Here is a 115,343-nt window from a genome sequence, read left to right as displayed (position 1 = left end):
GCCGCGGTCGGGTCCCGGTACTGGTAGCGCTCGGCCAGGGCGTCCAGGGTGGGCTCGCCGACGAGCGGTCCGGCGAGTGCGTCTCCCCAGTCGTGGTCGTCGGCGACGATCAGGTAACCGGCGTCTTCGATCGCGCGGTAGACCTCGGGACCGTCATGGGCACTGCCGGTGAGGTAGAGGCGGGGACGGTCGTGGCGGGGCAGGCCGGCGTCGGCGAGCATGAGCCGGTCGAGGAGTCCCGCGTGTTGCTCGGCGGTCAGCACCGCGCCGGCGCCGATCGCCATCAGAGCGTCCTCGCCGCGCAGCGCGGGACGGTCGGCGGTGCGCAGCCGCCGCAGGGCGAGCATCCTCCGTCGCGCCTCGTCGTGCTGCTGGACGGCCTTCGCGAGCTCCTTCTCGCCGATGCGCCGGCCGGACCAGCGTTCGAGCAGCTCCTTCGTCTCGGCGAGCCGGACGCGGTTGTAGCGGGCCGTGGTGCGGTGCGGCAGATGAAGGATGTCGACGAGGTGGGTGCGCGGCAGGGAGGGTTCGACACCGAGCCGGCGCAGTTCGCGGACGGTGTAGAAGAGGCGCAGCGACGCGGCGGAGTCGTTGGAGATCAGCAGCAGGTCCACCTCCGGCTCTCCGGAGAGGAGACCGGCCAGGATCGAACGGGCCGCGGGATCGAGGCCGGTGCCGAGATAGCGGTCGGCGACGGCGCGGTCGCGGGCGGGATCCCCGGACAGCCGCACCGGTAGCGCCCCGGCCGCGGTGACGAGTTCGACGGGGACGTCGGCGCCCACGCATCCCACGACCGGGGCGCCCGTCGCGCGCCGGCGCCGGATGGCGGCGGGCCGGTCGTCGTAGGCGTCGCGCAGTTCCTTGAGCGCCGCGGGCGTGGTGCTCACAGGACGCCTTCGTCGGCGAGCGCGGCCAGGCGTTCGGGGGAGTAGCCCAGCAGCCCGCCGAGCACCACCTGGTTGTGCTGGCCGAGGTGGGGTGCCGGGCGGTCGAGACCGGCGTCCGAGGCGGAGAACGTGATCGGGATTCCCGGGCCCAGCAGTCCGGTCGGGCCGTGTTCGGGGTGGACCAGCTCGACGACCTCCCGGCGGGCGAGGACCGTCGCGTCCCGTACGGCCTCCGACGGGTCCCGTACCTCGGCGGCCGGGACGCCGTGGTCCGCGAGCCGCTTGATCGCCTCCGCGCGGGTCAGCCCGGACGACCAGGACCGGATCAGCTCGTGGAGTTCCGCCGCGTTGCGAACGCGCCGGTCGCGAGTGGCGAAACGTTCGTCTCCGGCCAGTTCGGAGCGGTCCATCGCGGTGAACACACCGCGCGCGAACGCGTCCGTCGGGCCGCACAGGGCGATCCAGCCGTCGGCGGCCGGGAAAACGCCGAACGGCGCGAGCCGCGGCACCAGCGCGCCGGTGCGGCTGGGCAGGCCCATCATCTCGTAGGCGTCGAACGGCTCGCAGGACAGGAGTGAGGTGAGCGCGCCGAGCATGGACACGTCGACGTGCTGACCCTCGCCGGTGTGTTCGGCGTGCAGCACGGCGGCGAGGGTGCCGATGACGGCGTACAGCGGGGCGAGCAGGTCACCGGCCGGAAGACCGAACCGGACGGGAGGGTCGCCCGGTTCGCCGGCCGTCATCATCACCCCGCTGAGCGCCTGGATGATGGTGTCCATCGCCTTGCCCGTGCCGGAGCCGCCACCTTGGGCGCCGAAACCGCTGATGGAGGTGTAGACGATGCGCGGGTTGACCGCACGCGTCGCCTCGTAGCCGACGCCGAGCCGGTCGGCGGTGCCGGCCGCGTAATTCTCGACCACGATGTCGGCCTGGCGGACGAGGTCGGCGAAGACCTCCCGGCCGCGGCCCTGCTTCAGGTCGAGCGTGACGCTGAGTTTGTTGCGACCACGGGTCAGCATGGACACCGACATGTCGGTGCCGTCGCGGCGCTCGGCGGCCGGGCCGTCCGACCGCGCGTAAGGCGAGTTGCCGCGGGAGCTGTCCCCGCCGGTCGCCGGATTCTCGATCTTGATCACGGTGGCGCCCAGCCCGGCCAGCAGCAGCGTGGCGTACGGTCCGGCGAGCGCGGTCGTCAGGTCCAGGACGGTCTTGCCCTCCAGCGGCCGTGCCGTCATCGGGATCCCCCATCCGCTTCCGTCAGTTCGATCTCGGCGTCACCGCGCCAGCGCGTCGCGGTGTTCAGTCCCGCGCGGCGGCCGATGCCGTCGATGTAGGCGGCGACGTCCTGGCCGCCTTCGCCGCGGCCACGCGGCACCGGGCGTCCGCGCTCGTCGATCCAGCAGGGCACGTAGCCGGCGCCGGTGAGGCCGGACGGGCCGAAACGCATGGTGGCGATGGCGGTGTTCCGGCTCTCCGGATGGAAGGGGTAGAACGGCATGTCCGGGTCGGGCGCGAATCCGTACAGTTCGACGCGGCGTCGTGCCCAAGCCTCGATCTCCGCGCTGTCGCCGCCGGTCGGCGTCAGGGCGCGGGTGACGGTGACGAAGTTGCCGAGGCCGTGGTAGATCGGGCGGCCGCGATAGACCTCGATGCCCCGCATGATGTGGGCGTGGTGGCCGACGACCGCGTCGGCGCCCGCGTCGATCGCGGCGTGCGCGACGGGCCGCTCGTACATGGCGATCGCGGCCGGGGTGTGGCCGACGCCCTTGTGGAAGGCGACGAGGACGGCGTCGGCCTCGGCGCGGGCGGCGCGCACGTCGTCGGCGAGCCGGTCGAGGTCGTCGGGTTCGGCGAACGTGTAGATACGTGGCGGGCCGCCGGGGCTGGCGTGGTCGAGTTCGTAGTGGGTCAGGACGTGCACGTACGCGCAACCGGCCTTGGCGGAGGTGGCCCACGACTCGCGGGGGCCGACGCAGTTGTAGCTGAGCACGGCCAGCCGCAGTCCGCCGCGTTCGACGACGGCGGGGCGCCGCGCCGCGGGCAGGTTCGGGCCCGCGCCGGTCGTGGCCACGCCGTTGGCCCGCAGATGCCGGATCGTGTCCGCGATGCCGCTCGCGCCGGCGTCGTAGATGTGGTTTCCCGCGAGAGTCGCGACGCCGAACCCCGCGCCGGGCAGCGCCGCCAGGGCGGCGGGGTCGGCGGGCGGGGCGGGCACGTCGGTGCTGGTCCGCTCGGTGCTGTCGGAGTGCGGCACCTCGATGTGCGCGACCGCGACGTCCGCTCCCAGCAGCGTGTCGCGTGCCGGTTCGAAGAACGACGCGGGTTCGGGCTCGTCGAGGATGACGTCACCGACGGCCATCACGGTGATCTCCGCGCTCATGAGTCCTCCTCCGTCGGAGGAGCGATCCGGCGCACGTGCTTTTTGATTCGCTCGCTCCGCTCGCTCATGCTCGGGCTCCCGTCCTGGCGATGGCCAGGGGATCGGCCACGTCGTTCAGCTCGTCGACGAACACACGCACCTCCCGGACGAGCCGCTCCGGGCTCTCCGTGCCGATGAAATGGCCTTCGTCCTCGAAGAGCACGGCCTTGGCGCCCGGCACCGAACGGGCCGCGCGCAACGCCGACTCCGGGGAGATGACGCCGTCCCGCATCGCCGCCAGGATCAGGACGGGAACACGGATGCCCCGCAGCACCTCCGCCAGCTCCTCGTCGGTACGCGCCTGCGGGAACGGCTTGCCCTGGTTGATGAGCGTCTCCCGTTCGGGCTGGGCGAGGTAGTGCTCCACCCGGCGGGCGATCGCCTCCTCGCGCGCCGCTCGCCGGACCGGGTCGTCGGTCCGCCCGTACATGATCCGGAGCTGCTCGGCGATGATCTCGGGGGAGCGGCGGTTCTCGATCATCCGGCGGCGACCCGCCGACGAGTCCGTGCCGCCCGCGCGGTCGTGCGGGGTGCCCACCACCGAGATCAGCGCCTTCAGCCGTTCGGGCCGCCGGGCGGCCAGATGCCAGCCGATGCCGCCGCCGTGCGAGATTCCGGTGTAGATGAACCGGTCGATGCCGAGCCGGTCGGCGAAGGCGCACACATCGTCCGCCCACTGGTCCAGCCAGCCCTGTTCCGGTGGCGAATCCGGGTGACTGGACGCTCCGTAGCCACGCGCCTGGATCGTGTACACGTGATGGCCGGTGGGCGGCGCCGCCAGGCAGCCTGGGTAGGCCTGAGGGTCGAATGCCATGGCGGACGACAGGACGACTTCGTCACCGGTGCCGTACTCGTCGTAGTGCAGCGTGGCGTCTGCGATCTCCATCAGAGGCATGGGGAGCTCTCCTCGTGGTCGGGCCGGTCGTTCGCGGCGGTGGGGGAGAGGAAGAGCCGGATCTGGTCGATCAGCGGTTCGGGTTCCTCGTCCAGGAGCGTGCTGTGGCCGTGATCCTGGAAAAGGACCAGGCGAGCGCCGGGGACGGCGGCCGCCGCGCGCAGGTTGTCCTCGGGCCGGCAGAGCCGGTCCTGCATACCTCCGGCGACGAGGACGGGGACGTCGACGCGGCGCAGTTCGGCGGCGACCTCCGCGTCGGTGCGCAGATGGGGCAGCGCGACGCCGGCCCGCGGCAGCGTCTCCGGATCGAGCGTCTCCAGGCTCTTCAGGTAGCGTTCGCGGGCCTTTGCGCGCCGGCGTAGCCGCAGCGGATCGGACGTGGGCGGGCGCATCGAGGCGAAGATCTCCTCGGCCGGCCGCCGGTCATGGGCGGCGGCCCTGCGCTGTTCCCAGCCGGACGAGCGGCCCGGCCCGGCGTCGCGGCCGTGCGGCGCGCCGACCACCGACACCAGTGCCCGCAGTCCGGGCGGGCGGGCGAGTGCCAGGTGCCAGCCGACGACGGCGCCGTGCGACGCCCCGGCGTAGACGTAGCTCGTCTCACCGAGGACGTCGGCGACACGCGCGACGTCCGCCGCCCACCGTTCGTACCAGCGGTCGCCCAGATCCTCGTGGGAACGTGGCGAGCCGTCGGTGCCGCGCAGCTCCAGCGACAGCACGTTGAGGCCGGGAACCTCGGCCAGCATCCGCAGCCAGAGCGGGCGAGGCGGGCCGCCGGGCCCCTGGTGCGCCGCGACGACCGTTCGTTCACCGCGCCCGAGTCTCCTCCAGCGCAGCTCGGCGCCCTCCACCGCCACCACCCCGCTCGTCTCGTGGCCGCTCATGGGGCCTCCTTCGTCGGAGGGAGTGACCACAGGCGCGCGTTTTTTGATTCCCTCGCTTCGCTCGCTCATGGGGCCTCCTTCGTCGGAGGGAGTGACCACAGGCGCGTGTTTTTTGATTCCCTCGCTTCGCTCGCTCATGGGGCCTCCTTCGTCGGAGGGAGTGACCACGGGCGCGCGTTTTTTGATTCCCTCGCTTCGCTTGCTCATGGGGCCAGCTCCTTCATCAGCCGGTCGCGGACGCCGTCGGTCGCGCTGTCGGCCGTCGAGACGATCCGGCCGAGCTTGAGGACGGCCACCCGGTCGGCGACCCGCAGGCTGAGGTCGACGTTCTGCTCCGCCATGAGCAGGGAGATGCCTCGCCGCTCCCGCTCGGCCCGGAGGACGTCGCCGACCGTGTCGACGACGCTCGGCTGGAGACCGTCGCTGATCTCGTCGATGATGAGCAGCCGGGGTTCGCGCAGCAGCGCCAGCGCGAGCACGAGCATCTTCTGTTCGCCGCCGGACAGCGTCCCGGCGGTCTGCCAGAGACGGTTCGTCAGCACGGGGAAGTAGGCGAGCACCTCTTCGCGGCGTTTCGCCGTGTGACCGCGAGGCATGTGCATGGTGGCCGCCTGGAGGTTCTCCGCGACGGTCAGGTCGGTGAAGAGGTTCCCCTCCTGAGCGGCGTAGCCGACGCCGAGACGCACGATCCGGTGGGCGGGCCGGCCGGTGACGTCGGTGTCGCCCACGCGGACCGTCCCGGTCGTCCGTCCGGCATGGCCCATGATCGCCTTGAGCAGGGTGGACTTGCCCATGCCGTTCCGGCCGACGACGGCCAGCGCCTCGCCGGCCGCGACGTCGAACGACACCTCGCGGATGACGGTCGCCGCGCCGTACCCGGCGTCGAGATCTCGTACGTGCAGGCCGAGGGTCCCGGTCGTGGTGTTCGCGTTCATCGGACCGCCGTCCCGAGATAGGCGCTGCGTACGGCGTCCGATTCGCGGACGGTCTCGGGCGGGCCGTCCTCGATGACGCGGCCACCGTGCAGCACGGCCACACGGTCGGAGACGCGGATGACGAAGTCCAGGTCGTGCTCGATGAGCACGACCGCGATCCCGATGTCGCGCAGGTGCTCCAGGACCTGGCCGATGTCGTGGCGTTCGTGGGCGGTGAGCCCGGCGGTCGGCTCGTCCAGGATGATCACGCGGGGCCGTGCCGCGACGGCCATCGCCACCTCGAGGCCCTGCCGCAGCCCGTGCGAGAGGTCGGACGACGGCGTGTCGGCCCGTCCGTCCAACCCGGCGATCCGGACGATGTCGATCACGGACGGGGCCACCTCGACCGCCGCGCTGCGCCGCCACGGCGACGGCAGCGCCCCGCGCCGGTCGGCCAGCAGCAGCGCCTCGGCGACGCTGAGGCTGGCGAAGACGGACGGGATCTGGAACTTTCGGCCCACGCCGGCGCGGGCGATCTCGTGCGGTGCCGGCCGGTCGCCGAGCCGCCGGTCCGGCAGCAGGAACTCGATCGTCCCGCGCGACCGCAGCCGTCCATCGGTGATGACGCTGGTCAGCGTCGACTTTCCGGCGCCGTTCGGCCCCACCACGCACAGCAGTTCGCCCGCGACGACGTCGAGGGTGACGCCGTCCAGGACGCGCAGGGAACCGTACCCGAACACCAGGTCGCGAATGCGGATCACGGGCCCGCCGTCGCCGGGGTCCGGCGCCGGACCGCCCGTTCCGGCGGACGCGGCGGCGAGGAGGCGTCCGCGCGGCGGGTGCCGGCGGGCGAGCAGCCGTCCGGTGAGCCGGACGAGCGGCCCGAGCAGCCCGCCGGGAACGAAGACCACGACGGCGATCAGCAGCGCGCCCTCGATGATCGTCCACTGGGCGGGGAACTGCTCGTTCAGCTTCGCGCCGGCCAGGCTCATCACGATCGCGCCGATCATCGGGCCCACGATGGTGGCGCGGCCGCCGACGGCGACCCAGACCAGCATCGCGGTGGCCAGCGTGAAGCTGAACTGGCCGTCGTTGGCGACACCGGTCATCATCGCGAAGACCGCCCCGGCGAGTGCCGTCACGGCCGCACCCGCGGTGAACACCCAGATCTTGACGTTGACGTCGTTGTAGCCGAGGTAGCGGGCGCGCGGTGCGTTGTCGCGGACGGCGCGCATCAGCAGTCCGAAGTCGCTGCGGACGACCACCAGCGCGACGGCGACGGTCACGGCCAGCATCGCCGCGGTGATGTAGTACCACCCCAGCGAGGAGACTCCGGGCAGGTTGAAGCCGAACAGCCCGTTCTCGCCCCCGCCGAGACCGGGCGTCTGGTCGTAGACCGTGACGGCGGCGGTCGCCAGCGCGAGCGTCACCACGACGATGTAGAAGTCGTTCGACCGGCGTGACGACAGGCACAGCCGCGCGACGATCGCGGCGAGGACCGTCGCGGTGACCACGCCGATGACGACGCCTGCCAGATACCGGCCGGCCGAGCCGTGGACCTCGGTGACCAGCCCGACGTCGGACAGAACCGTGGTGGTGTGGCCGACCGACAGGGCGCCGATGCCGAACCAGAGCGCGTGTCCGAGGTCGGGCACGCCGGCGTAGCCCCAGACGAAGTCCAGGCTCACCGCCACGATCGCGTACAGGAACGCCTGGGCGAGCAGTTGCTGGTAATAGGTGCCGCTGAGGAAGGGCGTCACCACCACGACCACGGCCATCGCGGCCACGGCGGCCGCCACCGGCCTAGACATGAGCTCTCCTGAACCTTCGCACGTCGATGCCGTCCGGCAGGACGCCGAGGACGACGACGGCCACCGCGATGACGGCGACCGTCGCGTACGCCGGTTTGGACCAGTAGGCGAAGCCGACCTGCACGATCGACAGGACGACACCGGAGATGACCAGGCCGTGCAGGGTACGGCCGGACATCATCACCGCGAGGAAGGCGGGGATGAGCAGGTTCCCGGCGTAGTTCGGGCTGATCCCGGAGATCGGGCCGAGCAGGACGCCGACGAACCCGGCGAGGGCACAGCCGAGGACGAAGGTCGTCTGCCGGACGAGCGATGTGTTGATGCCGCTGTCCTCGGCGAGGTCCGGGTCGGCCATGCACATCCGCACCCGCAACCCGACCCTGGTGAAGCGGGTCAGCGCCCACATCGCCACGACCAGCAGGACGGCGGCGACCACCAGCAGTACCCGGTACTTCTGCCAGGTGGTGCCGAACAGGGCGAACGAGCCGTGCAGCGGTGTGGCCATGACGCGGCTGTCCGGCCCGTACCGCAGCTGGATGAGCTGGGTCAGGACCAGCGACAGGCCCCAGGTCGCCAGCATCGTCTCCAGCATCCGCTCGCGGACCCGCCGCAGCAGCAGGGTCTCGGCGGCGGCGCCCAGCAGCCCGGTGACGACCGCGGCGATCAGCGCGCCCGTCCAGAAGCCGAGGCGCGGCCCGATCTCCAGCCCGGTGTAGACACCGACGGCCATGAAGCCGGTCTGGGCGAGGTTGACGATGTGCATCAGGCCCAGCACGATCGCGAGTCCCATGAGGACGAGCAGGGTGGTCGCACTGGTGTTGATCATGCTGATGAGAACGGTCATGTCGTCTCCCGCCCGGTCACCGCTTGCAGCCGACGGCGGGGTCGGCGGACGGGACGGTGTTCAGGACGGTGGAGGCGGAGCCGTTCGCGTCGACCTTCCAGATCCGCATCGGCATCGTGACGTACCGGTTCGCCGCGGCGGTCACCTTGCCGCTGGGCGTGTCCACCGCGGCCGCGGAAAGGGCCGTCGCCAGCGCCGCCGATGAGGGCTTCTTATCCTTGGCAAGAGTGTCGATCGCCTTGGTGACGAGCGTCATGCCCTGATAGCTGAGGATGGCGTCACCGGGGTTCACGTTCGGCGCCGTCGCCTTCAGCGCCGCGAGGTAGGCGGTGTTGGCGGCGTTCTGGTCCGCGGGGTCGTAGGGGGCTGCGTAGATCACGCCCTTCGCGGCGGAGCCGAGCGCTTTCGCCGTCTTGGTGGCCATCTGCATGTCACCTTGCGCGAGCCGGTCCGCACCCGCGTTCGCCGCGAACTGCTTGTGGTAAGTGATGTTGTCGCCCGCGACCACGGCGCTGAACACGGTGTCGGCCCCGGACGAGACGATCTTGGAGATGTCCGGGGAGAAGTCGGAGGTGCCCAGCGGCTCGTAGCCGGTCCCGACGACGGTTCCGCCCTTGGCCTCGATCTGGGCTCTGACGATGGCGAAGGTCGCCTTCGGGGAGGCCGAGTCGGTGCCCATCAGATAGAACCTCTTCGAGCCGTGGGCGAGCAGGTACTCGATGAGCGGCAGCGCCGCCTGCTTGGGCGATGGCCCGTAGTTCCACATGTTGGGGAAGCAGAACTCCGTCGCCCCGGTGGAGAAGGAGATGTACGGGATCTTCCGGACGGCGGCGACCGCACGGCACGCCTGCGCGTTGGCGGCGGGCTGACCGGCCACGATGAGGTCGACGTGGTCCTGGTTGACGAATCGCTGGCAGACCTGCGTGGAGGTGGCCGGGTCGCTGGCGTCGTCACCCTTCGTCAACTTGATCTTCCACCCGCCCGACCGGTCGTGGACCTTCACCGCGCTCTCGACGCCGCTGGTGAAACCGCCCGCGTAGAGCGCGGCCGTGCCGGACAGGGGCGCGATGTAACCGACCTTGAGAGTCGAACCGTCGCCGCTCGCCTCGCCCGTCCCGCAGGCGGAGAGGGGAAGGAGCAGTGCGGCGGCGGCCGCGCACAGAGCGCGTCGTCGCATGCGCGCAGGGGTGGGGGATGGGTGACGTGCCCCGGTGTTGGCGAACATCCGGGTACCTCCTCGATGACACCACGCCGCATCCGGCGTGAAGGAGTGTGTGGAGTGGAATGAGCCGTCAGTGCCACGGGCGGTCATCGACGTCACGGCACGCGTGGTCGCGTCAGTGCGCGCCGACGGTGCGCCGTGTCGTGATGTGAATCGAGATGGTGTGGGGGATGGGGCCCGTCCGGGGACGGGCGTGTGATGCCTCAGCGGCGGCCGGCTACCACCAGACGTCCCGGTGGGCCTCATCGACCACCTCGATCAGGCGGGTGACCGACGGAGCTTGGAGATCGTCGAAACGCAGCGGGCGGCCGTCGCGGTGGGCGCGGACGGTTCCGAGGGCCAGGTCGGCGAACTGGGCGGCCACCGTTTCCAGGCCGAGAGCGCCGTCGGCCTGGTACCACTGGGTGACCAGTGTGGTCGAGCGCATCAGCGCGATCCGCGCCAATGACGCCGACCCGAAGGTGAAGACGCCCTCCGCCTGCCCGCGGGTGAGGACGTCGGTCCACAGACGGTTCGTCCGTGCGCGCTGGCGGCTGATCGATGGATGGTCGGACCAGTCGTGCGCGTGCAGTTCCTGCTGCAGCAACTGGCCCATCTGCGGATGTTTGATGGGGACGATGACCTGGACGCCGATGAGGGCGGCGAGCCGTTCCTCCGGCCGGTCGACGATGGCACAGGCGTTCTGCAGCGCTTGGCCGTGCCGGCTGAGCCCTTCCAGCACGAGATCGGTCAGGGCCTCGTCCTTGGAGCTCAGATAGTGGTAGAGCATCGAGGTGCTCACGCCGGCGTGCGCGCCGATCTCGCGGATCCCGGTCGCGTAGAACCCTTTTCGCGAGAACAGCTCCAGCGCCGCCCGTGACAGCCGGACGTTGACGGGCGTGCCGTCCGCGGCCCGGCGGCCGCGCCGCCCCTGCCCCGGCTTGTCGGCGTCTCCGCTCATCCGGCCCTCCGCGGTGGGTCATCTCGTTATCGATCGATCGGTCGATCGAACGGTTGCCGCAGAACGTACCTATTGATCGATCGATCGGTCAATACTTGGGGCGAGTCTGTGAGTGTCGAATTTCAGGCCGGTCATCGGCTCGTCAATCGACGCGGACCGGCGATCGGCTATGCGTAATGGCGGAGGATGGCCTGCGCGGCGCAGGCGGGTTTGTCGGAGCCTTCGATCTCCACGGTGAAGGCGAGCCGCATCTCGACACCGTCGCCGCGAACGTCATCGACGGACTCCACCGTGCCGTGCAGGCGGATCTTGGCGCCCACCCTCACCGGCTGCGGAAAACGGACCTTGTCCAGGCCGTAGTTGATGCTCATCGAGACGCCGTCGATGGTCAGCAGCTCGGTGAAGAGAGGAATGATCAGGGACAGCGTCAGGTAGCCGTGGGCGATCGTGGCCCCGAACGGGCCGGTGGCGGCACGCTCGGCATCGGTGTGGATCCACTGATGGTCGTCGGTGGCGTCGGCGAAGGTGTTCACCCGTTCCTGGGTGATCTCCAGCCAGTCGGTACGGCCCAGGTCGGTCCCGGCGAGAGCCTTGATCTCGTCGAGGCCGGTGACGGTGCGTGAGGCGGTCATGGCGGGTCTCCTTCACGAAGGGGTACCGAACTTCTCTCGAATTCGGGACTTTATGAGCTTTCCGGCGCCGGTGCGGGGCAGAGCGTCGGTGAGGACGAGTGATTTAGGGATCTTGTAGCGCGCCAGACGTCCTTCGAGGGAGGCGAGAATGTCCTCGGCGCTCGCCGTGGCGTCGGACGCGAGAACGACGACGGCGCGGGGTACCTCGCCCCAGCTTTCGTCCCGGACACCGATGACGGCGCAGTCACCGACGGCCGGATGTTCGTAGAGCAGGTTCTCGATCTCGGCCGGGTAGATGTTCTCGCCGCCTGAAATGATCATGTCTTTGGCGCGGTCGACGATGGTGACGTACCCGTCGTCATCGGTGCGGGCGATGTCTCCGGAACGGAACCAGCCGTCGTGGAGGGCCGCGGCCGTCTCGTCGGGGAGGTTCCAGTAACCGCTCATGACGTTCGGGCCCTCCACGAGCAGTTCGCCGCGCGAGGAGTCGTGGCCGGCGGGGTCGACGATGCGGACGTCGTCGAAGAAGTGCGGAAGGCCGGCACTGCCGGACTTGTCGAGGGCGTGCTCGGCGTCGAGCAGGCACACGCCGGGGGACGCCTCGGTCATGCCGTAGCCCTGGATGAAATCCAGTCCGCGCCGCCGGTAGGTCCGGATCAGTGTTTCCGGCACCGGAGCGCCACCGCACAGCATCATCCGTACCGACGACAGGTCGGCCTCGGCGAACCGTGGCTCCGCGGCGATCTGCTGGAACATGGCCGGCACGCCGAACATCACCGTGACGCGGAGCCGCTCGACCAGGTCGAGGGTGCGGGCCGGGGAGAACGACTCCTCGAGCACGAGGGTGCCGCCTTTGAGCACGGTGGGCAGGCACGTCATGTTCAGCGCGGCCGTGTGGAACAGCGGCGCGGACAGCAGTGCCACGTCACCGGCGGCGAACTCCCCGTCGACCAGGGTGTTGACGCTGTTCCAGACGAGGTTGCCGTGGGTGAGCACGGCGCCTTTGGCGCGCCCCGTCGTGCCGGAGGTGTACATGATCATGGCGGTGTCGGCGTGCGTCACGCGGATGTCGATGGGCGTCGAGGGACAGGCGGCGAGCGCCTGGTCGAGGCCGGTGTCCACGGTGACGCGGCGCGGAACGTCGCTGGTGACCGCGAACGCTTCGAAGGCCGGGGTGTGCACCAGCACGCTCGCCCCGGAGTCCGTCAGGCAGTGCCGCAGCTCCGGCTCGGCGAGCCGGGTGTTGAGCGGCACGAAGATGGCTCCGAGCTGGCCGGCGGCGAACAGGGTCTCCAGGAACGAGGGATGGTTCGGGCCGAGGAAGGCGACCCGGTCGCCGGGCCGCACGCCGAGGTGGCGCAGGTGGTGGGCCAGGCGCGTGGTGCGATCGTGCAGTTCGGCGTAGGTGAGCTGGACGCCCTCGTGGATGACGGCGGGGCGGTGGGGGGTTCTGCGGGCGCGTCGCGCGGTCCAGGATCCGATGCCGTGGTTGCGCATACCGGGCCGTGCCTTTCGGATGGGTCGGGGGGTCAGCCGGAAGTGAGGCCGAGGAGGCGGAGCGCGTTGTCCTTGAGGATGAGCGGCCGTACGTCGGGCTTGATGTCGATCTTCTCGAAGTCGCTCAGCCAGCGGTCCGGGGTGATGACCGGGTAGTCCGAGCCGAAGAGCACTTTGTCCTTGAGCAGCGTGTTGGCGTAGCGGACGAGCTGCGGCGGGAAGTACTTCGGCGACCATCCGGACAGGTCGATGAACACGTTCGGCTTGTGCGTCGCCACGGCCAGCGCCTCGTCCTGCCACGGGAAGGACGGGTGCGCCAGGATGATCCGCAGATCGGGGAAGTCGGTCGCCACGTCGTCGACCAGCAGGGGATTGGAGTACTTCAGGCGGATGCCTCCTCCGCCCGGCACGCCCGCGCCGATGCCGGTCTGTCCGGTGTGGAAGAGGGCGGGCACACCGAGTTCCGCGATGGCCTCGTACAGCGGGTAGGCCATGGGATCGTCGGGTGCGAACGCCTGGAGGCTGGGATGGAACTTGAAGCCTCGTACGCCGTACTCCTCCACCAGCCGGTGCGCCTGGCGTACCGCTGCCCGGCCTCGCCACGGGTCGAGTGACGCGAAGGGGATGAGCGCGTCCGCGTGGGCGGCGCAGTCCTCGGCGATCTCCTCGTTCGGGATGGGCGGGTGGCCCAGGGCGTGCTCGGCGTCGACGGTGAAGACGACCGCCGCCATGTGGCGGCGTCGGTAGTAGTCGGCCATCTCGTCGATCGTGGGCTGCCGGTGACCCTGCGCGGCGAAGTACTTCTCCGACGCGGCCATGAGCTCCGGGGGCAGGGAGGGATGGCCGGTACGGGACACCTCCGCGTGCGTGTGCACGTCGATCGCGGTCAGCTGCGCCACGTCCATGGTGGCCATGTCAGTTCCCCGTCGATTGGGGTGCGGGGATGCCGAAGGACTCGGGCTGCGCACCGACGCCTTCGGTCCAGGCGGCGGCGATCTCATCGGCGTTCCAGCCGCCGTCCCGCAGCTCCACCTTCTTCTCCTGCGGGTGGGTCCACAGCGCCAGCCGGTCCCCGCCGACACCGATCGCCTGGCCGGTGATGGCGGCCGATGCGTCGGAGGCGAGGAAGGTGACGAGGCCGGTGACGTCCTCGACGGTGCCGATGCCCTCGTCCTTGCGCATCCAGCCCGGCAGGGGTTCGCCGGTGCGTTCGGCCTCCGCGATGGCCGGCGCGAACGCCGGGATCGTCTTGGTCATCTCGGTGGCGGCCACGGGGACGACGGCGTTCACCGTGATCCCGGCTCGGGCCAGTTCCAGGGCCCAGGTGCGCGCCATGGCCACGATGCCGGCCTTGGCCGCCGCGTAGTTGGTCTGCCCGAAGTTCCCGCGCTGGCCGGCCGGCGATCCGATCACGATGATGCGCCCGCCCTCGCCCTGCTCCCGCATCCGCGTCGCGGCGGCCCGGGCACAGGTGAAGGTGCCGCGCAGATGGACGCGGACGACGTCGTCGAAGTCCTCGTCGGTCATCTTCCACAGGACCCTGTCGCGCAGGATGCCGGCGTTGGTCACCAGGACGTCGAGCCGGCCGAAGTGCTCCACTGCCGTGGAGACCAGGTTCTCGGCCGTGGGGGTGTCGCCGACCGCGGCGGTCACTCCGAACGCCCGGCCGCCCGCCGACCGTACGCTCTCCACCGCGGCGTCGACCGCCTGGCGGTCCACGTCGTTGACCACGACGGACGCCCCGGCCGCGGCGAGTGCGCGGGAGTAGGCGAGCCCGAGGCCGCGGCCGCTGCCCGTGACGACGGCCACCTTTCCGGTCAGGTCCACTGGAGCCACCCTTCATCGACAGGATTCCTGGCTATGGGGGGCCAGTCTGCTGACCGACAGGAATCCTGTCAATGGGGTAGGGTGAATCCGATGTCACGCCAGGGTGTGCGGTGCACGAGCGAAGGGGAGGGTGTCGTGGCGGAAGCGGCCGCGCGGCCGGCCGGGAGAGGCGCGAAGGCGGCCCCTTCGCTGCTGTACCTGGTCAAGCGCACCGAACTCGCCGTACGGGCGCGCCTCGACGAAGTGCTCAAGCCGTCGGGGCTGACCGCCCTGCAGTACACCGCGCTGACCGTGCTGGAGCGGCATGACGGGCTCACCGCCGCTCAACTCGCCCGCGACTCCTTCGTCACCGCACAGTCCATGGCCGACATGGTCCGCGCGCTGGAGAGCCGGGGCCACGTCGTCCGGCGTCCCAACCCGGCCAACCGGCGGGAGCTTCTCATCGCGCTGACCGACCTCGGGCATCGGCTCCTCGCCGACTATGAGGAGTCGGTACGCGGCATCGAGCGACGCATGACCGACGGCCTCACCGACGACGACGCCGCCCGGCTGCGCCTCGCCCTCGATCATGCGTGGCGCCGGCTGTCCTGACGCGGGCCGGTCCTCGCCTCAGTGCGGAGGGGAGCTCGACAGGGCGCCGCGACAGGCGGCCACGTAGCGACGCAGGTCGTCGGCCTCGTCCGCGGTGAGCGGTGACAGCATCCGCGCCTCCACGGCGTCCACGTCCGCGCGTACGTGATCGAGTAGCTCCCGGCCCTCGGCGGTGAGCCGCAGCACCCGCCGCCGCCGGTCACGCGGGTCGGGGTGTCGCAGGACGAGACCGCGGCCCTCGAGAACACCGACCATGTCGGCGGCGCTCTGGTCGGTCACGAACGCGTTGCGGGCGAGCTCGGCCGTGCTGAGGTCCGACCGGCGCTCCAGAACCGTCAACGCCGTGTACTGCAACGGCGTGATGGACACCGGACGCAGCACCTCATCCAGCCGGGAGCGTACGGCCAGCTCCAGCTGCTTGACCAGATAGAGCAGGGACGGCCGCGCCCTGGCGCGGACGTCGCCGGAGGCGGCGGGGTCGGTCACCTGCCCATCTTCCCCGATCGCGGCGGCATCGGGAAAAGCCAGGAAACCTGTACATCAATAGTGATACGTGACACAGTCTCACGTTGGCAGCATCCGGGTTCCCCCCTTCCTGGAGACGCAATGAGCGAACGCAGTGAGCGAATGAAAGAGCACGCGCACCTGGTCTCTCCTCCGACGAAGGAGGGCTCATGAGCGAACGCAGTGAGCGAATAAGAGAACACGCGCACCTGGTCGCTCCCCCGACGAAGGAGGGCTCATGAGCGAACGTAGTGAGCGAATAAAAGAACACGCGCACCTGGTCGCTCCCCCGACGAAGGAGGGCTCATGAGCGATCTCACCGCCGCACCGGCCGGCCGGCACGCGATCACCACCCCCTCCCTCACCCCCGGCACCCGCGCCGCCACCGCCCTCGCGGTGCTGGTGGCGCAGGTCGGGCTCGCCATCCCCGCCGTCCTCAACGGCCTGTTCCAGCAGGACCTGCACACCACCTCGGCGCAGCTCACCTGGATCTCCGACGCCTTCCTCGTACCGGTGACCCTGCTGGAGCTGAGTTTCGGCGCCCTCGGCGACCTCTTCGGCCGCAAGCGCCTGCTGATCGGCGGCAGCCTGCTCATGGCCGTCGGTGAGCTGATCAGCGTGCTCACCCCGTCGGCCGGCACCTCGAACACCGCGGCCATCGCCACACTCTGGACGGGGCAGGCGCTGACCGGCATCGGCGCCGCGGTCCTCTTCCCCACCTCGCTGGCGATGGTGGCCGCGGGAACGCACACGGCGAAGGACCGGGCGCGCGGCATCGCGGTCTGGTCCGCCGCGCTGTCGTCCGGAGGGTTGGTGTCCCCGCTCCTGGGCGGGCTGGTCACCAAGATGTCCTGGGGCGACGACCCGACGGCGACCTGGCGCTGGGCGTTCGTCGCGGTCTTCCTCCTCGCCCTGGTGAGCGCGGCCGTCGCCGTGACCGCCAAGAACTCCTCCGCACCCGAGGGCCGCTCACTCGACTGGCCGGGCCAGATCACCGTCGCCGTCTCGTTGTTCGCGCTCCTGTTCGCCGTCATCCAGGGCGCCACGAGCGGGTGGTCGAGCCCGTGGGTGATCGGCGGGTTCGTCGTCGCCGTCGTCTTCTTCGCCGCGTTCATCGCCGCCGAGCGGCGATCGCCCGCTCCGTTGCTGCGGCTGAGCCTGTTCGAGAACCGGGCCTTCGCGGTGAGCTCCCTCGTGACCGTACTGGGCATGTTCGCCTTCCTGGGCACCGCGTACTCCACCAGCATCCGGCTGGCGGCGATCCAGGAGTTCTCGCCTCTGGAGACGGCCATCGCGTTCGTCCTGTTGCAGGGCTTCGCACTGGTGCTCATGCCGGTCACCGCGAAGACGATTCACTCCTACAATCCGCGCTGGGCGCTGGGCGCCGGCTTCCTGCTGATCGCCGCCGGGGACTTCTGGATCGCCACGCAGTCGGCCACCGACCGGTCCCTGTGGCCGATCGTCGCGCCGCTGGTCCTGGTCGGCGTCGGATTCGCGTTCGCGCTCTCCGGCGTGACCGCCGTCGCGGTCAACACCGTGCCCAACCACCTCGCGGGCATGGCCTCGGGCACGACCAGCCAACTGCGCGACTTCGGCTTCACGCTCGGGCCCGCGGTCATCGGTGCGATCGCCTTGAGCGCGGCCGCCTCCGAGATCCAGCACAAACTGCGTGACAGTTCCGCGCTTCAGGCGGCGATGGAGAAGTTCAGCGCGGGCGCCCCGCCCGAGGCCGTCGGCGCGGTGAACTCCGGCCCGCTCGGCGCCAACGCCGTCGCGGGCAACCCGATCCAGAACGTCGCCTTCCACGCCCTCGACCACGCGTACGCGATCGGCTACGTCGTCTGCGGCGTCTCCGCGCTCGTCGCCGCGGTACTGGCCGCGGCGGGAATGCTCGGCGGCGCGGCGCGCCGGCCCCTGGTCACCGAGGAGTCGCTCAACGACTGACCCCTCCCGCGACCAGTTTTCTTCTCGCCGGCCGTCTTACCTGACGAAGAGTCGATGAAGGTACGACGGAGGAGACGACCATGCTGCTGGTCACTGGGGTGACGGGGTTGAACGGTTCCGCGGTGGTGCGTGAGCTGGCGCGTGAGGGGGTCGCCGTACGGGCGATGGTGCGGGACCTCGCCAAGGCGCGTGGAGCCGAGGTGCCGTCCACGGTCGAAGTGGTCGAAGGTGACATGCTGCGCCCGCGGACGCTCGGGCCCGCGCTGGACGGGGTGGAGCGCGTCCTGCTGATCTCCGCGGCGAACGAACGGCTCGTGGAGGCGCAGACCGGCTTCATCGACGCCGCCAAGGCGGCCGGCGTCGAGCACGTCGTCAAGTTCTCGGGACGCGCCTGCGACCCCGAGTCGGGTTTCCGGTTCGCCCGGATGCACGCTGAGATCGAGCGGTATCTGCGGGCGTCCGGGATGCACTGGACGATGCTGCGCCCCAGCGCGTTCATGCAGGTGTACTTCCGGGAGGTGCCGTCGATGACCGGCGACGGCGTCCTGTCCCTGCCGATGGGCGACGCCTCGATCGCGCCCGTCGACGTCGCGGACATCGCGAAGGTCGCCGCCGCCCTGCTCCAGGGGAAAGGTGAGGCCGACCGCCGTTACGAGATGACGGGGCCGGAGTCGCTTACCCTGGACGAGATCGCCGGCACCGTCTCCTCGGTCATCGGCAGGCCGGTGCGCTACGTCGACGCCGACCCCGTCGCGCAACGGGAGGCGCTGCTGGCGGCCGGGCTGGCCCCGTTCTTCGCCGACGCCCTGGACGAACTGTTCGCCGAGCGCCGCAAGGGCGGTGATGAGGCGCGCGTGGAGCTGTCCACCCATGAGGCGTTCGGCGTGCGTCCGACGACGTTCGCGGAGTTCGTCCGCAAGCATGCGGCGGTCTTCCGGGGCGAAGCGCGGCCGGCCAACCTGTGGGCGGCGGGCTGGCTGCCGTCCGACCGGTGAACGAGGTCGACCGGGGCGCGTTGGAGGAGCAGTTCACGCTGCTGAGGCCCGAGATCACCCGGCACTGCTACCGCATGCTGGGGTCGCCGTTCGACGCCGACGACGCTGTCCAGGAGACGATGTTGCGCGCCTGGCGGGGGATCGGCGATGTCCGGCACCGCGAGTCACTGAGGTCCTGGCTCTACGTGATCGCGACGCATGTGTGCCTGGATCAGTTGCGCCAGGCCCGGCGCCGGGCGTTGCCGATGGACCTGACCGAACCGGCGCCCGGCCCCGGCCCGCTCGGGACGGTCCGCCCGGCCGGCACCTGGGTCGAGCCGCTGCCGGACCTCTGGGCGCTGCCCGCCGATCTCGACCCGGCCGAGATCACCGTGGAGCGCGAGTCGATCCGGCTCGCGTTCGTCGCGGCACTGCAGCGGCTGACCCCGATGCAGCGCGCCGTGCTGCTGCTGCGCGAGGTCATCGGCTGGCGCGCACGCGAAGTCGCCGACCTTCTCGGCGTGACCGAGAACGCGGTGAACGCGCTGCTGCGGCGTGGCCGCGCGGCCATGCCGTCGCCCCGCCCGGCCCCGTCCGAGACGGACCTGGACGGTGAGCGGCGCGCCCTGCTCGGCCGTTACATCAGCGCGTTCGAGCGGTTCGACATCACGGCGCTGGTACGGCTGCTCCACGACGACGCGACCCTGTCGATGCCGCCGTACGCGCTCTGGTTGCGCGGCGCCCCTGCGGTGGTGTCCTGGCTCAGGTCGCGGGAGGAGGTCTGCCGTGGGGGTGCGCTGGTTCCCGTCCAGGTCAACGGCGGCGTGGGCGTGGCGCAGTACCGGCGCGACGACTTCGGCCTGCGCGCGTTCGCCCTTCAGGTCGTCGAGACCTCGGCCGGACGCGTCACCGGCCTGCACGTGTTCCTGCTCCCCGAACTGTTCCCGCTCTTCGGCCTCACCGAAAGGATTCCCGACCAGAAAGCACACGGATAGGCGCGGCGGAAGAGGCGGGCGAGCAGCTGATCGACCGGAGCAGCGGGCGGCGACTGTTGCGGACACGCATGAACATCGTCGGGTTCGACACGTACGCACGGCCATCGACAAAGACGGCTCTCCTGGCCGCGACCGGGTGCGTGACCGAGGGAGTGCAGGGCTCACGCTGCACCAAGCCGCGACTCTTCGCGGTTAACTGGTGATCACGAAGATGAGATGGCTGGAGTCGACCGCTCCGGTTTGCGTTTGAGCGCGGTCGAACTTCTAACGTCATGGATGTGCCGGCGCGGAGCCGGCCGACCACGGCGAAGGATCAAGGAGTCAGGATGACCCGCGAAGAGAAGTACGAGCACGGCCTCAACGTTCTGCGGCAGATCGACGGCGAGGCCGGGCAGAAGGTCGTCGACTCGCTCGCCGACATCTCGCCCGAGCTCGCCCACCAGGTCGTCGCCTGGGGATTCGGCGAGATCTACGCCCGCCCCGGCCTGGCCCCGCGCGACCGGCAACTGGTGACGCTCGGCATCCTCACCGCGCTCGGCGGAGCGGAGCCGCAACTCGAAGTGCATATCAACGCCGCGCTCAACGTCGGCCTGACGGCGCAGGAGATCGTCGAGGCGCTGCTCCACTCGGCCGGCTACTGCGGCTTCCCCCGGGCCCTGAACGCGACGTTCGTCGCCAAGAAGGTGTTCGCCGAACGTGGCCTGCTCCCCGTCGAGATGTGAACTCGCGGCGGCACCGCCGTTCCGCGGCTCGTGTCTCGCCGGTTCGGCCCTTGGCCAGGCATCGGCGAGCCGTACGACGGCCCGGTCACGCAGCCGTTCGAGCTACGCCAGTAACGCCTTGATCTGGGCCTCGTCCAGCAGGTCGCGCGAGCTCGCCTCACCCGCGACGAACTCGGCCGAGGCGTTACCGCCGGGCGGTGGGACGTTGCCGTTGACCAGGAGGTAGGAGAGCAGACCCGCGATCTCCTCGCCGTCCAGGCGGTGATCGATGCCAGGTACGGTCAGCGGTGCCTCGGAGATCAGGGCCGGGCAGGCGGCGATGGCGTCCTGTCCGTGGATCGCGCAACCAGAGGTCGGGGAGGAGCCCGTCGGCGGTGGGTTCGGCACCGGCGGCGTCGCCGCGCACCAGGCCGAGAACCGCTCCAGTTCCCGCCGCGCGGTGGCCGCGCCGAGCGCGTAGGCGCGCTCGCCGGTGGTGGACCGGTTGAGCGGGCCGTCCAGGACCATTGCCCGGATCCGGCGTGGGGAAAGTGCCGCATGGTGCTGCCCGACAGCACCGGCGCCGACGAACGTCAGCACGCTGATCCGCTCTTGTCCCAGCACCGCCCGCACCGCGTCCCGATCACGCGCTTGGGCGTCCACATCGAGGTGGCGGACCAAGGCGCCGCTGTTCGCGCGGCAGCCGGCGTACAGTGCCCGGTTGTCCTTGACCAGATCGGCGTACTCGGCATTACTGCGAGGGAACATGTCTACCGGACCGTGGCCTTACCGCAGTCCAGCGCGGTCGTGTCGGCCCGGCCGCCGGATGTGCGGCCGACGCCATTCGAGACCTCATTGTCGAATCGCGCCTCGGCGTGACGCGTCAGGGTAGGCGCGACCTCAACGTTGCCTGATCATGCCCGTCGCCCTGAGATAATGCCGTTCCCGCTGGAAGACCGGCGTCCGGCCGGCCGTGCGACGTCGATTGTTTTGCGTTCGTACTCCCTGTGGGTATATCGAGGTACTACCGCGCGATGACGCTTTCTCCATCGTCGAATCCGTAGAGTTCTCGACCTGGGCGCGGCGCTTTGGCCGCCGGATCTCGCAAAGGGTGACATGCGACTCGTGAAATCCCCCAGAACAGCGGAGCTGGCGGCGGTCGAGCGGACGCTGCGCGCCGCGGCGTCCGGGCAGGGCGGTGCGCTCCTCATTCGCGGTGAGGCGGGCATCGGCAAGACGGAGTTGATCGGACGGGTACTGGACAGGGCGGAGGGGCTGCGGCGACTCCGCACCGTCGGAAGGGAGTTCGACACCGAGCTCCCGTTCACCGCGCTGCACGAGCTCTGCCAGCCGCTGCTTCCCTACCTGGAGACGCTGCCCGGCCCGCAGCGGGCCGCCGTGGAAGTGGCCTTCGCACTGCGGGACGGCACGACGCCGGACCGCTTCCGGCTCTCTGTCGCCGTGCTCGGCCTGCTGTCGGCCGCCGCCGAGGAGCAGCCGATCGTCTGCGCGGTCGATGACGCGCAGTGGCTCGATCCCGCCTCGGCACAGGTCCTGGCGTTCGTCGCGCGGCGCGTCGAGCACGATCCGGTCGCGTTCCTGTTCGCGGTCCGGGAGCCCGGAGTGCCCGCCCTGCTCGACGGGCTGCCCGAGCTCAGCCTCACCGGGCTCGGCAAGGAGGACGCGCTCGCGCTGCTGACCTCCCGGCTGCGTACGCCGCTGGACGAGCGGGTTCGTGACCAGATCATCGCCGAGGCGCGCGGCAACCCCCTGGCCCTGCTCGAACTGCCGCGGAGCGTGGGCACCGCGGAGCTGGCCGGCGGCTTCGGTCTGCCCAACGCGCTCCCGGTGCCCGCGCGTATCGAAGCCGGGTACCGCGAGCGTCTGGCCACTCTGCCCGAGGACACCCGGCGGCTGCTCCTGCTGGCGGCGGCCGAGCCCCTCGGCGATCCGGTGTTGCTGTGGCGGGCGGCCGAGGAGATGGACATCCCATCGGAGGCCGCCGACCCGGCCGCGGCCGCCGGCCTGCTGGACATCGGCGTCCGCGTGCGGTTCCGGCATCCGCTGGTCCGGTCGGCGATCTACCGGGCGGCAGCACCGGAGGATCGCCGCACCGCGCACCGCGTGCTGGCCGGCATCACCGACCCGCTCGTGGACCCGGACCGCCGGGCGTGGCACCGTGGCCAGTCGGTGCTTCTGCCCGATGAGGGCATCGCGGCCGAACTGGAACGCGCGGCCGAACGGGCGTCCGCCCGCGGTGGCATCGCCGCCGCGGCCGGGTTCCTCGAACGCGCCACGGTCCTGACCCCCGATCCGGCCCGCCGGGCCGAACGCGCCTTCGAAGCGGCTGACCGCAAGCACTGGGCCGGGGACAACGAAGCCGCGGCCGGCCTCCTGGCCACCGCCAAGGCGGGCCCGAACGACGAACGGCAGCAGGTGCTGATCGAACTGCTGGCCGCGAGGATGTCGATCGGCGCCGGACCCGGGACCAAGGATCCGACCGCGGCGCTCGACGGGGCGCAGAGGCTGAAGGCGTACGACCGGGAGAGGGCCCACGGGGTCTTCACCGCCGGGTTCGTCACGGCGATGCGCGCCGGCCGCCTCGGACGTCCGGGGCTGTTGGCCGACACCGCACGTCAGCTGGCGACGACACTGGAGGAGCCGTCCGGCGAGTACCCGAAACTGCGGAACCTCTTGCTGAGGGCACTGATCAGCCGAGAGACCGAGGGGTACGCGAAGGCCGTTCCGTCATTGCGGGAGGCGGTCGGCGCCTATCTGTCCGCGAGCGAGCAGGGGGATCATTACCTCCACTGGGCCACGCTGGCCGCCGCGACGGCGATGGACCTGTGGCAGCACGACGACTGGCGCACGCTGTGCGAACGTCAGGTGCTGCTCATCCACCGCACGGGCACACTCCTCGCACTGCCGAGCGCGTTGCACTATCTCGCCTACGCGCACATCCTCGCCGGTGAGTTCCAGGACGCCGAGGCACTGGTCGCGCAGGCCTTCACGTTCGATCCCAGCGGGAACCCCAGCGGCCCGCCGTTCGGAGATCTGCTGCTCCGGGCCTGGCGCGGTGACGAGGAGGGGACCGCCGCCTTGGCCGAACGGGTGACCGACTCGGCGCGAAAGAGCGGCGAGGGTCACGGCCTGTCGGTGGTCGACGGCGCGAACGCCGTGCTCTTCAACGGCATCGGCCGGTACGACGCCGCCTATGAGGCGGCCGCCGAGGTCTGCCAGTACGACGAGGTCGGATTCCTCTCCTTCATCCCGCACGAACTCGTGGAGGCCGCCGCGCGCAGTGGGCGGCATCGGCTCGCCAAGCCGGTGCTGGAGAGGTTCGCCGAGCGAACCGACACGAGCGGCACCGACCTGGCGATCGGCCTGCAGCTGTACGCGCGTGCCCTACTCGCCGACGACACGTCCGCCGAGGATCTCTACCGGGAGGCGATCGACCGGCTGTCCCGTACGAGCGCCACGGTCTACCTCGCCCGCGCCCATCTGATCTACGGGGAGTGGCTGCGCCGTACGGCCAGACGCGGTGACGCCCGGGCCCAGCTGCGCATCGCCTACGAGAAGCTGTCCGGGATGGGCGCCGCCGGCTTCGCCGGACGTGCCGCCCGTGAACTGTCCGCCTGCGGTGAGCGCCCGCACCGGCCCGCCGCTTCACCGCGCGACCTGCTCACCCCGCAGGAGCTCCAGATCGCCCGCCTCGTCGCCGGCGGCGCGACCTCCAAGGAGGCCGCCGCACAGCTGTTCCTGAGCCCCCGCACGGTCCACGCCCACCTGCGCAACATCTTCAAGAAACTCGGGATCACCTCCCGCCTGCAACTGCGCGACCTGCGGCTGGACTCGCCTGAGGGCTCTCGCCAGGCTCAGGACCCGCATCCCGGGGACGGCCCGGAGGGATCCGACGATCTTCGTGAGCCGGAGCATCCGGACGACGGCGTCGTCGGCGAAGCCGAGCCCGAGAACCGGAGCGATCCCGGTCGCCTCTGAGTGACTGCTCGCACGCGAAGGTCCGGCGGCACCGGCTAGGCAATGCCGACAGCGTGAAATAGGCAACGTTGCCGATATCCCCCGCCGACCTGGCGAAGCCACACTCGATCCATGCCTGCCCCACGGCTCGGCGAGCATGCAGCGCACCGGCGGTTCCGTCCCGCTGCCGAAGACCGACGGGCGGGACGAGAACCGTGCGGGCACGCGACCGGCCGGGAGCCGACCGCCCGCCCCCGTACGGCCTCTGACGACCTCTTCTGTGTGAAAGGCGGCCTGCCATGGCGAATCCACCATCGGTGACCGTGGGCGGAGTGACGTATCACGTCACCCCCGAGTACCTGGCCAACGCGGCGTCGGACACGAGCAACACGGCGGAACAGATCCGCACGCAACTGGCCGAGCTCAAGACCTACGTCAACAGCCTCGAAGAGGTCTGGAGGGGCATCGCGCACAACCGCTTCACGGCGCTGATGGCCGAGTACGACATCCTCGCGAACATGCTGCACGACGCGCTGGCGGGCATTGCCGGCGGACTGCACGGCAACTACGTCAACTACCGCGACTCCGAGCAGCAGAACATCACCAACCTGCAGAACATCGAGGCGGGCATGCCGGGCGGCCACACCGTCGTGGCCAACCTGAGCTGACGACGTCCCCACGGAACCGAGGAGAGCGGAACATGGCCGATATCGACGGCAGTGACATCTACGTCGGCGAGGGGCTGGGGGCCGCCGGCGGCGTGATCAACGCGCGCGCCGGTCAGATCGCCGGTGAGCTGGAGGCCTTGAAGAGCAAGCTCGCGCCCCTGCAGGACGCGTGGAACAAGAGCCAGGCGGCGGACTATTACCAGGGCCTGCAGCAGGAGTGGAACATCGCCGCCGAGGGACTCTTCGGCCCGGAGGGGGTCCTGGGAGAGATAGCCCAGGCCATGAACGTCAACTGGGGCAACTACACCGACGCGGAGTGGGCGAACATCCAGACCTGGAAGCACTGACCACGGCCGCGGATCCGATGAAATCGAGAAGGCGAGGTTCCTCCGGTGGCCGATGAACGGTGCCGGATCACCGTCGTAGGCGAGCGCAGGAGCGTCGACCTGGCGGTGCCGGCCCACACACCGATCGTGGAGTACGTCCCGATGCTGGCCGACATTTGCGGGCAGGCGGACTCGGACGCGATGCCTGCGGCCTGGTCGCTCGCGCCGGCCGGGGGTGCTCCGTTCGAACCGGGCCAGTCGCTCGGCGACGTCGGCGTAATGGACGGCGAGACGCTGTACCTGCAGGACGTGCTCCAGGGCGAGTTCGACGGCCCGGTCGCCGCCGAAATCGCCGAGCAGGTCGCCGAACTCGACGATGACGGCATCGAGTGGAACGCCCGGACGCGGGCGTACACCACGCTCGCTCTCGGGCTTCTGGTCGCGATGGCCGGGGGCGGCACGCTCGGCGCCGGAGCGTACGGCGTGCCCGCGTTCGGAGGGGAGTTGTTCGCGACCGGCCTGGCCTTCGCGGCGCTCGCCCGGCTGGCAGAGGCGAAGGCGTGGCCGGTGCCCAGAGGGCTGCGGCTGGCCTTGGCCATGGCCGCCTGTCCGTTCCTGGCGTTCGCGGCCCTGGCGTTGCCGTTGCCGGGCGCGGCGTCCCTGGCCGCGGCCACGGGAGGCGCGTCCGTCGGAGCGTTCGCGGCCTATCTGGCCGCGCCGGCGATCACCACGCTGGTGCTGCAGCTGATCTGCGGGCTGGTGATGGTGCCGGCGGTCGCGCTCACGGCCTTGGGCGCCGATCGGACCGAGTCCGCAGCGGTGGTCGCGGTGGCGGCGTTCTTCCTTCTCGGCGCGCTGCCGAGGATCGCGGCGCAGGCGGCGGCGGTGCCGCCCGGCCCCGCGCAGATGGATGACGTCGAGGTCACGGTACGGCGGATCCAACGGCTGCTGATCTTTCTGAACGCGGTGTGCTGCCTGGCGGTGGCCGGCTGCCTGGTGGTGCTGAGCGGTTCCGGTGACTGGTTCGCGCTCGGGCTCGTGCTGTGCCTGAGCCTGGCACTGCTGTGCCGCGCGAACTCGTCACGGCTACGCGCGGTCGTCGCCACCGTCCTGGCCGGCGCCACGACCGGTCTGACGGCACTCGCGCTGCGGGCGTCCGGTCACGTTCTCGGGCCGCACGGTCACCTGACCGCTGCGCACGTCCCCGGTTGGTCGGCTCCGCTTGTGACGCTCGCGGCCGGATTCCTGGTGATGTGGTGGGGGCTGTTGCTGTGCTTTCGCAGCTCCCTCCAGAGTGCCGACTTCGCCGAGCGGTGGAGCTGGCCGGGACCGGTCGGCGGCTTCCTGGGCGCGCTGAGCGTGCCGCTGGCCGCCGGCGTGTTCGGCGTCTTCGACGTGCTCATGAAGGCCGGCGGACGGATGTGACGCGGTGCTGACGAAAAGGCTTTCGCGGGAGCGGGTGGCGCCCGGCTGGGGAGCGCACAGCACGATCGGCGCCGCCGTGCGCGCCGCCGCCGAGGGCACCGTCGTCTCGGTGCACCCGGGTGACTACAAAGAGAGCCTCGTCCTGGACCGGAACGTCACCGTCGTCGCGGAGAAGGGGCCGGGCACGGTACGGATCACCGCGTCCCACGGTTCCGCCGTCACCGTGCACGGCGGCCAGGTCGTCCTCCGCGACCTGACCATCGCGTCCGCCGCCCCGTCCGACGCGGCGATCCTCATCCGCGGCGGAACGCCGGCGCTGCACGGATGCGAGATCACCGGCCGGGTCGAGGTCACCGGTGACGCCGTGGCCACGCTCAGGGACTGCGACGTGCATGGCGCCGGCGGGGCGGCGATCAGCCTGACCGGGACGAGCCGGACGGTGCTGGAGAACTGCACCGTGCGGTCCACCGGCGGCGACGGCGTCACGGCCGACGACGAGGCCCGCGTCGAATGCACCGGAACCCTCATCGAGGACGCCGGGCACCGCGGCGCGCACCTGGCCGGGGCCGCCCGCGGCCGGTTCACCCGTTGCGAGGTGCGCGGCACCGGCGCCGCCGCCGTCCACGCCGAGGGCCGGTCCGCGCTGGTGTTGCGCGACTGCCGCCTGTACGACACGGGCGCCCAGGGCCTGCGCCTGAGCGGTACGGCCGGGCGGCGCGCGCCCGCCGCCGACGGCCGTGAGCGCCCGCGCGACGCCGCGTCGGCCGAGGAACCCGACACGTCCCGGTCGCACGCGATCCTGCTCGGCCGGTGCGAGATCTTCCGCACGGCGGGTGCGGGCGTGCTCGCCGAGGACGAGGCGGCGGCGGTCCTCGACGCCTGCCACGTCCACGACACACGGCAGGCGGGGATCCTCGTCAGCGGGACCGGCGACCTGGAGCTGGACGCCGTTCGCGTCGTCGATGTCGCCGACAGCGGACTCGCGGTGACCGGCGGCGCCACCGTCCGCGTACGGCGGGGGGTGATCGCCCGTACCGCGGCCAACGGCCTGTACGCGGCAGGCGAGGCGGACATCGCGCTGTCCGACCATGAGTTCCACGACACCACGTACACGGCCGTCCACCTCGCCGGCGGGGCGCGTGCCGCGCTGACCGAATGCCGGATCCGCGACACTCCCGAGTACGCCGTCCGGGTTTGCGAGCGAGCCGAGGCGACTCTGGAGGAGACGCGGATCCAGGACGTCGGGATGACCGGCGTGTTGGTGGAGGGCGGTGACGCGGTGCTGCGCGGCTGCCGGGTCTCACGCGCGCAGACCGCGCTCGACCTGCGGACGACCCACCGGCCGTTCGTGGCCGACTGCGAGATCGGCGACATCGCCGAGATCGGGATTCAGGTCGGCCCCGGCGGGGGAGCCGTCATCGAGGGCACACGCATCGAGCGCACCGGGTCGACGGGCGTTTTCCTGGACACCGGCAGCGTCGTGCGGATCGACGGCTGCACGATGACGGACGTGAACGGCACCGGCCTGTACGCCGGGGCCGGGTCCCGGCCGCGCGTGCGCGACCTGACCGTCGATCGGCCCGCTCGCAACGGCGTGTTCGTGGCGGAGAAGGCGGCGGGTCTGTTCGAGGACTGCCGGATATCCGGCGCCGGGTATCCGGCGATCTACGTGGAGGCCGAGGCGGTCCCGCTGCTGCGCCGCTGTTTCGTGTCCGGCGGTGACCACGACCTGGTGGTGTGCGACGGGGCGGAGCCCGTCATCGAGGACTGCGGGTCGGACGGCGTCCGTGACGCCGTCCTGCCGCAGGGCGGTGGCGCCACGACGTCCGCGCGTACGGCCACGGCCGTCCGCCGATCGGCGAAGGGCGGCGGCTCCGGAACCGCGATCGAGAATGAGCCGGCCAAGGTGCCCGAGGAGCGGCTCGCGGAGTTGCGCGCGGAGCTGGACCGGCTGGTCGGCCTGGACGGCGTCAAACATGACGTCATCGGCCTGACCAAGCTGATGCGGATGGTGAAGGTGCGCCAGGAGGCGGGGCTTCCGCCGCCGCCGTTGTCGCGGCATCTGGTCTTCGCCGGGAACCCGGGCACGGGCAAGACGACGGTCGCACGGTTGTACGGCGGGTTCCTGCACGCGCTCGGTCTGCTGGAGCGCGGTCATCTGGTGGAGGCCGGCCGGAGTGACCTGGTGGGCGAGTACGTCGGGCACACGGCGCCCAAGACGCAGGCGGTGTTCCGCCGGGCGCTGGGCGGGGTGCTGTTCATCGACGAGGCCTACTCGCTGGTCCCGCATGGGCAGAGCAACGACTTCGGCCAGGAGGTGATCTCCACGCTGGTGAAACTGATGGAGGACCACCGCGACGAGGTCGTGGTGATCGTCGCCGGCTATCCGGGGGAGATGCGGCGCCTCCTGGCATCCAACGCGGGGCTGGGCTCCCGGTTCACCCGCACCCTGACGTTCGAGGACTACGACTCCGCGGAGCTCGTGCGGATCGTGCGGTACCACGCCGACCAGCACGAGTACGAGTGCCCCAAGGAGACCGTCGAGGCGCTGCACCGGTTCTTCGAAGAACTTCCCCGGGGTGAGCAGTTCGGCAACGGCCGCACCGCCCGGCAGGTCTTCCAGCTGATGACCGAACGCCACGCCCTGCGGATCTCCGACGACCTCACCGCCGAAGATCCCGGCGATCTGACGAATCTGCTCCCGGAAGATCTGCCATCGGTCCAGGCGGTCTGAGGACCGACCCCGGAGATCGGCCATCGAACAGGAGGAACCGTGAGCGATCCGATCACCTCGCAATACGACCAACACCCCTTCGACCCGAACGACCACAGCCACGACAACGACCCCCCGCCGAACCTGGGGAACACCGATTCCCCTGAACTCAAGGTCGCCTGGGACAAGCGCCCGTCCTTCAACGCGGCGCCGAAGGACATCAAGGAGGGGAATGGCGGCAATGCGGAGACCAAGGACGCCGGCGGCGACGCGCAGGATTTCTCGGTCAACTTCGGAACACTCGGCACTCAGGTCACGTCGATGCTGAACCAGGCCAAGAGCCTGGTGACCCAGTACGAAAGCCTGCGCACGCATGTCCTGGCTTCGGAGGGGTCCGTTTTCGGGCAGAACTCCATGCTGCCGGGTACGAAAGGCATCTACGACTCGTGGTCCCATACGTGGACCGCCGGTGACGACACCCCGTCACCCACGGTCTTCGCGGAGCCGGCGAAGGAGTTCGCCGCGAAGATGAATCCCGCTCAGGAGAAGGGGCTGCAGGGGATTGGCGCCGCGCTCGAGCTCGTCGGCGAATACATCGCGCTCGTGAACCACTCGGGCCAGGTCTACTCCGCCGCCGACCGGCAATCGCTGTTCCCTGCGCCGCCGTCCAAGGGGGTCACCGGCTGACGCGTCGGTGACACCGCATCGAATCGCCCGGACTCGGGCCCGGATCGTTCAGACCATCGGATGAAGGAGAACATCGTGGCGGATGCCGGCGAAGGGGGACAGGCCCCGAGCGGCACCGAATTCGGGGTCGCTCTACAGGCGTTGTCGAACGCCATTGCCACCGTCCGGCGGGAGCGGGACAACATCTCCGGAACGCTCGATCAGATCGAATTGAAGACGCGGAATCTGAGCGCCTACTGGTCGGGCCCCGCCTACGACTCGATCGATCCGATAACCACGTGGTACACCAACGCGACGACCGATCTGATGGGAATTCTCGAGGAGATCATCACCCGGATGCAGAAGTCCTACGACAATTACCGTAACGCCGAGTCGCAGAACGCGGCGAATGTGACACCGGTCTGACCCGCGCATCTGAACCAGGAGACCTCAACAATGTCCACCGCCGACTACGACCATGTCAAAGGTATCGCGATCGGCCCGTGGGGGATCAACGACACGGCGAAGACACTTCACGATCTGTCGCAGAACGTCGCGGATTCCGTCGGCCGGATCGGCACCACCCTGCAGTCGCTGGTACTCAACGACTGGATGGGCAAGACCCAGCAGGAAGCGGATGATTTCAACACCCGATGGGCCGCGGTCATGGGAGAGGTCTTCGGCGGCCACGACAAGCCGAATGACGGCGTGCTGAACGCCTTGGCCAGCGGAATCGGCATCGCCGGGAACAACTACGACAAGGCCGAGTTCGGCCTCGTCGATGTCTGGAATCGATTCTCCGGCAAGTTCGGCGACGGCAAGAGCGACGATCCGCCGTCGAAGAATGCGCCACCGGACGAGTTGGACACGAACAAGACCGCCATCACGGCCGACTACCCCTCGCACAAGTCCTGATCGCGGCCGGCGGACCGTATCCGCGCCCGCCGTCACGACCATCTCATTCAGAGGCAGCCCGAACCGATGAGCAGGATCGCCTTCCACCGCCCCGCCCGGATGGCTCCGCCGCCCGTGCCGGAGGACAAGGTCGCCATCGCGGCGCCGCCGCAGTTGCCGCCGCCGAGCGGCATGTCGACCATGCTGACGCTGCTGCTGCCATTGCTGACAAGCGTCAGCATGGCGGCGTACCTGATCTCGACCGGCCGACAGTGGATGATCCTGCTCGGCATCCTGTTCATGGTCACATCGGTGGGGTTGAGCGTCGGCATCCGTATGCAGATGCGCGGGAAGACCCGTCAGGCCAGAGAGCGTCAGCGCGAGCGCTACCTGGACTACCTGGCGGGGATCCGGCGTCAGGCACGGCAGGTGGCTCAGGTGCAGCGGTTCGCCGCGGCCTGGGTGCATCCGAGTCCCGAGCGGATATGGGCGATCGCGGTCCGCCGGCGCCGCGTCTGGGAGCGCCGGCCCGACGATCCCGACTTCCTCAGACTGCGCATCGGCGCGGGGGACGGGCCACTCGCCATCACCCACACCACCACCAAGCGATCCGATCCGACGGTGGAGTACGACGCCCGTTCCCTGTACGCCGCCGAGGAACTCGTCGAGACCCACAGCACGGTCGAGCGGCAACCGGCGTGGATCGATGCCGGCCGGGCCGGCGTGGTGAGCCTGCTGGGGCCGGACGCGGAGACCGAGGCGGCGGCCGCCGCACTGCTGTGCCAGCTTGCCACGCTCCACGCGCCGGACGACGTGCAGGTCGCCGTCGTCACCTCCGGGGACGCGCGGTGGGAGTGGGTCAAGTGGCTCCCCCACACCCATGAACCGGACACCCGGGAGCGCGGGGCCGAGGTCGTCCCGCTGGTCGCCGAGAACCTGGGCGGCCTGGCGGACTACCTGGAGGGCGCGCTGGACCGGGCCGTCGCGGCCCGTGCGGAGCGAGGAACGCGGCTGGTGTCCATGGCCGCCCAGGACAGGCCCCGGCGGCGGCTCGTCGTGGTGCTGAACGACTACGACCCACGCGCCTCCTGGACCCGGTCTCCGCTCGTGCACCGCCTGATCGCGGAGGCGGGGCCGCATCTGGGCATCACCGTGGTCTGCCTGGTGACCGAAGAGGCACACGAGCCGGAGCGCGTTGACGTACGGGTGCGTCTCGACCCGTCCGGTCGCCTCACCCTGGAGGGCGCGAACGCCGGGCTGCACAGCACCGTGCAGGACGCGACCGTGGATCGGCCGGCGCCCGCCCTGCGGTCTCGGATCGCCCGTTCGCTCGCGCCGCTGCGGCTGTCGGGCGAACAGGAGCAGGTCCTGTCCCAGTCGGTGTCGCTGCCGGGCATGCTCGGAATCGGCGACGTCACGTCACTGGACCCGGCCGCCGCCTGGCGGGCACCCGACGATGAGGAACTGCTGCGCGTTCCGGTCGGCGTGACCGCCAGTGGCGAGGCGCTCGTCCTGGATTTGAAGGAGTCGGCGCAGGGCGGGATCGGGCCGCATGGGCTGGTGGTGGGTGCGACCGGATCGGGTAAGAGCGAACTGCTGCGGACCCTGGTCACCGGGTTGTCGATGACACATTCGCCGGAGCATCTGGGCTTCGTTCTGGTGGACTTCAAGGGCGGTGCGACGTTCGCGGGTCTGACCGGGCTGCCGCATGTCGCGGGTCTGATCACGAACCTGGCCGACGACCTGTCGCTGGTCGAACGCGTACGGGTCGCCTTGATGGGGGAGCAGCAGCGGCGGCAGCGGCTGTTGCGGCAGGCGGGCAACATCGACTCGATCCGCGACTACCAGCTCAAACAGGCGGACGGTGGTACGGACGTGGACGGCGCGCCGCTGCCGCCCCTGCCGTACCTGATGATCGTCGTCGACGAGTTCGGCGAGCTGCTGTCGCAGCGGTCGGACTTCATCGACCTGTTCGTGCAGATCGGGAGGGTCGGCCGCTCCCTGGGCATGCACCTGCTGCTGGCCACCCAGCGACTGGAGGAGGGCCGCCTGCGCGGTCTCGAGTCGCACCTGTCGTACCGGATCTGCCTGCGCACCTTCAGCGCCGCCGAGAGCCGTACGGTGATCGGCACACCGGACGCCTACAAGCTTCCGCCCATCCCCGGCTCGGCCTACCTGAAGGTCGACGAGTCCATCTACGAGCGGTTCCGGGTGGCGCACGTCTCCCGGCTGTACGAGGACCCCGCCGCGCGAGAAGGCCGGCGGAAACCGATCGTGCCGGTCCCGTTCGGGCTGCGCACCCCGCCCAAGCCGGAGGACACGGCACCCGAGACCGCGGTCACCCCCGCGCCGGGGAACGGGACGACCGAGCTGGAGGTCGTCGTCACCCAACTCGCGGCGAGCAGCGCCCCGACGCACCAGGTGTGGCTGTCGCCGCTGCCGCCGCACTTCCCCCTCGACCCGCTGCTCGCCCCGGTGGGGGTCGTGCCGGGGCGGGGCCTGCGGAGCCAGGCGTGGGCGATGGACGGGGAGTTGAGGTTCCCCGTCGCCGTCGCGGACCTGCCCGCGCGGCAGGAACAGCGCCCCGTCGTCCTCGACCTGGTGGGGACCCACGGGCACCTGGCCCTCGTCGGCGCGCCGCAGAGCGGCAAGAGCACGTTCCTGCGCACGGCGCTGATCAGCGCGATGCTCACCCACACGCCCGACGAACTGCAGTTCTACTGCATCGACCACGGCGGTGGCGCGCTGCACGCCCTGGAGGGCGCCCCGCACGTGTCGGGGGTGGCCGGGCGGCGGGACGCCGAACGGGTCCAGCGTGTGCTGGCCGAGGTCACCCGCCTGATCGCGGTGCGCGAACTGATGTTCCGCGACCTGGGCATCCACTCCGCCGCCGAATTCCGCGAGCTGCGCCGGACCGGCGGCCTGCCGCACGGCGTGCGCGCCGCCGACGTCGTCCTCGTCGTCGACAACTGGGGCGCGCTGCACGCGGAGATGGAGGACGCCACCGTGATGGCCACCGACATCGCCACCCGCGGCCTGGGCGTCGGGGTCCACCTGATGCTGACCGCGAACCGCTGGGCCGAGATCCGGATGGCGCTGCGCGACAGCATCGGCGGACGTCTCGAACTCCGGTTGAACGACCCGGCCGAGTCGGAGATCAACCGGCAGGAGACGCGGCGGCTGGGCCGGGTGCCGGTCGGCCGGGGCCTGATGCCGCCCGGGATCTCGTTCCAGGTCGCCCTACCCCGCATGGACGCTGCCGACGGCCTCGACGGCCTCGCCGAGGCGCAACGCGAGCTCCTCGACGCGATCGCCGGTTCGTGGCAGGGACCGCGGGCGCCGCGGTTGAAGGTGCTCCCGGAGCGGATCAGCGTGAAGGAACTGGACGAGCTCCTCGCCGACACGTCGGCCGTCGGGAATCGGTGGGAGGGCGCCGGACGGGGACTGTCCGCGACCGAGATCCCCATCGGACTGGCCCAGACCGATCTGCGTCCGGTGGGCCTGGACCTCGCCCAGGGACAACCGCACTTCCTCATCTTCGGAGACTCCGGTTCGGGCCGGACCTCGTTCCTGCGGACCTGGATGCGGGGCATGGGCCGCCGGTACTCACCGTGGGACGTGCGCTTCATCGTCATCGACTACCGGCGCGGCCTCCTGGACGTCCTGCCCGAGCCGTACATCGGCGCGCATGCGGGCGATCCCGAGCTGGCGGCCGTGTTCGTCGCCCAGGTCGCGGACAAGTTGAAAGAGCGGATGCCGCCGCCCGGCCTGACCGCCGACCGGCTGCGTGATCGCGACTGGTGGGAGGGGCCGGAACTCTACCTGGTCGTCGACGACTACGACCTGGTGGCGAACGGCCCGGACCGGGGCCCGCTCGCGCCGCTGGCCTCCTTCGTCACTCGGGGCGAGGATCTCGGTTTCCACGTCGTGCTCGCCCGCCGAGTCAGCGGAGCCGCACGGTCGCTGATGTCGGATCCGATGGTAGGGCGGCTGCGCGAGTTCGGCGCCGACGGGCTCATCATGTCGGGCGACCACCGCGAAGGCGTCCTGCTGGGGGACCAACGCGCCGCGCAGCGCATTCCCGGACGCGGCCTGCTGATCCGCAGGAGACAGGAGCCGACTTTGATCCATGCCGTCGTCGACGACGAGACCGAGCCGGTGGCCGAGGCCCGGCCGGCCGGAGCCGGAAGGGAGGTCCGGTCATGAGCGATGACGGTTGGAAGACCAACATGGACGGCTGGACCGAGTGGACGGATTACGTCGGCGACCTGAACCTGAACGCCATCTTCGAGATGGGCAACGAGTGGATCAGGATGGGCGATGCCCTGTACGCCGGGCAGCTCACCCTCGCCGATCTCGTCGCATCCCTCGGCTGGCGTGGCGGCGCCTACAGCGTCGCCCAGGAGGCATGGCACAGCCGCATGTCGGCGGTGCTGAACAACAATGCCGACACGGCCTGGAAGATCGGCGAGGCCATCAACGCCTATGGCAAGAGCATTTATGACCAGGCGCAGCAGATGGCCGAAGAGAACAACAAGGCCTACCTGATCAACATCTTCAGCTTCGTCCTCGGTGTGGTGACGGCTCCGCTGACTCTCGGAATCGGCGCCCTGCTGTCGCTGCTGGGGAGGATCATCGGGAACCTGGTCAACGTCATCGCCCAGGTGGGCGCCAGGCTGGGCGCCCTGGGCGCGGTGGTCAGCGACTTCACCGCCGGCGCCGTCACCGGAGCCGTCGCCTCCTTCGGCATCGATATGGCCGCCAACGGACTCGCTTCGGCTGCCACGCACACCCCGGTCACCGTCGACTGGGGACAGGAGGGCTTCAACATCGGTCTGGGCGCCGCCATCGGCGGCGGCCTCGGCGCCGGCCTGGGCGCCGCCGCACGCGGTGGCAGATTCGGTGGCGTAGGCGCGGGCGAGGGCGCGCGGACCCCGACCGTTCCCGATACTCCGGTGGTCGGCAAGGGGAACCCCACACCGGGGGCGGCGAAGGCCACCGCTGGTTCCGGCGGTGAAGTGCCGCCGGCCGTCAAGCCCGCGCAGACCTCCTTCAACGGGTCGGGCAAGAGCGCTGACAGCGCGTCGGGCGCGAACGGCCTCAACACGCGGGCCGGCGATGGCGTGGTCAGCTCCACGTCGACGAAGACGCCGTCCGGGAACGGCGTGCGTTCGTCGAACGAGCCGCCGCCGGCCACCTCGAGTTCGACTCCCGCGCCGCTTCGCACTCCGCCGGTCAACGAGAGACCGACGGGGCCCGGTGGTGCGGACGGAACCGCTCAGGGCACGCCACCAGCCCGGTCCGCATCGCACGAGTCGAATGCCGGGTCCGCGAACACCCCGGCTTCGGAAGGCGTATCGAAGGGCCAGACCAGCCCGGCGCCGGGTGGGGAGCATCGGACGTCTTCGGATTCGGTGTCCCCTGCGCGGCGTGCCGGGGAGGCGGCCATCAAGCGGGATGCGGACTCCAAGGCGGTGCGGCCCTCGGATCAGGACGCCTCGTCTTCCGGGGATGCGCTGGGGAAGAGCGTGGTCGGCGGAGGTCGGCGCGATGGTTCGGTGTCGGATGATGGGCGACCGGCCGGTGGTGAGGCGGGGCGTCAGGATGGTGTGAGGTCGGATTCGGCTGCGCGGCGTGCGGGGGAGGCGGCCGTCAAGCGGGATGCGGCGTCGAAGGAGGCGCGCGGTCAGGAGACCTCGTCTTCCGGGGATGCGCTGGGGAAGAGCGCGGTCGCTGGAGGTCGGCGCGATGGTTCGGTGTCGGATGATGGGCGGCCGGCCGGTGGTGAGGCGGGGCGTCAGGATGGTGTGAGGTCGGATTCGGCTGCGCGGCGTGCGGGGGAGGCGGCCGTCAAGCGGGATGCGGCGTCGAAGGAGGCGCGCGGTCAGGAGACCTCCTCTTCCGGGGATGCGCAGGGGAAGAGCGCGGCCGGCGGAGGCCGGCGCGACGGTACGGCGTCGAACCCGGCGGCTCGTGGAGAAGCGCCCTCGCCTACGCGGAAGGCGGCGTACGGTGCCTCGTCGAGACCGGGCACCGGTAAGTCGCCCGTGCCCACGACACGACAGCTTCTTCGCCGGGACACGGTGACCGGTGAATCGCAGCTGGTCGACGTCGGCACCGGTCGGCGGCTGGGCGAACCTCCTGCCGGCGATCCGCCGCGCTCGGCGCGGACCTCCGATGACGTGAGCACGGGCGCGGGCACGGCCGATCGTTACCGCTACTACGAGGTCGACCCGAAGAGCGGTGCGGCCAGGGAGACGAGCCTGGGTCCGAACGACCACGTGGTGAACATCAGGCCCGCCAGCGGAAAGGTCACCGAGGACAGCGGCCTCTACGTCCTCAAGGACGGCCGCATGGTCCCCGCCGGAGACGCGAAGGAACGTCTGGCCGTGTTCGACCAGGGCGACGGGAAGTGGGACGTCGCCAACATCCCCGCCGAGCCGGCCGGCGGGGCGGGGCGCGTCGTCGGCGGTGCGAAACCCACGGTCGCACCACCGCGCCAGGGAGCCGGGTCCTACCAGGTTCTTCGCCGGGACGGCACCGGCAACATCGACCTGTTGACCTTCCCGCGTCGCCCCGGCGACGTCCCGCCGCGCGGAGGGACGGAAGGCGACGGAAGTCAGTACCACGAACTGGACGGCGGCCGGGATGGGTGGCATGAGGCGCACCCGTTCGGGGCCGGGGCCGCGAAGGTCGAGCGGATCATCACGGCGCCCAGGGACTGGGTCAGCGGGAAGCCGATGGAAGGTTCGGGCCCGCCGGCCGTGCTGGTCCGCGACCAGAGAACCGGTTTGTACGAGCAGATCACCTCGATCGCCTCCGGCGGCAGGCCCGGGGACCCGGTGGGGCGGGTCTACTACCGCATCGGTTCCGACGGCCGACCACAGCCGGTGAAGTTCAGCGACGGCGTAGACGTCGTCAGCGTGTCCCGCAAGGACGGAGCGGTCACGCGTACGACCTCCTCGGTCTCCGGCGGCAACGGTGCGGCCACGCCGTACCTGGCCAAGGACGGGACGCTCACCTCCGGGTCGGGCAAGATCTTCACCGGCGAACTGCGCTTCGACGCCGACACCGGCCGGATCACCCGTGTCCAGGAGGACCCGGCCGGCTCCAACGGCCGTCCCGGCGATGGTTCCGGTGGGCCGGGCGGTGGCGGGAGAGGCACCGCCACCCGATCGCAGCCCGGTGGCTCCCGGACCCGGACCCAGACCGGTGCCGAGACCTTCACCGATGTCGGTACGACGAGCCGCGGTGCCGCGACGTCCAGGTCGTCCGAAGGCCGGAGTGAGTCCGGGTCCGCGGCCGAGAAGGACTCGTTCGCGGGCGAAGGGCGCAGGGTGGGTCCTTCCTCGGAGCACCCGGACAGCCAGGCGCGCGCCGAGGCGTTCGACCGGATCTTCGGCCGGGGGAACACCGAAGCATCCTCCGGAAGCCGAGCCGGACGATCGAACACCGCACCTTCACAGGCGGGCGAGCATGCGGAGACGGCCGGCGGCCGGGTCGGGGAGTCCGAGGTCCAGGCGCCGACGACCGGGCAGCCGGAGCAGCCGCGGCCGCCGGTGACTTCGGCATCCGCCAAGAGCGAGGGGACGGCCACACCGCAGCGGGCATCGGCCGCGAAGAGCGCGGCCGATGCCCGGCCCGGGAACGGCTCGGGCCGGGAGCCCGAGCCGTCGCAGCCGGGCGCGGACTCGCGTCCTGAGTCCCAGGGGGAGTCCAGCGGGTATCCGCAGCCGGCAGCGGAGAGCGAGCGGGGATCCGGGCCACGATCGGGAGCGGACCGGCCGTCTTCCGCCGGCGACGAGCCGACGCTGCTGCCGCCCGGTCAAGAAGCGCTCGTGGTCGCTGGGCGGGTTCTGCCCACCGACACCGTGATCGTCATCGACGGTGAGTCCCGGCACATGACCCCGGCCGACTTCGTCGACTGGGTGCGGAACCAGCAGGGCCATGAGCCGGATATGCCCGTCGTCCTGCTGGCCGGAGACGCGCGTAGGTTCGCGCCAGAGGTCGCCGCCCTTCTCGGGGCGCCGGTGACCGCGCCGTGGGCCGACTTCGTCCCCTCGCCGGCCGGTGACCTGATCGCCGGGAGAGTCGACCGTACGCCGGACGGCGCGGTCCAGCTGATCAGCGAAGACTACGACGGCTGGCACACCTACGGGCCGGACGGCCAGGACACCGAGCTCGGGCCGGTCCTGCCGGATTCCGCATCTCTGCTGAACAGCGTCGTGGCCGGCATGGTGAAGACCGGGCGACCGGTCGCCACCTGGCGATCGCCGGCCGGCCCGACGATCGTGAGCGACGCCCGGTCCGGCGAATTGCCGTCCGCCGCGCCGTCGATCGGTTCGGCCACCGTGCACGCGGCTCCGCGTGCGGCGGACTCCCCGTACGACACGGTCGACGTCGCGGCCGAGGACGACGCGGCCCCTACGGCATCGCGGGCGAGTGACCGGCCGGGCGTTCACGCCGCTCCTCCGGCTCCTTCGGCCGGTGCGGAGACGACCGGTTCCTCCTCGGGCATCGTCCGGCCCGCGCCCGGTGGTCATGCGTCGACCTCGTCGGCCCCTACGGCAGGTGCGGGCACATCGAGATCCTTCGTCTCGCGGCGCTGGAAGAAGCTGAAGGACAAGTTGCGGAAGCCGGCGCCGGCGGGGGAACCGGCCTCGGTGCGGGAACCGGTCCAGTACGCGGCACCGCCATCGACGTCAACGCAGGCCCCGGAGCGGTCGTCGAAGGGACAGGCGGCCGAGCTGAGGAACATGTCACCGGCCGCACGGTTCGCGAAGCTGGCATCTCTGCCGCTGGAAGAGAAACGAACGAGGGCACGGAGTCCGGAATTCCTGCGGGAGCTGCGCGGCCTGCTTGCCCGGGAGGACTTCGCGGCAGTGGTGGCCCAGTTGATGGTCGAGGTGCCGTCGACCACCGAGCGGCCTGCGACCGCCCATCTGATCGCGCACGTGACCTTGACCAGGGTGCTCCGCTCCAATGCGGAGGTCGCGGAGGCGCTGGCCCGCCGCGTACGGGTGGTCGTCATTCCGCGAGGCCAGGAGATCACGTCTTTGCCGGAGTTCGCCGATCGCGCCGGCACGATGTTCGAAGGCGCGACACCGTACGAGCGGGTGCGGAGCGTCCTTCGTAAGGACACGGGCATCCTCGCCGTGGGCGAGGAACACCTGACGGGTGAAGCCGGCCTGATCTCCGGGGATCGCGATACGGGCTACTCCACCCTGACTCATGAACTGGCGCGTGGGATCTGGGAGTACGCCTTCAACGGTGAAAAGATGCCGACCCCGGCCAATAAGGAAACCATTAGGCGGCGATTCGAGACCAAAAAGACTCGAGTCGCCGAACAGTGGCCGGGCGGGCCGCCGACCAACCCCGAATTGCCTGGCAGCGTGAATGCCTCGGCGGCAGGTGCCGAGGAGTACTTCGCCGAACTTACGAACGTTTGGCTGGGGCTGAATCACGGGCGCGATGTCAGTACGGGTTTGCCGCGCAACAACACCACTAAGTGGGTAGAGAAGCGCGAGCCGTACGATGTTCTGCAAATCCTGGCGCACATCTATGGAATGGAGGGAGAGCTCGAGGAGGACAGTCCTGTCCTGGAGGACATCTACGGGGCGGCGGCACGCTTCACGAAGGAGAACCCGCTTCGCTCCAATTACTCGGAAGACGAGCTCTACCGGGCATTCCGCGAGTTCATGGGAGAGCCTGCGGAGGAGCGCCCCTCCTTCTCCCCGCAGGTGGATGTGCCGGTCGTCGTCGGCCAGTTCCAGAGCGGACCGCGACGCAGGCCCGGTGGCCGGGATTCCGCCACCGGAACGATCTTCTTCGCAGGGTATCCGCGCGATCCGGAACAGACGGCGCGATGGATCAACCGCAACTACCGTTTGGAAGAGACAGATCGCTGGATCGCCCGTGACGGGGCCTCTGCCTCGCCCCGGCCGGTGATGGTGATGACGCCCGGCGTCGAGACACGCCGCCCGGACGGCGGCCCCGCCTACTTCAGGACTCTCGCTGCGCACCTTCGCCGTCCGGTCGTCGTGGTCAACCCGTACACCGGAGCGCAGACGAAGTACCGGCCCGCCGGTTCCCCGCCGGAGGACGAGGCGATCACCACGACGGGTGGCGGGACGACCACCGGGACGCCGTCGGCGGCCGGTGAGGCGGCCACGCGGAAACCGGAGTCGCCGAAGAACCGGGCGGCCGCGCTGGAGAAGATGACACCGGCCGGCCGATTCGCGGAGCTGGCGTCTCTGTCCCTGAGAGAGAGACGGGCACTCGCGCGCGATCCGGAGTTCTCGCTGACGCTCAGCCGCGCGATACCGCCGGAGGAGTTCGCGGCCGTCGCGGCGCAGTTGATGATCGAGGTACCGCCGGCCGTTCACCGGCCGGTGACCGCCCATCGGGCCGCGCACTCGATCCTGACCAGGATGCTCCGCTACAACCCGGTCGTCGCACAGAAGCTGGCCGCCGGTAGACAGGTAGTGATCATTCCGCGCGATCGGACGCTCAGGTCCCTGCCCCAATTCTCCGACCTCCCCGAAAGATCGGCGTATGGCAGACCATTTGATTCCGTGCGGGGCCTACATCGCCCTGACAAGGGCGTTCTCGGGGTGAGCGAGGAGAGCCTCACCGGTGAGCTCGGCCTGGTAAGTGGGAACTACGACACGGGCTATGCGGTTCTGTCCCACGAGGTGGCGCACGCCATCTTGTCGGAAACGTCCTTGTACGTCGACCCGGAGGGGATCACGGCTCGAGCGCGGATAGGCGTCGAGGAGTCCTTCGAGGCCAAGAAGGCGCGCGGCGGACAGTGGCCGAACGGACCGCTGACCAACCCGTACCGTTCCGGACGGCAGAACTATTCATCGCGGGACTATCACGAATACTTCGCTGAGTTGACGAACACATGGCTGGGGGTCAATTACGGGCTCGATTCGGAAACCGGCCTGCCGGCCAACAACGGTGGCGACTGGGTCAAGAAGCACGAGCCGGCGATGGTCTCCTTCCTGGAGGACGTGTACGGGCCGGCGGGAGGATTCCAGAGACCGAGTCCGGTCCTGGAGGACATCTACGGGTCGGCCGGGGGCGATGAGAAGCCCTATCCCGTCCGGCCCCTCTACGCGGAGGACGAGAGTTATCGGGCGTTGCGGGAGTTCATGGGAGAGCCCGCCGAGGAGCCACCGCCGTTTCCTCACCTGACGGATGTCCCGGTCGTCATCGGTGAGTTCCGGCGTGGACCGGAGGCCGGCCGTGGCGGTCGCCGTCGATCGACCGGGCGTATCTTCTTCGCCGGATACGCGCGGAACGCGGAGGAGACGGCCCGCTGGATCACCCGTAACTACCAGCCGGAGGAGACGGATCGCTGGAGCGTCAGTAAGACGCCCCGGCCAGTGATGCTGGTGGCGCCCGGCGCCGAGAAGGCCGGCGACACTGCCCCTCCCTTCGCCTATGATCTCGCGACACACCTTGGCCGTCCGGTCGTAGTGGTCGACCCGTCGACCGGTGCGCAGCGGAACTTCTCGCCTCCCGACGAAACTGACGACCCGTTCGGGCTGGCCGCTCTGGAGCCGGAGAACCAGCCGCGCCGGCGGTCGAATTTCATGCCCTCCCTTGCGGCACCTCCGCCGAGGGACTGGCGGGCCGACTGGTATGCGCGGCCGTCGGCACCGACCTCCGACGAGCCTCACGCCAAGGGGCCGGGGCTCGGCCATGCTGCTGCGGGAGTGGCGGGGGCGGCCGGGGACGTGGCATCGAGCCCGGACCCGGCCGGCGAGTCGAGCATGTCCTTGCGCGGCGGAGGCTCCGATCGCGACCACTCGGCGCTACGCGGGTGGACGCGTGGGACGGTCAGATTCCGGGGGCTCGGCTGGGCGCACAATCCGCGGCCGGCGGCTGTGCGGGGCTGGAGACGCCTGGTGGCGGGATCTCCGCGTCTCGACTCGGGTGCCGCGGAGGGCGGTGCCGCGCGGGGCCACGGGCGCGCTCCGGCCGAGGACGCGGACACCGGATCCTCGGGCTCGGCACAGCACCCGCCCCCCGCGGACGGCGGTGGAGTCCCGCGCCCCGCGGCGTCCCGGCCCGCCGATGAGGGTGACGCTCCGACCTCGTCCCGGAAAGCGTCCGGAGGCAAGCGCGTCCGCTGGGCGGATCTGGAGGATGACGGAACCCGGGAAGCCCCCGCATCTCAGGCCGGCGGTCAGGAGGAGACCGGTCCGGTGCCGGGCGGCGTGTTCGATGAGGCCGTCCCGTCGGCGAAGGTCGAGGACGTGATCGGGGCGGCGACGATGTACGCCACGGCGGAGGGCCGTCCGGTGGTGCTCTCGCTGCCGGGGGCCGCCGAGGACGGCCCGCGCCTCGACGATCAGACCGTCGAACTGCTCGCGAAGGTCGCGCCGCCCCAGACGGTGTTCGTCACCGGGCGGGTACGCGAGGGCGCGTTGACGGTCGGTGACGCGCCGGTCGACCCGGCCGTACTGGCCACCCTGATCGCCGCCCGGGCACCCGGGCACCAACCCTTCCTCCTGATGCCGGGATCGGGGAGAATCGCAGGGTCCCTGGCGATCGAGACCGGCGGTCCGGTGCCGGTCGCCCCGCACGGCGTGCTCATCGACGTCGGCAAGGGCACGGTGACCGCCGCTGTCAGCGGCAAGGCCCCGGCCGGACGGCCTGCTCAAGCGGGCTTCGAGGTCTACGTTCCCGCGGAGGGGGCAGAGGGATCGGACCCGTCATCGGCGTACGTCATGCGGCCGATGAATCGTGCGACGCTGTCCGTCCCCGCCGACGCGCCGCCGGCGACCGGAACGACGAGCTCCGGCAGAACGGACACGAAGCCGGCCGCGTCGAACGCCGGCACCGATGTGCCGGCCACGGACGCGGGCACCTGGGAACCGCAGCCGCCGGCATCGCCGAGCCCGGCCGGGACGACGCCGATGACGGTCGACCGGGCGGCTCTGTCGGCCCTGCTGCCGCGGCTCGGGCTGCCGTACATGGGGCAGCTGATCGCGGCGATCCGGCAGGAGGCCGCCGCGCAGGGCGTCACGCTTCCCGAGGATCCGATGCGCATCCTGGTGAAGCGGCTGGTCAGCAACTACCCGTACGCGCTGGGCGACAGCGGGAACGACGCGAACACCAGCGGCCTGCTCGTTCCACTGGGTGAGGCCGAGGTGCTGGTCACCTTCGATCCGACGGATCCGCACACCCTCGACAACCCAGCGGGTGCGACGGACGGGCGGCCCGCCACCCTGCCGGCTCCGGACGGGGAGTACGTCGGAAACGAGACGATCAACGCCACGTACGCCACCGGTGCGCACGTCCAGACGACCAGCGGCCAGACGGAGCAGACACGCGCCTCGATCAAGCTGGGGTTCGGGATCGGCGCGGGGGTGGGGCCCCTGAACATCGTGCGGGCCGGTGTCTCGATCAGCGGGACGGCGAACCAGTCGAAACGCAGCCTGAGCCACATCGAGGACGCCGAGGGCGGTCATGTTGAGGACTACCGGGGCGCGTCGACACTGCTGGCGTTCCGCCCCAACATCTCGTTCAAGCTGCGCACCGACCGCGAGGACCGGAAGGCGCCGGGCTGGGAGCGGATCAAGCCGGTCCGGATCGCGGATCCGGGCACGGAGAAGCTCATGCTATGGACACCCGAGCCGTACCTGAAGGAGCCGTCGGCCAACCCCGTCACCGCGACCGGGGAGGGCGTCGACACCGAAGCGCTCCCCCCGCATTTCTACGCCTCGGGCCTCACGAACCTGCCGAAGTTGTTCGACGAGATCATCGACACGCTGGCGTCGCAGGGCCTGAACCTGAAGATCGGCGACGTCACACGCGACGAACTGCTGCAGAAGCTGTGGAACCTGAACACCCACCTGGACAAGGCGGTCAACGCCAAGCGGGGCTACCGGTTCACGCTGCACGACGAGTACGGCGATCCGCGCGCCGCGGTGCAGATCCACGCCGGACGGCTGCCGGCGGGTGCCCGACCGGTGGGAGCCCCCAGCGACAAGGCGCACGTGGAGGTCCCCCGAACCGCCATCGACGGGACCAGCGGCGGCCACACCGTCGCGCACTCCAGCACGGTCACGCCGCTGCTCGTCGACGTCGGCTTCGCTCCGCCCAACGTCCCGGGCCTGTCGCTCACGGCGAGCCTCTCCCTCGGATACACCTCCAGCAACGAAGACTCGATCTCGGCGGGCAAGACGGGCCTGTGGGTGATGGTGCCGCGCTATACGGGCCACACCGCCGCGTACAGCGTGGAGTTCGTGCTCCAGGCGAAGGTGATGGTCCGCCGGCCCGCTAAGACGAAGGACCCCCGGCCGGCGACGAACCCGGTGTGGAGCCGTGGGCTGGTGCGGTTGACCGAGCCCGACGCGTTCAAGCACGGGTTCCCGATCGACCGTGACGCCCTGAAGCCGCGACAGCGGCCCACCGGCGGCACTGTTCCGTACGATCCCGACGCGCTCACCCTCGGTCCCCGCGTCAAGGACACGGAGACCAAGAAAGGCACGGAGACCGGGAAGGACGCGGAGGCCCGGGAGGCGGCGCCGCCCGTCAAGCTGCCGGAGTACCTGTTCGAGGGCAAAGGAATCGGGTTCGGCACCGTCAAGCCCGATGAGTCGACCATCGACGAGATCAAAGAGATGATCGCGTCGGCGGTGCGGCCGATGGGCTTCCTGCCGGAGGACGAGGTGGACCCGTTCGCCGGCGAGCACTGGTACACCCACGGCAACAAGATCATCAGTCGGCTGGACAACGAGGAACTGCTGGACAAGATGGTCTCCGTCTGGGGCTTCGCCTCCCATCACGACGGGATGCTCCAGGACGGCATGAGGTTCACGCTCAAGAAGCGCCGGGGCACCGCGGACATCGACCTGGACGTCGACTCCGTCGAGGTGGAGATCAAGGCGACGCAGCGGAAGGACAGGCCACCGAAGTACCTGGGGACCACGGACGAGTACCACCTCGTCAATCTGCCGATGGGCATGGACATCGTCGGGACGTCCACCAGCCACTCCCGCAAGCTCGCCGGCGGCGTCGCGTTCAAAGCGCTGTACCTGTTCCTCCAGAACGCGTTGTCCGGCATCGAGGCACAGCGCAGCATCGGCGCCACCGACTCGGTGACCTTCATCAACAACCAGCCCGACCTGCTCGAGCACCCGGGCGAGGCGCTCGAGGTCGAGCTGATCAACGACTACCAGGTCACGTTGCGCTTCCAGCACTCCGGGCAGACCGGCAAGATCAACAAGGGCGGTCGTGACCAGGTCCTGCCCACGTTGGAGGGGCAGCGGGCGATCGCGCACCTGCTGCCGATCGACCTGGCCGAACAGCCGTCGCCGGACCAGATGTCGGTGCCCGAGCGGCTGAAGGCCGAGAAGTGGACGCCGGCCGACGTCCTGGACCAGGGGGTCGTCTTCCACGCGGATGCCACGGGCCTCACCGCAGCCGCGGGCTCCATGCTGGCGGATCTGGTTGGACCGGCGGGGACGGCGAACCAGAACGTGAACGCGTTCGCCGGGCTGACCAATGTACGAGCGCACCTGAAGGAGATCCTCAACCACGAATACACGACCGACGAGCTGTTCGACACCGGCTTCTTCCGCAACACGCTGGCGGCGCTGGACATCGCCGGCGACCTGGGCCCGTCCCGGTTCGTTGGCGCCACGTCCGACAACTTCGTGCTCGGCATCATCAAGCTGCTGCTGCTGGAGAGCAGGCTCAGCGCCAGCGGCTCGAAGGGGCTTGCCTGGGACCAGCTGAACACCGCCTTCGGCGGCAACCTCACCGACACCGTCGCACTCGTCGGCGGGACCGACGTCAACCGGCGCTGGCAGTGGAACAGGTCGCGGGCCGGCGCGCGGGTCGGCGGCAAGGAGTACATCCAGGTCGACGTCAAGCGGGTGTTCCTGTATCGGGCCCCCGCGAACTTCACGGTCAGCGGCCGGCTGGAGAAGCACGCGAAACTGCTGCCCTCCTCCCACACGGAGCACCGGCCGCGGCAGGTGAACGACCGCACGCTGCTGTACGTGCTGACCGAGCCTGAAGCGCTGAAGTGGTACGCGAACGGGACGCTGCCGGTGTCGGACGCCGAGCTCACCAAGTCGCTGACCCGATGGCACGACGGTGACCTGCGCCTGACCGGCGACGTCGTGGCCGGGGTCCTCACCCGATGGCACACCGACCTGACCGCACGGCCGAAGCCCCGTACGGCGGACCTGGACCTCGTGATCCGGCTGGGCTTCGACCTGGCGCGGATGCACGGCAAGGGCGGCCTGCGGGTGATGGACCCCGCCACCAGGGAAGGTTTCAGCACGGCCTTCGGCCGGCCGCTGGCCGATCCGCCCGGCACCGGCCGTCAGGTCGACATGCCACCGGACCTCGTCGAGTACGCGGCGGGCGGGGGGACGTTGCCGCACGAGCGGTTGACGGAGGCGATGAGCGCGTGGCAGTCCGGTGCCCTCGACCTGACCGGCGACGTCGCGGCCGGCGTCCTGCACCGGTGGGTGACCGAGGTGCCCAAGCCGCCGGACGACCTGCCTCCGGTCGACCGCGCGGCCATGGCCACGACCCTGGCCGGCCGGCACACCCAGGATGTCTCTCCCGTACGGGACGAGGCGGTCCGGGCCGCCTTCGAGGCGGCCTTCGGCAAGCATCTGCCCGAGCCGCCGCTCCCGTTCGAGGAGCTCCGGCTGCCGGAGTACCTGATGGGCAAGAGCCCGCTCACCGGCCACAGCGGCCTGCACACGTGGCGGCACCGAAACGGCAAGTCGACCTATCGAATCGTCAGGGAACAGGTCGACAAGGCCGCGCCGGGACTGCTTTCGGCCGGTGCGGAGGTCTGGGACCGCGAGGGCCGGGTCATCGGCCGCCTGCAGGGCGGCGTGGACGCTCTCCAGGGATTGCTGGCCAAACGCCGTGACCAGGCCATGCTCGACGAACTCTTCGGCGAGGACGGCCTGTCCCTCTACCTGGTCCACCCGCACGGGTGGCTCCTGACGGACGTCGTCGAGGTGAATCTGCGCGTCGCTCTGGGGGAGCCGGAGGTACGCGACTTCGCGCCGGGCAACGGCAACGAGGTCTACCTGCACGGCTACCAGAGCATGGCCACGTCGACCTCGCGTGACGTGGCGCAGGGCGCGACCCTCGTCCAGCTCTCAGCCGGTGGCCGGCAGACCACCACCGGGGGCGGATCAGGTGCGCTGAAGACCTCTGCGAGCAACCACCGAGGGGTCACGCGCGCCGAGACGAGCGTCGCCGAGCAGACGGCGTACGGTTCCGATCACTACATCCTCGGCTTCGACACCGAGCTGACGGCGCAGGTGCGGCGGCTCGGCATGCCCCACCGCCCGCTGAACAACCTGCTGGACAAGTCGTTCGACGGCTGGACCCGCCACAGCGCCACCAGCACGGTCACGGTGGACGGCACGCTGGAGCTCCAGCTGCCGCGCACGCTCGCCGAGTCGGGCGCGGCGGACACCGTGCACCCGCGGCCGGATCTCACCCCGCTGCCCGAGCTGCCGGGCAACGCCTTCGTCACCGGGGTGGTCTTCGACGACACGGTGCGGATCGGCCGTGACCTCCTGGCGCGGGTGTTCCCCCCAAGCGTGATCGGCAGGCTGTTCGGCGCCCGGGCCGGGGATCCGGACACCCGGTCCAGCCTGTCACTGCCGGTGCTGTTGTCCCGGATGCACCTGGCCGGCCATCTGCGGGAAGCGACCGGCGGTAACACCTACAAGATGAGCGACGACATCTTCGACCCCGGCGACGACGGCAAGCGGGCGACGATGTGGCTCAAGGGCGGCCTCAGCGGGCTGGAGGTGCTCGCCCCGCTGAAGAAGGGCACCGGCATCGGCCGGTACGGCAAGCACCAGAGCGGCACCACGGTCAGCGCGAGCACCGATCACACGCGCGGCACGGTGGACGCCGCGGTGAACGTGCACGGCCCGATCGGCGAGCACCAGCCCGGCCACTCGTGGCAGCCCGAGACCGGCAACGGTCGTACCACGTCGTTCAACGACGGCTCCGCCGGCACCGAGAACTCTCGCGAAGAGGGACACGGCAAGGAAAGGGGCCCGCTCTACCTGGTCCGGATGCGCTTCCACGGCCACCTGATCGCCGACCTGTTCCGCCGGCCCCTGTTCGGCACTGCCAAGCCGAAGGGCCGGTTCTACAGCGACCCGATCAACGGTCACGTGTACGCGAAGCTGTACCAGAGCCAGATCGACGGCATCCGAGCCGAGATCGCCGAGACGAACGTCGCGACCCGGCCGAAGCAGGAGTCCTGGCCCGCGATGGACAAGGCGCCGAGCTTCGACCTGGTGCCGCTCCTGGCCCGAGCGGCGCAGGAGCAGCGGGAGGCGCGGCGAGCGTATCAGGGCGTCGCCCGGCACATCCGCCGGCAGCTCGGCGCCGACCGGCCGGTGGTCCTGACCGTCGACGAGAAGGCCCTCGCCGCGCGGGCCTACCAGTCCGTGCTCGACTGGGGGCTGCGGATCATGCGAGCCGACCTGACGGCGGCGCGAGAGATCGACCCGACCGTCAGGACGCCGGCCGCGCTGGTGCGGTACGAGCTGCTTCCGCCGGCTCCCGGCGGCTCGGCCGAGAACATCCGCGCGGCCACGAGCGAGATCATCGAGGCCGTCAACGGGGTGCACGCTCTCCGGCCGGACGACCGGGACGGCGGGCCCGCCGCACTGCCACCACTCGCGGCGATCTCGCAACTCGACCCCGCCGACCTGGGCCGTGACGTCGCACACGCGCTGGGAGCGCACGTACGGGTGGACGTCACCGTCTCTGACGGCACCGTGCGCCGGACCTGGAGCTCACCGAGCGGCAGGACGTATTTCTACGACCCGGCCACGGCGCGCTGGGATCCGGGAACCCGCGGCGGCGCGCTGTGGGTCTTCGACCGGACCGGCTCCCGGAGCCGGGTCTTCACGTCGGCCATGGCCGAACAGCAGGGGCTGGTGTCGCCGGAGCTGCGCGGGGACCTGGACCGCTACGGTCTCGACTACCAGGAGATGGGACGGCTCTACCTGAGTGCGCAGGCCCGGCAGCAGACGCTCGAACAGGCCGTACGCGCCGAGCTCGGCGACCGCGCGCGACGGCTGGCCGAACAGCATCCCGCCCTGCCGGAGCTGCTGCGCCGTGCCGCCGCCGTCCGTACTCACTGGCGGAACGAGGAGAACCGGCTGAACCGGCAGCGGGTGCCCCTGATGAACATCTCCGCCGATGACGCGTCCCTGTCCGAGTGGATCCGGCTCCACGAGGCGGAGGAGAACGCCGAGGCCGTGGGCCGGCTGCTGGCCGACCTGCGGGCCACGGCGCGCGGCGGACCCGGCGCTCCGGCCTGGACCGCACAGGCCGTACGGTCGGCGGCGGTCGGCCTCGACCGGTTCGACGGTCTCGGACTGCCCGAGCGGCTCGACGAGCCGCCCCCGTCCATCCGCACACCGAGCCCGAGTGACGCGCCACCCGCGCGGGTGGCCGATGCCGAGCAGCCGGAGCCCGAGACGTCGTCCTCCGCACCGGCCGGACTGTCGGTGAGCCTTCCGAGCGTGAGCGCCGCACCTCCAGTCGTGGGGGATGCGCGCGGTGGGGGCGCGGCCGCTCCGTCCGCCGCCGGATCGACCGGGCGCGCCGACGACACGGACGATGCGCGGCCGCCGGCCGACCGGGTGCGCGCATCCGATCGTCCCGTCGCGGCTGGTGCCGGGACGACCGGTCGGCCCGCGTCGCCCGATCCGCGCTTGGCGGCCGTTGTGGCGCAACGGATGATCGAGGTACCGCCCGCTGTGGAGCGCCCCGCGTCGACCCGGCACGTCCTCCACGAGGTCATCACGCGGATGCTCACCTACAACCCGGATCTCGCGGGAAAGGTGCTCAACGCGGGCGCGACGGCGGTGATCATCCCACGCGGTGCGGCCCTCACCTCTTTGCCCCGCTTCCGCCGGTACGAGGGACGGAACACCGCGGACGGCAGGCCGTGGCAGCAGGTCCGCGGTCAGCACGAGGGTGTCGTCGTCGCGATCGGCGAGGAGAACCTTCTCGGCGAGTCGGGCCCGGGGGGCACCACCTACAGCAACGGTTACTCGTCTGCGACGCATGAGATCGCGCACTTCTTGTACGAGTTCCTCGATGCCGAAGCCAAGAAGCTCATCCGGAGGCGCTTCGAGAAGAAGTTTCAGGCAGGAACGGCCGCGCAGTGGCCGGACGGACCCCGTACCAATCCGAAGCGGCCCGGCAGCAGGAACTACTCGTCGCTGGACGAGCGGGAGTACTGGGCCCAGCTGACCAACGTATACATGGGCACGAACGCCGGACTGGACCCCGCCACCGGTCTCCCGCGTAACAACACGTTCCAGTGGATTTTGGACCACGAGAAGCCGATGCTCGATCTCCTGGAGCGGACCTACGGCCCGCCGGGACTGGTCCAGGACGCCAACCCCGTCCGCCGGGCCAGGGCGGAGCAGTCGAGCCACCAGGGTTACCGGACGTTCATGACGAATCTGGGTTCCCTCGAGCCGGCTGCCCGCACCGCCCGGACCGGAGGCGACCGGCGGCCCTCCGCGACCGCCCCGCCGGCCGGCGGCGAACCGACGCCGGCTTCCCCGCCCGACGAGGCCCCGGTCGTCGTCGGCGCGTTCGACCCCGCAACGCGAACGATCTCCATAGCCAGGCGGCCCCATGAACGCGACTCGGCCGCGCATGCCTACGACGCAGAGCAGACGGCACGCTGGATCACCCGCCACTACACCCTGACCGATGGACCGGTCATGGTGATGCCGGCGCGGAAGGACCCGGGCCCGGTGACCGCCGGGCCGGGAATGCCCGGCCCGGCGGGCGAGCCCTCCTTCGCCGATGATCTCGCGACGCGCCTCGGCGTTCCCGTCATGGTCGTCGACCCGTTCACGGGGGCGCAGACGGAGCATCGTCCCGGCGCCGAAGCCGCCACGGTGCCGGAACAAGCCACAGCCCAGGCGTCCGCAGTGGAAGCCCCGGCCCCGCCGTCCGGACCAGCCTTTCCGGCTCCTCCGCACGTACCCGCCGCTGGACGGCCCGCACCGCCGTCGGACGGCATCAAGCCGTCTCGCCTGGTTGCCACATCTCGTCCGGGGACGTCTTCGCGCAGCACGTCGTACGGACGCATGTCGCCTGATCAGGTCCTGGACACGGCGCCGGGCGCGGATTCCGGACAGATGCCGGGGCCGGCGGAGGCCATGGCCCGGCCACCGGCCGGGGCGGGGAGCGGCTGGGAGGACGTCGTCGAGGTGGGCGGCGGCCGGCCGACGGTGCCGCAGGCAACGGCGCTCGAGCGGATGGCGCTGCGCCTGGTACCGGTTCTCGCGGCCGGCGACGACGTGGTGCACGCCATGCAGGCGGTGGCCCCGGCCGAGACGTCCGTGGCCGCCCGCGGGCGGCCGGCGTCCCCGGCCGAACTGCGGGCGTACCTGGCGGACGCGCTCGCCGCCGACCTGGACCGCGATCCGGGCCGGCGCCGGTTCTGGCCCACCCTGCGCCTGCCCGGCGATGCCACGGATGGCCGAGGGCGCGCCATCGTCGCCGCGCTTATCTCGCCGGACGGTACGGCCGAGGCGGACGAGCTGTTCCTGGGCGCGGCCGCCGCCGTCTTGGGGCTGCGGGTCACCGCCCTGCGGCCCGATGGTGGCACCGTCGAGTTCGGACCGCCGGCCGGCCGGTCGGTCGTGCTCGTGCGGCTGCCCGAGCCCGGCCCGTACACCGGTCGCTGGGCCGGCACCGAGCCGATCGCGGACGGCGGATCGCCGGCGGGCACGTCCGGACATCCCGCACCGCCCACCGGCGACGACGGGCGCGCCGTACCGCCGTCGGCGCGGAACGCCCCATCCGCGGAGGCCACGGCCCGGACGCCGGTCGCGAACCTCGGCGCCGATCCCTTCCAGGGGAACGCGGGCGACGGCACGGACGGCATGAAGAGACGCGAGCCGACTCACGACGCCGGCCATGCCGGCCATGCCGGAGAGGGCACGAGCGGGGCGGCCGGGAGGGTCGCCCGATCAGGTGGCGAGGCGTCGTCGATCGCCGGAGAGTTCGGTGTCCAGGTGGACTCCGGCGCCGCGGTGACCGCGGTCAGGGAGAAGAACCCGCGAGCCGATGCGGGAGCCCTCTCGAAGGTACGGGAGCGTCGGTGGTCGCCGGAGGAGTTAAGCGCGGTACGTGCCGCCCTCGAGCACTACGCGCCGATTCTCGGCATGCGACGAGAACGGTCGAACCGTGCCGGAATCGACCAGGAAGTCTCTTGGATCGGTGCCGTTTCCTTCGGCATCACCCGACGCGGGATCGATTACGGCATGGCCGGAGAGTACATCGACTCTCACAAGACGGTGACCATGTACGCTCCGATTCTCCTCGCGAAGGATCTCGGCGGCGGCAGACGGGAGATCGAGGGCACCGTCACCCACGAACTGGCGCACGGGCTCCTCAAATACGCCCTGCCCGAGTTCACCGAGGCGTTCGGAAGCTGGGGGGCGGACGGACGGCCGAAACTGCCCGAGGGCGTTGAACCCCCCATTACGGCCGAGACCGCGGCCGCGGACCTCGAGGCGTCGATCAGATCATCGTTCTTGACACCGGAAAGGCTCGCCGCCCGATCGCCGAAACACGCCGCGGCCGTCGCGACGTTGAAGCAGCGGTATCCGGAGCTGTTCGAACTCAAGCCCGATGAATACCGGTGGACGGCCGCCACGCGCATCGCCGCGGAGTTGAACGCACAATTGCCCGAGTTCGCCAGGATGGCGGGCAGCTGGACCGAGGACGGCTGGCCCAAGTTCTCCGGTGAACGACCCATCACCCGCTATGGCGCGACTAACGCCAGGGAGGATATTGCCGAGACGGCGAAATACTATTTCCTGGAGCCCGAAACTCTGCGGGCGAAGGCGCCGGAACGCGCCGCTTTCTTCGACCGGCTGATCGCCGAATGGGGCGTGCCAACGCCCGAACCCTCGCTTACGGCCGACGGGACCGAGTACGCCGCCATGCCCCGCGAAGCCATGGACGGCCCGCCCCCGACGACGGCCGGGGACGACGCCCGACCCGAATGAACAGATCAAGGGAAGACCACGTGGACGACCAGAACATGACCGAAGGGCAACGCCGGCGACGCGCAGACCTCGTCAACGCGTTCAGCCGCCGGGCCTGGCAGCCGAGTGAACGACCCAACGTGGTTCCGCGGCTTCTCGCCGGCGGGGCCGCGCTGGTCGTCGTGGCCGGAGGGGCGGTGGCCGTCGGCGCGCTGACCTCCCAAAGCCACAAGCACCGGACCTCGGCGGCGGCCGACACCGTACCTCCCGGCGCCGGGCGGCAGTCCCCGTCGGGCGTGCCCATCCCCGCCCCGCCGACGCAGACGCCGATACCGACGCCGACGGCCTCCCCGACCAAGAGTGGCGGGCCGAAGGCGTCGAAGAGCGCGAAGCACTCGGCACCCGCGAAGCACTCGGCGTCTTCGGCTCCAGCCCTCCGTCACGCCGAGGTCCGGGCCGCGTCGAACGAAGCGCCGTTGGGAGGTGGGCCGCCGTGGACGACTCTCGTGCTGCACGCCCCGTACACCCTCCAGCCGGGCAAGAGCGTGCGGACGAACCGCATCGCGCTGACCATGGAGACCGGCGGCGACCTCGTGCTGCGCGACAAGAGCAACAACGTCATCTGGTCAACGGGGACGAATCGGCCCGGGGCCCATGCCATTCTCCAGACCGACGGCAATCTGGTCATCTACAGTTCGGGCAACCGGGCGGTCTGGGGCGCGGGATGCTGGGGACACGACAATCCGAGGATGGTCCTGCAGGCCGACGCCAACCTGGTGATCCAGGACAAGAGCGGCAAGCCGATATGGGCGACCGACACCTGGAGATGACCGGGGGCGCGAGCAGCGCCGCGCGCGGTTCTGACCGTGCCAGTCGTGGTCAGGGAAAGCCCGTGCGCGGCGGGCGGGCGCGGGCCCGTACTCGGCGATGAGATCACGCGTCGCGTCCGGCCTGGAGAAGTGCACCAGCGCACTCGGCAGAAGGCAGGCGGCGGCTGCTCTCCGGCTTGGCCGCTCACTTCAGGGCGTTCGCGGCGAGCCGTAGATCGGTGAAGGCCCGGTCGAGATGGGTGTGCAGGTCGTCGGTGCGATCGGCCCGCCAGCGGCGGATGGCGGCCGAGTAGGTGTCCATGCCCACCTGGGCGCACAGGGCCGCGAGCGGCTCGGCGACGCCGCGGGCCCGCAAGGCGTCGGTGAGCGTCGCGACCAGGGCCGCGCTCTTGGCCAGCGCCCGTTCCTGCAGGGCCGGCGTGGCGGCGATGACCGGCGCCCGCCGCTCGGTGACCGGAAGGTTGCGCTCGATCAGCGGCACCACCTGATGGAACGCGGCCCGCAGAGTGGGTAGCGGTCTGGTGCCGACCGGCACCGCCGTGACCGCGCCGGTCATCAGGTCCCGTAGCTCCGTCTCGCCGTCGAAGAAGACCTCGCGTTTGTCGGCGAAGTGACGGAAGAAGGTCCGCTCGGTGACGCCGGCGCGGGCGGCGATGTCCCCGGTCGTGGTCTTGTCGTAGCCGCGTTCCAGATACAGGTCGAGCGCGGCCTCCTGCAGCCGCAGCCGCACCGCATCCCTGTTCCGTGGCATGGCTCTGACTCTACCACGAGCCGTCAGTTACTGACGCTACTTGCGTCAGTCACTGACTCAAAGTACCGTCAGTGACTGACACAGTTTCGTGTCAGTCACTGACGAAAAGAAGACCACCATGGAACAGCGTTTCACCGGCAAGACGGTCGTCGTCACCGGCGCCAGCTCTGGCATCGGCGACGGCATCGCCCGGAGGTTCGCCGCCGAAGGGGCCAACCTCGTCCTCGCCGCGCGGCGCAAGGACCGGCTGGAGGCCCTCGCGGCCGAGATCGGCATCCACCGCGCACTCCCGGTCCCCACCGACGTCACCAGCCAGGACGACGTACAGGCGATGATCGGCGCCGGCGCGGCCCGGTTCGGCGGCATCGACGTCCTGGTCTCCAACGCCGGCGTCGGCCTCGCCAAGGAGTTCGCGGAGACCACGCCGGCGGACTGGCGGCTGGTCATGAGCAGCGACGTCGACAGCTGCTTCTTCGGCGCGCAGGCGGCGCTGCCGTACCTGAAGGAGAGCCGCGGCGGCATCGTCCAGATCGCCTCCGCCTCCGGCCTCGGCGGCGACCGCCGGCTCACCGCCTACAACGCGGCCAAGGGCGCGGTCGTGAACTTCACCCGCGGGCTCGCCTTCGACCTCGGCCAGTTCGGCATCCGGGTGAACACCGTCGCTCCGTCACTGACCGGACCGGAAGAGCTGGCGACGACGCACGCCGACATGATCGAACGCTTCAACCAGCGTCGGGCGCTCGCCGGCTTCAGCACCCCGGCCGACGTCGCCGCCGCGGTCAGCTTCCTGGCCTCGGACGACGCCCGTTTCATCACCGGCACCATCCTGCCCGTCGACGGCGGCATCACCGCCGGCAGCGGCCAGCCCTCCCTCTTCTGAAGGACCCCCCATGCCTGGAACCAACGACGCGCTCGACCCTGAACTCGCCGCCGCGTTCGCCGCGATGCCCAAGGCCGCGAACGGCACCCTGCTCGAACTCTCCGGCATCCCGGGCCTGCGCGCCCGACTCCGTGCGGCACGCGCCCACCTGCCCGCGACCCCGCCCGACCCCCGGGTCACGATCGAGACCCTGCGCATCCCCCGAGACGACCGGACCGAACTCGAGGTGGTCCTGTACCGCCCGGCCGGCGCCACGCAGACCCTCCCGGCCCTGGTCTGGTTCCACGCCGGCGCCCAAGTGCTCGGCGATGACGCCCGCGACGACGACGCGTACCACACCGCCCTGGCCCTGAACCTCGACTGCGTCCTGGCCGCCGTCGTCTACCGGCTCGCCCCGGAGACCCCGGCTCCCGGCGCCGCCGAGGACGGCTACCTCGCCTACAACCACCTCGCCGCACACGCCGCCGAGCACCGGATCGACCCGCACCGGATCGGACTCGCCGGCGCCAGCGGCGGCGGAGCGCCCGCCGCGGCCACCGCACTCATGGTGCGCGACCGGCATGCTCCGCGGCCATGCTCACTGTCCCTGCTCTACCCGATGCTCGACGACCGCCTCGAGACGCCGTCGAGCTCCGAGGCAATCGCCGAGGTCGTCTTCGCCCGCCCGGACATCCGGCTTGCCTGGGCCGCGGTCCTGGGCGACCGGCTCGGCGCGGCCGACGTACACCCGTACTCCGCGCCCGGCCGGGCCACCGACCTCACCGACCTGCCCGACACCTTCGTCGCCGTCGCCCAGTTCGATCTGCTGCGGGACGAGGGCATCGACTTCGCCCGCCGGCTGATCACCGCCTGCGTGCCGGTCGACCTGCACCTCTACGCCCGCGCGTTCCACGCCTGGGACCGCTTCGCGGCCACGTCGACCCTGACCCGCTCGTTCGAGCAGACCTGGCACGCCTTCCTCCGCCGCCACCTGCACGGTTGAGCTGCTACGGGGCTCGGGCGTCGCGTCCCGATCCACGTCGCGCGCACGTTACCGCAGGTCCGCGTCCTTTGAGACGGCTGTTCGCTCCTGCTACGGGAGGCGCCGAACGAATTCCAGGAGCAGGGTGCAGAACGCGGCGGGCTGTTCCCGCGGCGCGAGGTGTCCTGCGGCGGGGATGACCACGGTCTCGCCTGCGTCGAGGTCGCGGGCCAGTCCCTCGCCACCCTCGAAGAAATCAGGCATGTCGTGTTCACCGACGCCGACCAGGACGGGAGTCGTCAGCGTGCGCAGCGCCGCCGCTCCCTCGCCGAGCGGGTCCGCCGCCAGTGACGGCTCCGCTCGACGGCCGCCTTTCCGCCCTGGATCGATCAGTCGTCGGTCGGGCCGGCTCAGGCGAGGCCGTCGAATGGACGGACCTCGACCTTGCCCCGGCACGCTTTAGACCCCTCGGCCGCGAGCTTGAGCGCCACGTCGAGGTCGGGTGCGTCGATGACCCAGAAACCCCCGATGACCTCCCTGGTTTCGAGGTAGGGGCCGTCGGTCATCACCGGCGTCTTACCCTGGCCGTCGACGACGGTCGCCGTCGATGCCGGCGCGAGCCCACCGGCGAAGACCCAGTAGCCATCGGCACGAAGCTTGTCATTGAAGGCGCCGGTCGCCGCGAACGCCTCCTCCATCTCCTCCTTGGAGCCGTAGTTGCCGAACTCGTTTATCTCGGCGGGGCCGTGCACGGTCAACAGGTAGTGCGTCATCCCGCTTCTCCTTAAGTTCCGGGCGGTCCGGATGACCGCCGTCTACCCCCATTACGAACGGCATTCCGTCGATGCGACAACCTGCCACGGAAAACCTTGCGATCGGGATCCTCATAAGCGAACTGCTCGTTCGACGTCCTGCCGCAGAAGCACCGGACGCTCGTGTGCAGGCTCAGCCGCGACCTCGTCCAGTGCCTCGCCGACGAGACTGGCTGCGCTGGCGTCACGGCCGGGACTCGCGCTGGTGCTGCGTCAACCACGCATTCACCCGTAGAACATATCTTCTCGCGACCTGTCGGATCCGGACCCGCCCGTTCGTGGAGGCGGCATGAGCGGTCGCACCGGGCGGGCTGCCGAGGAAACGGAGCCCGACATGTCCACGACGCAGATCCCCACCCGCGTAACCCCCAGCGCGTCGACCCAGCTGCCGAACGACAGACAGTCTGGAAGCACGGCGTCGCCGCAGCCGTCCTCGCCTCGGTCGCCACGGACTGGTCCGCGCCGGGGGCCTTGCTTCGACGGTTTGTCGGCTCAGCAAGCGACCAAGGTTTGTACGGCGTGATCGAAGTCAGCCGATCCTGGACGGGGCCGAGGTTGGCGTGGTCCGAGCCCGTGGTGGTGCGAGACGGCGTCCGGCTGGTTTGTCGAGACTGGGGCGGATCGGGACAGCCGATCGTACTGTTGCACGAGCCGGCCGGCCATGCAGGTGGATGGGACCTGATGTGCCAGAGGTTGAGTCCCCGGTATCGGGTCATCGCGCTCGACCAACGTGACCACGGCGCCAGCGAACGCCATCCGCAAGACCTCTCCCGTGCCGCTCTCCGATGGGGCAGCGAGGAACGCGGTGGTGCGGCCTGCTGGTCTGCGCGATCGACGGCACCACCCTGACCGTGCCGACAACTCCAGGATGCTGACCCACCTCACTAACAACGCGGTAACCACGGCCGTACCGGCTAATCGCAGATCCGGCTGGTGGCCCTGGCCGAGCATTCTGCGTGCGGCACCGCCGCCCGCGCTGCTTCGCGAGCCGGCGGTGCATGCCCGACCCGCCGATGGGCGGGCCGGCGCGTTTCCCCGTCTCCCGAGCGTGCCCGTCCGGATGCCAGATCAGTACGCGTCGAGTCCCCTACGCCCGGTGCCCAGGTCCGTCACCTGCTGGAAAGGCGCGATAAGGACACTGCCTCCCGTGCAGAGCCAAGTGGCATGCAACCGCTGGGTGTACGGCGTGTTGTTCCAGACGGAATGCGCGGTGATCGGCAGGTTTTGGCAGTTTCCTGGATCGGCCGGGGCCTGCGAGTTCTTGAACCCCTGGAAAAAGGGTTGTGACCACACGCAAACGCTCTTGGGTGAAATTGACGCCGTTCATGGTGGGCTGGAGTGTGCCCAGGACGAGGCTGTCGCAGATCGGCGGCTGGTAGCCGTCGTCGAGGCCGTGGCAGGTGAGCGGGATCCAGGTGCTGTGCCAGGCGACGCCGAGGCCGTCGGTGGTGCCGCCGGGGCAGCCCTTCGTGGTGTGCCACTTGGTGCCGGCGAAGGCCGAACGCCCGGGTCGTAGTGTGATGGTCGTGCCGGCGCCGGGGTAGTTCATCTGGGTCGCGGGAATCGCGGTGTAGTTGTTCCGCCCGCCCTTCCCGAGCGATGTCCAGCCGGCCGGCAGGTAGCAGGTTTCGCTGGATCGGTTGGTGAGGATCAGTGTGGCGACCGCCTTTTCCGCTGCCGTTTCCGCACCCAAATCGTTGAAGCCGGGATCTTGCCGACTTGGTTGGTCAGTTCGATGTCCGGTAATGGTGTTGAGGTTCGTAGGGAAAGCCAGATTTTCGGCTACGCCTATGCGGCCTGCACGTATTCGTGTGGAAGGCCACCGAGTCCGTCACGTCGTGTGATCTTGCTGCAGTGACGTGATCTGCGACACTCCCTGGGCTTGCGACGTCACAAACGCCTCCTCCGATCAGTCATATCAGCGAGATACCGGCAGATTGGGGGAGGCTGATGACTCTCAGGTCACGGTCGAAGCGGGAAGGTGGCCGTACTTTCGCCGCAGGCCACTGGTCGTTCATGTTCGGTGAGATGGCCGCCTACGCGTTCGTCGTGCTGGTGCTGACCGGCACTTTCCTCACGTGCTTCTACGAACCGTCGATGGGCAGGACCGTCTACCACGGCACGTACGCTCCGCTCCGTGACGTCGGCATGAGCCAGGCCTACGCGTCGACACTGCATCTCAGCTTCGATGTCCGCGGTGGCCTGCTGGTACGGCAGATCCACCACTGGGCCGCCCTCATCTTCGTCGCCGCGGTGCTGCTGCAGCTGTTGCGCCTGTTCTTCACCGGCGCGTTCCGCCGGCCGCGCGGGGCCAACTGGCTGATCTGGGTCACGCTGCTCGTGCTGGGCATGGCTGCCGGCGTCGCCGGCACCGTACTGCCCGACGACCAGCTCTCCGGCGGCAGCCTCGGTCTCATCCAGGGGATCGTCCTGTCGATCCCGGTGGTCGGCAGCTACCTGTCACTCTGGCTGTTCGGCGGCGACTTCCCCGGCGACAGGATCATCCCCAACCTGTACGGCGCCCATCTCCTCATCACCGTCCTCATGGTCGGGCTGCTGGTCCTGCGGTACCGGCTCGTACGGCGACATGGCCACACGCGCTTCTCCGACCGGCACCCCGTCGGCATCGACCGGCGGGTCCGGCTGGCCTCATCCGGGGCGTTGTTCTGCGCGATCTGCACGATCCTGGCCCTGCTCGGGCAGGCGGTCCAGGTCAATCCGATCTGGCTGTACGGCCCCTTCGAGCCCGGCGCGATCACCTCAGGTGCCGTACCCGGCTGGTACATGGGCTTCCTCGACGGCGCACTGCGGATCATGCCGAACTGGGAACCGACCGTGTTCGGACACCCGCTCAGCCTCGCCGTGCTCGTCCCAGCGCTCGTCGTCCCCGGCTGCTTCTTCACCCTCCTGGCCGCCTACCCGGCGATCGAACGACGCTTCACCGGTGACGGACAACCGCACGGCTTGCTGGACCGCCCGCGCGACCACGCCAACCGCACCGCGATCGGCGTGGCCGGGATCACCTTTTACGGTCTGCTGTGGGCCGCCGCCGCCAACGACCAGATCGCCACCCACTTCGACCTGTCGCTGAACGCCCTCACCCTCTTCTTCCGCGTCGCCGTGATCGCCGGACCGTTCCTGGCCTTCGCCGTCACCCAGAGACTCTGTCTCGGCCTGCAACAACAAGAGCGCCACCAGAGGGAACACGGCATCGAGACCGGACTGATCCGGCAGCTTCCGAACGGCGGCTTCGAGGAGATCACGCGCTCACCGGGGCGCGACGAGAGCGCCGGGTCGGCCATCCGAGCCTGACCTCAGGCATCCGGGGTTCAAGTCCTTGGCGGCGCACTCGTGCTGAGCTGGGCATTCTCGACGCTGCCGGAGTGCCCAGTATGCGTTCTGGGGGTAGTTCGCGACTCGTGGCTACACAGACCCGCCAGTCCCGCCGACAACGACCACGTGAACTTGCGGGTGGTTCTGTCTTGAACACGGTCATTTCTCTGCCGGTGGGCAGTCGCTTCGGTGGCCGGCCAGTGCGGCATCCAGGGCGTCGGTGATGGTGATCGCCTAGATCGTTGATGGGATATGTGTGTTGGTCAATGGTCGTAGGCGATCAGGGCGCGCTTGACGGGTGCGTTGATCAGCCGGTTGTGCCAGATCGCGGCGTTGAGGGCGAGGATGCGCCCTTCGGCGGTGGTGATGAGCATGAGTTCGGCGCCCCAGTAGAAGGCGTGGTGGGAGATGTCGCGGCCGTAGGCGGCGATCTCGCCCGGCAGCGAGCGGTCGACGGTGACACGCGAGGCGCCACACCGCACCCGTGTCTCCGTACGGAGCAGCGCCGGGGGATGCCACCGGCTCACGCGAGAGCCCACAACCGGCCACGACCCGCGGCGAACACCGTGCCCGCGGCGTCGACGGACGGCTGGTACGTGAGCGGCTCGCCGGGCCGCCACGTCCAGCGCTCCGCGCCCGAGTCTCCGGCCAGGCACCGCAGGAGGCATTCCGCCGACAGTGTGTACCAGCGGTGGTACTTCTCCCAGTAGTCGAGGTCGGGACTCGCGCCGAGGATGACGTCACCGGACGGCGTGGCCAGGAGCGCCCGTGGCTCGACCGTCAGCTCGTGCGTCCACGACACCTGGCCGGACGGGTCGAGGAGTACGACCCGCCGCGTCGTCGTGCCGTCGCCGGCGATCGTCGTCGGCCCCATCGCCACGACTCCGCGGCCGGGCAGAGCCGTCGATGGATGGTGGACGGCGATCGGCGGCTCCAGCCGTCGTACCGTCTCCTCCCGCAGGTCGAACAGGTGGATCCCCCCATCGTCGGACCACCGGAGCTCTGCCACGACGACGTCGTCGCCGAACTCGGCGAGCGGTCTGGTCACCTCGTCGTACGGCGTCGGCGGCGGCTGCGTTCCGAAGCCCACGTGGCTCGCGACCCAGCCTTCCCGGCCCTCCGCGTCGTACGCCCGCAGAGTGGCGCCGTCGGCGGCGACGATCAGCTCGTTGACGGCCAGGGGCGCGGCACCGGCCCGCCCGGTCAGGGAGCGCCGCCAGCGTACGGTGCCGTCCGCCGCCGCTTTGGTCAGCTCGTCGCCGTCCTGCTTGCTCCACCGCGCATAGAGGAGGTCGCCGTCCGGTGCGGTGGCGAGTTCGGTGACGATCGTCTCGCGCCACCGCGCACAGGTGGTGCCCGTCTCACGGTCGCGGACGACCACGAACCCATCCTCGGCACGGGCGAACCGGCGCTCCGGCAGGAGTACCGGGGCGCTGCGCACCATCGTCTCCGCCTCGGCCAGGACGCGGAACTCGCCCGGCGGCCTCGCGAGCCCCACGAATCCGCCAGCGGCGACCAGGCAGCCGCCCTCGGGCAGCGCGAGCAGCGTGCCGTCGGGGCCGTCCGGTAGCGGCACGGACCATTGAACCGAAACGTCACCCACCCTGCGCTCCCAACTCCCGGAGAATGTCCACCGCGGCGGCCTGCTGGGCCTCCGCCACCTCGCGCGGCAGGCCCGCCGGAAGAGGCCTGTTCAGGCCCGCGAAGAGCAGGGCACTGCACGTCTCGAAGGCGCGTACGGCACCCGGCGGGATGCCCGGGCCGCCGGCCAGCGCGAACGACTGCTCGAAGTGCTGCCATAAAGCATGGCTCTCCGCCCTGGGAAGGTCGAGGATGCGGGAGAAGACCTCCAGCGACGCCTTGAGCTCGCCGAGGTCGTGGGCCGGAGCGCCGATGCCCTCTCCGGCGGCGTCCACCGACTCGTGTGCCCGGGAGACATCGATGAGCGTGACCCGTTTGGTCGCGGGGTCATAGAACAGGTTGCCGGGATTGGTGTCGTTGTGCAGCGCGGACGCCGCGCCGGGATCGTTTTCCAACTGGGCGATCGACTGTCGCACGGACGCGTGGAGCCCCTCGACGTCGATCCGTCGCGCCTCGAAGACCTCTGGGTGCTGGAGCATGAGGTCGGCCTGCCCGCGCAGCGTGTCGAGGTACCACTGCAGGTACGCAGGTGACGGCGACCGCTCCGGCCGCAAGGTCAGCCGATAGAGCTCGGCGAGGGCTCCGGCGATCTCGCCGACTCCCTCGTGCGCCGTCGCGAACGCCGCGGCGCGGTCGCCCGGTGGCGCGTCCCGTACCGCCTGGATCAGGTTGGTCAGCGAGTCTCCGCGTGCCAGTGAGAACGTCCCGATTCCGACCTCCGATCCATCGGAGAGCCGGGCGATCCCGACGGAGAGCGTCTCCGGCACGTCGAACTTCGTGAACCGTCCATCACGCAGGCCGTGCAGTCCGGACAGCTCCTTGGCGAACTCGTCGAGGTCAGGGAAGATCTTGGTGACCGCGACCCGTTCCCGTACGCCGGGCTCCGGCACATGGTCGATGAAGATCACCGGAGCGCCCGACGCTCCCTGGGGTCCGTCGCCGCCGAGCCGGTGTGGCTGGATCTGGTCCGCGGGCAGGCCCACGGACCGGGCGCCGAAATCGCGCACCGTGTCGTGGACCGCGTCGTACACGCCGCCCGGACCCGCGGCCGTGCTGAGGGCGCCGTCGGGCGTCATGTGGAGGTCCGGAGTGATGTCCGGCAGGCGGGGGAGCGTGTCCACCCAGTCTCGTAGCGCCTGCGGGTCGATCTGCCCAGACTCGCTGCGCAGGGCGGCGGCTCCCTGCTCCGCGGCGGCGCCGGACCCGTCGGCCGGCGCTCCGGCGTCGCTGAGCGGTGCGTGGAGCGGGGAGGCACCGTCCGTGCCGGGATGCGACGGGTCGGACACTCCATCCCGTCTCTGGTGGGCCGGCTCGTGGCGGGTCGCCTCTCCGACGGGCCGAGGCTGATCGAGGATCGCGTCGCCCACGGCCGCCGGGGGAGCCTGGCCGCCGCCCGTCGTGGGTGCCGCACCGGACGCCCGGTCGTCCGGCGCGACCGGCCGTTCCTGCGGCGCCGGTTGCCTCGGCTCGGTGGGCCGGCCGGATCCGACGACGGAAGACTGCCCGCCCGTGCCCGGAACGTCCGCTACGCGGGCTTGCGGCTCGGCGGAGGAGACGTTCGGCCGCGGTGCCCTGGTGTCTCCGGCTGCTGAGGGGTTGAGGATGTTCGCGATGCGGTTCGACGGGCCAGCGCCGGCGTCCGGTCCGCGCGGCGCGGGGCCGACTCCCTCACCGGCCGGGGGTCCCGCCGCGGGGGGCTGCACCTGCGGTTCGCCTGTGACGTGCCGCGGCTGATCCGCGGTGGAGACCGTCGGGTCGCTGTGGGGGGCGGCCGGACCATGGTCCGGGGCCGGGCCGGCGGACAGCGTGGTCTGTGGCTCCGGGGTGGGACCGGCGGACAGCGTGGTCTGTGGCTCCGGGGTGGGACCGGCGGACGGCGTGGTCTGTGGCTCCGGGGTGGGACCGGCGGACGGCGTGGTCTGTGGCTCGGTCGCGCCGGTCGCGGTCCCTGGATCGGTACTCGTCTCGGGCCCGGTCGCGGCCCCGGGTTGTGACCCGTGGTTCACCGGCTGAACGTCAATATCCTTACCGACGCCGGTGTCGGAGAGCGGGAGTCCGCCTCCCGAGTCGGCGGGAGGGGTACGGCCGTGGGTGGGCTCCGGGACGCCGCCGTCGGACAGTTCCACCTTCGGGAGCCTGGGACCGGAGTCGCCTCCGTGCGAGAAGGAGCCCAGCAGGGCCATGCCCAACCCGGCCTCCAGGTCACGGCCGAGATCGACGTGTCCGTCGTTCGCGATGGCCTCGGAACCGGCCATGACGCCGGTGCCGGCCGTCCAGTTGATGCTCAGCCGGGCACCGAAGCCCTTCGGGCCGTCGGCCGACATCCAGCCGGCCAGTTTGGCGGTGAAGGGGTTGTCGCCCCTGGCGATCCACCCCAGGGTGCCGCCGGCGACACCACCCGCCACCGTGCCATTGACGAATTCGCCGACGTTGAAGCCGTCCTGGAGGCCGTACTCCATGCGAGTGCCCTGCGCGATGAGATCCAGGCCGCCGCCGAACCACATCCCCGTACCGACGGACTTGGCCAGGTACAACAGGACGGCCCGGAGCGACTGTGCCTCGGCCTCGACGGCCGCCATGGCCGCTCCCTCGGCCTCGGGACCCAGAATCGAGGACAGGAACAACCCGGCGATGACCGTCGCTGCGACGAACTCCGCGGAGCGGATGAACTGGTCTCTGCCCGCGTTCTTCTGCCTGATCAGGAAATCCACCGCGTTCGCGATGCTCCCGCACACCACGGCCAGCCAGATCAGGCCGCCCTCGTCGCCGGCGCCGGCCAGCGCCGCCGCGAACGAGGCGTAATTCTTCGCCGTGTCGCCGGCGTTGTGCATGGTGACCGTGCGGCTGTGCCCGTTGACGTCGTTGGCCACCTCGATGATCGAGTTGGCTGCGTCCTGCCAGGCGGTGCGCAACCGGGCCAGATCTCCAACGTTGCCGTCGGGATACTCGCATCCCCCGATCGCCATCTCGAACACTCGCTCGAGGAGGGCGATCGCCCACGTGAGGCCGGAGGGCGGAGGGTCGGAGACAGGCAGGGTGTTGGCGAGCGACGGCAGATGGTAGGGGTCTTGCGCGGCGACGCCCTTGTCGGCCGCGTGCGCCGGCAGCGCCGAACCCACGGTGCTCGCCTCTTCGGCCACCCGGTACGTGCGGCCCGCGATGATGAGTTTTTCCCCTGTGGCGCGTACGAGGTTGACCATCGTCTCCAGCTCGGTCAGCACGCGGTCACGTACCTCGTGATATCCCGTGGCCCCGTCCTGCCCGTCGAAGAACGCCCGTCCGAACTGGTCGGTACCCCAGCACGCTCCCACCTGGCCCTGCTCGTCGCACAGGGCGTCTACGGCTTTCGCCAGCTTGTCCGAGGCATCGGACATCCCCCGCCCGGCGATCACCCACGTGTGAGGTCGAGCCGTGTAACCGGCCACTTCCTCACTTCCTCTCTTCTGAGGCAGCCGGTCCCGTCGGGAAGTACTTGGAAAGATCGTCCTCGGCCTGCCTGAGCCGCTCGGCCAGGGAATCCGGCATGTGCTCGGCGACGACCTTCCTCTCTCGCTCGGTGATTTCACGAGCGGCCTTGTCGATCAGCTCCATGACCGTGGCGGCGAGTCTTTGGGGATTGAGCCGCTCGTACGCCTGCGGCTCGAACCGGATGTCGCGCACCCGGCCGCCCGGACCCAAGCGGACCTGCACCAGACCGTCACGCGAACGCGCCGTGACGCTCAGGTCCTTCAACTCGGCCCGTAAGCGGCCGAGTCCGGCCATGCGCCGCCGATGGGTCTCAGCCGCTTCCTCCAGCGACGCTCGCAGTTCCTCGTCCACGCTCCGCCTTTCTCACCGGTGCCGGCGAGTCCGCATGAGGAGTTCGACCTCTGCCGATGTAGGGTCCGACGCCACCTCGATCCGGCCAGTCGGCGTGTCGAACACGATCGGTGGCGGCACGTCGTCCGCCTGGTCCGCGACGATGCGGATATCACCGTCGGCCCAGCCGGCGAGCCGGGCGAAGCCCTCCTCGTCGAGCCGTCCTCCGATCGCATGCTCGACGATCTGCCGAACGTACGGTGAGCTCGCTCTCAGCGCCCCCGCGTCGGGCGACTTGGCGGCACCGACCTGTGCGCCGTCGCCGGCCCGTAGCACTATCAGCCTCAACATGTTCTGCCCCTCGAACCCATGAGAACGTGTGGGTCGTGACCACCGCGCGGCAACTTTCGGCCCGTCAATGGTATCGATGTGCAGAGCGGTCAGAGGTTTGATAGTAGGGGTGGCCGACCCTCCATTCCTAGAGGACCAGTGTCGTGTCAGTCGCGTTGTACGCTTCTAAAAAATTTCAAGGGTCATCGGACTGTCCGAAAATGGGCATTGTCAGTGTCCGATTCCAGCAGGCTGCGGGAGTTGTATTGGACAGGGGAGAGGTGATCGAGCGAACCGCCGCGTTCGTTCGAAGTCGCCTGCATTCTGATTCGTCAGGCCACGACTGGTGGCACGTTGAACGAGTCCGAGGGCTCGCACTCCTGCTCGGGCGGCGAGAAGGCGCTGATGAGTACATCACGGAGCTCGCGGCGTTGCTGCACGACGTGTCCGACTACAAGTTCAACGGCGGCGACCTGGACGAGGGATCGCGGGTCTCATACGACCTGTTGCGTGATCTGGGAGAGAGCGAGGCGTGCGCCCGGTCGGTGGCCGAGGTCGTGCGCAATGTGTCGTTCACGGGCGCCGGCAGCGTTTCCAGGATGCGCACGATCGAGGGGATGGTGGTCCAGGACGCTGATCGGCTGGACGCCATGGGGGCGATCGGAATAGCCCGGGCGTTCGCGTACGGGGCGGTGAAAGGCGAGGCGATGTTCGATCCCGACCAGGCGCCTCACCTGCATGCGAGTGAGGCGGAGTACCTGGCCCGGGACGGCTCCACGATCAACCACTTCTACGAGAAGCTGCTTCTCCTGAAGGACCGGATGAACACCGAGAGCGGTCGATCATTCGCCGAAAGACGGCATCGGGTGATCGAGGCGTTCGTGCACGACTTCGTGGCCGAGTGGCGGCTCGAGGACCTGCCGGAATTGTAGCGGCCACGGGTCCGTGGCTTCTGTTAACATCGGCCGGTGCCCGACGGACCGGACGATCTGTCTTTCGACGATTTCAGTGCGTGGACGCATCGCCAGACGCGCCTGATCGCGGATAGGTCGACTGCCGACATCCACAGCGACCTGTTCATCTACATGCAGGCCGCCAAGCTCGTCGAAGAGGTCGGGGAGCTGCACGCGCAGCTACTCGGCCGGAGCAAGCTGCAGAGGCGCGACAAGGGGCAGGAGTTCAGCCGGACCGCCCTTGAGGGCGAGGTCGCGGACGTCATGATCTGTACAGCGATACTCGCGCAGGCCGCCGGTGTGGATTTTCGTGCGGCACTCCGCGCGAAGATGCACACGGTGGACGGGCGAGACCAGGCAGAGGACGTCCGAGAGTAGCGGGCAGGGCGGTCCGGCGAGGAGTCAGGCCGTCTGCTTTCCCCACCTTGCTTCGATGAAGGTCTCGATCTCCAGGTAGGCCGCCTCCAGTTCGGCGAACTCGCTGTCAGTGCCCCACCAGTGGCGGTTGTTGTGAAGGATCTGGAACTTCTCCCAGTTACCGTCCCAGCCTGGAGCGCGATGAGTGCCGCGGACGCCGAACTCCAGGGGATTGTCGTACACGTAGGTGCCGGGTAGCGGGACGAATCTGAACAGGGAGACGCGGGCTATCTTGTCGCTCAACTTGTCCAGCAGATCGATGGTCTCGCGGGTCGTCTCGAGATTCTCTCCCGGGTAGCCATGGATGATGAAAGTTTTCGGTTCGATTCCGGCGTCGACCGTCCACTGGATGGCGTTGGTGATGTGCTCTTGCGTGGTGTGCTTCTTCATTGCCTTCAGGAGCCGCTCGCTGCCGGACTCGACCCCGTACTTCACCTCGATACAGCCCGAGGCGGCCATCTCTTGCAGGAGGTCGGGGTCGATGGTGTCGACGCGGGACAGCGCGGTCCAGCGCAGACCGAGATCGGCGATCCTGCGGCAGATCTCCCGGACGCGCTGTTTGTTGACGATGAAGTTGTCATCGACGATGGCGAACCCGCCGATGCCGTACTCGGAGACGAGGTGCTCGAGCTCGTAGCGCGCGCTGTCGCCGTTGCGGTACTGGATCCGAGTCCTTCCGGCCGCGCAGAAGGCGCAGGGGAACGGACATCCGCGGCTGAACATCGCATGCGCCATGGGGATGTCGTAGTCTCCCAGCCGGTCGTTGACCACGAAGTCTTCCACGTCAAGGAGGTCACGTGCGGGCAGCGGCAGATGACTGATGTCCTTCGACGGCGGCTTCGGCGGATTCCGTCGCAACGTTCCATCATCGAGCCAAAGCACACCGGGAACCGACTCGAACCGCCGATCGTGGCAGTGCGCGAGGATCTCCACGATGGCCTCGTCGGCGTCACCGTACGAAACGATGTCGGCACGGAAGTCCCGCAGACTTTCCTCCGGATAGAAATTCGCGTGAACCCCTCCGGTCATGATCAGGGCACCGTCGTCGATCAGCGCGGTGTCGCGGGCCGCCAGCATGATTCCGTACGTGGCCGACGATGACAGGCTGAAGCCGACGGCGTCGAAGCCCCGTAGGTCGTGCACGGGGCCGTTCTTGTTCACCTTCCGGATTTCGACATGATGGCCGGCGTCTCGAATCGCCGCTGCGAGATAAAGAACGCCGAAGGGTGGGAACTCCTTGCGATTCTCCTTGAACCGCGCCATATCGTATACCTCGGGATAGAGTAATACGACGTTCACGTAGACTCCCTTCCGTGTGGCGATCCGGAGCATTGACGGCGATGCTAAACAAGCAACCGAGGAACTACAAGACTTTTCTGGCAGATGTGAAGTAACCGTCCAGTTTGATGTCCTTGGTGCGGATGGGTCAGCTGATACCAATGGCTTCAGACGACTCGTCGGCACTGCCGAATCGGTCGCGCTCCACCCCGGTCTCAACAGCCTTCGAGCGTCGCCAGAGCGGAAGGCTCAACATCATGAGAAGAAGACACGAAAGACCGGTGACGGCAAGCGACCAGTGAGTGCCCCAGCCGTCGATCAGGTAACCCGTGATCGGCCCTGCGGCGGCCAAGCCGAGTGTGAGCGCGGTGCTGTGCAGGCCGACGGCCTCGCCGCGAGCGGCGGCGGGCACGCGTTGGCTGAGGGCGTCAATGGTGGCGGTCATGGCAGGGGCGCCGAGGAATCCGGCCGGGATGAGAGCCAGGGTGAGCAGTTGCCAGGAACCGACCAGCCCGACCGGCGCGGTGAGCGCGGCCATGCATCCGGTCAGGAGCAGGGGCGAGAGCGCACGGGGCAGCGCCCCGTAGGCGAATCCGCCCGCCAGGGATGACAGGCCGAACAGTGCGATGACCAGACCGGTCCATCGAGTGGCCGCGTCGGCCTTGATCGCCGCGACGATGTCGAGCTGAATCGCGGTCAGCATGAAGGCGACTGCGAACGCGACCGCGAGCAGGGCGAACAGCGCTGGAGTCATCCACTGCCGACGGGGAGGCGCGGTCCAGTCCGTTCTCGAACCGTGTCCGGCTCGTGTCGGTGGGTCCACCACGAACAGGGCCACTCCGGATCCGGTCATACCCATGCCGACCAGCGCCATCGTCGCGCTGCCACCGATCGCGGTGGTGGCGGCTACGGCGACGGCCGGCCCGACCATGGCGCTCACCTCGACGAGCATCGAGTCGAGCGTGAAGGCGGTGCGGCGCCCTTCCGCCGGTACCACCACCGCCAAGCATTGGCGGATGATGCTGAACACCGGCAGCATCAGCATTCCGTCGACGAAGGCGCCGGCGAGCAGCGCCTCGTACGGGAGAGATCCGGCCGAAAGCCAGAAGACCAGCTGAACGCACGTGGTGACCGCAACGACCGGACGGATGCCGTACCGGTCCACGAACCGTCCGGCGAACGGAGCACCTGCCGCCTGCCCGGCGGTTGCCGCCGCGCCGACCAGGCCCGCCGATAAGAAGCCCAATCGCAGGTCGCCGACCACGTACAGGGTCAGAGTCAGTGAAACAGCGATTATCGGAATTCGACCGATCACACCGACCAGCAGCAACGCCTTGGTCCCTGGGATCGCCAGCACTCGCCGATACGGTTCAAGGAACATGTCCGCCATGATCAGCAGTCAGAGCGACCAGTAGCAAATCGGGCGGCCCAGGACCAAATCATCGGTGACCCCGAGTGTCAACAACGTCCGACAGTGTTAGACGTCGGTGCAGACCGAACCCTGTGATCACTGCGGACGCGGCGAACGTAGCCGCGTTGATGGCCAGTCCCGTCTCCGGGCCGAGCAGCGCGACCGCCGCTCCGCCGAGCCCGAAGCCGGCGATCCGCGTCGACTGGTCGGTCGCCGTGCGCAGCGCCTGGCCGACCGGTTACCTCTCGCCCGGCAGCACATCCGCCCCGCGAGGCCAGGAACGCGGCCGTGTGCGGTCCACTGGACAGCGTCACCGCCGCGAGCAGTGCGGCGACCAACGGCAGCGGCATCCGGGACGGCCATCAGCGCGGTGAGCGTGGCGCGACAGAGATCGACCAGCACCAACAGATCGCGCCTCGGCCGGCGGTCGGCGAGCCGAGCCGCTTTGGAAGTCTGGTCTGCGCATCGACCTGGCGCCAGTTTCGGAGATGGATTTGAGGTACGAATACTTCTGGAGTCGTATCCAATTTACGGACAACAGTGTGGGCGATCTGAAGAAGGCCGGTATCGACTCGGCGCCCCTCGGGTCAGGACCGACCGTGGCGAGTTTGGGATTGTAAGACGTTCGGTGTAGCTCCCGATCATGGAAGATGCACCGATGAGCAGTGACAACGTGACCGAGCCGGAGACCGCGGATGCGGTGTCGGCCGGGCCGGTGGATCAGCAGCTGGTTGATGAGCTGGTCGGCAGGGCCAAGGCCGAGGGGCTGCAGCTGACCGGCGAGGGCGGGTTGTTGCAGCAGGGGACCAAACGGCTGCTGGAGTCCGCGCTGGAGGGTGAGATCACCGACCATCTCGGCTATGACGAACATGACCCGGCCGGCCGGAACACCGGTAACTCCCGGGACGGGACCCGGTCTAAGACCGTGCTGACCGACGTCGGTCCGGTCGAGCTGCAGGTGCCGTGAGACCGCAATGGTTCGTTCGAGCCGAAGATCGTGGCCAAGCGGCAAAAACGCCTGACCGGGGTGGATGAGATGGTGATCTCTTTGGCCGCCAAGGGCCTGACCATCGGGGACATCGCCGCGCACCTGGCCGAGGTCTATGGAGGCGAGGTCTGCCGGCAGACGATCACGGGCGATCACCGACAAGGTGATCGAGGGCATGACCGCATGGCAGAACCGGGCTGTCGACCTCGTCTATCCGGTGATCTTCATCGATGCCGTTCACGTGAAGATCCGTGACGGCCAGGTCGCCAACCGTCCGATCTACCTGGCCCTGGCGGTCACCTGTGAAGGCCACCGCGACATCCTCGGACTGTGGGCCGGTGATGGAGGTGAAGGCGCCAAGTACTGGCTCCACGTCCTGACCGAGATCAAAACCGTGGCGTCGCCGATGTGTGCATGGTCGTCTGCGACGGCCTGACCGGGCTGCCGGATGCGAGCGGGGCGGTGTGGCCGGCCGCGATCACCCAGACCTGCATCGTGCACCTGCTGCGCAACAGCTTCCGCTATGCCGGGCGCCGGCACTGGGACGCGATCGCCAAAGCCCTCAAACCTGTCTACACCGCTGTGACCGAAGCCGCCGCCAAAGAACGGTTCGCCGAGTTCACCGAGGCCTGGGGGACCAAGTATCCGGCGATCATCCGGCTATGGGAGCGCGCCTGGGCCGAGTTCACCCCGTTCTTGGCCTTCGACCCCGAAATCCGCCGGATCATCTGCTCCACCAACGCGATCGAGTCGGTCAACGCCCGCATCCGCCGGGCGGTCAAGGCCCGCGGCCACTTCCCCAACGAACAAGCCGCCCTCAAGTGCGTCTATATGGCCGTGATGAGCCTGGACCCCACCGGCGCCGGACGAAAACGCTGGACCATGCGCTGGAAACCAGCCCTCAACGCATTCGAGATCCCCTTCGACGGCCGCCTGGCCGCCGGACGCAAGTAACCCCACAACCCGAGTTACACCGAACGTTGGACAGACCCCCTGCCGCACCTCGTCACGCCATCCGACGAGGCCGGTAGCGGGCACGATGCGACCTACGCCGGACTGGATCTGGGGGTGTGGACAGTAGGAAGCCAGCGCCGTTCTGCCCCATCGCAGGTTCAGCCTTTCGCCGTGGCCCAGGAAACGGAGCTGGGTTCGGCCGTGGTCGCCTGTCAGGTGACGCGTTGTCGGCCTCGTCGCCTCGGCTGACCGCTGTCTCTACGAAGATGACGGTCAGCGTGGCTACCAATCCGCAGGCGTCCTTAGCATTCGAGATAGCGACTTATGGAGGGCTATGCGCTGGTAACCAGACCGGTTAGTCGTGGGCTTGGAGCCAGTTGAGGATTTTGGTGTGGATGCCGTCGATTTTGAGGATGGCGCTGGCGTGGCCGCTGCCGGTGACGACGGTGAGGGTGCAGGAGACGCTCTTAGCCTTCAGCGCGGTGCACAGGTCGGACGAGTGGGTTGAGGGTACGAAGTCGCCTTGGGAGTGGAGGAGGTACATGGGGGCGTCGCCGGTTGAGGCGTGGGTTTTTACGACGGCGTCGGTCCAGCGGTTCCAGCAGGTGGTGTCGGTTTTGGTGGGGTAGCAGCGGGCGAGCAGGGTGGAGTTGTCGCGGAGTTTCTGCTTCGAGGTGCTGGCTCCGGATTTTTGGCCGTCGGTGTAGGCGCGGTAGGGGGAGGCGACGGGGGAGAGGGCGACGACGCCGCGGACGTATTTGGTGCCGGTGCCGTAGGTGCCGACGGCGGTGGCGATTTGTCCGCCGGCGGAGGAGCCGAGCAGCAGGACCCGGTTCGGGTCGGTGCTGAACTGGGTGGCGTGTGCTTTGACCCAGGCGATGGCGTTGAGCGCGTCGGTGCGTTGGGCGGTCCAGCCGGTTTGGGCGTTGAGGCGGTAGTTGATGGAGAAGACGGCGTAGCCGCGTTGGGCGTACCACTGGCTGGTGGCGACCCAGCTGGATTTGTCGTCTTCGTACCAGTAGCCCCCGTGGATGATGACCAGGGCGGGCTGTTTCTTGCCCGGGATGTAGTAGGCGTCGAGTTGTTGCTTGGGATCGGTGCCGTAGGAGTAGGTGCCCGTGGTCACGGTGACGGCGGCCGAGCGTAGGGGGTTCTCACCGGCGGGTGGTGGAGGGACCGGGTCATCCTTGTACGGGGCCGTGGTGATCGGGCGGGCCGTGGTCCGCGGGGTCGGTGTGTCCTGCGGGGGCGGATTGCCGGTGTCCTGTGGGGGCGGTGCAGTGGTGTGGGTGCGGGCTTTGAGCCAGGTGACGAGGGCGTTTTTGAGGGTGGTGGTCAGGAGGGGGCCGCCGGAGTCGCTGCCGGAGGTGACGTCGACGGTGATGTCGGCGGGGTTGGCGCCTTTGGCGGTTTCGGCGTCGCGTAGGTCGGTGGAGTGCGCGGCCGGGACCGGATCGCCGCTGGAGTGCACCAGGTACATGGGGGCGTCGTCGGCGCCGGAGGCGTGGGTTTTGGCGACCGAATCACTCCAGCGGTTCCAGCAGTCGGTGTCGGCGGAGTCGGGGTAGCAGCGGTTCAGGATGACGGTTTCGTCGCGGATTTTGCGGCGGGTGGCGGTGGCGCTGGTGGTGGGGGCTTGGGTCCAGGCGCGGTAGGGGGAGTTGATGGGGGACAGGCCGACGGCGGCGTCGACTTGGTCGCGGCCGGCGCCGTAGGTGGCCAGGCTGGTGGCCAGGTGCCCGCCGGCTTGGGAGCCGAGGACGGCGACGTGGGCGGGATCGGCGTCGAAGTCGCCCGCGTGGCTTTTGATCCATGCGACGGCGGCGAGGGCGTCGTCGCGGGGACCGGGCCAGGCCGCATCGGTGTTGTAGCGGTAGTCGGCGGAGAAGACCGCGAAGCCGTGGTCGGCGAAGTAGCGGGCCGTGCTCGCCCAGTCGGCTTTGCTGCCGGAGTTGAAGTAGCCGCCGTGCAGGATCAGCAGCGCGGGCAGCGGAGTGCTGGAGTCGTACCAGTAGGCGTCGATGCCCTGGCGGGTGGCGCTGCCATAGGCGTAGGTCGCCTCATGCCGAGTGGCCGCATGCGACCCGGAGGTGACGGCCGCGACCGCGGTCGCGACGGCGAGCAGGACCAGCCCAGGCCGGGTCAACCATCTGCGCATGTGACATCCCCTTTGGACCGTCGTACGCGCGATCACCCGGCGTACCGGAGGTAAGAATCGCAAGATCGTGACAGGCAACATGACCTTCGGCAACGTGACCCAACTCACAAGAGGTGCGGGAACTGATAACAATCTTGCGCGTCAGTGCATGAGGTTGGGGTGCTGCGGTCGGGGTCGGTGGGCATCGCGACGGCGCATTATGCGATCACCGCAGGTCGCGACACATGCCAACTCTGGTATGGAAAGGCGTATTAAGAGGAGACGTCTGGGATGCCTGTCCGGTTTACGCACCCCTGTGACTTCCTTTGGCCACCCAGCCCAGGTTGCGGCAGGTTGAGCTCTGTACGGGATTCGCGCGGCTTGTTACGTTCCGTCCGTTTGTTTACCTCTGGCTTACCTTCTGTGGAGGCGGACGTGACCCGCTGGCGTCGTCCCGATGGCTCGTACCGTCCCGGCGGGAGACCGTTTCGCAGGCTGCGGGCCGGCCTGGTCGCCACGGCACTCGCCGCAGCGCTGACGTCCACGATCGCCTCCACCGCTCCGGCGCAGGCCGCTTCCGGGTCTGGCGATCCGTCCGTACGGGCGGGGGAGTCGGCGGCGCTGAAGCAGGCACGCTCCACTGATGAGCCGGTCGAGGTCGGGTCCCTGCGGGGGGAGACCCGAGAGGTGTACGCCCAGCCGGACGGCACGTTCGAGGCGGTCGAACATTTGCGTCCGGTCCGCACCCGGCAGGGCGGCAAGTGGGTCGACATCGATGCGACCCTGCACAAGCACGACGACGGCACGGTGAGCCCGGCCGCCTCGACCGTGGACCTGACGTTCTCCGGCGGCGGCACCGGCCCGATGGCCACGATGATCAAGGCCGGCCGGAAACTGTCCTTCTCCTGGCCCGGCGCCCTGCCCGCGCCGGAGCTGTCGGGCGCGACCGCGACGTACAAGGACGTCATTGACGGCGTGGACCTGCAACTGAACGCCGACAGCGACGGCTTCTCCGACGTCTTGGTCGTCAAGACCCGCGAAGCCGCCCAGGACCCCAAGCTCGCTCAGCTGAAGTTCACTACCAGCGCGGCCGGGGTGAGCCTGGCCGAGGATGAGGCCGGCGGTCTGAAGGCGACCGATGCCGGCGGCGGCGGTGTGGTGTTCGAGGCGCCCCAGCCGATGATGTGGGACTCGGCCACCGGAGCGGCCGCCGCGAAGGCCACCAAGTCGATGGCCGCGGCAGCCGGTGACCTGGCGGACGGGGACGAAGGGTCCTCCCACCGTGCGCCGATCGACGTGCAGGTCTCGTCGAACGCGGTGACGTTGACGCCGGACCAGACGATGCTGGCCGACCCGGACACCACGTTCCCTGTCTACATCGACCCGGTCTACAAGACGGTGAAGGACTCGGCCTGGCTGATGGTCTCCAGCGGCGGCTGGAAAGACTATGACTTCAAAGACGACGAGGGCATGGGCTACTGCCCGTACGACTACACCACCTCGTGTGGGTCCCACCACATAAAGCGGTTGTTCTACCGGATGCCGACCAGTGGCTTCGGTGGCAAGACGATCCTGTCGGCCGAATTCCAGGTCAAAGAGACCTTCGCGCCGAGTTGTGAGACGCGCACCGTTCAGCTGTGGAAGACCAAGGCCTTCGGCACGTCCTCGACCTGGGATTCCACCAGCGATAACTGGCTGGAGCATCTGGACTCCCAGGACACCGCCAAGGGCTATTCCGGCTGCCCGGCCGGCGATGTGATCTTGGATGCGACCCAGGGGATGAAGGAGGCGGCCGCCGGTGGCTGGTCCACCTTGACCCTCGGGCTGAAGGCGGCGACCGAGGACTCCCAGCTCGCCTGGAAGCGCTTCGCCGACGACGCCTACCTGCGGGTGCACTACAACACCCCGCCCCCGCAGCCGAAGATGAGCAACCTGACGTCCTCACCGGGTGGCGCGTGCAAGGGCCCGAGCAGCCCCGCCAAGGTGAACATGCCGCCCAAGGCCTATGCGGTACTGACCGACCCGGACACTGAGGACGCCAACAAGGTCCGTGGCCAGTTCCAAGCGGCCTGGGACGACGGAACCGGCTGGGCCCAACGATGGACATCGGCCCTGACCAGTGCCAAAGCGAGCGGCTCGACGTTCACGATGACGCTGCCGTCGACCATTCCGGAGAACACGGTCGTCGAGTGGCACGTGCGTGCGTATGACGGCACGAGTTACAGTCCGTGGAGTTATGCGGGGAACGCCACCGGCTGCTACTTCCTCTATGACCACACCGTTCCGGCCGCCCCGACGATCACCTCCAACGCCACCGACGGATACCCCGAATCCAATCCCGACGATGAGAACGATCCGTGGTACGACGGGGTGGGCCGCTACGGCAAATTCACCCTGACACCCGCCGATTCGGACGTGACGAAGTACCAGTGGGGTGTCAACGCAGACCCCTCGTCCGCACACGAGACCGTCACGACGGCGGGTGCGCCGGTCACCATCGACGTGATGCCCGAGGCCGCGGGCCCGAACTGGCTGAGCGTCAAGGCGATTGACGCCAGCGGGAACGCCAGCGCGACAGCGACCTACTACTTCCGGGTCAAGGCCGGCGCGGACGCTAAAGCGACCTACGCACTCGACGAGCCGCGCGACTCGACCCAGGTCAAGGACACAGGCGGCGGTAATCCGGCGGATATTCACGGTGGTGTGACCCTCGGCGTCGACGGGATCACCAAGACCGGCATGGAACTGAACGGCACGGATGGATACGCCGCCACCTCCAGCCCGCTCCTGGACACGACCAAGAGCTTCGCGGTCTCGGCGTGGGCGCGGCTGACGGCGACCAAACCCGACCACGCGGGCATCATCGCCACTCAGGCAGGTGCGCAGAAGAGCGGGTTCGAGCTGTACTACTCCTCGGCGCTGGACCGCTGGGCGTTCAACCGGTACGCCAGCGACACCGCCGACGCGGCGGTCGTGCGCGCCATCCCGTCGACAGCTCCCCAAGGAGGGGAGTGGTCGCACCTGCTTGGGGTCTACGACGCGGTCGCCAAGACCCTCAGCCTCTACGTCAACGGCACGCTCGCCCAGACCGTCGCCTACACCACACCCTGGAACGCCACCGGTGGCCTACAGATCGGTGCGGGCTCCTACGGCGCCGTGCCGGGCAGCTTCTTCTCCGGCGACGTCGACGACGTACGGATCTTCGACCGGGTCGTCACCGGTGAAGAAGCGCGAGTTCTGGCCACCCAGCGGCCGGTCGTAGGTGCCCGATGGAAGCTGAATGACGCAGCTGCGGCCGTTCGCCCGGCGACGGCGTACTGGAAGCTGGACGAGGCGGCGGGCGCGGCCCGCGCCGAGGACACGATGGGTACCTACCCTGCGGGCGCCCATGGCGGGGTCACCTTCGGCACCACGGGCAAGGCCGGCAAGGCGGTCCAGCTGAACGGCTCGACGGGATATCTGGCGACCTCAGGGCCGGTCGTCGACACCACCAAGAGCTTCAGTGTCTCCGCTTGGGCGAAAATGACCGCCAAGTCCGCGACACCGATCGTGGTGAGCCAGGAGGGCAGCGAGGGGTCGGCGTTCGCCCTCTATTACTCCAGCAACTACGACCGGTGGATCTTCAACATGCAGACCCCCGACTCCGACACCCCCACCTACATCCGGGCCCAGTCCACGCAACCACCGACGCTGAACTCCTGGACGCATCTGGCCGGTGTCTATGACGCGGATGCCCAGCAAATCCGTCTGTACGTGGACGGGAAGTTGCAGGAGACCATCGACCAGCCGAACACGTGGGCCTCGACCGGCCCGCTCGATCTGGGCCGCTTCAAGTCCAAGGGCGCGTACACCAGCTACTTCAACGGCGCGCTGGACGACGTGCGTGTCTTCAACCAGCCGATCAACGATTCAGAAGCGGCCCAGCTCGCCGGAGGAGCACCGACCTCGGTCACCACCAGCGCCGACGACACCGTCTACGGCCACCACGTCACGCTGTTCGGCAACGCCTTCGTCGACCAGGGCGCGGGGTTGATCGGTAGTCCGCCAGGCGGCCTAGTGCTCGATGGTGATGGCGACTATGCCGCCACCGCAGGCCCAGTGGTCCGTACCGATCAGAGTTTCACCGTGGGCGGCTGGGTCGAGACCGCGGGGCGGCCGACCCGGGATGCGGCGGTCTTCAGCCAAGAAGGCACCGTCAACAGCGGTTTCACCCTCCGCTACCACCCCGACAGCACCGACCCGGCAGCGGGCGGCTATCAGATCGATATGCCGGACAAGGACACCAGCGCTGGTGTGACGCATCAGTTGGCCGACAGCAACAGCTTCCAGTCCGATGGCAGCGGCTGGGACCACGTGGCCATCGTCTATGACGCCTTCTCCGACACGATGCGGCTGTACGTCAACGGGGATCTGACCGAGACCGCAGACGGTGTCGTGTCCTACCGCGCGAACACCTTGGCGTTCAACGCGATGAAGGCCTTCCAGATCGGCCGTACCAAAACCGACAGTACTTACGGCGAGTACTGGCCAGGCGTCATCGATGACGTGTGGGCCTTCAACGGAGTCCTCGACGAAGACCAACTCGCGAAACTATCCGGCGGCCTGGAATACCCGACCAATGACCTGTGAGTCATCCGGCCATCCGAACTTCTTGACTCCTTCCCTCTACCGGCGGTCCGCGTGACGCGGCGGTCGTCTCCCCCGGAGGACATGGTGCGAATGCGAGTGGCGATGTCGCGATACGGAGTCGGCCGGTTCCGGCGTTCGGTGGCATTGGCCGTGACAGTGCTGTTGGCCGGCACACTCGCCCCCGCCTATGCGGCGCAGGCCGATGACCAGGGGCGACCGGCCGTCCAGCAGTCCGCCAAGCCGGTCAAGGGCCATCCGGTGAAGGCGACGCCGCGCCGGTCCGATCCGGCCACAAAGCATCATGTGCCGCCCAAGGCGAGCTGGCCGAAGGCCGGCAGCGCCGAGGTGACCCTCTCCGGGACCGCGGCGGCATCAGCCGCCGTGCGAGCGGGAAAGTTGCCGGTCCGGGTCGGCCCGCCCACGGCGCAGGCGCGATCCGCGCAGCCCGCATCGCTGCCGGCGGGGGTCAAGGTCCGTGTGCTGGACCAGGCCGCCGCCCGGCGGACGGGAGTCAAGGGTCTTGTACTGACAGTCGCCCGCACCGACACCGGCCAAAGCGCCAGCCGCGTCGGCGTTCAGGTCGACTACTCCAGCTTCGTCAACGCCTTCGGCGGCTCCTACGGCTCACGGCTGAAACTCATCCAATTGCCCGCCTGCGCACTGACAACACCAGACCGGCCCGGCTGCCGGCAGGCGAACTCAGTGCCGACGCGGAACAACGAGGAGACCAAAGCCCTGTCGGCCGATGTGGCACTCGCTCCGGCATCCACCGGCGCGACCGTGCTGGCCGCGGTAGCGGGGGCATCGAGCGACAAGGGCGATTACCAGGCCACATCGTTGTCGGCGTCGGCGACCTGGCAGGTCGGCGCCCAGACCGGTGACTTCACCTGGTCCTATCCGATGCGGGTGCCGTCGGTCCCGGGGGATCTGGCACCGAAGCTGGACATCAATTACTCTTCCGGCGGCGTGGATGGCCGTACCTCGAGCACCAACAACCAGCCGTCCTGGGTCGGTGAGGGCTTCGACCTGTGGTCGGGCTACATCGAACGCCGCTACAAGGCCTGCAGCGATGATGGCGCGCCCAAGGACGAGCACGGCAACGACCCGGGCGATCAGTGCTGGGGATATGACAACGCCACCATCAGCTTCAACGGCAAGGCCGGCGAGCTGATCCCTGTCGGGGACGGCACGTGGCGGATGAAGGACGACGACGGCACCCGGATCGAAAAACTCACCGGTGCCGACAACGGCGACAATGACGGCGAGTACTGGAAGGTCACCACCACCGACGGCGTCCAATACTTCTTCGGTAAGGAGAAGGTCGCCGACGGCAAAGCCAAGACCGGCTCGACCTGGACCGTCCCGGTCTTCGGCGACGACGACGGGGAGCCGTGTCACAAGGACAGCGGATTCGCCGACTCCTGGTGCCAGCAGGCCTGGCGCTGGAACCTGGACTACGTCGTCGACACCCACGGCGACGCCATCGTCTACTACTACACCCCTGAGACCAACCGCTACGCCCGAGACCTGAAAGCCTCCGACGGCACCACCTACACCCGCGGCGGCTACCTGGACCACATTGAGTACGGCCTGCGCTCGGACAGCCTCACCGCCAAGCCCTCGGCCCAGGTGAACTTCGGCACAGCCGAGCGTTGCATCGCCGACGCGGACTTCGACTGCGACGCCAGCAAGATCGCAGACCACCCCGACTACTGGTGGGACGTGCCCTGGGATCAGAACTGCGCCGATGGCACCGACTGCAAAGACGCCGACCTGGGCACCATCAAGGCCTCACCGACGTTCTGGTCGCGTAAGCGCCTCACCAGCGTCACCACCCAGATCTTGGACCCGAACGGCTCTGGCACCTACCTGGATGTCGACTCATGGGCGTTGGCGCAGGACTGGGGGCTGGCCGACGTCGACCGTGACCTGCTGCTTGAGTCCATCACGCACAAGGGTGTCTACAAGGGCCTCACCGCGACGGCCAATGCGTCGGTGACACTGCCCTCGGTCACCTTCCAGCACGTACAGCGCGAGAACCGGGTCGACAAGCTCGGCGACGACGTCGGCCCGTATGTGAAGTACCGGCTCGGCACGATCTACGACGAATCCGGCGGGCAAATCGACGTCAACTACTCCGAACCCGAATGCACCACCGATGCGCTCCCCACGCCGGAAACCAACACCAAACGCTGCTTCCCGACCTACTGGGTGCCACCGGACGGGACCAAAGACCCGAAAATCGACTGGTTCCACAAGTACGTTGTCACCCAGGTCATCCAGACCGACCGTACGGGCCACGCCCCCGACATGGTCACCAACTACGACTACCAGGGCGGTGCCGCCTGGCACTACGACGACGATGACGGGCTGACCAAGGAGAAGTACAAGACCTGGTCGCAATGGCGCGGGTACGCCACCGTACGGGTGCAGTCCGGCGGCGACAATGACATGCGGACCCAGACCGACCACCAGTACTTCCGCGGCATGGACGGCGACCGTCTCAACAAGGACGGCGGGACCAAGGACGTCACCGTCTCCGACGACGAAGGCGGCAGCTATCCGGACGAGGACGCCCGGCAGGGTTTCGAATTGAAGACGACCACCTACCTCAAACCGGGCGGCGCGATCGTCTCCAAGACCATCAACACGGTCTGGACCCATCAGACAGCCAAGCGGGTCCGATCCTGGGGTACCACCACTGCCAACCTCACCGGCACCGCCAGCACCCGCACCTTGACCGCCGTCGATAGTGGGAACTGGCGCGAGACTCTGGTCAAGAACACCTTCGACGACACCGCCGGGCTCCCACTCCAAACTGACGACCAGGGCGACACCTCCACCGCCGAGGACGACCAGTGCACCCAGACCGAGTACGCGACCGGTAGCAGCACCTGGATGCGGAACTACCCCAGCCGGGTGGAGATCGTCGCGGTCAAATGCGGTGATCCGGTCGAGCGCCCCCGCCAGGTGATCTCCGACGTCCGCACCTACTACGACAACGGCGCATTCGACGCCGCTCCGTCCAAAGGCGACGTGACCAAGGTCGAGCACATCGCCGACTACAACGGCACCACACCGGTGTACGTGACCGATGCCAGCACCACCTATGACGCCTACGGCCGCAAGCTGACCGTGACCGACGCCGCCGCGCACGTCACCACCACGGAGTACACGCCGGCCACCGGACTGCCCACATCAACCAAAGTGACCGGCCCGCCCGTCACTCCCGGTGATTCATCCACCGCGCTGTACACCAGCAGCACCCTGGACCCGGCCTGGAACCTCCCGACCTCACAGACCGACCAGGGCGGCAAGACCACCATCGAGGACTACGACGCCCTCGGCCGCTTGATCAAAGTGTGGCTGCCCAACGTCACCAAAGCCAGCAACGCGATCCCCAACATCGCCTACACCTACATCACCGGCGATAACACACCGGCGGCGGTGGAGACCCAAACGCTGCGGGCGAACCTCGGCCAGCTGACCAGCTACCAGATCTACGACGGCTTCCTGCGCCCACGCCAGACCCAGGCCCTCGGCCCGGACGGCTCCCGGCTGATCAGCGATACCTTCTACGACGCCCAGGGCAAGACCGCCCGCACGTACGCGACCTACCAGGCCGACGGGGACCCCTCCGCGACGCTGTTCGGCATCGACAAGCAAGGCAACGTCGAGACCCAAACCGCCTACGAATATGACGGGCTCGGACGCGTCACCACCGAGACCCTCCTCACCGGCGGCGGACTCGGCCAGGAGAAGTGGCACACCACGACCACCTACTCCGGCGATCGCGTCACCGTCGATCCTCCAGCCGGCGGTACGCCGACCACCACCATCACCGACGCCCGCGGGCAGACCACCGAGGTCCGCCAGTACAAGGCCGACTCCCCGACCGGTGACTACGACGCGATCAAGTACACCTACACTCCGGCGGGCAAACTCAAGACGCTGACCGACGCCGCGGGCAACACCTGGACCCATACCTACGACTTGCGCGGCCGCGAATACCAGACCGACGACCCGGACAAGGGCACCACCAAGACCTTCTACAACGACCTGGACCAGGTCACCTCGACCGAGGATGCCCGCGGCAAGAAACTCTTCTACGTCTACGACCCGATCGGCCGCAAAACCGAAGAACACGCCGACTCTCTCACCGGCCCGCTGCTGACCAAGTGGACCTACGACACCGCCCGCCGGGGCCAGTTGGCCAGCACGACCCGTTACATCGGCGGGGCTGCCTACGTCGCCACCGTCAACCTCTACGACAACCTCAACCAGCCGCTCCGCACCACCTACACCATCCCGTCCGTCACAGGAGAACAAGCACTCGCGGGCAGCTACCAATACGTCGCCCGCTACAACCTGGACGAGAGCGTCAAGTCCACCAGCTTCCCGGCGGTGTCCCAAGCCACCGGCATGGGCGTTGAGACCGTCTCCGAAACCTACGATGATCTCAACCGGCCGATCACCACGACCGGCAACACCAAACTCGTCACCGACACCACGTACTCGGCGACCGGGCAGCTCAAGCAGCTCGAGCTGTCCACCGGCGGTAAGAAGACATGGGTCAGCTACTCATATGAGTACGGCACCCAGCGCCTGCATGAATCACGCACCGAACGCGAAGACATCGCCGGCGTCGACCGTGACGCCAGCTACGCCTACGACGATGCCGGTGACGTCACCAGCATCACCGACGTCTCCCGGGCCGGCACCGACAACCAGTGCTTCCGTTATGACTACCTCCAGCGCCTCACCGACGCCTGGACCCCGACCGGTGCGTGCAGCGACGGACCGGACAAGACCCTTCTCGGCGGCCCAGCACCGTATTGGAGCAGCTACGGCTACGACTCCACCGGCAATCGCACAACCGAGACCCAACACGGCGTCGGCGCCGTGGCAGCCGACACGACCCGCACCTACCACTACCCAGACCCGGGACAGGGCCAGCACCGCCTGTCCTCGGTCACCCAGACCGGCGCCGCAGGAAACCGCACCGACAGCTACGACTACGACGCCGCCGGCAACACCACCACCCGCGACATCGGAAACGCCGACCAGACACTGAGCTGGGACACCGAAGGTCACCTGGCGACCACCACCGACAGCACCGGCAGCACAAGCTACGCCTACGACGCCGACGGCAACCGGCTCCTACGCCGCGACCCCACCAGCACCACCGTCTACCTGCCGAACATGGAACTGCGCCTGGACAAGGCGACAGGAAAAGTCTCCGGAACCCGCTACTACGATCACGGCGACGCCCTCGTCGCCGTCGGTGACGGCACCAGCATTCAGTTCCAGTCAGCCGATCCGCACGGCAGCGCCGAACTATCCATCGACGGATCGACCCAGGCACTCGCCCAACGCCGCTTCACGCCGTTCGGCCAATTCCGCGGCTCACCGACCGGGATATGGCCGACCGACAAGGGCTTTGTCGGCGGCACCATCGACCCCTCCGGCCTGACCAACCTCGGCGCCCGCCAATACGACCGCGACACCGGCCGTTTCATCTCCGTCGACCCACTGTTCGACCTCACGGACCCGCAATCGTGGAACGGCTACGCCTACAGCGACAACAATCCAGCCACCAAGAGCGACCCTGACGGCGAGAACGCCTGCGTCCGCGAAGAGGACAGTGCGGGCTGCAGAGCGACTGACCAAACCGGCACCGTCCGCGACGCCAACGGAAGATCCTACGGCCCTACGTCCAACAAGAACTACTGCGACTACCACTACTGCGGCCCCACAGTCTTCCCCGGAAACGGACCGGTACCCAAACCTCCGATCGTCATCCACTTCACCCCGGTCTACACCTTCTACCCTAAAAGCCCCGAGCAGGGCCGAGCGATCTTCGACTACATGCTCAAACGCTGCGAATTCGGCAGCTCCTCCTTGGCGGCAGCATGCTCCGGCTACTTCGGCCCATGCAACGGCGACGCCGGCTGCCAAATACAACAAAGCTTTATGTATAGTGAAGCCTGTAGCCATTTTAAAGGTGTCTGTTCAAAGCAATCCGCATGGAAACCATTCCTGGATGCACTTGAGGCGGGTGTCGCCGGCTTCGGGCTCACTCCGAATCTTCCGGAAAGGGGGCAAGAGGGAGAGCGTGGCGCTCCCGGTGGCCAGGTCGGCAAGAGTATAAGCCAACAGAAGCAGGGAAGGCATGTCCTTGGCGACCGGCTTTATGGTGGAGGTGGATACTTCACTGACATATCCCATGCGCAGGAAGTGCTTGATGCCTACCACTCAGGGGACGCCACTGTGCTTGGGCAAAGCAGAAGTGGAAACGTGGTGGTGCGATACGATAGAGTAACCGGTTATAACAATAATCCGGCTCGAGGGTACCTTAACCAGGAGACGAACATCTTCATGATCAAGGGGACTAAGAGTCCTAGTGTTGTCCCGATTAGTCCGGCATGGTCTGGCGGATAATATGGATACCTTGGAATTCGAGAATTCAGTAGTCCTCCAAGTGCTACAAGCATCGCATGGGCTTATCTCGCCTGATATGCTTGCTATATCGGCTAAGGTGAGTTCGGAAAATGTAGTATTGTACTTCGCTCTACGGCGTAAGACGGACGAGGTAGATGAAGACGTCGAAGACATCATTTTCGAGCTGGATGCGCTGCTTGGAGGTGGGGTGATGTTGGAGGCGCAAATCTATGTTGGTACCCCGGACGAAAATTGGCCGGGGCGCTCCTGCCGCTTGGTTTATCTGGCAAAAAATTCCACGACCTGATTGACATTATGTGCATCGGCTACACGACTGGTTAATGGGATCGACTATCACGGCAAATTTGCGAGGTCGAAGCGTCTAGAGACTGAGACCAGTACTGATAGCCTTTGGGATCGCCTCCGATGGGCGCCTGGCCGCCGGACGTACGTAACCCCCACGCCCCGAGTTGCACCGAAACAACGTTGGCCAGGCCTGGCGGTGAGATGGCTGAGCTGATCTGGGACGTCCGATGCTTGACCGCCGATCAGGTGCGGCAGGCGCGCGACCAGGCGGGGTCCACGTGGCAGGAATTAACGTTTTCCGCCGACGGGTTGGGCGGGCTGCCTGAGCGTGGGGACAGCGTACATGCGTCCGTACGCGGTGCACCTAATTGTCTATGGCCGTCTGGTTATTCTCCACTTCTGATGCGGTTGGCGAATCCGCAAGATCGTGGTTGCGATGCCGAGAAGGTGGTGGACGAAGTACGCGCCGCCGGTGAACAGCTCTCTTCCGAGGCGCGGGAGTGGAGGCGGGGGCCAGTCATCCGCCGCACATGCCAATGTCTGTTTCGACTTTGACGACTCCGGCGAACATGCCGCTCACCCGATCGATGGCGATCAGGACACTGGCGGGCGCACGACGCTCTTCCGCGTTCCGGCTGTTCGGCGAGCATGCGGCTCCGTTGGCGATAATCCGGCGGTCTCGTCCTCTGCCGGCTGGCCGAAGCGTACGGTCCTGGAGCTCACCGCCGAGCGGAAGCGTCCCGAGGCCGCATCGATCACGCAGTGACCGGTGTGGAAGACCCCGGAACGTCCGGAACAGCTGCGTTCAACGTGCCAGCGCGACCTCTGCGGATCCGGGCTTGCCGTGCACCTTCCGTCGAACTCCAAGTCGCAGCCGACGACCAGGCCTTCGTCCACACCCTCGGCGACCGCACTCGCCTTGGCCTGGGCGAAACGCTCGACCAGGTCGCCGGTGTGCCAGCTGACACCGCATCTTCGTCCACGCCACTGACCTGCACGACGGGGTCCATGCCTGCCCGCCGGAGCAGGGCCAGACGAGACGGGGAGGCGGGCGCCAGGATCAACTCCACCCTGAGTAGTTGTCCTCTCGGCGGTCATCGCGGGGCCACGCTATCCCGCCAATCGTTTCCGGATCTGCGGGTGCCCAAAATTCCATCCGTGTAGGTGAGAGGCATGACGTCCAGCGGTGCTCCCCGACCGGATGGGCTGCCTGAAGGGCGGCGTGGTCGCGAACGAGGTCGTCCCGATCACGGACTACGTCCGCTTCGCCACCCCCTACAGTTTCCGGCCCGACTGGTGCGAGGCCGCTGACCCCGAGTCGAACGGGATCGTGGAGAACCTGGTCGGCTACGCCAAGCGGGATCTGGTTGTCCCGCAGGCGCCGTTCGAGGACCTGACGCGGCGAACGTTGCCGCGAGGCAGTGGTGCGCCGAGGTCAACGGCATGCCGCACTCGGAGATCGTGGCGGTCCCCGCTGGCCGGCTCGGGGTCGAGCGGGAACTTCTTACCGCGTTGCCGTCGCTGCGGCCGAGTGTCAACAACGTCCGACAGTTTTAGACGTTCGACTATCTCGCCAGCTTGGAATGGATCCGGGCCGCCGAGAACTTCTGCGCGGTCGGCCCCACCGGAACCGGCAAGTCCCACAGCCTGGTCGCGTTCGGCGTCGCCAGACGATTGACTTCACGCCGGGATCTGCGCTTAATGATCACCCTGTCGCGTGGCTGTGGGTGCTCCGTGGGTGCTCGAACGTCGCGACACGGGCAGTCACGTGACAACACAACCCGACAGCCGAACCGGCAAAGCTCGGGACACAGCGGCATAGATCGACACTGAGAGCGCCGATCTGTTACAGGAGCAGTGGACTCTTAATCCGCGGGTTCGGAGTTCGAGTCCCGTGCGGTGCCCTCCCGCTTGGCTGGGTACGTTCGGTGGTTGGTCCCGCGTGTCGCTGCGTCCCCGAGGCGGGGATTGTGGCCGGTGGTGGACGAGTCCCCCGTGTGGTGGTGTCGCGACGATCACCGCTACTCGGTTGCGTCGGCGCGGTCGGTCCGCAGGGCTCTGCCGATGTCACGGCTACGCCCTGGTGATCCTCGGGTGCCTCCACGTCGCCGAGATCGTGCGCCGGCGCTGGGGGACAGGGCGCTGAGGCATGCGTCGGACCCTCGGCGGACGAAGGGTTCGCCGGGTCATGGCGTTATGGGGCGCGAGCACGGGGAATGATCGCGAGGCAAGGTTGGGCAGCACCCCCCGAGGCCCAGGTCGTCGGCAGCGGGGGGTTAGGCAGTGTTGATCGGGACCGGACGCCGCAGTACGGCGGCGATCGTCGGTGGGCTGGCCGCGGTGCTCGCCGTCGCCGGATGTGCCGGGGGCTCTCACAAGGCCGCCCCGGTGTCCAAGGCGACGGCCGTCGCGCCGGTCGCCACCGAGATGCAGGCCTATGTCGCCAAGGTCTGGCCGGAGGCCGGGAAGATCTGGCCCGGCGTCGTGCTGAAGGACCAGCGGATCGTCATCGGGGACGGGCGTACGGCGCGGCTCATCAGTGTCGACGGCGTCGAGAATCTCACTCCCGCCGACCTCACCAAGCACAAGGTCCAGATCCCGTCGTCCGGTTCGCTCTACACCAACTGGGACGGGCATCCGACCGTCGTCATCAACAGTGCCGACTCCTCGTACACCGACGAGGCCAAGGACGAGCACGCCAGCCTGTCGGCGATCCTGTTCGGGGCGGCGACCGACGAGCTGTTCCACTCGTGGCAGCAGCGCGGCAGAGCGCTGGACCGGCATCCGATGCGCGGCACCGAGTACCCGCTCGCGGTCACGCCGCGGCTCTACCGCGCGATGATCTACAACGATGTGGTCGCCGCCTACCACGATCCGAAGCAGAAGCAGCAGCGGCTCGCGAACGCCGCGTACTGGTACCAGAAGTGGCAGAAGGAGTACGCCGACGAGGCGAAGCACGCCGCCACCACCGACGCGTCCGAGGGCGCGGCGGGCTACTTCGACGCCGTCGCCTCGGCCATGGTCGGCGGCGCGGACCGTACGAAACCGGACGAGATACGGGAACACGTTGGGTTCGAGCCGCTCGACCAGGGCCTGGATCCGAGGCGCCTGACCGTCGACGGCGAGGCCGCGCCGCTCGGCGCCCTCGCCGGCCTGCTCCTGGACCAGGCGCAGGAGCACAACAAGAAGGAGAAGGACAAGCACGCGCTGTCCTGGCAGAAACAGGTCGCCCAGAGCGGCCAGACGCCGCTCGCGCTGCTGCTGCAAGGGGTCGCGCCGGTGGCCGAGCAGCCGTCGGACGGCCTGCGCCAGGCGATCCAGGACGAGCTCGCCAAGCAGAACAGCGACCTGATCCCACGCTTCAACCCGCTGGTGCGGGCGTACAACAACAGCGGCGACGCGCTGCTGCTCGTACCGCTGGAGACCGCCACCGGGGACCTGGAGACGGGCGGCTACTACACGACCAAGAACGTGCCGTACGCGATGCTCGCCCGCCTGAACGGCACGTTCCGGTTCACGTCCGGGCAGCTGACGGCGAAGGACGCGTCCGTGCTGACGGGCACGGTAGACGGCCACCAGTACGTGATCGTGCCGCTGGACCCGGAGCACAAGACGTCGAAGCTGTCGGACAACCGCCTGCAGCTGGACACGGGCCCGCTGACCGGCACGTTCCACGTGAAGGCCCAGAAACTGAACGGCCGCGAGGGCCTCGTCGTCCAGTGACGCCGAGGAGACATCCCTAGGATCGCGATGCCGGGCCGAGCCGCGCCCGGCACGCGGCGAGGGGAGACGAGCGGTGGCCGACCGGGCGGAGGACGGCCTCGGTGGTACGGCGGAGACCATTCGCCGGCTGGTGTCACTCCTTCCGCTGGAGCTGCGGGACCGCGCGTCGTTGGAACTCCGGGCCGAGGGCCTCGATCCGGGAGAACCGGCCGAGCCCCGCGGTACGGCCGGGCCTCCCGCCGCACGGTCTTACGCTGCGCCGCCTTTCGCCCCGCCGTCTTCCGCCGCGTCATCTCTCGGGGCCGGGCTCGGGCGGTCGTTGCGGGACGCCGGGACGGTGCTCGAATGTGATGCCGTCCTGTCCGCCGTACGGCGACCGGACTGGGACGCGCTCGCCGGCGAGCATCGGCGGGAGCCGTTCGGACGGTCGCAGCGACGGGCTCTGATCGCCCACTCCGGCTGTCCCGACGCCCTGACGCGGGCCCTGCTCACGCCGTGGGACTCTCTCGTGGCGGGGCGGCTCGCGTCGCGGCGGCGGGCCGTTCCGCCGTGGGCCTGGCGGGCGGCCCTGACACGCATCGGGGAGATGCGGCCGTGGTTCTTCCGCCGCGTGCTCACCGAGGAGACGGTCGAGGAGCTCATCCTCACCACCCCGCGCCTGGACCTTCTGGTCCGGGCCGTCGACGGGTACGACCACAACGGTCACCGGGGGGCGCGGACGTTCTGGGAGTGCGCGGGGCGGCTGCTGCGGAGCCGGCTCCACGACGACCGGGACGGCTGGCCGGCCGCCGCCGCGGCGCTGCCGTCCCATCCGGGGACGTTCACCGGCCTGCTCCGCCGGATCGAGACCCCGTCGGCCCACGACGACCTGCCCCGCCGGCTCCCGGACGCGACCGTCCGGACCGCCTCGTCGCGTCGGCCCGAGGTCTCGCCGGCCGACGCTGCCCCGTCTCACCGGCTCGGTGACCGTCCGGACGAGCCCGGTCGTCCTCGCCGGCTCCCGGACGGGACCGCTCGAACCGCCTCGTCGCGGCGGCCCGAGGTCCCGCCGGCCGACGCCGATCCGCCTCACCGGCTCGGTGACCGTCCGGACGAGCCCGGTCGTCCTCAGCGGCTCCCGGACGGGACCGCTCGAACCGCCTCGTCGCGGCGGCCCGAGGTCCCGTCGGCCGACGTTGCCCCGCCTCACCGGCTCGGCGATCGCCCGGACGAGCCCGGCCGCGCCGACCTGCGGCTTCTCGCGCAGGCGCCCGACGTCGTGCTCGCGGACGTCATCGCAGGGCTCGCGGATCCGGTCCTGGAGGACATGTACGACCGCGACCTGGCGCGCTTGCGGACCCGGGAGCACCTGGCCGGCATGGTCGTGGACCGGTTGGTCGCCGCCGGAGTGCCGCCGCGGCCCGTCTTCGCCCGCTGGACGTACGGCGCGATGGCCACGCCGGCGACGCGGGCCTGGGCGCACGGGCTGAACTGGATGCTCGACCAGGTCAACGAGAGCAGAGCCGGGTACGACGTGACGTTGCGCCGCCTGCTCGCGGCCCGCCTGCCGCGCCCGGGCGCGGTGACGGACCTGGCCGGGGCGCTCCACGCCTGCGCGGGCGCGGTCGAGGCCGAGGCGTTGCTCACGGCGATGTACGGGCCGGACGGGTCGCCGCCGTGGCACGGGCTGGTCCTCGCCCACCACGACACGCCGTTCCGCGAGCCGGTGCTGTGCGTCCTGGCCGCCCGCGAAGGGCTGCCCGCGGCCCTGGCCGAGGACCTGCCCGCCCGCGACCTCCTCCTGCTGGCCGCCCACAGCCGGGCGGCGGCGCGCGTGATCGTGACGATGCTGCACCGCACGCCCGACTCCCGGACTCTCCTCCGCCGGGTACGGGCCGAGGGTTTCCTGGACGACGGCGAGCTGGTGAGGACGACCCGCCCGGCCAGGGCGCTCCTGGCCTACGCGTGCCGCCCGGAGACACCCGGCGCCGTCATCGAGCACTGCTCCCGCCTGGTCGAGGCGGCGGCGCGGGCGGCTCCGGCGGGGTTCTGGCCCGCGTTGTGGCGGTCGCTGCCCGCCTTCGACGGCAGCCTCCCCGAGCTACTGAAAGCGGCCGGCGAGTGACCGGGACGTCATCCCGGCTGCCAGGGCGCCTCCGGTACGGGGGCGATGCTCCGCGCCCGTACGCTCCCGATGCCCCCTCGTGTCGCCAGCACGATCAGGCGGTCGCCGCGGACCAGCAGATACCCGTCCTGCGGCTCCCAGTCGAAATGCTGCCCGCCGCGGCGCCCGACCGCGAGCACCCGTGACTCTCCCCGCTGGTTGGCCTCGCTCAGCGGGCGGCCCTCCAGCGCCGAGCCCTGGGCGATGGGCACGTCGGCGATGAGCATCACCTTGCGCCCGACCGGGATGGTGCCGATGATCTGGCGTTCCATCATGGCCGCCGCGAACGCGGGCGCGGCCAGGAACGACACGCTGCGCGACACCGGGATGTGGAAGTTGCGGTGGACCCGCCCGGCCAGGTCGTCGTCGAACAGCCGCAGCACGACCCGTACGTTGTCCTTAAGGTCGCGCGAGCTCAGGCCCGCCTCCAGGTTGGTGATGTCGTCGCTGGTGACGGTCACGACCGCGCGGCACGTGCTGACCCACGCGCTGCGCAGTGTCTCCTTGCGCGTCGCGTCGCCGAACACGATCGGCAGCTTCTCGCGGCGTGCCAGCGGCACCCCGACGGCGTCCTCGTTCATCTCCACGCAGACGACGGGCACGCCGAGGTCGTTCAGCTGCGCGACCACGCGTACGCCGACGCCGCCCAGGCCGACGACCACGACGTGCCCGCTGATCGGCTCGCTCAGCGCGAGCGGCCCGGCGAGCCGGGCGCGCACGAGCGCGTCGACGACCGCGGCGGTGATCGCGGGCACCAGGGCCAGGCTCGCCAGTGTGACGATCACCTGGGTCGCCTTGGCCGCCCCGCCGAGCGACGTGTCGGGGTTGGCGGCCCCGGCCAGGTCGAGCAGGACGAGATAGAGCGACTCGCTGAACGAGGACCCGCCGGACAGGGCCAGCGCCAGCGTGCCGAGCACGATGACGGCCAGGAGGACGAGCACCACCTGCATCAGCCGGCGGTTGAGGACGAGCCGCAGGTTACGCGCGAGGAAGGCGTACGGCCGGTGATGCGGCCGGTGCGCGCTGAGCGGGTCGCGCGGGGTCTTGTCGGCGACCGCGAGGACGAGGTTGGCGGTCTCGTGCGGGTCCGGCAGCAGCCGCGGGTTGCCCTCGGACCGTCGCGTGTCGGCCAGCCCGCAGATGATGGTCTTCGGCCGGTCGCTGCGGCGGGCGACGTACAGCGTGCGGCCGGCGACGCGTACGTGGCTGGGTGCCGGGTCGCCGAGCGCGGCGGCCACGAACGACGGCGCCGCCATCGCGCCGTCCGACAGCACCGCGCAGTCGTTGAACAGCGTGCGGATCCGCGCGCCCAGCGAGGTGTTCGACATCCGGATGACGAGCCGGGCGCCGGGGTTGAGCTCCTGCACGCGCAACGCCGCGTGGATGTTGCCGACCTCGCTGTTGCCGACGAGCGCGACCGCCCGCGCCAGGTCCGCGTTGACGTCGCGGAACGCCTCGTCGTTCAGTTCGAGCGCCTCGTGCACCTTCACGCGGGGAAGGCGGGCGATCTGCGGGCCGTGGTTGCGTTTCTTCGACGGCAGGATGACGGTGACGTCCTGCAGGTAACGCGTGGTCAGCTCGTCGGCCAGCCGGAAGGCCAGCGGCGTGTCGCCGCAGACGACGAGGTGTCCGCGCATGGCGCTGCGTCGTCGGGGGACTGTCGGCACGCCGTGATCCTATGCTCCGTCCGGCGAGGTCCCATGTGCCGTTGGAGGTACTGGGGGGCGGCCGTTCTACGTACGATGATCTTCGCCGTTGGTCCGCGTTGGACTCCAAGCCACTCTTGGGTACCGTTGGAGACCAGACCGAGAGGCGCTGCAACGGGCCGAGGCCCGCCACGCTCGGCCTGCACCACGATCGCGAAGGGCGCCTCCCGACACAACGGGGGGTGGACCAGTGGACAAAGACGAACGCCAGACCACGAGTGCTCTCAAACAGCTGCTCGCCGAACGCGTCGTGGTGCTCGACGGGGCCTGGGGCACGATGCTCCAGGGCGCCAAGCTCAGCCCCGAGGACTACCGCGGCGACCGTTTCACCGACCACCCGCGCGACGTCACCGGCGACCCGGACCTGCTCAACCTCACCCGTCCGGACGTCATCCTCGACGTGCACCGCCAGTACCTCGCGGCGGGCGCGGACATCACGACGACCAACACGTTCACCGCGACGAGCATCGGCCAGGCCGACTACGGCCTCCAGGAGTACGTGCGCGAGATGAACCTCGCGGGCGCACGCCTCGCCCGCCAGGCCGCCGACGAGGCCGGCGGACGCTTCGTCGCCGGCTCGGTCGGCCCGCTGAACGTCACGCTGTCGCTGTCGCCCCGCGTCGACGACCCGGCGTACCGCGCGGTCTCCTTCGACGACGTCCGCGCCGCGTACGCCGAGCAGATGGCGGCGCTCGCCGAGGGCGGCGTCGACCTGCTCCTCGTCGAGACGATCTTCGACACGCTCAACGCGAAGGCCGCGATCGCCGCGGCCCGCGAGGTCGCCCCGGACCTGCCGCTGTGGATCTCGGTGACGATCGTCGACCAGAGCGGGCGCACCCTGTCCGGCCAGACCGTCGAGGCGTTCTGGAGCTCGATCGAGCACGCCGAGCCGCTCGTCGTCGGCGTGAACTGCTCGCTGGGCGCCGCGGAGATGCGCCCGTACGTCGCGGAGCTGTCCGGACTGGCCGGCACCTACACCGCCTGCCACCCGAACGCCGGCCTGCCCAACGCGTTCGGCGAGTACGACCAGACCCCGGAGGAGACCGCGCGGCTGGTCGGCGAGTTCGCCGCCGCCGGGCAGGTCAACATCGTCGGCGGCTGCTGCGGCACGAGCCCGGCGCACATCGGCCTGATCGCGGACGCGGTGAAGGGCATGGCGCCCCGCGAGGTCCCCGAGCTCACGCCGGGCACGCGGTTCAGCGGCCTGGAGCCGTTCGCGATCGGCCCGGACACCGGCTTCGTCATGATCGGCGAGCGCACCAACGTCACCGGCTCGGCCCGCTTCCGGCGGCTGATCGAGGCCGACGACTACCAGGCCGCCGTCGACGTGGCGCTGGAGCAGGTGCGCGGCGGCGCGAACCTCCTCGACGTGAACATGGACGCCGACCTGCTCGACAGCGAGCAGGCCATGACGACGTTCCTCAACCTCATCGCGACCGAGCCCGAGGTCGCGCGCATCCCGATCATGGTCGACAGCTCGCGGTGGAGCGTACTGGAGGCCGGGCTGCGGTGCGTGCAGGGCAAGGGCGTGGTCAACTCCATCAGCCTCAAGGAGGGCGAGGAGCTCTTCCTGGAGCAGGCCCGCCGGATCCGCGACTACGGCGCCGGCGTCGTCGTCATGGCCTTCGACGAGCAGGGACAGGCCGACACCACCGAGCGCAAGGTGGCGATCTGCGGCCGCGCGTACGACCTGCTCACGCAGAAGGCGGGCTTCGCGCCCGAGGACATCATCTTCGACCCGAACGTCCTGGCCGTCGCCACCGGCATCGCCGAGCACAACGGGTACGCCAAGGCGTTCATCGACGCGCTGCCGCTGATCAAGGAGCGCTGCCCCGGCGCCCGTACCAGCGGCGGCATCTCCAACCTGTCGTTCTCCTTCCGGGGCAACGACGTCGTCCGCGAGGCGATGCACTCGGCGTTCCTGTTCCACGCCGTACGCGCCGGGCTGGACATGGGCATCGTCAACGCCGGGCAGCTCGCGGTGTACCAGGACATCCCGGCCGACCTGCTCGAACTCGTCGAGGACGTGATCTTCGACCGGCGTGATGACGCGACGGACCGGCTGGTCACCTTCGCCGGTACGGTCAGCGGCAAGGGCACGCAGCGCGCCGTCGACCTGTCCTGGCGCGAGGGCACGGTCGAGGAGCGGCTGTCGCACGCGCTCGTGCACGGCATCGTCGACTACATCGAGGACGACACCGAAGAGGCCCGGCAGAAGGCCGCGCGTCCCCTCGACGTGATCGAGGGTCCGCTCATGGACGGCATGAAGGTCGTCGGTGACCTGTTCGGCTCCGGGAAGATGTTCCTGCCGCAGGTGGTCAAGAGCGCCCGCGTGATGAAGCGGTCGGTCGCCTACCTCGAGCCGTTCATGGAGGAGGAGAAGGAACAGGCCCGCCGGGAGGGCCGTCTCGACACCAGCCGCGGCAACGGCAAGGTCGTCATGGCCACGGTCAAGGGCGACGTGCACGACATCGGCAAGAACATCGTCGGCGTCGTCCTCGGCTGCAACAACTACGAGGTCATCGACCTGGGCGTCATGGTCCCGGCCGCCAAGATCCTCGACACGGCGGTGGCCGAGGGCGCCGACGCGGTCGGCCTGTCCGGGCTGATCACCCCGTCGCTGGACGAGATGGTCGGCGTCGCGAACGAGATGCAGCGCCGCGGCCTGAAGCTCCCGCTGATGATCGGCGGCGCGACGACCTCGCGGCAGCACACGGCGGTGCGGATCGCCCCGGCGTACGAGGCCACCACCGTCCACGTGCTGGACGCCTCGCGCGTCGTCGGCGTGCTGTCGGACCTGCTCGACCCGGAGCGCTCCGAGGCGCTCGCCGTCTCCAACCGCGAGGAGCAGGAGCGGCTGCGCGAGCAGCACGCCGGCCGGAAGCAGCGCCCGCTGCTCACCGTGGACGAGGCCCGCGCGAACCGCGAGCAGGTCTCCTTCGACGACCTGCCGACTCCCGCCTTCACCGGCCTGCGCACCGTACGGCCGGAGCTCACCGAGCTGCGCGAGATGATCGACTGGCAGTTCTTCTTCCTGGCCTGGGAGCTGAAGGGCAAGTTCCCGGCGATCCTGGACCAGCCGGTGGCGCGCGAGCTGTACGACGACGCGAACGCCATGCTCGACGAGATCATCGCGGCCGGTTCGCTGCGGCCGGAGGGCGTGTACGCGTTCTGGCCCGCGCACGCCGACGGCGACGACATCGTGGTCGACGCGGGCGCCGACGGCACGGTGCGCCTGCCGATGCTGCGCCAGCAGACCGCCAAGCCGGAGGGCCGGCCGAACCGGTCCCTCGCCGACTACGTGGCCCCGTCCGGGGACCACCTCGGCGGCTTCGCGGTGGCCGTGCACGGCGCCGACAAGCTCGCCGCCGGGTACGAGGCCCAGCAGGACGACTACCGGTCGATCATGGTCAAGGCGCTCGCCGACCGTCTCGCCGAGGCGTTCGCGGAGTGGCTTCACCTGAAGGCGCGCCGCGAGTGGTTCGAGCCGGACGCCGAGCCGGCGCTGGAGGACCTGCACGCCGAGCGTTTCCGCGGCATCCGCCCGGCCCTCGGCTACCCGGCGAGCCCGGACCACAGCGAGAAGCGCGAACTGTTCGAGCTCCTGCACGCCACCGACGCCGGCCTGAACCTCACGGAGTCGTACGCGATGACCCCGGCGGCGGCCGTCAGCGGCCTGATCTTCGCCCACCCGTCGTCGCGATACTTCACCGTCGGCCGGCTGGGCCGCGACCAGATCGAGGACTACGCCCGCCGCCGCGGCATGGACGTCGCCGAGGTCGAACGCTGGCTGCGCCCCAACCTCGCCTACGACCCCGACGAGTCCTGACCGGTTCCCCGGCTCACGCGCCCGTACGGGAGAGCTCGTCGCTCCAGTAGGCGCCGGCCGGCAGGGTGTCCCAGGGGTTCGGCAGGTCGTCGTCGGTGACGTAGAGGTACCCGGCGTTGCGCTGCTTGCTGAGGGCGACCGCGTTCTCCATGGCGGCCTGCGTCGACGTGGCGTACACCAGGTGCCAGAACCTGTTCGGGTCGGCGGAGCTCAGCTCCCACGACGGGGCCGACCAGGAGGTGTAGGCGGCGTACGTGCCCTCGAACATCACCAGGACGTCCGCCGCCGATGAGTAGCACTGGTCGGCGGCGGCGCCGGGGTTGTCCACGGTGAGGGCCCCGGCGTGGCGCTGCTTCGTGTACGAGCCGACCGCGATGTACAGGTTGACGTACGCGTTGCCGGTGCCGCAGACGTTCTGCGCGTCGTCGAAGAAGATGCCCGCGAGGCCGTAGCCGCCGTACCAGCGGTACCAGGTGTCCACGTCGCCTTCGACCTGGGCCGTCCACGCCGAGGTGGACGTCTGACCGCCGCGCGTCGTACGGCCGGTGGTGCCGAAGTATCCGGTGTCGACGTAGCCGATGACCCTGACACCGGCCTGCGCGGCGGCGCGGATGGCGTTCGCGTAGCTCTGGTCGAACGCGGTGCCCGGGCCGTTGCCGGGATTGGCGACCGAGATCCCGACCGCCGGAGCGCCCTGGGCGAGCCGGGTCCAGTACGTGCTGCCGGGGCCGCCGCCCGGATCGAAGTACGCCGGGACGGCGAGGTGCTGCACACCGGCCGACGCCCGCGCCGGAGCCGCTGCGGCCGTCAGGCCGAGGACCAGCAACGCGGCGGCGACGCACGCGCGGACGGCTCCTACCGGTGGTAACGCTCTGCTCCGTGACCGGTTCCTCGACACGCTGATCACCTTCCGGGGGCGGGTGCCCTCAGAATCGGTTGCGTTTTCGCGCGTGTCAACCGGCACTTTCGAGCAGATTCGAGCACGCGCGGTGGAAGTGGCTGCCGCAGACCGCGGAACGGCCGGCCGCGCACCTCGCGTGACGGTCGCTCGGCTCAGGCGGTCGTGCTCGGCGCGCGGAGGCGGCCGTGCAGGTGCATGTCGTGGTACCCGTCGGCGTGCCGGGTGCGCCCGCGCATCGTGCCCTCGTACGCGTAACCGGCCTTCTCCGCGACCCGGCACGACGCGCGGTTGAGGGTCGAGTGCGCCAGTTCCAGGCGGTTCAGGCCGAGGGCGAACATCCAGTCGGTCACGGCCGTCAGCGCCCGGCCGGCGACGCCACGACCGCGCGCCGCGGGCAGCACCCAGTACGCCGCCTCACCGAACCCGTCGGAGAGGTAGAGCCGGCGGACCCCGACGCGCCCGAGCACGGTGTCCCCGTCGGCGATCGCCCAGTCGGCGCCGGTCTCCCGCGCCCACCGGTCCGCCCAGCGCGCCACCCATTCCCGGGCCTCGTCCTCGGTCAGGGACCGGGCGTGCCACCTCTGGATGTCCTCCTCGGCGTACGCCGCGACGAGAACCGGCACGTCCGCCGCGGTCCAGGGGCGGATCGTCAGTTCGTCCACGGACAGCGACGGCTGCGACCGGCCGCCCATCCGCCCGGCCGGCACCGCGGGCTCCACGAGATCAGGCATGCGCCCATCATGTCGCCACCGCTCGAAGCCCGCACTTGCCATTCCGGTGACCACGAGGAGTAACGTGCCGGAACGTCGTATAAGTACTGTCCATTTTTTTGGGCAGTACGTGATTTGCGCGAGGCCGTGCGCTACGGGGCCTTTCTCGGGGTGCGGCCCGGCAGAGAGGAGCTGTATGACCGCGGCCACGGATACTTCACGAGCGCCCGGCGGCGAGGAGAGCAGGCATCTTCGCCGCGACATCGGACGTGTCGGCCTGCTCTTCACCGGCGTCGGCTCGATCATCGGTTCGGGCTGGCTGTTCGGTGCGATGAACGCCAGCATCATCGCCGGCCCCGCCGCCATCTTCTCCTGGGCGATCGCCGGCCTGATGATCGTGTTCATCGGCCTGTCGTTCTCCGAGCTCGGCACCATGTTCCCGGTCACCGGGGGTGTCGTCCGCTTCCCGATGTACGCCTTCGGCGGCTTCGCCAGTTATTCGATGGGCTGGATCACCTGGGTCGCCGCGGCCGTCGTACCGGCGATCGAGACGACCGGCGTGCTGCAGTACGCCACCAAGTGGTACCACTTCACCGACAAGCACATGGTCCACGGTGAGCCGGTGCACACGCTGACGCCGGTCGGCATCGGGGCGGCTCTCCTGCTGCTCGCGGCCTTCTGCGTCATCAACGCGATCGGAGTGCGGTTCTTCGCCCAGATCAACAACGTGCTGGTCTGGTGGAAGCTCATCGTGATCATGGTGGTCGTGGTGGCGTTCCTGGTCACCGCGTTCCACGCCGCGAACTTCTCCGATCACGGGTTCGCCCCGGCCGGCGGCAAGGCCATGCTGACCGCGATCTCCACGTCGGGCATCACGTTCTCCTATCTGGGTTTCCGCCAGGCCATCGAACTGGCCGGAGAAAGCGACAACCCCCGACGGAACGTTCCATTCGCGGTGATCGGCTCCGTCGTCCTCTGCATGGCCATCTACGTGCTCCTGCAGATCGCCTTCATCGGCGCGCTTTCCGGAGGCGACCTGGCGCACGGCTGGTCGAAGCTGTCGTTCACGAACGACTTCGGCCCGCTCGCCGCGGTCTCCACGGCGATCGGCCTGGGCTGGCTGGCCACCGTCCTGTACGTCGACGCCGTGGTCTCCCCGGGCGACACCGGCCTGATCTACTCCGCCGTCACCTCGCGGCTGGGCTACACGATGGCGCGCAACGGCGCCGCGCCCGCCGGCATCGGCAAGCTGAGCAGGCGGGGCGTGCCGTGGGTGTCATTGATCATCACGTTCGTCGTCGCGGCGATCATGCTGCTGCCGTTCCCGAGCTGGCAGCAGCTCGTCGGCCTCGTCACCTCGGCGACGGTCATGTCGTTCGGCTCCGGACCGCTCGCGCACGCGGCGCTCCGCCGTCAGCTGCCCGACGAGCATCGTCCGTTCCGGCTCTGGGGCGGCGACACGATCCCGCTGCTGGCCTTCTTCTCCGCGAACCTGATCATCTACTGGACCGGCTGGAACACCAACTGGAAGTTCTTCGTCATCGTCCTGTTCGGGTACGTCATGATGGCGATCTTCGCGGCGACCGGCCAGCTCAAGCACAAGATGGAATGGAAGGCCGGCGCGTCGTGGGTCCTCCCGTGGCTGGCCGGCATCGCGCTGATCAGCTATCTGGGTGACTACGACGGTGGCCGTGGCGTCTTCAAGGGCCTCGTGATGGGCTTCGCCGTGAACGCCGTCTGGAGCGTGGTGATCTACATCATCGCGGTCAAGGTACGGCTGCCCGGCGAGCGTGTACGCGCGATCATCGCCGAACTGCCGCACGACGAGGTGGACAGCGAACCCGCACTCGCAGACTGAGCTCCCCGCTCTCGGCACGAGCCCCGTTCTCCGGTGAGAGCGGGGCTCGTGCCGGTTACGCGTTGAGGCGTTCGGTGATCGTGTCGAGGGTGCGGAGGATGGCGACGGTCTCGTCCAGCGGCATCAGCGGGGACTCGGTGTGGCCGGCCTCGACGCAGCGGGCGACCTCTTCCGCCTGGTACGTGTAGCCGTGTCCGTCGACGTCCAGGCGGAACGTCTCCGGTTCCGCGCCGTCGCGGTGCAGGGTCATCGCGTCCGGGTGCCAGAACGGGCCGGCCACCTCGATCCAGCCCGTCGTGCCGGTGATCGTCGCGGTCTGCGGGGTCCTCGCGAGGAAACCGCAGTGCAGCAGGGCCACCGCGCCCGAGTCGTAGCCGAACAGGATGCCGGTGTTGGAGTCCACGCCGGTCGGCGCGGGCGTGGTCACCGCCTGTACGGTGGCCGGCTCGCCGAGCAGCATCCACGCGAACGACACCGGGTACACGCCCAGGTCGAGCAGGGCGCCACCCGCCAGGTCCGGCGCCCACAGCCGGTGCCCGGCGTCGAACGGGAAGTTCTCCGAGAAGTCGGCGTACACCGCCTTCACCTCGCCGATCGCGCCATCGGCGACCAGCGTGCGCACCCGGGCGATGAGCGGGTTGAACCGCGTCCACATCGCCTCCATCGCGAACAGGTTCCGCTCGCGCGCCAGGGCGACGAGGTCCTGCGCGTCGGCCGCCGTCGTGGTGAACGGCTTCTCCACGAGCACCGCGCGGCCCGCCTCCAGGCACGTACGGGCGGCGGAGTGGTGCGTGTTGTGCGTCGTCGCGACGTAGACGACGTCGACCTTCGCGTCGGCGGCGAGCTCGGCGTACGATCCGTACGCCCGCGCGACGTCGTAGCGCTCCGCGAACGCCTCGGCCGTGTGCGCGGCGCGTGAACCGACCGCCGCCACCTCATGTCCGAGATGGAGCAGATCCTCGGTGAACGTGCGCGCGATCCCGCCGGTGCCCAGGATTCCCCATTGAATCGTCACGATCGGACATCGTACGAGGGAAATGCGGGTTTGTGGGTGCGGCGTCGTCGTGATTCAATGTTCTAGTTGCTATAGAGCAATACATCGAGGGTGACCGCATGATCCTGCTCGTTGAGACGGACAGTGACGTACCGCTGTACCAGCAGCTCCGCGACCGCGTCGTCGAGGCGATCGCCGGGGGCGAGCTGCGCGCCGGCGACTCGCTGCCCACGACCCGGCAGCTCGCCGCCGACCTCGGGATCAACATGCACACGGTCAACAAGGCGTACGACCGGCTCCGCCACGAGGGGTTCATCCGGCTCGCCCGGCGTACGGGTGCGATCGTCGTCCGCGACCCCGCCACCGGGCCGCCCGGTGAGGGCGTCGCGGACGAGTGGGAGGCGCGGGCGCGCACGCTGCTCGCCGAGGCCGTCGCCCAGGGCCTGTCCGAGGCCGAGATCGAACGCCGCTGCCAGGCGATCCTCGATGGTTTCCGCGCCGGATCGGACGCAGGGAGCCGGTCATGAGTCCTGCCGTCGTCACCGTGATACCCGTCGTGCTCGTCGGCGTCATGAAGTGGCTGATGCCCTCTCTTGTGCCGCCGACCATCCCGTTCGGCGTCCGCGTGCCGCGTGACCGCGCCGACGCGCCGGTCGTCGTCGCGCAGCGGCGCCGCTACCGCGCGGTGACCGGCGTCGTGGCGGTCCTCGCGGTGGCGGGCACCCTGCTCGCGGGCCGCCCGTGGGCCGGCCTGGCGGTCGTCGGCGTCGAGCTCGCCGTCGGCGTGTTCTGCTACCTCTACGCCCGCCGCCGGATCGCCGAGGTCAAGGCGGCGGAGCACTGGTTCGGCGGGCGGCGGCAGGTCGTGGTCGCCGACACCTCGCTGCGCACCGAGCCGGAACGCTATCCCTGGCCCTGGGCCGTGCCCGCGGTCGTGCTGGCGCTCGCCACGGTGATCATCGGCATCGTGGCGTACCCGGACATGCCCGCGCGCCTCGCGATGCACTTCGGCCCGGCCGGGCGGCCGGACCGCTACGCCGCCAAGTCGTTCGTCTCGGCGTTCGGGCCGGTGGTCACGCAGGTCGCGTCGACCATCCTGCTGCTGGCGGTCGCGGGCGCCGCGCTGCACAGCCGCGCGCAACTCGACGCGGAGGACCCGCAGGCGGCCCCGCGGCACCGCCAGTTCGTCGCGGCGACCACCCGGGCGCTGCTCGTCCTGGCGGCCTGCACGGGCGTCACGTTCCTCTTCGGCTCGCTGGCGAACTGGCAGCTGATCAGCCCGCCGGCGTCCGTCGTCACCGCGCTGAACGTCGTCCCGGGCGTCCTCGGCGCCGCCGCCGTGCTGGTCGTAGCGATCCGCTTCGGGCAGGGCGGCAGCCGCCTGCGTCTCGCTGGCTCGGCCGCCGGGCGCGCCCGAACGGTCAACCGGGAGGACGACCGTCTCTACCGGCTGGGGATCTTCTACTACAACCCGGACGACCCGGCGATGCTCGTGCCCAAGCGGTTCGGGATCGGCTGGACGCTCAACATGGCCCGGCCCGCCACCTGGGTGATATTCGGGCTGCTCCTCGTCATGGCGCTGATCGGGGTGCTCGCGGGCCGGTAGGTTCGACCGGTGCCCACCCCACGTGCCGTACGCCGGCCCGCGCCGCCGAAACTCCCCGCCGACCTCGTCCCGGTCCGGCTGTCCTCGCTCGCCGACGAGGAGATCCTCCTGTCCGCCGAGGTCACCGGGGGAGTGGCGGCGGGCGACCGCGCGGACGGGCTCGACGTCGAACGCTGCCGGTTCGACGCCGTACGGCTCGCCGGCGCCGTCCTGCCGCGCGCGAGCCTGTCCGACGCCGAGTTCCTCGGCTGCGACCTGGCGAACATCGGCGTCAGCGACGGTGTGGTGGCCGCGGCCCGGTTCGAACGCTGCCGCCTGACCGGCGCGACGTGGGGCGGCTGCTCGTTCCGCGACGTGGTCTTCGAGGGCTGCCGGGCCGACCTCGCGCGGTTCCGGATGAGCCGGTTCCGGCACGTCGTCTTCCGCGACTGCAACCTCACCGAGGTCGATTTCCAGAACGCGGAGTTCACCGGCTGCCGGTTCGAGGACTGCCGCATGGAGGGGGTGCGGTTCAGCCAGGCCGTGATGACGGGCGGCGCGGTGTTCTCCGGCTGCGACCTGTGGGGGCTGAGCGGTGTCGAGAGCCTGCGCGGCGCGACCGTACAGGCCGCCGACGCGCAGGGCCTCGTGCACACTTTGGCGGCGGCCCTGGGCATCACGATCGAGGAATGAACCCGGCGGGCATCCGCCGCGCGCGCCGATCGCGGCGTCACTCGATGAGCGGGGGAGCGATATCGCCGTCTTCCGCGCCCCAGGCCTCCTTGTCCTCGTACACCCAGACCACGCGCTCACGGTCCTTCTTCTCCGAGCCCGGTCCGGCGGCGCCGGGCATGAAGGGGATCGGCGACGTCCCCCGGGCGGCGGCGTTGCGCGCGGCGGCGGCCTCCGCGTTCTCCGCGGCGGTGGGAAGGCCGTCGGACCGGCCGGTGCGCATGATGGACGGGTTCGCTCCGGTGGGCGAACTCCCGGCGGGACCCTGGTGCGGCAGTGAACCGGACGGGCCGGCCACGTACGGGCTGGGCGTGTAAGGGCTGGGCGTGTACGGGTTGTCGGCGTACGGGCTGGGCGTGTACGGGGTGCTGCCCGCCAGGTCGGTGCCGCCCGTGGGGGAGGTGCCACTCGTGGTCTGGCCCAGCCCGGACAGGTCGGTCCCCTGTCCGGAGCCGAGGCCGGCCGCCGCGCCGGTGCCCGTCAAGCCGCTCGGGTCGTAGCCGGTCGGCAGGCGGGCGTTGGTGGAACCGGTTGGGAGTCCGGATCCGCTGAGGGTGGTGCCGGTGCCATCACCGTTGGGCGGCGGGTTCTTCGTTTTGGGCGGCGGGGTGGTCTTGGCGGCCCGCGGCAGGTCGACGAAGAGCTGGCCGGGGATGGAGGCGTACGTGCCCTGCGTCTTTTTTATGTGCTCGCTCAAGAGGTGCCGGGCACCCGCTATCGGGTCGTTGTTCGGATCGACCAAAGAATATTCGGGATTTGCTCCATCGGGCCAGCCGCCGTCGTCGCCGCTTGTTACAACTCTCGCACCCTCTTTGCCGGTTTTGTAATTATTGGCGAATTCCCCGTGCAAGATTTGTTTCTTGAAGTTCGCCAAGGAGACTTTGCCATGATGTTCGATCGGCTTGCCGACCGTGTCGCACGCGTCGCTTATCGCCTGCGCGGCCTGGTAGAGCTGCGCCAGCTGACGCTGTGCGGAGACCGACCCTGAGCCGTCACTCCACTTGTCGTGGATCTTGCCGGCGACCCTCCGAACGAAAGAGGCCATCCTGTCGTAGCTGTCGGCGGCCTTCTGATACCCCTTGCCGATGTTCTCCACCTTGTCCGGCCGAGTCTGGCTGGCAAAGTTGTAGATACTGATCGAATCCCAGACTTTCGAGTCGTCGGCGGGCTCTTTCTTCGCCTTGAGATCGAAGGTCAGATAATCGCTCATCGTGTTTTCTCCCGCGCCGCGAGTCGTCTCAGATCTTGTGCAAGATGTCGAGCACGGCCTGCTTCGCGCTCTCTTCGGCGTCCGCGTATGCGGTCGTTGACGCGAGCAGCTTCTCGACGATGGCCTTGTAACTATCGATGAACGTGGCGTGGGCGTCGGTTATCGAGGTGTTGGCCTGTGTCATGGTGTTGTAGAAATCCTGGCCGCCCTCCCAGCTGCCGACCTCGTCGCTGCTGATGTTCGTCGTTTGTTTGAGGTGCTGGTGCGCCTCGTCTTTTCCGGTAACGAATTCTTCGAGGTATTTGGCGAGATCTCGCGTTAGATCGAGTACCTCGTTGTGGGTGATGCTGAGACTTACCTTGTGTTCGAAATCCAAGGGTGGTTGCGCCCCGGGCCAGCGGTCGTACAGGTTGTTGCTCGGCAGGCCGTGCTGTGCTTTAGGTTCGTCGGACGTCCCCATGTAGGGCCTCCCCGCGATTTCATCGGGCATTAGTCGGCTGACAGCCTAGGTCGCAGGTCGTGATCCGTATCGCCAGTGCACGCACCGATACCCGCCAAAATGTGCACGATCTCCGGCCTGCGGTGATACCGCCGATCCGTGTACGCGCCGCTAGCATAAGAACACTGATGTCTGCATCCGCGCTGGTCGATGACGTCACCGCGGACACCGCCGTTGAGGAGTCACCGTGAGGCCCTTGGAGACGTCCGATCCGGCATCGATCGGGTCCTACCGGATCCTCGCCGAACTGGGCCGGGGTGGCATGGGCCGGGTGTTCCTCGGCAGTTCGCCGGACGGCCGGCTGGTCGCCGTGAAACAGGTGCGCGCCCAGTTCGCCGAGGATGACGGATTCCGCGCCAGGTTCCGGCGCGAGGTCGCGGCCTCGCGCAGGGTCTCCGGTGGGTACACGGCGGCGGTGATCGACGCGGACCCGGACGCACAGGTCCCGTGGCTGGCGTCGGAGTTCGTGGTGGGGCCCTCGCTGCTTGAGGCGATCGAGGCGGTCGGTCCGCTTCCCGAGGCGTCGACGCTGCGTCTGGCCGCGGGCATGGCCGCCGCCCTGGCCGACGTTCACCGAGCCGGTCTCATGCACCGGGATCTCAAGCCGCCCAACGTCCTGCTCACCGGCGACGGCGTCAGGGTGATCGACTTCGGCATCGCGCGGGCGGCCGACGAACCCGGCGGCACTCAGCTCACGCATACCGGGTGGCTGGTCGGCACGCCCTCCTACATGTCCCCGGAGCAGGCCGAGAGCCGGCCGCTCACGCCGGCCGGCGACATCTTCTCTCTCGGCTGTGTACTGGTCATGGCCTGCACCGGCGCCAGCCCGTTCGCCGCGCCGACGGCGGCGCAGACGCTCTACAGGATCGTCCACTCGCAGGCCGATCTCTCGTCGATCTCCGGCCGGTTGCGGGCGATCATCGGGCCCTGTCTCGCCAAGGACCCGGCCGACCGGCCGACGCCCGCCCGGCTACTGGAGTCGGTCGGCCGTGTCGCCCCGTCCCTTCAGCCGTGGCCCGAGCCGATCCATCAGCTGATCGCGGCTCAGCGTGCCGAGGTCGCCCGCTTCATCAAGGATCCGAAAGCTCCGTCCACCCTCGTCTTCCTCCCGCACGACGACGGCCGATCGCCGGTCGACGCCCCGGAGGAAAAGGCGCCCGGGCGGCCGTCCAATGCCCCGATCGCGATCGGAGCCGGAGCGGTCGTGCTCGTGGGCGTGCTGCTGGCGTTCATCCTGATGTTCCATGACAGCGGCGACGGAAGACACGCGGCCAACGCATCGGGCGCGTCCTTGACCCCGAGCACACCGTCTTCGAGTCCGTCATCGCCGGGTCCATCCCCCAGCCGCCTCGGGGGCCTGGACCTCCAGAGCTGGTGCCGGCACGTCGGCCAAGGCGATCTCGCGCTCACCGGCAACAACGTCTACGGCTGGCACTGCCACACGCCGAAGGGTGAGGACACCGACATCGACACGAACGCCGTGTGCCGGTACCAGTACGGTGACCCGAACGCGTCGTCGTCATTCACCGATGTCGACAATCCCTACAGCTGGTACTGCTTCAGTTGAAAAGAATGACCCGGTAACGGGAAATTCCTATTTGCGCGGATCTGTGCATCGCTTTTCTTGGTCATTTCGCTTCCGGTGCGCCGATGTGGTTATTCTTGGTGGCGATCGCCCCAGGTCGAACCCCCCGGAGGCCCACCATGGTCGCGCAGAAAGAGCCGTACGAGTTCCCTGCCATCCTCGCTTTCGCCGGCGAATTAACGGCCTGGCGCATGCAGGCCGGAATGTCCAAGATCGAGCTCGCCGAGCGGCTCGGATATACGCCTCAGCTCATCGGACAGGTCGAAGCGGCCAAGAACATCCCGTCGAAGCAGCTCGCCGAGGACCTCGACACGCTCTTCGAGACCAACGGCGTGTTCCTCCGCCTCTGGAAGCTCATCAACGAGACCCGCCATGTGGCCCCACTGCCGCGGGGCTTCGCCGAATTCGTGGCCCGAGAGGCCCAGGCGACGAGGATGTACGCCTTCGAGCCGAGCGTGATCAAAGGGCTCTTCCAGACGCGGGACTACGCCTACGAGGTGCTGAAGGCGGGGCGGGAGCCCGAGGAGATCGAACAGCTCGTCGCCAAGCGCGTGGCGCGGCAAGAGGTCCTCAATCGGCCGAAGCCGCCGCTCGTGTTCGCGGTCCTCGACGAGGTGGCCATCAAGCGCCGGATCGGCGACCGAGACGTGATGCGTGGTCAGATCGAGTACCTCATCGAACTGGCGCAGCGGTCGAATGTGACACTTCAGATCGTCCCGGATACCGCAGGATCGTATGCCGGGCTACCAGGGGCATTCGACATCCTCGGATTCGAGGACGGCCATGACATCGTCTATATCGAAGGCCACGTGGGCGGCCAGCTCATCGCCGACCCGGCTGTCGTTCAGGAGTACGCGCTACGCTACGACTTGATCAGGGGTGCGGCGATGTCGGCCGACGAGTCCCTGAAACTGCTCCATAGGACGTTGGAGAGTCTATGAGCGACCAGTGGCGTAAGAGCAGTCGTAGCACCGACACGGGAGGTAACTGTGTCGAGGTTTCCGTCTGGCGCAAGAGCAGCCGGAGCGGCGACACGGGCGGTAATTGCGTAGAGGTCGCCGCAGTTCAGGTAACGGACTTTAAGTAGGTCGGTTCACCGGCCCGGCCAGGACGGGTCCCGGCCGATGAACCCCAGCAGCCTGGTCTGAGGGTCCGCGTCGGCGGGCACCTCGACCCGGGTGCCGTACTGGCCGGAGGCGCGGAGGGCCTCCTCCATCTGTTCCATGCCGCCGAGGAGCTGCGCGCAGAAGTCCTGGTCCAACCGGTCGTCCTGGCCGGTGGCCCAGGACAGATTCCAAGTGTGCATGGAGCTGACGGGGCGGTGCGGTGTTCTCCGGCTGCGACCTGTGGAGGCTGAGCGGCGTCGAGAGCCTGCGCGACGTGACCGTACAGGCCGCCGACGCCAGGGCCTCGTGCAGACGTTCGCGGCGGCTCTGGGCATCACGATCGAGGAGTGAACACGGCGGGCTCCGGAGGAGATTCGCCCCCGGCGGCCATCCGCTGATCGCGTCACTCGATGAGTGGGGGAGCGATGTCGCCGTCTTCCGCGCCCCAGGCCTCCTTGTCCTCGTACACCCAGACCACGCGCTCACGGTTCTTCTTCTCCGAGCCCTGCCCGGCGGCGCCGGGCATGAAGGGGATCGGCGACGTGCCCCGGGCGGCGGCGTTGCGCAGGGCGGCGGCCTCCGCGTTCTCCGCGGCGCGGTCACATCACCGGCTGGCCGCGCCGCCTGAGTACGTCGCTGGGAAGGGCTGTGGCAAGCGCGGTAAGGGCTTGTACCGCGGTGTCGACACCGGGAGCGGTCAGCACCTCCCGCCGGCTCAGCGTGAGCACCCTGCCGACCACACTGAACTCGGTGATGTTCGCCTGTCTCGCGGTATCGCGCACCCGCGGCGTCATCAGTTCCTCGCCGAAGGCGGCCTCATGAACGTATCGCGCCTGGCCGGAGGCATGGTCGATGGCGATCCGCACCTTGGGTAGATCCCGCACCGGAAGGCTCACCGTGATCTGGGTCCAGCGCGTGTAACGCTGGACCGCGATCGGCCATTCGCCCAGCCTTCCGGTCACGGTGCCGACCGGAGTACCGAGTTCGGCCTGCCCGGTAGGCATCTGGGCCGATGGTGGGCCGAGAACCCACCCCCGCTCTCGCGCGAGTAGGGCGAACGGATCCTGTTCAAGCGGTGGCGGAGTGGGCGTGGCGTTGTCGGCCGCGGTGGCCGGCGAGCCTTTACGTCTCCGGCGACGTTCCCGGGTCGCCACGACGAAGGACAGTGCGCCGAAGATCACTGTCAGCGGTGCGGCCACCATCGATGTGATGGCAGCATGCCGATTCGCTGTGCGTACCGAGTCGTTGTGTCTCGCGACCATCTCGTCGTACGTGAACAGTCCACTGCCGTTGCCATTGAAATCCATAATGCTGCATTGATCCGTGCGAGCCATCACCACGCCATTGCATGTTGGGACGTAGTTCGGGTCCGGCTTCTTGCCCGGGAGCGCGCTGAGGGCGGTCACAACCACCCCGACGGCCGCGAGGACATAGAACACGCGTGCGGCCGTGTTTCGCGGAAAAAGGCCCCTGCGAGTCAACGCATTCGCGAGAGCGGACAGCTTACGTGCCAGGCCGTCGGCGAAACTACGCTCGAAGTTACCGGTCATCGCAACAAATCATTTCGCACATCTGTCCAGCGTGCCCCCGGCATAACCCGCGTCCTTCCCTTCCCGGCCGTTCAACGATATCCACCGGCGGGTCGGATTGAAGCGTGGTGCGCGAAATGGCGACAGTGGTGCGTGAAATGGCGACAACGCGGATGATCGCTCATTCGACGAGCGTGATCAAACGGGGCGGGAGTGCGAGAAGATCGAACGGCTCACCGGCCCGGCCAGGACGGGTCCCGGCCGATGAACCCCAGCAGCCTGGTCTGAGGGTCCGCGTCGGCGGGCACCTCGACCCGGGTGCCGTACTGGCCGGAGGCGCGGAGGGCCTCCTCCATCTGTTCCATGCCGCCGAGGAGCTGCGCGCAGAAGTCCTGGTCCAACCGGTCGTCCTGGCCGGTGGCCCGGGACAGGTCCCAGGTGTGCATGAACACGTCGGCGGTGTAGGACCGGTCGATCGCGGTCGCCAGCGGCAGGGCGCCGATGTGCGGGTTGGTGAGCTCCCGGTGCGCCGTCTCCGGATCGTCCAGCACCGCCTGTACGCCGTCGCATTGCACCTGCCACGCGGCGATCGGGTCCTCGTCCACCGACGGTCCGTGGGGCAGTTCGAGGCCGACGCCGGAGGCGAGAAACCCGGGGAGCCATTCGGTCAGGTGACGCACGACGTCGCGGGCGGTCCAGCCGGCGACCGGAGAGGGTGCGTCCCAGGAGCGGGTGCCGCGGACCCGGGCGGTGAACAGCCCGGCGACCTGAAGGTGTCGCTCGGCCGGACGGTCAGACAGCGCCATCGGCGATCATCCTCTCCAGCTTGGCGTAACCCTCGTTGACGCCGAGCTCCATACCGCTGCGCAGCCATGCGTCGCGACTTTCGAAGCTGTCGACCAGCGACTGCGCCCGCAGCCGGGTACGGCCGTCGCCGAGGTCCTCGAACCACAACGTCTCCAGCGCGACTCCGTCGGGATCGCCGTCGAACGTGAAGGTCTGCACGATGCGGTCCGGCCCTACCTCGTGGAAACAGCCATGGAACCCGTACTCCGTGCCGTCGTGCACCGAGACGTACCGCCAGCTGCCGCCGGTACGCGCGTCCCAGTGCTCGACCCGGGTGCTCGTGGCGTCGGGGCCCACCCACCGGGCGAACAACACCGGATCGGTGTGGGCGCGCACCAGCTGCTCGAGCGTTGCCGCGAAGTCACGAGTCGTCCGGATCACCGGCAGCCTCGGGTCCGCTTCGATGGTGGCCTCCGTGATGCCGGCCATGTTCGTCTCCTCTCATCTCCACCAGAACGGCGTCGAGGCGGCGGTAGCGCTGCTCGACGCGGCTCCGGTGGCGTTCGATCCAGCTGTCCATCGAGTCGAGGGCCTGGACCTCCAGGCGCACCGGCCGCGGCTGCCGCCCCGGCGGTCGGCTGACGAGCCCGGCGTCCTCGAGCACCCGCAGGTGTTTGTAGACGGCCTGCAGCGTCATCCGGTACGGCTCGGCCAGCTGGCTCACGGTCGCGTCGCCCTCCGACAGCCGGGCCACCATGTCGCGCCGGGTCGGATCCGCGAGGGCGGCGAAGACCCGCGACAGCGTGTCCGTGGTCATGCTCTCCCAGTTTCAACTCGATGGTTGAAAGGACCGTAGACCGTAGGCCGCCGCTCGTCAACCAGGTGGTTGAAAGGCGGTCGGTAACCGTCGCCTCGTGCGCGCATCGGCGACTCCCGGTGCGGGAAATGGCGCGCCGGGAGCCGGGCGACTTCCTCCCCTTCCGAGCAGCATCGTCGTGGCGCAGCACGCGATGTTCGCGGCGCCGGAGGTGACCGTGCGCACCACTCCGCCGCCGGCACCGCACGTCAGCCTGACCGCAACCGCCCTGAGCGCCTGCGACCTGCTGAGTGACGGTTGATCCCCGCGGTGTTCCCGCGAGCGCGGATCGTCTCGCGCGCCGTCCACGGCCGTACGACGACCGGGAACAGGCCGTTCCTGAACGACACGGTGGTCCCCGTGTTCGCCCGGACGGTGCCGGCCGGGACGGCCTGGCCCGCTCAGGCGGCGGGCGCGCCGAACCACCGGGGCAGCCGGTCCAGCAACTCGGCCTGGTCCTCGCCGACCCAGGCGACGTGGCCGTCCGGCCGCAGCAGGGCCGCGGGCACGTCGAGTTCCTCGCTGACGTCGACGACGTGGTCGACCCGGTCCTCCCAGCCGGCGACCGAGAGCCGGCCGGTCTGGTCGAGCAGGAGCCCACGGCCGCCGCGCGTCAGCTCGTACAGGCGCCCTCGTTTCAGCGGTACGTCCCGCATCCGCCGGCCGAGCAGTTCGTGCCCTTCGCCGAAGTCGTAGCGGACCCCGACGGCGATGATCTTCTCGAGCACGTACCGGTGCGCCTCCTCGAACTCCATGAGTTCCGCCAGCAGCCGGCGTACGGCCTGGGGGCCCGGCTCGGGGGACAGCAGCAGGGTCTGCGCGCGGGTGGTGTTCAGCACGTCGGCCGCCACCGGGTGCCGTTCGGCGTGGTAGCTGTCCAGCAGGCCTTCGGGCGCCCAGCCGCGGACCTCGGCGGCCAGCTTCCAGCCGAGGTTGAACGCGTCCTGGAGACCGAGGTTGAGGCCCTGCCCGCCGATCGGCGGGTGGACGTGCGCCGCGTCGCCGGCCAGCAGCACGCGGCCGGCCCGGTAGCGCTCGGCCTGCCGGGTGGCGTCGCCGAACCGGGACGTCCAGCGCGGCGAGTGCACGCCGAAGTCGGTGCCGGCGAACACCCGCAGCCGCCGCTTGAACTCGTCGAGGGCCGGCGGGACCGTACGGTCCTCGGCCACCCCCTCGGCGGGCACGACGACGCGGTACAGGCCGTTCCCGGAGGTCCCGAGGCCGAACCCCCGGTGGGTCTTGCGGACCTCGGCCACCACGGCGGCCACCGTCTCCGGCGGCACGCCCACCTCCATCTCGCCCAGCAGCGTCTCGACCGTGGTGGGCTCGCCGGGGAACCCGACGCCGAGCAGCTTGCGCACCGTGCTGCGGCCGCCGTCGCAGCCGACGAGGTAGCGCGAGCGCAGCCGCGTGCCGTCGGCCAGCTCGGCGGTCACCCCGTCTTCGTCCTGACTCAGGCCGGTCAGTTCGCGGCCGCGCCGGAACTCGGCGCCGGCCTCGATGGCGTGCTCGGTCAGCAGGCGTACGGTGGCGGGCTGCGGGATGCCGAACGTGTAGGGCTGGGTGGTGTCCAGGCGTTCGGGCGCGGGCTTGTCGATGCCGGCGAAGTATCCGCGGAGCGGGTGCCGCCGTCCGTGCGCGAGGAACCGTTCCAGCAGACCGCGCTGGTCCATGATCTCGACGCTGCGGGCGTGCAGGCCGAGCGCGCGTACCTGCCGGGTCGGTTCCAGGTCCTTCTCCAGCACGAGCACGTGCACGCCGTGCAGCCGCAGCTCCCCGGCCAGCATCAGGCCGGTCGGCCCGCTACCGACCACGATGACGTCGATCATGAATCCCCCAATTGCGTTCCGGCCGACGATTTTGCGGCACGACCCGGGTCTTGCCGCAAGCCCCCGGGTGCGCTATAGATTGAAAATGCAGGGAGTGCGCGCACTCCCTGCATTTTTTTGCCGTGGGGCCGGCGAATGACAGGAGGCGGCGATGCATGACCTACTGACCTTTCTGCGCGCCCGGTTCGATGAGGACGATCGCGCCGCGCGACTCGCGGCCGACTACCGGAGCCGGCCGAGCGACTACGACGCGTCAGCTGAAGAGAGGTGGCATTGGGTGGCCGGCCGTACCGGAAGACCCATCCACGTCGGTGTGGGTCACCCGGACGACTACCACCGGGGAGTCGAGCTTCGGAGCGTTGACAAGTACCCGATACGCTCAGAACCCGGGCTCTCGCCGCATCACGTCCTGGCGTTGTCCTCCGCCGTCGCCACCTGGACCGCGGACCACATCGCCCGTCACGATCCCGCCCGCGTGACCAGTGAGATCGAGGCCAAACGCCGGATCCTGGAACTCTTCGACGCCTCACGAGGAGGACGGGAGCAGGGGCGCGCCGGTTGGGCCGAGGACGTCCTTCGCCTGCTCGCGCTGCCCTACGCGGAACATCCCGACTACCGGGCCGAGTGGGGGCGGATGCGTGAGCGCGTCAAGGTCTACGTGTGGTCCGTGGCCGACGGCGATGCCATGGTCCGTCTCCCCGTAATCCCCG

The 115,343-nt window shown here is 69.4% G+C and carries 79 protein-coding genes, 3 pseudogenes and 1 riboswitch (2 of these 83 only partly in view); of the genes and pseudogenes, 39 read left to right on the top strand and 43 right to left on the bottom strand.

Annotated elements, in window-relative coordinates; all coding sequences use genetic code 11:
- The 14 genes from ACQEV1_RS36370 to ACQEV1_RS36305 all read right to left on the bottom strand — a co-directional run.
- On the bottom strand, positions 1 to 887 hold the 5' portion of the coding sequence (locus tag ACQEV1_RS36370; RefSeq protein WP_433400307.1) for a 2-hydroxyacyl-CoA dehydratase. 250 nt of this gene lie to the left of the window's left edge; only the first 887 of its 1,137 coding nucleotides appear in the window; its start codon is at positions 885 to 887; its stop codon lies off the left edge, out of view.
- Entirely contained in the window at positions 884 to 2,122 is a 1,239-nt protein-coding gene (locus tag ACQEV1_RS36365; protein WP_433400304.1) for a CaiB/BaiF CoA transferase family protein, read from the bottom strand. The genes ACQEV1_RS36370 and ACQEV1_RS36365 overlap by 4 nt, the downstream gene beginning before the upstream one ends.
- Complete coding sequence (locus ACQEV1_RS36360; RefSeq protein WP_433400301.1) at positions 2,119 to 3,267, bottom strand: CapA family protein; 1,149 nt, start codon at positions 3,265 to 3,267, stop codon at positions 2,119 to 2,121. Before ACQEV1_RS36360 ends, ACQEV1_RS36365 begins: the two co-directional genes overlap by 4 nt.
- Before the next feature lie 64 nt (positions 3,268 to 3,331).
- The gene (locus tag ACQEV1_RS36355; RefSeq protein WP_433400298.1) at positions 3,332 to 4,201 is read right to left on the bottom strand and encodes an alpha/beta fold hydrolase; all 870 of its coding nucleotides are present in this window, start codon (positions 4,199 to 4,201) and stop codon (positions 3,332 to 3,334) included.
- A complete protein-coding gene (locus ACQEV1_RS36350) occupies positions 4,192 to 5,082 on the bottom strand; it encodes an alpha/beta fold hydrolase (RefSeq protein ID WP_433400295.1) in 891 nt (296 codons plus the stop codon). Before ACQEV1_RS36350 ends, ACQEV1_RS36355 begins: the two co-directional genes overlap by 10 nt.
- A gap of 203 nt (positions 5,083 to 5,285) precedes the next feature.
- Positions 5,286 to 6,017 (bottom strand): ABC transporter ATP-binding protein, encoded by a 732-nt coding sequence (locus ACQEV1_RS36345; RefSeq protein ID WP_433400292.1) that lies wholly within the window; start codon positions 6,015 to 6,017, stop codon positions 5,286 to 5,288.
- On the bottom strand, positions 6,014 to 7,807 hold the full coding sequence (locus ACQEV1_RS36340) for a branched-chain amino acid ABC transporter ATP-binding protein/permease (RefSeq protein WP_433400289.1): 1,794 nt from the start codon (positions 7,805 to 7,807) through the stop codon (positions 6,014 to 6,016). Before ACQEV1_RS36340 ends, ACQEV1_RS36345 begins: the two co-directional genes overlap by 4 nt.
- The gene (locus ACQEV1_RS36335; protein WP_285632372.1) at positions 7,800 to 8,651 is read right to left on the bottom strand and encodes a branched-chain amino acid ABC transporter permease; all 852 of its coding nucleotides are present in this window, start codon (positions 8,649 to 8,651) and stop codon (positions 7,800 to 7,802) included. The genes ACQEV1_RS36340 and ACQEV1_RS36335 overlap by 8 nt, the downstream gene beginning before the upstream one ends.
- 16 nt (positions 8,652 to 8,667) lie before the next feature.
- Complete coding sequence (locus ACQEV1_RS36330) at positions 8,668 to 9,828, bottom strand: ABC transporter substrate-binding protein (protein ID WP_433400285.1); 1,161 nt, start codon at positions 9,826 to 9,828, stop codon at positions 8,668 to 8,670.
- Positions 9,829 to 10,090: 262 nt separating this feature from the next.
- Positions 10,091 to 10,813 (bottom strand): TetR/AcrR family transcriptional regulator, encoded by a 723-nt coding sequence (locus ACQEV1_RS36325; protein ID WP_285632378.1) that lies wholly within the window; start codon positions 10,811 to 10,813, stop codon positions 10,091 to 10,093.
- A 167-nt stretch (positions 10,814 to 10,980) separates the two neighbouring features.
- Positions 10,981 to 11,445, bottom strand: coding sequence for a MaoC family dehydratase (locus ACQEV1_RS36320; protein ID WP_285632381.1), 465 nt, complete (start codon positions 11,443 to 11,445; stop codon positions 10,981 to 10,983).
- A gap of 12 nt (positions 11,446 to 11,457) precedes the next feature.
- Entirely contained in the window at positions 11,458 to 12,942 is a 1,485-nt protein-coding gene (locus tag ACQEV1_RS36315) for an acyl-CoA synthetase (protein ID WP_285632384.1), read from the bottom strand.
- Positions 12,943 to 12,974: 32 nt separating this feature from the next.
- Complete coding sequence (locus ACQEV1_RS36310; RefSeq protein WP_433400281.1) at positions 12,975 to 13,856, bottom strand: amidohydrolase family protein; 882 nt, start codon at positions 13,854 to 13,856, stop codon at positions 12,975 to 12,977.
- 1 nt (position 13,857) lies between these two features.
- A complete protein-coding gene (locus ACQEV1_RS36305; protein ID WP_433400278.1) occupies positions 13,858 to 14,769 on the bottom strand; it encodes an SDR family NAD(P)-dependent oxidoreductase in 912 nt (303 codons plus the stop codon).
- Positions 14,770 to 14,904: 135 nt separating this feature from the next.
- Between ACQEV1_RS36305 and ACQEV1_RS36300 the strand changes: the two genes are divergently transcribed.
- Positions 14,905 to 15,360, top strand: coding sequence for a MarR family winged helix-turn-helix transcriptional regulator (locus tag ACQEV1_RS36300; RefSeq protein WP_433400275.1), 456 nt, complete (start codon positions 14,905 to 14,907; stop codon positions 15,358 to 15,360).
- Positions 15,361 to 15,378: 18 nt separating this feature from the next.
- Here the strand turns inward: ACQEV1_RS36300 and ACQEV1_RS36295 are convergent, their stop codons facing one another.
- Positions 15,379 to 15,846, bottom strand: coding sequence for a MarR family winged helix-turn-helix transcriptional regulator (locus ACQEV1_RS36295; protein WP_433400272.1), 468 nt, complete (start codon positions 15,844 to 15,846; stop codon positions 15,379 to 15,381).
- 324 nt (positions 15,847 to 16,170) lie between these two features.
- On the opposite strand from ACQEV1_RS36295, the gene ACQEV1_RS36290 reads away from it, so the two are divergent.
- The 4 genes from ACQEV1_RS36290 (at position 16,171) to ACQEV1_RS36275 (ending at position 20,499) form a co-directional block, all read left to right on the top strand.
- A complete protein-coding gene (locus tag ACQEV1_RS36290; RefSeq protein ID WP_433400269.1) occupies positions 16,171 to 17,808 on the top strand; it encodes an MFS transporter in 1,638 nt (545 codons plus the stop codon).
- A gap of 80 nt (positions 17,809 to 17,888) precedes the next feature.
- A complete protein-coding gene (locus ACQEV1_RS36285; protein WP_433400266.1) occupies positions 17,889 to 18,803 on the top strand; it encodes an SDR family oxidoreductase in 915 nt (304 codons plus the stop codon).
- Complete coding sequence (locus ACQEV1_RS36280; protein ID WP_433400263.1) at positions 18,800 to 19,777, top strand: RNA polymerase subunit sigma-70; 978 nt, start codon at positions 18,800 to 18,802, stop codon at positions 19,775 to 19,777. The genes ACQEV1_RS36285 and ACQEV1_RS36280 overlap by 4 nt, the downstream gene beginning before the upstream one ends.
- 326 nt (positions 19,778 to 20,103) lie before the next feature.
- Positions 20,104 to 20,499, top strand: a complete 396-nt coding sequence (locus ACQEV1_RS36275; protein ID WP_285632405.1) for a carboxymuconolactone decarboxylase family protein — start codon at positions 20,104 to 20,106, stop codon at positions 20,497 to 20,499.
- Positions 20,500 to 20,601: 102 nt separating this feature from the next.
- Here ACQEV1_RS36275 and ACQEV1_RS36270 read toward each other — a convergent pair whose 3' ends face one another.
- The gene (locus ACQEV1_RS36270; protein WP_433400260.1) at positions 20,602 to 21,246 is read right to left on the bottom strand and encodes a hypothetical protein; all 645 of its coding nucleotides are present in this window, start codon (positions 21,244 to 21,246) and stop codon (positions 20,602 to 20,604) included.
- Positions 21,247 to 21,594: 348 nt separating this feature from the next.
- Here ACQEV1_RS36270 and ACQEV1_RS36265 point away from each other — a divergent pair, with 348 nt between their 5' ends.
- The 11 genes from ACQEV1_RS36265 to ACQEV1_RS36215 all read left to right on the top strand — a co-directional run bounded on the left by ACQEV1_RS36265 (position 21,595) and on the right by ACQEV1_RS36215 (position 55,032).
- On the top strand, positions 21,595 to 24,477 hold the full coding sequence (locus ACQEV1_RS36265) for an ATP-binding protein (protein ID WP_433400257.1): 2,883 nt from the start codon (positions 21,595 to 21,597) through the stop codon (positions 24,475 to 24,477).
- A gap of 278 nt (positions 24,478 to 24,755) precedes the next feature.
- Positions 24,756 to 25,124, top strand: a complete 369-nt coding sequence (locus ACQEV1_RS36260; protein ID WP_433400254.1) for a WXG100 family type VII secretion target — start codon at positions 24,756 to 24,758, stop codon at positions 25,122 to 25,124.
- Positions 25,125 to 25,156: 32 nt separating this feature from the next.
- Positions 25,157 to 25,471: a WXG100 family type VII secretion target gene (locus ACQEV1_RS36255; RefSeq protein WP_285632414.1), complete on the top strand. Its 315-nt coding sequence runs from the start codon at positions 25,157 to 25,159 to the stop codon at positions 25,469 to 25,471.
- A gap of 45 nt (positions 25,472 to 25,516) precedes the next feature.
- On the top strand, positions 25,517 to 26,875 hold the full coding sequence (locus tag ACQEV1_RS36250) for an EsaB/YukD family protein (protein ID WP_433400250.1): 1,359 nt from the start codon (positions 25,517 to 25,519) through the stop codon (positions 26,873 to 26,875).
- 4 nt (positions 26,876 to 26,879) lie between these two features.
- Positions 26,880 to 29,609 carry a right-handed parallel beta-helix repeat-containing protein gene (locus ACQEV1_RS36245; RefSeq protein ID WP_433400247.1) on the top strand — a complete coding sequence of 910 codons (2,730 nt, stop codon included), beginning with the start codon at positions 26,880 to 26,882 and terminating at the stop codon, positions 29,607 to 29,609.
- 39 nt (positions 29,610 to 29,648) lie between these two features.
- Positions 29,649 to 30,275 (top strand): hypothetical protein, encoded by a 627-nt coding sequence (locus ACQEV1_RS36240; RefSeq protein ID WP_433400244.1) that lies wholly within the window; start codon positions 29,649 to 29,651, stop codon positions 30,273 to 30,275.
- Positions 30,276 to 30,335: 60 nt separating this feature from the next.
- Entirely contained in the window at positions 30,336 to 30,680 is a 345-nt protein-coding gene (locus tag ACQEV1_RS36235) for a WXG100 family type VII secretion target (RefSeq protein WP_433400241.1), read from the top strand.
- 30 nt (positions 30,681 to 30,710) lie between these two features.
- Positions 30,711 to 31,169 carry a hypothetical protein gene (locus ACQEV1_RS36230; protein ID WP_433400238.1) on the top strand — a complete coding sequence of 153 codons (459 nt, stop codon included), beginning with the start codon at positions 30,711 to 30,713 and terminating at the stop codon, positions 31,167 to 31,169.
- A 66-nt stretch (positions 31,170 to 31,235) separates the two neighbouring features.
- Positions 31,236 to 35,354, top strand: a complete 4,119-nt coding sequence (gene eccCa, locus ACQEV1_RS36225) for a type VII secretion protein EccCa (protein ID WP_433400236.1) — start codon at positions 31,236 to 31,238, stop codon at positions 35,352 to 35,354.
- On the top strand, positions 35,351 to 54,223 hold the full coding sequence (locus ACQEV1_RS36220) for a hypothetical protein (protein WP_433400233.1): 18,873 nt from the start codon (positions 35,351 to 35,353) through the stop codon (positions 54,221 to 54,223). The genes eccCa and ACQEV1_RS36220 overlap by 4 nt, the downstream gene beginning before the upstream one ends.
- 20 nt (positions 54,224 to 54,243) lie before the next feature.
- Entirely contained in the window at positions 54,244 to 55,032 is a 789-nt protein-coding gene (locus ACQEV1_RS36215; RefSeq protein WP_285632436.1) for a hypothetical protein, read from the top strand.
- 184 nt (positions 55,033 to 55,216) lie between these two features.
- Here ACQEV1_RS36215 and ACQEV1_RS36210 read toward each other — a convergent pair whose 3' ends face one another.
- Complete coding sequence (locus ACQEV1_RS36210; protein ID WP_433400226.1) at positions 55,217 to 55,783, bottom strand: TetR/AcrR family transcriptional regulator; 567 nt, start codon at positions 55,781 to 55,783, stop codon at positions 55,217 to 55,219.
- A 118-nt stretch (positions 55,784 to 55,901) separates the two neighbouring features.
- Here ACQEV1_RS36210 and ACQEV1_RS36205 point away from each other — a divergent pair, with 118 nt between their 5' ends.
- Together ACQEV1_RS36205 and ACQEV1_RS36200 are read left to right on the top strand one after the other, a co-directional pair.
- Entirely contained in the window at positions 55,902 to 56,663 is a 762-nt protein-coding gene (locus ACQEV1_RS36205; RefSeq protein WP_433400223.1) for an SDR family NAD(P)-dependent oxidoreductase, read from the top strand.
- A 10-nt stretch (positions 56,664 to 56,673) separates the two neighbouring features.
- A complete protein-coding gene (locus ACQEV1_RS36200; protein ID WP_433400220.1) occupies positions 56,674 to 57,645 on the top strand; it encodes an alpha/beta hydrolase fold domain-containing protein in 972 nt (323 codons plus the stop codon).
- A gap of 90 nt (positions 57,646 to 57,735) precedes the next feature.
- Here ACQEV1_RS36200 and ACQEV1_RS36195 read toward each other — a convergent pair whose 3' ends face one another.
- From ACQEV1_RS36195 to ACQEV1_RS36180, 4 genes and pseudogenes are all read right to left on the bottom strand, one after another.
- Positions 57,736 to 57,888 (bottom strand): alpha/beta fold hydrolase, encoded by a 153-nt coding sequence (locus tag ACQEV1_RS36195; protein WP_433400217.1) that lies wholly within the window; start codon positions 57,886 to 57,888, stop codon positions 57,736 to 57,738.
- Between the two features lie 146 nt (positions 57,889 to 58,034).
- Positions 58,035 to 58,397 (bottom strand): YciI family protein, encoded by a 363-nt coding sequence (locus ACQEV1_RS36190; RefSeq protein WP_285632517.1) that lies wholly within the window; start codon positions 58,395 to 58,397, stop codon positions 58,035 to 58,037.
- A gap of 1,107 nt (positions 58,398 to 59,504) precedes the next feature.
- On the bottom strand, positions 59,505 to 59,729 hold the full coding sequence (locus ACQEV1_RS36185) for a hypothetical protein (protein WP_433406035.1): 225 nt from the start codon (positions 59,727 to 59,729) through the stop codon (positions 59,505 to 59,507).
- 163 nt (positions 59,730 to 59,892) lie between these two features.
- Positions 59,893 to 60,129, bottom strand: a pseudogene (locus tag ACQEV1_RS36180) (DUF4232 domain-containing protein); the annotation flags it as partial.
- A gap of 257 nt (positions 60,130 to 60,386) precedes the next feature.
- Here ACQEV1_RS36180 and qcrB point away from each other — a divergent pair.
- A complete protein-coding gene (gene qcrB, locus ACQEV1_RS36175; protein ID WP_433400214.1) occupies positions 60,387 to 61,748 on the top strand; it encodes a cytochrome bc1 complex cytochrome b subunit in 1,362 nt (453 codons plus the stop codon).
- A 284-nt stretch (positions 61,749 to 62,032) separates the two neighbouring features.
- Here qcrB and ACQEV1_RS36170 read toward each other — a convergent pair whose 3' ends face one another.
- Genes ACQEV1_RS36170 through ACQEV1_RS36150 form a run of 5 tightly spaced genes read right to left on the bottom strand, consistent with a single transcriptional unit; the run spans position 62,033 to position 67,559 of the window.
- Positions 62,033 to 62,296, bottom strand: coding sequence for a hypothetical protein (locus ACQEV1_RS36170; protein WP_433406205.1), 264 nt, complete (start codon positions 62,294 to 62,296; stop codon positions 62,033 to 62,035).
- Positions 62,293 to 63,372: a PQQ-binding-like beta-propeller repeat protein gene (locus tag ACQEV1_RS36165; protein WP_285632532.1), complete on the bottom strand. Its 1,080-nt coding sequence runs from the start codon at positions 63,370 to 63,372 to the stop codon at positions 62,293 to 62,295. Before ACQEV1_RS36165 ends, ACQEV1_RS36170 begins: the two co-directional genes overlap by 4 nt.
- Positions 63,365 to 66,784, bottom strand: a complete 3,420-nt coding sequence (locus ACQEV1_RS36160) for a hypothetical protein (protein WP_433400211.1) — start codon at positions 66,782 to 66,784, stop codon at positions 63,365 to 63,367. Before ACQEV1_RS36160 ends, ACQEV1_RS36165 begins: the two co-directional genes overlap by 8 nt.
- Before the next feature lie 55 nt (positions 66,785 to 66,839).
- Positions 66,840 to 67,229, bottom strand: coding sequence for a YbaB/EbfC family nucleoid-associated protein (locus ACQEV1_RS36155; protein WP_285632534.1), 390 nt, complete (start codon positions 67,227 to 67,229; stop codon positions 66,840 to 66,842).
- Positions 67,230 to 67,241: 12 nt separating this feature from the next.
- Complete coding sequence (locus ACQEV1_RS36150; protein WP_285632535.1) at positions 67,242 to 67,559, bottom strand: hypothetical protein; 318 nt, start codon at positions 67,557 to 67,559, stop codon at positions 67,242 to 67,244.
- Between the two features lie 200 nt (positions 67,560 to 67,759).
- On the opposite strand from ACQEV1_RS36150, the gene ACQEV1_RS36145 reads away from it, so the two are divergent.
- Both ACQEV1_RS36145 and ACQEV1_RS36140 read left to right on the top strand, forming a co-directional pair.
- Positions 67,760 to 68,470 (top strand): HD domain-containing protein, encoded by a 711-nt coding sequence (locus ACQEV1_RS36145; protein WP_433400207.1) that lies wholly within the window; start codon positions 67,760 to 67,762, stop codon positions 68,468 to 68,470.
- Between the two features lie 36 nt (positions 68,471 to 68,506).
- The gene (locus ACQEV1_RS36140; RefSeq protein WP_285632537.1) at positions 68,507 to 68,869 is read left to right on the top strand and encodes a hypothetical protein; all 363 of its coding nucleotides are present in this window, start codon (positions 68,507 to 68,509) and stop codon (positions 68,867 to 68,869) included.
- A 24-nt stretch (positions 68,870 to 68,893) separates the two neighbouring features.
- Here the strand turns inward: ACQEV1_RS36140 and ACQEV1_RS36135 are convergent, their stop codons facing one another.
- Positions 68,894 to 70,240: a B12-binding domain-containing radical SAM protein gene (locus ACQEV1_RS36135; protein WP_285632538.1), complete on the bottom strand. Its 1,347-nt coding sequence runs from the start codon at positions 70,238 to 70,240 to the stop codon at positions 68,894 to 68,896.
- Between the two features lie 94 nt (positions 70,241 to 70,334).
- Positions 70,335 to 71,567 carry an MFS transporter gene (locus tag ACQEV1_RS36130; protein ID WP_433400203.1) on the bottom strand — a complete coding sequence of 411 codons (1,233 nt, stop codon included), beginning with the start codon at positions 71,565 to 71,567 and terminating at the stop codon, positions 70,335 to 70,337.
- A gap of 688 nt (positions 71,568 to 72,255) precedes the next feature.
- On the opposite strand from ACQEV1_RS36130, the pseudogene ACQEV1_RS36125 reads away from it, so the two are divergent.
- Positions 72,256 to 73,539: pseudogene (locus ACQEV1_RS36125) on the top strand (IS256 family transposase).
- 355 nt (positions 73,540 to 73,894) lie between these two features.
- Here the strand turns inward: ACQEV1_RS36125 and ACQEV1_RS36120 are convergent.
- Positions 73,895 to 75,697, bottom strand: coding sequence for an alpha/beta fold hydrolase (locus ACQEV1_RS36120; RefSeq protein ID WP_433400200.1), 1,803 nt, complete (start codon positions 75,695 to 75,697; stop codon positions 73,895 to 73,897).
- Positions 75,698 to 76,030: 333 nt separating this feature from the next.
- Here ACQEV1_RS36120 and ACQEV1_RS36115 point away from each other — a divergent pair, with 333 nt between their 5' ends.
- From ACQEV1_RS36115 to ACQEV1_RS36105, 3 genes are all read left to right on the top strand, one after another.
- Positions 76,031 to 80,305, top strand: a complete 4,275-nt coding sequence (locus ACQEV1_RS36115; RefSeq protein WP_433400197.1) for a LamG domain-containing protein — start codon at positions 76,031 to 76,033, stop codon at positions 80,303 to 80,305.
- Between the two features lie 150 nt (positions 80,306 to 80,455).
- Positions 80,456 to 86,746 carry an RHS repeat-associated core domain-containing protein gene (locus tag ACQEV1_RS36110; RefSeq protein WP_433400194.1) on the top strand — a complete coding sequence of 2,097 codons (6,291 nt, stop codon included), beginning with the start codon at positions 80,456 to 80,458 and terminating at the stop codon, positions 86,744 to 86,746.
- Between the two features lie 10 nt (positions 86,747 to 86,756).
- The gene (locus ACQEV1_RS36105) at positions 86,757 to 87,053 is read left to right on the top strand and encodes a hypothetical protein (protein ID WP_433400191.1); all 297 of its coding nucleotides are present in this window, start codon (positions 86,757 to 86,759) and stop codon (positions 87,051 to 87,053) included.
- A 593-nt stretch (positions 87,054 to 87,646) separates the two neighbouring features.
- Here ACQEV1_RS36105 and ACQEV1_RS36100 read toward each other — a convergent pair.
- Positions 87,647 to 88,150, bottom strand: coding sequence for a Maf family protein (locus ACQEV1_RS36100; RefSeq protein WP_433400188.1), 504 nt, complete (start codon positions 88,148 to 88,150; stop codon positions 87,647 to 87,649).
- Positions 88,151 to 88,238: 88 nt separating this feature from the next.
- Here ACQEV1_RS36100 and ACQEV1_RS36095 point away from each other — a divergent pair.
- The 4 genes and pseudogenes from ACQEV1_RS36095 to ACQEV1_RS36080 form a co-directional block, all read left to right on the top strand.
- A pseudogene (locus tag ACQEV1_RS36095) lies at positions 88,239 to 88,594 on the top strand (IS21 family transposase); the annotation flags it as partial.
- Between the two features lie 36 nt (positions 88,595 to 88,630).
- Positions 88,631 to 88,885 (top strand): hypothetical protein, encoded by a 255-nt coding sequence (locus tag ACQEV1_RS36090; protein WP_433400185.1) that lies wholly within the window; start codon positions 88,631 to 88,633, stop codon positions 88,883 to 88,885.
- 450 nt (positions 88,886 to 89,335) lie between these two features.
- Positions 89,336 to 90,775, top strand: a complete 1,440-nt coding sequence (locus ACQEV1_RS36085; RefSeq protein WP_433400182.1) for a hypothetical protein — start codon at positions 89,336 to 89,338, stop codon at positions 90,773 to 90,775.
- Positions 90,776 to 91,112: 337 nt separating this feature from the next.
- Positions 91,113 to 92,879 carry a hypothetical protein gene (locus ACQEV1_RS36080; protein WP_433400179.1) on the top strand — a complete coding sequence of 589 codons (1,767 nt, stop codon included), beginning with the start codon at positions 91,113 to 91,115 and terminating at the stop codon, positions 92,877 to 92,879.
- A gap of 8 nt (positions 92,880 to 92,887) precedes the next feature.
- On the opposite strand, the gene ACQEV1_RS36075 is transcribed toward ACQEV1_RS36080, so the two are convergent.
- Complete coding sequence (locus ACQEV1_RS36075) at positions 92,888 to 94,585, bottom strand: NAD-binding protein (protein WP_285632544.1); 1,698 nt, start codon at positions 94,583 to 94,585, stop codon at positions 92,888 to 92,890.
- A gap of 134 nt (positions 94,586 to 94,719) precedes the next feature.
- Positions 94,720 to 94,797: riboswitch (S-adenosyl-L-homocysteine riboswitch) on the top strand.
- A 17-nt stretch (positions 94,798 to 94,814) separates the two neighbouring features.
- Here ACQEV1_RS36075 and metH point away from each other — a divergent pair.
- Positions 94,815 to 98,453: a methionine synthase gene (metH, locus tag ACQEV1_RS36070; protein ID WP_433400175.1), complete on the top strand. Its 3,639-nt coding sequence runs from the start codon at positions 94,815 to 94,817 to the stop codon at positions 98,451 to 98,453.
- 13 nt (positions 98,454 to 98,466) lie between these two features.
- Here the strand turns inward: metH and ACQEV1_RS36065 are convergent, their stop codons facing one another.
- Both ACQEV1_RS36065 and ACQEV1_RS36060 read right to left on the bottom strand, forming a co-directional pair.
- Positions 98,467 to 99,351 carry a spherulation-specific family 4 protein gene (locus tag ACQEV1_RS36065; protein WP_433400172.1) on the bottom strand — a complete coding sequence of 295 codons (885 nt, stop codon included), beginning with the start codon at positions 99,349 to 99,351 and terminating at the stop codon, positions 98,467 to 98,469.
- 155 nt (positions 99,352 to 99,506) lie between these two features.
- On the bottom strand, positions 99,507 to 100,085 hold the full coding sequence (locus ACQEV1_RS36060; protein ID WP_433400169.1) for a GNAT family N-acetyltransferase: 579 nt from the start codon (positions 100,083 to 100,085) through the stop codon (positions 99,507 to 99,509).
- A gap of 175 nt (positions 100,086 to 100,260) precedes the next feature.
- On the opposite strand from ACQEV1_RS36060, the gene ACQEV1_RS36055 reads away from it, so the two are divergent.
- On the top strand, positions 100,261 to 101,922 hold the full coding sequence (locus tag ACQEV1_RS36055) for an APC family permease (protein WP_285632551.1): 1,662 nt from the start codon (positions 100,261 to 100,263) through the stop codon (positions 101,920 to 101,922).
- Between the two features lie 55 nt (positions 101,923 to 101,977).
- On the opposite strand, the gene ACQEV1_RS36050 is transcribed toward ACQEV1_RS36055, so the two are convergent.
- On the bottom strand, positions 101,978 to 102,937 hold the full coding sequence (locus tag ACQEV1_RS36050; protein WP_285632553.1) for a Gfo/Idh/MocA family protein: 960 nt from the start codon (positions 102,935 to 102,937) through the stop codon (positions 101,978 to 101,980).
- A 98-nt stretch (positions 102,938 to 103,035) separates the two neighbouring features.
- On the opposite strand from ACQEV1_RS36050, the gene ACQEV1_RS36045 reads away from it, so the two are divergent.
- From ACQEV1_RS36045 to ACQEV1_RS36035, 3 genes are read left to right on the top strand one after another with little or no spacing between them, the layout of a single operon-like run.
- Positions 103,036 to 103,443, top strand: a complete 408-nt coding sequence (locus tag ACQEV1_RS36045; protein ID WP_285632555.1) for a GntR family transcriptional regulator — start codon at positions 103,036 to 103,038, stop codon at positions 103,441 to 103,443.
- Positions 103,440 to 104,522 (top strand): DUF1648 domain-containing protein, encoded by a 1,083-nt coding sequence (locus tag ACQEV1_RS36040; protein WP_433400164.1) that lies wholly within the window; start codon positions 103,440 to 103,442, stop codon positions 104,520 to 104,522. The genes ACQEV1_RS36045 and ACQEV1_RS36040 overlap by 4 nt, the downstream gene beginning before the upstream one ends.
- A 9-nt stretch (positions 104,523 to 104,531) precedes the next feature.
- Positions 104,532 to 105,194, top strand: a complete 663-nt coding sequence (locus ACQEV1_RS36035; protein WP_285632559.1) for a pentapeptide repeat-containing protein — start codon at positions 104,532 to 104,534, stop codon at positions 105,192 to 105,194.
- A 37-nt stretch (positions 105,195 to 105,231) separates the two neighbouring features.
- Here ACQEV1_RS36035 and ACQEV1_RS36030 read toward each other — a convergent pair whose 3' ends face one another.
- Positions 105,232 to 106,443, bottom strand: a complete 1,212-nt coding sequence (locus ACQEV1_RS36030) for a hypothetical protein (RefSeq protein ID WP_433400160.1) — start codon at positions 106,441 to 106,443, stop codon at positions 105,232 to 105,234.
- Positions 106,444 to 106,471: 28 nt separating this feature from the next.
- Entirely contained in the window at positions 106,472 to 106,903 is a 432-nt protein-coding gene (locus ACQEV1_RS36025; protein ID WP_433400157.1) for a hypothetical protein, read from the bottom strand.
- A 226-nt stretch (positions 106,904 to 107,129) separates the two neighbouring features.
- On the opposite strand from ACQEV1_RS36025, the gene ACQEV1_RS36020 reads away from it, so the two are divergent.
- The 3 genes from ACQEV1_RS36020 (at position 107,130) to ACQEV1_RS36010 (ending at position 109,614) form a co-directional block, all read left to right on the top strand.
- Positions 107,130 to 108,509: a serine/threonine-protein kinase gene (locus tag ACQEV1_RS36020; RefSeq protein ID WP_433400154.1), complete on the top strand. Its 1,380-nt coding sequence runs from the start codon at positions 107,130 to 107,132 to the stop codon at positions 108,507 to 108,509.
- Positions 108,510 to 108,646: 137 nt separating this feature from the next.
- On the top strand, positions 108,647 to 109,468 hold the full coding sequence (locus ACQEV1_RS36015) for a helix-turn-helix domain-containing protein (protein WP_285576592.1): 822 nt from the start codon (positions 108,647 to 108,649) through the stop codon (positions 109,466 to 109,468).
- Positions 109,465 to 109,614, top strand: a complete 150-nt coding sequence (locus ACQEV1_RS36010) for a DUF397 domain-containing protein (protein WP_433400151.1) — start codon at positions 109,465 to 109,467, stop codon at positions 109,612 to 109,614. The genes ACQEV1_RS36015 and ACQEV1_RS36010 overlap by 4 nt, the downstream gene beginning before the upstream one ends.
- A 6-nt stretch (positions 109,615 to 109,620) precedes the next feature.
- On the opposite strand, the gene ACQEV1_RS36005 is transcribed toward ACQEV1_RS36010, so the two are convergent.
- The 6 genes from ACQEV1_RS36005 to ACQEV1_RS35980 form a co-directional block, all read right to left on the bottom strand.
- Positions 109,621 to 109,833 carry a hypothetical protein gene (locus ACQEV1_RS36005; RefSeq protein WP_433400148.1) on the bottom strand — a complete coding sequence of 71 codons (213 nt, stop codon included), beginning with the start codon at positions 109,831 to 109,833 and terminating at the stop codon, positions 109,621 to 109,623.
- 203 nt (positions 109,834 to 110,036) lie between these two features.
- Positions 110,037 to 110,159, bottom strand: coding sequence for a hypothetical protein (locus ACQEV1_RS36000; RefSeq protein ID WP_433400145.1), 123 nt, complete (start codon positions 110,157 to 110,159; stop codon positions 110,037 to 110,039).
- Between the two features lie 73 nt (positions 110,160 to 110,232).
- On the bottom strand, positions 110,233 to 111,183 hold the full coding sequence (locus ACQEV1_RS35995; RefSeq protein ID WP_433400142.1) for a hypothetical protein: 951 nt from the start codon (positions 111,181 to 111,183) through the stop codon (positions 110,233 to 110,235).
- A gap of 212 nt (positions 111,184 to 111,395) precedes the next feature.
- Entirely contained in the window at positions 111,396 to 111,968 is a 573-nt protein-coding gene (locus ACQEV1_RS35990; protein ID WP_433400139.1) for a TIGR03086 family metal-binding protein, read from the bottom strand.
- The gene (locus tag ACQEV1_RS35985) at positions 111,955 to 112,437 is read right to left on the bottom strand and encodes an SRPBCC family protein (RefSeq protein ID WP_433400136.1); all 483 of its coding nucleotides are present in this window, start codon (positions 112,435 to 112,437) and stop codon (positions 111,955 to 111,957) included. Before ACQEV1_RS35985 ends, ACQEV1_RS35990 begins: the two co-directional genes overlap by 14 nt.
- On the bottom strand, positions 112,370 to 112,765 hold the full coding sequence (locus ACQEV1_RS35980) for an ArsR/SmtB family transcription factor (protein ID WP_433400133.1): 396 nt from the start codon (positions 112,763 to 112,765) through the stop codon (positions 112,370 to 112,372). The genes ACQEV1_RS35985 and ACQEV1_RS35980 overlap by 68 nt, the downstream gene beginning before the upstream one ends.
- A 178-nt stretch (positions 112,766 to 112,943) precedes the next feature.
- Here ACQEV1_RS35980 and ACQEV1_RS35975 point away from each other — a divergent pair, with 178 nt between their 5' ends.
- Complete coding sequence (locus ACQEV1_RS35975; protein ID WP_433400130.1) at positions 112,944 to 113,066, top strand: hypothetical protein; 123 nt, start codon at positions 112,944 to 112,946, stop codon at positions 113,064 to 113,066.
- A 139-nt stretch (positions 113,067 to 113,205) separates the two neighbouring features.
- Here the strand turns inward: ACQEV1_RS35975 and rox are convergent, their stop codons facing one another.
- The gene (rox, locus tag ACQEV1_RS35970; protein ID WP_433400127.1) at positions 113,206 to 114,633 is read right to left on the bottom strand and encodes a rifampin monooxygenase; all 1,428 of its coding nucleotides are present in this window, start codon (positions 114,631 to 114,633) and stop codon (positions 113,206 to 113,208) included.
- Between the two features lie 151 nt (positions 114,634 to 114,784).
- On the opposite strand from rox, the gene ACQEV1_RS35965 reads away from it, so the two are divergent.
- Positions 114,785 to 115,343, top strand: partial view of a DUF6221 family protein gene (locus ACQEV1_RS35965; RefSeq protein ID WP_433400124.1) — the 5' portion only. Its footprint extends 179 nt past the window's final position; the window shows 559 of its 738 coding nt (coding positions 1–559); the start codon lies at positions 114,785 to 114,787; the stop codon falls past the right edge of the window.

Source organism: Actinoallomurus sp. CA-142502 (genome assembly GCF_050936355.1).
GTDB classification, from domain to species: domain Bacteria; phylum Actinomycetota; class Actinomycetes; order Streptosporangiales; family Streptosporangiaceae; genus Actinoallomurus; species Actinoallomurus iriomotensis.
This window is presented reverse-complemented; position numbering and strand designations above follow the sequence as displayed.

What these genes read in the sequence shown, in the direction of transcription:
- ACQEV1_RS36365 (WP_433400304.1), bottom strand. Translation starts at nt 2,122, where the DNA reads ATGACGGCACGGCCGCTGGAGGGCAAGACCGTCCTGGACCTGACGACC.
- ACQEV1_RS36360 (WP_433400301.1), bottom strand. Translation starts at nt 3,267, where the DNA reads ATGAGCGCGGAGATCACCGTGATGGCCGTCGGTGACGTCATCCTCGAC.
- ACQEV1_RS36355 (WP_433400298.1), bottom strand. Translation starts at nt 4,201, where the DNA reads ATGCCTCTGATGGAGATCGCAGACGCCACGCTGCACTACGACGAGTAC.
- ACQEV1_RS36350 (WP_433400295.1), bottom strand. Translation starts at nt 5,082, where the DNA reads ATGAGCGGCCACGAGACGAGCGGGGTGGTGGCGGTGGAGGGCGCCGAG.
- ACQEV1_RS36345 (WP_433400292.1), bottom strand. Translation starts at nt 6,017, where the DNA reads ATGAACGCGAACACCACGACCGGGACCCTCGGCCTGCACGTACGAGAT.
- ACQEV1_RS36340 (WP_433400289.1), bottom strand. Translation starts at nt 7,807, where the DNA reads ATGTCTAGGCCGGTGGCGGCCGCCGTGGCCGCGATGGCCGTGGTCGTG.
- ACQEV1_RS36335 (WP_285632372.1), bottom strand. Translation starts at nt 8,651, where the DNA reads ATGACCGTTCTCATCAGCATGATCAACACCAGTGCGACCACCCTGCTC.
- ACQEV1_RS36330 (WP_433400285.1), bottom strand. Translation starts at nt 9,828, where the DNA reads ATGCGACGACGCGCTCTGTGCGCGGCCGCCGCCGCACTGCTCCTTCCC.
- ACQEV1_RS36325 (WP_285632378.1), bottom strand. Translation starts at nt 10,813, where the DNA reads ATGAGCGGAGACGCCGACAAGCCGGGGCAGGGGCGGCGCGGCCGCCGG.
- ACQEV1_RS36320 (WP_285632381.1), bottom strand. Translation starts at nt 11,445, where the DNA reads ATGACCGCCTCACGCACCGTCACCGGCCTCGACGAGATCAAGGCTCTC.
- ACQEV1_RS36315 (WP_285632384.1), bottom strand. Translation starts at nt 12,942, where the DNA reads ATGCGCAACCACGGCATCGGATCCTGGACCGCGCGACGCGCCCGCAGA.
- ACQEV1_RS36310 (WP_433400281.1), bottom strand. Translation starts at nt 13,856, where the DNA reads ATGGCCACCATGGACGTGGCGCAGCTGACCGCGATCGACGTGCACACG.
- ACQEV1_RS36290 (WP_433400269.1), top strand. Translation starts at nt 16,171, where the DNA reads ATGAGCGATCTCACCGCCGCACCGGCCGGCCGGCACGCGATCACCACC.
- ACQEV1_RS36285 (WP_433400266.1), top strand. Translation starts at nt 17,889, where the DNA reads ATGCTGCTGGTCACTGGGGTGACGGGGTTGAACGGTTCCGCGGTGGTG.
- ACQEV1_RS36275 (WP_285632405.1), top strand. Translation starts at nt 20,104, where the DNA reads ATGACCCGCGAAGAGAAGTACGAGCACGGCCTCAACGTTCTGCGGCAG.
- ACQEV1_RS36270 (WP_433400260.1), bottom strand. Translation starts at nt 21,246, where the DNA reads ATGTTCCCTCGCAGTAATGCCGAGTACGCCGATCTGGTCAAGGACAAC.
- ACQEV1_RS36265 (WP_433400257.1), top strand. Translation starts at nt 21,595, where the DNA reads ATGCGACTCGTGAAATCCCCCAGAACAGCGGAGCTGGCGGCGGTCGAG.
- ACQEV1_RS36260 (WP_433400254.1), top strand. Translation starts at nt 24,756, where the DNA reads ATGGCGAATCCACCATCGGTGACCGTGGGCGGAGTGACGTATCACGTC.
- ACQEV1_RS36255 (WP_285632414.1), top strand. Translation starts at nt 25,157, where the DNA reads ATGGCCGATATCGACGGCAGTGACATCTACGTCGGCGAGGGGCTGGGG.
- ACQEV1_RS36235 (WP_433400241.1), top strand. Translation starts at nt 30,336, where the DNA reads ATGAAGGAGAACATCGTGGCGGATGCCGGCGAAGGGGGACAGGCCCCG.
- ACQEV1_RS36230 (WP_433400238.1), top strand. Translation starts at nt 30,711, where the DNA reads ATGTCCACCGCCGACTACGACCATGTCAAAGGTATCGCGATCGGCCCG.
- eccCa (WP_433400236.1), top strand. Translation starts at nt 31,236, where the DNA reads ATGAGCAGGATCGCCTTCCACCGCCCCGCCCGGATGGCTCCGCCGCCC.
- ACQEV1_RS36220 (WP_433400233.1), top strand. Translation starts at nt 35,351, where the DNA reads ATGAGCGATGACGGTTGGAAGACCAACATGGACGGCTGGACCGAGTGG.
- ACQEV1_RS36210 (WP_433400226.1), bottom strand. Translation starts at nt 55,783, where the DNA reads ATGCCACGGAACAGGGATGCGGTGCGGCTGCGGCTGCAGGAGGCCGCG.
- ACQEV1_RS36205 (WP_433400223.1), top strand. Translation starts at nt 55,902, where the DNA reads ATGGAACAGCGTTTCACCGGCAAGACGGTCGTCGTCACCGGCGCCAGC.
- ACQEV1_RS36200 (WP_433400220.1), top strand. Translation starts at nt 56,674, where the DNA reads ATGCCTGGAACCAACGACGCGCTCGACCCTGAACTCGCCGCCGCGTTC.
- ACQEV1_RS36195 (WP_433400217.1), bottom strand. Translation starts at nt 57,888, where the DNA reads ATGCCTGATTTCTTCGAGGGTGGCGAGGGACTGGCCCGCGACCTCGAC.
- ACQEV1_RS36190 (WP_285632517.1), bottom strand. Translation starts at nt 58,397, where the DNA reads ATGACGCACTACCTGTTGACCGTGCACGGCCCCGCCGAGATAAACGAG.
- qcrB (WP_433400214.1), top strand. Translation starts at nt 60,387, where the DNA reads ATGACTCTCAGGTCACGGTCGAAGCGGGAAGGTGGCCGTACTTTCGCC.
- ACQEV1_RS36160 (WP_433400211.1), bottom strand. Translation starts at nt 66,784, where the DNA reads ATGTCCGATGCCTCGGACAAGCTGGCGAAAGCCGTAGACGCCCTGTGC.
- ACQEV1_RS36150 (WP_285632535.1), bottom strand. Translation starts at nt 67,559, where the DNA reads ATGTTGAGGCTGATAGTGCTACGGGCCGGCGACGGCGCACAGGTCGGT.
- ACQEV1_RS36145 (WP_433400207.1), top strand. Translation starts at nt 67,760, where the DNA reads ATGGGCATTGTCAGTGTCCGATTCCAGCAGGCTGCGGGAGTTGTATTG.
- ACQEV1_RS36135 (WP_285632538.1), bottom strand. Translation starts at nt 70,240, where the DNA reads ATGCTCCGGATCGCCACACGGAAGGGAGTCTACGTGAACGTCGTATTA.
- ACQEV1_RS36130 (WP_433400203.1), bottom strand. Translation starts at nt 71,567, where the DNA reads ATGTTCCTTGAACCGTATCGGCGAGTGCTGGCGATCCCAGGGACCAAG.
- ACQEV1_RS36120 (WP_433400200.1), bottom strand. Translation starts at nt 75,697, where the DNA reads ATGCGCAGATGGTTGACCCGGCCTGGGCTGGTCCTGCTCGCCGTCGCG.
- ACQEV1_RS36100 (WP_433400188.1), bottom strand. Translation starts at nt 88,150, where the DNA reads ATGACCGCCGAGAGGACAACTACTCAGGGTGGAGTTGATCCTGGCGCC.
- ACQEV1_RS36060 (WP_433400169.1), bottom strand. Translation starts at nt 100,085, where the DNA reads ATGCCTGATCTCGTGGAGCCCGCGGTGCCGGCCGGGCGGATGGGCGGC.
- ACQEV1_RS36055 (WP_285632551.1), top strand. Translation starts at nt 100,261, where the DNA reads ATGACCGCGGCCACGGATACTTCACGAGCGCCCGGCGGCGAGGAGAGC.
- ACQEV1_RS36045 (WP_285632555.1), top strand. Translation starts at nt 103,036, where the DNA reads ATGATCCTGCTCGTTGAGACGGACAGTGACGTACCGCTGTACCAGCAG.
- ACQEV1_RS36040 (WP_433400164.1), top strand. Translation starts at nt 103,440, where the DNA reads ATGAGTCCTGCCGTCGTCACCGTGATACCCGTCGTGCTCGTCGGCGTC.
- ACQEV1_RS36030 (WP_433400160.1), bottom strand. Translation starts at nt 106,443, where the DNA reads ATGAGCGATTATCTGACCTTCGATCTCAAGGCGAAGAAAGAGCCCGCC.
- ACQEV1_RS36025 (WP_433400157.1), bottom strand. Translation starts at nt 106,903, where the DNA reads ATGGGGACGTCCGACGAACCTAAAGCACAGCACGGCCTGCCGAGCAAC.
- ACQEV1_RS36015 (WP_285576592.1), top strand. Translation starts at nt 108,647, where the DNA reads ATGGTCGCGCAGAAAGAGCCGTACGAGTTCCCTGCCATCCTCGCTTTC.
- ACQEV1_RS36010 (WP_433400151.1), top strand. Translation starts at nt 109,465, where the DNA reads ATGAGCGACCAGTGGCGTAAGAGCAGTCGTAGCACCGACACGGGAGGT.
- ACQEV1_RS36005 (WP_433400148.1), bottom strand. Translation starts at nt 109,833, where the DNA reads ATGCACACTTGGAATCTGTCCTGGGCCACCGGCCAGGACGACCGGTTG.
- ACQEV1_RS36000 (WP_433400145.1), bottom strand. Translation starts at nt 110,159, where the DNA reads ATGCCCGGCGCCGCCGGGCAGGGCTCGGAGAAGAAGAACCGTGAGCGC.
- ACQEV1_RS35995 (WP_433400142.1), bottom strand. Translation starts at nt 111,183, where the DNA reads ATGACCGGTAACTTCGAGCGTAGTTTCGCCGACGGCCTGGCACGTAAG.
- ACQEV1_RS35990 (WP_433400139.1), bottom strand. Translation starts at nt 111,968, where the DNA reads ATGGCGCTGTCTGACCGTCCGGCCGAGCGACACCTTCAGGTCGCCGGG.
- ACQEV1_RS35985 (WP_433400136.1), bottom strand. Translation starts at nt 112,437, where the DNA reads ATGGCCGGCATCACGGAGGCCACCATCGAAGCGGACCCGAGGCTGCCG.
- ACQEV1_RS35980 (WP_433400133.1), bottom strand. Translation starts at nt 112,765, where the DNA reads ATGACCACGGACACGCTGTCGCGGGTCTTCGCCGCCCTCGCGGATCCG.
- rox (WP_433400127.1), bottom strand. Translation starts at nt 114,633, where the DNA reads ATGATCGACGTCATCGTGGTCGGTAGCGGGCCGACCGGCCTGATGCTG.